Here is a 112,814-nt window from a genome sequence, read left to right as displayed (position 1 = left end):
TCGCACCTAGAATCGAACACACATCGCAAGCCAGCAGACAGGCACGGAGGTGACCTCGATGAGTCGACGCAAGCGGACAACCGCCATCGATGTCACCGGGCTGCCCGACGAGGTCGCGGCCGCGCTGCGGCTGCTGGTCAAGGGGCTGCGCGCCGAGCACGCGGACCCAACTGGGACCAAACGGTATGCACCGACCGGGCGGGTACGACGGGATCGCGAGCACCTCGGCGACACCATCCAGGCGGCCGAGTCCGTCAAGGCCTGCGCCGACGCGGTCTCGCTCTCGGCCGTCGCCGCGCTGACCGACGACGTCATCGCCGGTGCCCGCATCGCGCCCGATGATCCACGGCATGCCGCCAAACTCGCCGCTCACCGGCACGCCGCCGCCCAAGCTGTCGTCCACGAAGTCCAGCTCTTGACCGGGTCCACCCTGCACGCCGCGCGCGACCGGGTCAGGATCGCCACCTGCATGCCCGACCGCACCGGCACCGCTCGTGCGCAGCTTGCGCACGGCACGACCACGTTCGAGCGAGTGCGCACCGTCCACGCCGAAACCGCGCACCTCGACCCCGTCATGGCCGGTGCCATCACGTCGCGAGTGCTAGCACCTCCTGCCCGTCATACCGATCCGGATGCGCGAGTGCCCCTGTCACACAACGGGTTCCGTGCCCGCCTGCGCCGCCAACTCGCGCTTGTCGAGTCCGCCGACGCGACGCGCGACCGCAAACACGCCGAGGCGCTCGACCGCCGCGACGTGACGACCAGCCCGGGTCGCGACGGCACCGCCGCTCTGCAGCTCGACGGTGACAGCGTGGTCGTGTTCACCGCTCAACAGCGTCTCACCGGCCTCGCCAAGGCCGCGCGCGCCGCCGGCGACCCCCGCACCTTGGCGCAACTGCGTGCCGACCTGGCCGCCGACCTGCTCACCCGCGGCACCGTGCCCGGGGACGCCCACCTCGGCAGTGCACCGCCCGGACGGCTGCACGTCATTGTCGGCCTCGACACCATCGTTCCCGGGAGCGAGTGCCCCGACGTCGCCGAAGTGCCCGGCCTGGGATTCCTCTCCGGCGCACAAGTCCGCGACCTGGCCACGCGGGCGGGGTCGCTGTGGACCCGTCTGGTCACCGACCCCGCCACCGGCATGGTCATCGACGCCGCCAACTCCTACCAGGTCCCGGCCGGCATGGCCCGCCTCGTGCGCGCCCGCGACCACACCTGCCGCGCCCCGGGCGACTGTGCGCACCCCGCCGCCGACTGCGACCTCGACCACGACACTCCGTACGACCACCAAGCAGGACCCGGCGAAAACCAGTCCGGCGCAACACATCCGGACAACCTGCACGCCGTACACCGAGGCCACCACAACCCCAAGACCGGCCGACTCTGGACATCACAACAACACGCAAACGGCGCCATTACCTGGCAAACACTCACCCGCAAGGTGACGACCACACCGCACGACCATCGCCGACCCGAAGACCACGCGCCACCCCACGTCAGCCGCGCCGAACAGACCATCAGCCAAGACCTCGCCCGCCACTACGAAACCGACGCGATGCCGAGCGTCCTCAAAGACCTCGCCGCACACCAGCTGGCGAAGGAACGTCCGACGCCCCACCGCCGAGCACGCGTGGAGAAGCGCGACGGGTACGAAATCTACTGGCATCGCGACGGATTCCACGTATCGCTGCCCCGCCCTGCACCGCCGCCGTTCTGAATGAAGCGCCCACGGAGGTGGTCATTCGAAGTGCTGGGTTCGCTGCCTTCGCCGACGTGATAGCTGATGCGGAGAGCACGTCGCCCCACTCGACACCTGCCTTCCGCCCCGATGCCATCAACACCGGTCGCGGATCACGTGCACGACAGCGAACTTCCCGGATGCCGCCCACTCAGCTCCCCCGCAGCGAGCCCTCGATCACGCGACGAATCCGCTGAGCGTCGCGGCCAGATAGGTGAGTCGCCGTCTCAATCTTCATCACAACGCCGGGCGGCGCAGGCAGGCCATCCGCCGGGTAGGTGCCGGCAGGAAGACGCCCAAGTGCAGGCAGGAGCGTGTAACCCAGGTTGGCGCGCACCGCAGCCTGGACGCCCGCGAGATCAGGTGATTCAACGCTGATCTCGTAACGAAGGTCCGCCGCGACGAGACTGTCGATCGCGCCGCGGCGAAGGCCGCAGTTGTGATCAAAGAGCACCAGCGGTACTCGCGATGTTGCGTGCTCGGCGTTCGCGGTGAGCTCACGTCCACCAACCCACCGAGTCGGGATCACGCCAGGTTCGGCGGGGTCGCGCGTGAGTCGTTCCAGGACGATAGCCGCTTCGATCTGGTTACGACTGACGGCCTCTCGGAGGCCGGCGCTGCGGCCGAGCCGCACTTGGATACGTTTGCGCGGCAACGCTGTTCGCAGCCGATCGACCAAACCAGGGAGCAGGAGATCGACCGCGTGGTCCATCGCCCCGATCGTCAGGATCTGCGTACGATCGACAAAGTCGTCCAGCGCCGCGTCGTGTGCATCCAGGATGCGGGTCGCATGCGTGAGGAAACGTTCGCCATCGGTAGTGAAGCGGATCGCACGCCCTGCACGAGTGATCAATTCCACTCCGAGTGTGTCCTCAAGACGCTGGACGTGTCGGCTGACCGCGGCCTGAGTCAGATGCAGCACGCCGGCCGCCTTGTGAAAGCCGCCGCACTGAGCGACAGCCACCAGGCTGCGCAGCGTCACGATGTCCAACGTTTCTGCCACACCTCACGATAACTGATTCGAATTCAGTATCGATACTGATCCGGAATCATTGTTGGACTTGCTCCCGCAAGGGCACTGACGATGAACGCATGCTTCGTCCACGACGCGCGAGCCACCCTTGCCTGGTGCTGGCGATCTGTTGCCTGAGCCTGCTGATCGTGGGCATAGACAACACGATCCTGACGATCGGTCTACCCCGACTCCAGCAAGATCTGCATGCGTCATTCTCGTCCGCGCAATGGACAGTGAACGCCTATCAGCTCGTGTTGGGCGCGTTCCTGTTGACCGCAGGGGCGACGGCCGACCGGTGGGGGCGCCGACTGACCCTCCAGGTCGGCTTAGGGCTGTTTACGTTCGCATCCGCACTGTGCGCGGCAGCACCTACCATCGGCTGGCTCATCGGCTTCCGAGTCGTGCAAGCGCTCGGTGCTTCAATGATGAACCCGGTTGCGATGGCAATCGTCACGCAGGCGTATCCGGACCCCAGACGGAGGGCTCACGCGTTCGGCGTCTGGAGCGGCGTCTACGGATTGAGTATGGCGATCGGCCCCGTACTGGGAGGTGTTCTCGTGCAGCATGCCGGCTGGCGGTCGATCTTCTGGGTGAACGTCCCGATCGGCATCGCCGCAATTGTCTTGTGTGCGTGGGTCATTCCTGAGTCCAAGGCTGCTACGAGGCGTCGGTTCGACAAGACCGGTCAGGTGCTCGTTGTCTCCACGCTGACGGCGCTGACCTACGTCATTATCGAAGGCGGTGCCCTCGGGTGGACCTCGCGACCAATCCTCATGCTGAGCCTGGTGACGATTGCCTGCACCGCCGCCCTGGTGCGGTGGGAGTCGCGAGTCCCCGAACCCGTTCTGGACCCGGCATTCTTCCGCAGTGCACCGTTCGTCGGCGGAATTCTCATCGCACTGATCGGGATGGGAGGCGCGGCCGGCTATCTGTGGGTGATGACGTTCTACCTGCAGACCTCCCGCAGCCTGTCACCCGCCGCCGCTGGGGTCATGATGCTGCCGATCGCCCTGATGGTTCTGGTGACAGCTCCGCTATCGGGCCGACTTGTCGCCCGCCACGGCCCCCGCGTTCCGCTCGTCATCAGCGGTTTGGCGATTGCCGTCGCCGCACTGTTGCTCAGCCGCCTACATCAGCACACCGCGCCGGTGGTATTGCTCGCGTCGTTCGTACTCCTCGGGTTGGGATTCGGGATGCTGAACGCGCCCATTACCAACGTGACAGTGGCGGGGATGCCGAGGAGTCAGGCCGGTGTCGCGTCCGCTCTTGCTTCCACCGGTCGCCAGGTTGGACAGGCCTTCGGAGTGGCCGTTGTCGGAGCCGTCGTGATTCCCCGAATCGACCTCGACTCGGTGGCGACGTCACTGGCCACGGCGACACGGCCAGGGTGGTGGGTCGTCACCGCAGCCGGGGTCGTCGTCGCAGCCGTCGCGATCGCTACGACCACCCGTCGAGCAGGCGGCGCGCGGTCCTCTGGGCCGCTCGCATCGGGGCCGCGAAGGTGCCGACGCCGTCGGTTGCGAGGGCCCCGTCATACAGGAGCATGAGTGACTTGGCGAGCTCGTCGGGGTCGGCATAACCCGCCTCGCTCACAAGCCTGCGAAACAGCTTGCGCATGCCGGCCTTCTGCGCCAGCACCTCGCGCGCGAGGTCGTCGTCCGGGTCGTCGACCTCAGCGCGAGCATTGATCGCACTGCACCCTCGGCCGCCCGCGTGCCCGACCCGCTCGATCGCCGCGTCGAACACCGCAAGCACGCGCTCCGGCCCTGCCTCGGTATGGCGGGCCAGAGCCTCGCCCAGCTGGACCTGCCATTGCGTCTCGCGCTCGCGCAGGTAGCGCAGCACCAGCGCTTCCTTCGAGCCGAACCGGTCGTAAAGGGTCTTCTTGGTGACACCTGCCTCCGCAGCAATCGTGTCGACGCCGATCGCATGGATGCCGTTCGCGTAGAAGAGCGCCGACGCCGCATCGAGCACTCGCCTGCCGGCGGGAGTCAGTTCGTCCGAGACCATGACACGAGTATACCGATATGTATAGTCTGCTGGCATGAGTAAACCGATCGGTATATTCATGCGGCAAAAGGTCGCACTACCAACCGCTTTCGTGCTGGCCTGGAGCTCCGGCTTCGTGATCGCGCACCTAGGGGTCGGCACGGCATCGCTGCTCACCTTCCTCACCTGGCGTTACCTGATCGCCTCAGCGCTGCTGTGGGCCGTGCCGAGCTGGCGGCCCACCCGCATGCCCGCCGTCGACCTGGCCCGCGACCTTCGCGCCGGTCTGCTCACCCAACTCGGTTACATCGTGCCGGTCTACGCGGCGATCGGCGTCGGCGTCAGCACCGGCGCCGCGTCGCTGATCGACGCGCTGCAGCCGGTGATCGTCGCGACCCTGGCCGGACCACTGCTCGGCCTGAGCGTCACCCGCACCCAGTGGTCGGGTCTGGTCGCGGCACTGGTCGGCGTGACGATGATCGTGTGGAGCAATCTCGGTGCCAGCACCGCACCGTGGTGGGGATACCTGGTCGCGGGCGTCGCGATCAGCTCACAACTCGCGGGCGTCCTGCTCGACCGCGGCCGACACGACCGGCAGGTGCTGCCGACCCTCACCGTGCACGTCACCGCCACTACCGCCGTACTCGTCGTGGTCGCCGCGATCACCGGCGGCCTTGTGCCGCCGAGGGATCCGGCGTTCTGGTGCCTCACCCTCGCGAGCACCCTGGTGCCAACCGTCGCGGCGTACGCGCTCTATTGGGGAGTGGCCCGCGTCTTCGACGTGACGGTGCTCGGCTACCTGCTCTTCCTCGTCACCCCGACGACGACGATCGCCGGCGCCATACTGTTCGACGAGCCGCTCACTGCGACCATCGGTGCGGGAATCCTGCTGTCTTTCCTCGGTGTCGCGATAACGCTCTCTGCGGGCAAACACAAAGGCGGCCCGCCCGCACCAGGGTGCAGACGGACCGCCTTCTCGTATGACGGGAGTCCCGATCAGGCCTCGTCGTCGCCGTCCTCGGCGACTTCCTGAGCCTTCTCGCCACCGGCCGGTTCGAAGCCCGCGGCCTGCGCGGCCTCGGGGGTGGTGAACCAGACCTCGGCGACGGTCGAGTCGTACCACCGCGATCCGGGCACGTGGTACTTCATCGAGTCCTCGTTGCCCTTGACGGTGAACTTCTCCGGGTCGGGCGACAGGCCGCCGTCGACCGGAGCAGCGGAGTCGGCGCCGTACTTGCCCTCGGCGAGCGGCTCCAGCTCGGGAGCGTCGGCGGGAGCAGCCTCGGCTGCGGCGGCGTCCTCCTTGGCGGCGCGCTTGGTGGCACCCTCCGCCTCGGCGACCACGGCGCGCTTCGGCTTGGCGTTGACCGGCTCGCGGACCAGCTCGATCACGGCCATCGGGGCGTTGTCGCCCTTGCGCGGCGCGATCTTGGTGATGCGGGTGTAACCGCCCTGACGGTCGGCCATGTCGGGCGCGATCTCGGTGAAGAGACGGTGCACGACGCCCTTGTCACGAATGACGGTCATGACACGACGGCGCGCGTGCAGGTCGCCGCGCTTGGCGAAGGTCACCAGGCGCTCGGCGAGCGGACGCAGCCGCTTGGCCTTGGCCTCAGTCGTGGTGATCCGGTCGTGCTCGAACAGCGCCTGCGCCAGGTTGGCCAGGATGAGCCGCTCGTGCGCGGGACCGCCACCGAGACGGGGACCCTTGGTTGGGGTAGGCATTCTTTCTCCTTGGTAGTCGAATCACGTTGGGCCGCAACGTGATTCGGGCGGCTCAGTACTGCTCGTCCTCGGCGAAGCTGACGCCGTCGGCGTCGTCGTCCTCGTAACGGTCGGCGATCGCGCTCGCGTCGAACCCGGGTGGGCTGTCCTTGAGCTGCAGACCCATCTCGGTCAGCTTGTCCTTGACCTCGTCGATGGACTTGGCGCCGAAGTTGCGGATGTCCAGCAGGTCGGCCTCGCTGCGGCCGACGAGCTCACCCACGGTGTGGATGCCCTCGCGCTTGAGGCAGTTGTAGGACCGCACGGTCAGGTCCAGGTCCTCGATCGGCAGCGCCAGGTCGGCGGCCAGCGCGGCGTCGGTCGGGCTCGGGCCCATGTCGATGCCCTCGGCCTCGACATTGAGCTCGCGGGCCAGGCCGAACAGCTCGACCAGGGTCTTACCGGCCGAGGCCATGGCGTCACGCGGCGCGATGGCGTTCTTGGTCTCGACGTCGACGATCAGCTTGTCGAAGTCGGTGCGCTGCTCGACACGGGTGGCCTCGACCTTGTAGGTCACGGCCAGCACGGGCGAGTAGATCGAGTCGACCGGGATCCGGCCGATCTCCTGGTCGGCGGACTTGTTCTGCTGCGCCGAGACGTAGCCGCGACCGCGCTCGACGGTCAGCTCCATCTCGATCTTGCCCTTGTCGTTCAGGGTCGCGATGTGCAGGTCGGGGTTGTGCACCTCGACACCGGCCGGCGGCGCGATGTCGGCGGCGGTGACCTCACCCGGACCCTGCTTGCGCAGGTACATCACCACGGGCTCGTCGTGCTCGGACGAGACGACCAGACCCTTGATGTTCAGGATGATCTCGGTGACGTCCTCCTTGACCCCGGGGATCGTGGAGAACTCGTGCTGCACACCGTCGATGCGCAGGCTGGTCACCGCGGCACCCGGGATGCTCGACAGCAGGGTGCGACGCAGCGAGTTGCCGAGCGTGTAGCCGAAACCCGGCTCCAGCGGCTCGATGACGAAGCGGGACCGGTTGTCGGAGACAACGTCCTCGCTCAGAGTGGGGCGCTGTGCGATAAGCACGTTCTTTGTTTCCTTTCCTCAGGGCCACCGCTATATGAAGCCCTGTGAACCGCAAGACGACTCTGTATTCGTCTGGCGTTATTGAGTTTTCAGTCCTGTATGACGGGAGCTGGTCTCGATACGGGCTCGCCCTACTCGACCACCTCCGAGCCACGGCCCACGACAACCCAGCCGCACGATCAGCCGACCGGCGCGAAGGCGACGACCGCGTCCGGTGGTGGCGCAAGCGAGCTTGCGAGCCGCGCCACCACCGGACGCGCGAGGAGCCGTAGCCGACAAGCTCAGTTCTTGGAGTAGAGCTCGACGATCAGCTGCTCGGTGAGCGGGACGTCGATCTGGTCGCGCACCGGGAGGGCGTGCACCAGCACCTGCAGGGTGCCCGGGACGACGTGCAGCCACGCCGGCACCGGACGCTCACCGAAGGTCTCGCGAGCGAACTCGATCGGGAACTTGTTCCGCGACTGCTCGCGGACGGTGATGATGTCGTACTGCTCGACGCGGTAGGACGGGACGTCCACGCGCTGGCCGTTGACCTCGAAGTGGCCGTGGGTCACCATCTGGCGGGCGGCACGACGGGTGCGGGCCAGGCCGGCGCGGTAGATGACGTTGTCCAGGCGGGACTCCAGGATGGTCAGCAGGTTCTCGCCGGTCTTACCGGGGCGGCGGGCCGCCTCCTTGTAGTAGCGGACGAACTGCTTCTCCATCACGCCGTAGGTGAAGCGGGCCTTCTGCTTCTCCTGCAGCTGGGTGAGGTATTCCTTCTCCTGCACCCGGCCGCGGCCGTGCTGGCCGGGCGGGAAGGGGCGCATCTCGAAGTTCTTGTCGCCACCGACGAGGTCGGTCTTGAGGCGACGCGACTTCTTGGTGATCGGGCCGGTGTAACGGGCCATTGTCTATCTCTCCTTCAAGTCTCTCGTCGGCGTCAGCTGCGGCGCTTGGGCTGGCGGACACCGTTGTGCGGCTGCGGGGTGACGTCGGAGATCGCACCGACCTCGAGGCCTGCGGCGGCCAGCGAGCGGATGGCGGTCTCGCGGCCCGAACCCGGGCCCTTGACGAAGACGTCGACCTTGCGCATGCCGTGGTCCATCGCGCGGCGCGCGGCGGCCTCGGCGGCCATCTGCGCGGCATACGGGGTGGACTTACGCGAGCCCTTGAAGCCGACCTGGCCGGCCGAGGCCCATGAGATCACCGCACCGGTCGGGTCGGTGATCGAAACGATGGTGTTGTTGAAGGTGCTGCGGATGTAAGCGTGACCCGCAGCGACGTTCTTCTTCTCCTTGCGGCGCACCTTCTTCGCGCCGGAAGCCTGACGGCTCTTGGGAGGCATGAAATCTCCTGAAAACTAAGCGAATACGTGAGGTTTAAGTCCCGGTCGCAGAACGCGACGGGATTACTTGGCCTTCTTCTTGCCGGCGACCGTGCGCTTCGGACCCTTGCGGGTGCGCGCGTTGGTCTTGGTGCGCTGACCGTGCACCGGCAGGCTGCGGCGGTGACGCAGGCCCTGATAGGAACCGATCTCGACCTTGCGGCGGATGTCGGAGGCCACCTCACGGCGAAGGTCACCTTCGAGGCGGTAGTTGCCCTCGAGGTGGTCGCGCAGCTTCACGACTTCGTCCTCAGTGAGGTCACGGACACGGGTGTCCGGGTTGACGCCGGTTGCGGCCAGCGTCTCATCGGCGCGGGTCTTGCCGACGCCGAAAATGTAGGTGAGTGCGACCTCGACGCGCTTCTCGCGCGGCAGGTCGACACCGATCAAACGTGCCATGTGGCATTTCTCCTGGTTATCTCGCAGAGGTGTGAGTGCGTGGCCTGTCCCGCATGCATCCCGGAGTGGATGTGTGCTAGGTCCCGGGCCTCTGCGCCCGGGGTGGCGTCCCCGTCATACGGCGTGCGTATGACGAGGGGCTGGGCCACGCAAATCGAAATGTTTTTAGTTGTTCACTTCTTGCGTCCGAAATCGAAGACGCGAGTCGTGCCGGGGTGTTCAGCCCTGACGCTGCTTGTGGCGCGCGTTCTCGCAGATCACCATGACCCGGCCGTGACGGCGGATCACCTTGCACTTGTCGCAGATCTTCTTGACGCTCGGCTGGACCTTCATCGCACCTTTTGTCTCGAAGTCGGGCCACTCACCTCACGGGCGAGCGACGTTGCGGCGGATTTGCCTTTAGCGGTAACGGAAGACGATGCGGCCACGGGTCAGGTCGTAAGGGCTGAGCTCCACCACCACACGGTCCTCGGGGAGGATCCGGATGTAGTGCTGTCGCATCTTGCCCGAGATGTGCGCGAGCACCTTGTGACCGTTGGTCAGCTCCACCCGGAACATTGCGTTCGGGAGGGCCTCGACGATCGTGCCCTCGATCTCGATGACACCGTCCTTCTTGGCCATGCCTTCCTTCAACTGCTGTCGGCGAGCGGTTCTCCGGTTGAGATCCGCCCTGTTGATGCGGGTACGACGTGGCCGTCCTCCCCGGCGCGGACACACGACCGATCGGCCCGCTCGGCGTAGCCTTGCGGTACCAGCGTTCGGTGTTTCGCGATGGGTGAGTGAAGACACTCCGGACCCGACATACCAGTCTACGCGGGGAAGCACATCCCGCCCAAATCGGGGCCGTGCCGAGCGGCTACGCCAGCGGCCCGTATGCCGCGCCGACCTGCGCCAGGTCGGCCTCTCCCCCGTCGACCGCGGTCAGCACCCACACGCCGCCCTCGGTGACGGCGACGGTGTGCTCCCAGTGCGCGCTGCGGGAGCCGTCCTGGGTGACCACGGTCCATTCGTCGTCGAGTTCGCGCGACTCGTGGGTGCCGAGGGTGACCATCGGCTCGATGGCCACGGTGGCGCCGGTGCGCACGACCGGGCCGCGCGGGCGGACTCGCTCGTTGAACACGGTCGGCTCCATGTGCATGCTCGTGCCGATCCCGTGACCGGTGTAGCCGTCGACGATGCCGTAGGTGAGTTCGTCCTCGAGCTCGCTCGCCTCGACGGAGTCCTGGATGACCGAGCCCAGCTCGTAGATCCCGACACCCGGCTTGAGCGCGGCGATCCCGGCCCAGAGCGCCCGGCGGGTGGCCGCCGACAGCGCGACATCCTCCGGCCGGGCCGCCGCGTCACCGCCCACGATCAAGGTGATCGCGGCGTCGCCGTGCCAGCCGTCGACGATCGCGCCGCAGTCGATGGACACCAGGTCGCCGTCCGCGAGCGCGCGGTCACCGGGGATGCCGTGCACCACCTGCTCGTTGACCGACACGCAGAGCGATCCCGGAAACCCTTGGTAGCCAAGGAAACTCGGCGTCGCGCCCTGGTCGCGGATGAATTCCTCGGCCACCCGGTCGAGCTCGCCGGTCGTCATACCGGCGGACGCCCGGCCGGCCAGCAACTCCAGGCACCGTCCGACGACGAGGCCGGCCCGGCGCATGAGCAGGACCTGCTCCGGTGTCTTGACCGGCAGCTTCTCGCGGCCGAACATCAGCTGGCCGCGGCCACCTTGTCGAGAGCGGCGCGGACGCGGTCGGTCACCTCGGACATCTCGCCCATGCCGTCGACGTCGACGACCAGGTCGCGCTCGGTGTAGGTCTGCACCAGCGGGGCGGTCTCCCGGCGATAGATCTCCTGCCGCTCCCGGATGACGTCCTCGGTGTCGTCGGCGCGACCACTGGTCTCGGCCCGCTTGACCAGGCGCTGCACCAGCTCCTGGTCGTCGACCTGCAGCTCCAGCACGGCGTCGAGGGCGTGACCGTCCTTCGCGAGCAGGTCGTCCAGCGCCTGCACCTGGGCGAGCGTGCGCGGGTAGCCGTCGAGCAGGAAGCCGTTCTTGGCGTCGTCCTGCGCGAGCCGATCGGCGACGATCTGGTTGGTCACCTCGTCGGGCACGTAACCACCGGAGTCGAGGATGCCCTTGACCTGCACACCGAGCGGGGTCTCCCGCTTGATGTTGTCGCGGAAGATGTCGCCGGTGGAGATGTGCGGGATGCCCCGCTCCTTGGCGATGAGCTCGGCCTGCGTGCCCTTACCCGCACCGGGCGGACCCAGAATGATCAATCGCATGGTTATCGCAAGAACCCTTCGTAGTGGTGCTGCTGCAGCTTGGAGTCGATCTGCTTGACGGTGTCGAGCCCGACTCCGACGAGGATCAGGATCGACGCGCCACCGAAGGGGAAGTTCTGGTTGGCGCCGACCAACGCGAAGGCGATCAACGGGATCAGCGCGAGGATGGCCAGGTAGATGGCGCCACCGACGGTGATCCGGGTGAGGACGTAGTTGATGTATTGCGCGGTCGCCTTGCCGGCGCGCACGCCGGGGATGAACGAACCCGACTGCTTCAGGCCGTCGGCGACCTCGTCCGGCTGGTAGGTGATCGACACGTAGAAGAAGGTGAAGAACAGCACCAGCAGCGTGTAGACGATCATGTATGACGGGTGGTCGCTGCGCGCCAGGTTGTTGTAGACCCAGACCGCCCAGTCGGCCGGGTTGGTCGACGTCTGCGGGTTGGTGAACTGCGCGACCATCACCGGCAGCGACAGCAGCGAGCTGGCGAAGATGATCGGGATCACGTTGGCCATGTTGACCTTGAGCGGGATGTAGGTGGACGTCCCGCCATACATCCGGCGGCCGATCATTCGCTTGGCATACTGCACCGGGATGCGGCGCACCGAGTTTTCGACATAGACCACGACGGTCAGGATGACCAGTCCCATCGCGACCACCAGGAAGAACTTGCCCCAGCCCTGCTCGCGGATCGACCAGATCTGGGCCGGCACCTGCGCCGCGACCGAGGTGAGGATGAGGATCGACATACCCTGACCGACGCCCTTCTCGGTGACCTGCTCACCGAGCCACATGATCAGGCCGGTGCCGGCGGTCAGGGTCAGCACCATGATGATCAGGGTCGGCATCGCGCCGTCGGACATGATGTTGGCGCACGCCGGGGCATTGCCGAGCAGCGACTGCGGGTTGTTGTGCACCGCGGTGACCAGCGTCGAGGACTGCAGGATCGCCAGCGCGATCGTGAGATAACGCGTGTACTGCGTCATCTTGGTCTGACCGGCCTGGCCCTCCTTCTTCAGCTGCTCGAACTTCGGGATCACCACCGTCAGCAACTGCACGATGATCGTGGAGGTGATGTAGGGCATGATGCCGAGCGCGAAGATCGACAGCTGCAGCAGCGCACCGCCGGAGAACAGGTTGGCCAGGCCGAGCAGCGACTGGTTGCCGCTGGCCGCCTTCTGGCAGGCCTGCACCGCCTGGTAGCTGATGCCTGGAGCGGGCACGTGCGAACCCAGCCGGAAGATCGCGATGATCGCCAGCGTGAACAAGATCTTGTTCCGCAGGTCCGGCGTCCGGAACGCGCGGCCGAAGACGGTGAGCAACGTGGATCCTCCTGGGCTGCCCGAACGATCGGGCGGCCGGTTTTTAAGGCGTGCGGTGTGCGGCGCCCAGGACTGGCGCAGGGCACGAGGGTGAGATTACCTGCTGCGGCGTCCTCTCGAACGCCCGGGATGTGCCAAACGCCCCGCGGGAGTTACGAGCCCCGTGTGGAGTCTCGTGCCCCCGCGGGGCGTTCACGCGTGTGCGGTGGCCGGCGTCACGCAGTGGTGACCGAGCCGCCCGCAGCCTCGATCTTGTCCTTGGCCGAGGCGGAGAACTTCTCCACGGTGAGGTTCACCTTGACGGTGATCTCACCGGTGCCGAGCACCTTGACCGGCTGGCCCTTGCGGACCGCGCCCTTGGCCACCAGGTCGGCGACGGTCACGTCGCCGCCCTGCGGGAACAGGCTCTCGAGCTTGTCCAGGTTGACCACCTGGTACTCGACCTTGAACGGGTTCTTGAAACCGCGCATCTTCGGCAGCCGCATGTGCAGCGGAGTCTGCCCACCCTCGAAGCTCTCGGGCACCTGGTAACGCGCCTTCGTGCCCTTGGTGCCGCGACCGGCGGTCTTGCCCTTGGAGCCCTCACCGCGACCCACGCGGGTCTTGGCGGTCTTGGCACCGGGAGCCGGACGCAGGTGGTGCACCTTCAGTGCGTGCGTCTTCTCTTCAGCCATCACTTCTCCTCAACGGTGACCAGGTGGGCCACCGCGCGGACCATGCCACGGAACTCCGGGCTGTCCGGCTTCTCGACGGTCTGACCGATCTTCTTCAGACCGAGCGAGCGCAGCGTCTCACGGTGCTGCGGCTTACCGCCGATCTCCGACTTGACCTGGGTCACCTTCAACGTCGCCATCAGGCACCTGCCTTCTCGCTGCTGGCCGAGGCGGCAGCCTCCGCCATCGCGCGCTGCATGGCGGCCGGGGCCACCTCGTCCAGCGGCAGACCGCGGCGAGCGGCAACGGCCTCGGGCCGCTCCAGCTCCTGCAGCGCCGTGACGGTCGCGTGCACGATGTTGATCGCGTTGTCCGAGCCGAGCGACTTGCTCAGCACGTCGTGGATGCCGGCGCACTCCAGCACCGCACGCACCGGGCCACCGGCGATGACACCGGTACCGGGGCTGGCCGGACGCAGCAGGACGACGCCCGCCGCGGCCTCACCCTGCACCGGGTGCGGGATGGTGCCGCCGATCATCGGGACGCGGAAGAAGTTCTTCTTCGCCTCCTCGACGCCCTTGGCGATGGCGGCCGGGACTTCCTTGGCCTTGCCGTAGCCGACACCGACGGTGCCCTGGCCGTCACCGACGACCACGAGCGCGGTGAAGCTGAAGCGACGACCACCCTGGACGACCTTGGCCACCCGGTTGATGGTGACGACGCGCTCCAGATACTGGTTGCGGTCGTCGCCGCCGCGACGGTTGTCGCGGCCGCCGTCACGTCCGCCGCGGCCACCGCGACGGTCGTTGTTGTTCTCGTTGTTCGAGTTGCTGCCGGCTGCGCCTGCAGCGCCTCGACGCTGGGGTCCAGGCATCAGTGCTTCCTCTCGATCATTGTGAAAATCTTGCCCTCATTGCGGCGGGGTCCCCGCGAAGTACCGAGCGGAGCCTGCGGAGCGAGGACTTCGTGGGGTGCGTTCACAGCGTCAGCCCACCTTCGCGGGCGCCGTCGGCGATCGCGGACACGCGACCGGCGTACTTGTTGCCGCCCCGGTCGAACACGACCGAGTCGACACCGGCCTCCTTGGCGCGGGCCGCGACCAGCTCGCCGACACGGCGGGCCTTGGCGGTCTTGTCGCCGTCGAAGGAACGCAGGTCGGCCTCCATGGTCGACGCCGACGCGACGGTCTTGCCGACGGTGTCGTCGACGACCTGCACGAAGACGTGCCGCGAGGAGCGGGTCACGACCAGGCGGGGACGCTCGGCGGTGCCGGCGACCCGCTTGCGCAGCCGCAGGTGGCGACGCGAGCGCGCGGCGGCCTTGCTCGTGGAGCGCTTCACAATCTTTGCCATGGCTTACTTACCAGCCTTTCCGACCTTGCGGCGGATGTGCTCGCCTTCGTAGCGAACACCCTTCGCCTTGTACGGGTCGGGCTTGCGCAGCTTGCGGATGTTGGCGGCGACCTCACCGACCTGCTGCTTGTCGACACCGGTCACCGAGAAGTGGGTCTGGTTCTCGACGGCGAAGGTGATGCCCTCGGGAGCCTTGACCAGGATCGGGTGGCTGTAGCCGAGCGCGAACTCCAGGTCCGAGCCCTTGGCGACCACGCGGTAACCCGTGCCGTGGATCTCCAGCTTCTTGGTGAAGCCGTCGGTCACACCGACGACCATGTTGTTGATGAGGCTGCGGGTCAGCCCGTGGCGGGCCCGCGACTCACGCTCGTCGTTGGGGCGCGACACGTTGATCGCACCGTCCTCGCCCTTGGCCACGGTGATCGGGGCGGGCACGGTCAGCTCCAGCTGACCCTTCGGGCCCTTGACCGCGACGGCCTGGCCGTCGATGGTCACCTCGACACCACTGGGCACCGGAACGGGAAGACGTCCGATTCGCGACATCTCGTTAACTCCTTATCTGTTCCGGGTCACCAGACGTAGGCGAGGACTTCCCCGCCAACGCCCTTGGTCGCCGCCTGCTTGTCAGTGAGCAGGCCGGACGACGTGGACAGGATGGCAACGCCGAGGCCACCGAGCACCTTGGGCAGGTTGGTGGACTTGGCGTAGACCCGCAGACCGGGCTTGCTCACGCGGCGGACGCCGGCGATGGAGCGCTCCCGGTTGGGGCCGTACTTCAGGTCGATGGTGAGCGTCTTGTCGACGCCCTCGCCCTCGACGCGGAAGCCGGAGATGTAACCCTCCGCCTGGAGGATCTCGGCGATGTGCGCCTTGAGCTTGCTGTGCGGCATGGTCGCCGAGTCGTGGTGCGCCGAGTTGGCGTTCCGGACGCGGGTCAGCATGTCCGCGATCGGGTCGGTCATCGTCATGTTGGGCTCTTGCCCTTCTCACCGTGGTTTCTGGTCACTTCCGTGGCCGGACCTTCGGTGTAGTTGTTACGTGGTTTATGCAGGGGTGCGCTGGAGGCGCAGGTATGACGAGGGCGGGCCCTCGCCATACCTGGCTCACCAGCTGGACTTGGTGACGCCGGGCAGTTCGCCGCGGTGCGCCATCTCGCGCAGGCAGATCCGGCACAGGCCGAACTTGCGGTAGACCGAGTGCGGGCGGCCGCACCGCTGGCAGCGGGTGTAGGCGCGAACCTCAAACTTCGGCTTCTTGTTGGCCTTGTTGACCAGGGCCTTCTTCGCCATGCTCAGTTCTCCTTAAAAGGGAAGCCGAGTTGCTTCAACAGGGCCCGGCCTTCGTCGTCGTTGCTCGCAGTGGTGACGACCGTGATGTCCATGCCGCGGACCCGGTCGATCTTGTCCTGGTCGATCTCGTAGAACACCGACTGCTCGGTCAGACCGAAGGTGTAGTTGCCGTTGCCGTCGAACTGCTTGGGCGACAGGCCGCGGAAGTCGCGGATGCGCGGCAGCGCGATCGACACCAGGCGGTCGAGGAACTCCCACATGCGGTCGCCGCGCAGCGTGGTGTGCGCGCCGATCGGCATGCCCTCACGCAGCTTGAACTGCGCGATCGACTTGCGGGCCTTGGTGACCGCCGGCTTCTGGCCGGTGATCGCCGCGAGGTCCCGGATCGCGCCGTCGATCAGCTTGGAGTCACGGGCGGCGTCGCCGACACCCATGTTCACGACGACCTTGGTCACCGTCGGCACCTGCATGACGTTGGCGAAGTTGAACTCGCTCTGCAGGTTGTTCTTGATCTCGTCCTGGTAGCGCGCCTTGAGACGGGGCGCCACCTTCTCGTTCGTGGTCGCGGTCATCTCTTACAGGTCCTTTCCGGACCGCACCGAAACCCGGGTGCGGACGGTCTTGGTGCGGCCGTCACGCTCCACCTGCTCCTCGCGGATGCGGATGCGGGTCGGCTTCTTGGACTCGGGGTCGACGACCATCACGTTGCTCACGTGGATCGGCGCCTCGGTGACCTCGATGCCACCAGCGCCACCTCCGGGCTGACCGGCCTTGACGTGCTTGGTGATCCGGTTGACGCCCTCGACCAGCACGCGCTGACGCTCGGGGTCGACCGAGATGACCTTGCCCTGCAGGCCCTTGTCCTTACCGGAGATGACCTGCACGAGGTCGTTCTTCTTGATCTTCATCTTCGGCTTGCCTGCCATGGCTTACAGCACCTCCGGGGCGAGCGAGATGATCTTCATGAATCGCTTGTCACGCAGCTCGCGGCCCACCGGGCCGAAGATGCGCGTGCCGCGCGGGTCACCGTCGCTCTTGAGGATGACCGCGGCGTTCTCGTCGAACTTGATGTAGCTGCCGTCCGGGCGGCGGCGCTCCTTGCGGGTGCGCACGACAACGGCCTTCACGACATCGCCCTTCTTGACGTTTCCGCCCGGGATGGCGTCCTTGACGGTCGCCACGATGGTGTCACCGATGCCGGCGTAGCGACGTCCCGAGCCACCGAGCACCCGGATGCACAAGATCTCCTTGGCACCGGTGTTGTCGGCGACGCGCAGTCGCGACTCCTGCTGGATCACGTTTCTTCTCCTGTCTCATCGGTTCTTGCCGCCCTCGGGCGCGCAAGCCTGATGGAACTTCTTCTTCGGTGGTTCGTATGACGGGAGCCGCGGGCCCCCGTCATACGGACGATTACTTGGCCTTTTCGAGAATCTCGACGACACGCCAGCGCTTCTGCGCCGACAGCGGCCGGGTCTCCATGAGCAGCACGCGGTCGCCGACGCCGCAGGAGTTCTGCTCGTCGTGCGCCTTCACGCGGGCGGTCTTGCGCTGCACCTTGCCGTAGAGGGCGTGCTTGACGCGGTCCTCGACCTCGACAACGACGGTCTTGTCCATCTTGTCGCTGACGACGTAGCCGCGGCGGGTCTTGCGGTAGTTGCGCTCGCCGTCGGTCTTGCCGGCACGTTCCTCGGTCACTGCCTGTCCCTTGCTCTCTTCGCTCATGCTTCGGCCTTCTCCTGCACGCGGCCGATGCCGAGCTCACGCTCACGCAGCTCGGTGTAGATGCGGGCGATGTCCTTGCGGACCGCACGCAGCCGGGAGTTGTTCTCCAGCTGGCCGGTGGCCGACTGGAAACGCAGGTTGAACAGCTCCTGCTTGGCCTCGCCCAGCTTGGCCGACAGAGCCTCGTCGTCGAGCTCACGCAGCTTGGCCGGCGTCAGGTCTGCAGATCCCACTGCCATCAGAGGTCACCACCTTCACGCGCGACGAAGCGGCACTTCATCGGCAGCTTGTGCATCGCCAGGCGCAGCGCCTCGCGAGCAACTTCTTCGGACACACCGGACAGCTCGAACATGACGCGGCCCGGCTTGACGTTGGCAACCCACCACTCGGGCGAACCCTTACCGGAACCCATGCGGGTCTCGGCCGGCTTCTTGGTGAGCGGACGGTCCGGGTAGATGTTGATCCAGACCTTTCCGCCACGCTTGATGTAGCGGGTCATGGCGATACGAGCGGACTCGATCTGCCGGTTGGTGACGTATGCCGGCTCCAGTGCCTGGATGCCGTAGTCACCAAACGAGACGGCGGTGCCGCCCTTCGCGGCGCCACCACGCTTGGGGTGGTGCTGCTTGCGGTGCTTCACACGACGGGGAATCAACATCAGGCTTCAGCTCCTCCGGTGGTCGCCTCGGCGGGAGCCTGCGCGGCGCCCTCGACGACTGCGTCCTCGGCGACCGGCGCCTCGAGCGGCGCGTCGGTGCTGCGCTGGGCAGCACCGCCGTCGCGACGGCCACGCGCGCCACCGCGCTCACCGCGGCGGTCGTCACGACGACCACGGGCGGGACGGCTCGGTGCGGCGGCCTGCTCGCGCGCCAGCTCCTTGGCGGTGAGGTCACCCTTGTAGATCCAGACCTTCACGCCGATGCGGCCGAAGGTGGTGCGGGCCTCGTAGAAGCCGTAGTCGATGTTCGCGCGGAGGGTGTGCAGCGGCACGCGGCCCTCGCGGTAGAACTCGGTGCGGCTCATCTCGGCGCCGTTCAGACGACCCGAGACCATGACCCGGATGCCCTTGGCACCGGCGCGCTCGGCCGTCTGCATGCCCTTGCGCATGGCGCGACGGAAGTTCACGCGCGCCGACAGCTGCTCGGCGATGCCCTGGGCGACCAGCTGCGCATCGGTCTCGGGGTTCTTGACCTCGAGGATGTTCAGCTGCACCTGCTTGCCGGTGAGCTTCTCCAGCGCACCACGCAGGCGGTCGGCCTCGGCGCCGCGGCGACCGATGACGATGCCCGGGCGGGCGGTGTGGATGTCGACGCGCACGCGGTCACGGGTGCGCTCGATCTCGACCTTGCTGATGCCGGCTCGCTCCATGCCGGTCGACATCAACTTGCGGATCGCGACGTCTTCCTTGACGTAGTCGCGGTAGCGCTGACCCGGCTTCGACGAGTCGGCGAACCAACGGCTCTTGTGGTCCGTGGTGATGCCGAGACGGAAACCGTTCGGGTTGACCTTCTGACCCATATCAGGCTCGTCCTTCCTGCTTCTTCGTCTCGGGCTGGGCAACGTGCAACGTGATGTGGCTGGTGCGCTTGAGGATTCGGCTCGCGCGACCCTGCGCACGAGGCCGGAACCGCTTCATGGTGGGACCCTCGTCGACATACGCCTCGTCGATCACGAGGAGGCGCTCGTCGAAGGCCACCGACTGCGCGTCGGCCTTCTGCCGGGCGTTGGCGATGGCGCTGTTCAGCACCTTCAGCACCGGCTCGCTCGCGCTCTGCGGCGCGAAGGTGAGGATGTTGATCGCGTCCTGGGCGTTCTTGCCACGCACCAGGTCGACCACGCGGCGGGCCTTCATCGGCGTCACGCGGACGAACCGCGCCTGTGCCTTGGCCGCAACCGTGGGGCTCGTGTTCTCAGTCGTGGACATGTCAGCGACGCCGTCCCTTCCGGTCGTCCTTCTCGTGACCCTTGAAGGTCCGGGTCGGCGCGAACTCGCCCAGCTTGTGGCCGACCATCGACTCGGTCACGAAGACCGGGACGTGCTTGCGGCCGTCGTGCACGGCCAGCGTGTGGCCGAGCATGTCGGGCGTGATCATCGACCGGCGGGACCAGGTCTTGATGACGTTCTTGGTGCCGGCTTCGTTCTGGGCTTCCACCTTCTTGGCGAGGTGGTCGTCGACGAAGGGGCCCTTCTTCAATGAACGGGGCATCTCTTACCGCTTCTTTCCAGTACGACGGCGACGCACGATGAGCTTGTCGCTCTCCTTCTTCGGGCGACGGGTGCGGCCCTCGGCCTGACCCCACGGGCTGACCGGGTGGCGACCACCGGAGGTCTTGCCCTCACCACCACCGTGCGGGTGGTCCACCGGGTTCATCGCGACACCGCGGACGGTCGGGCGCTTGCCCTTCCACCGCATGCGGCCGGCCTTACCCCAGTTGATGTTGCTCTGCTCGGCGTTGCCCACCTCGCCGACCGTCGCGCGGCAGCGGACGTCGACGTTGCGGATCTCGCCGGACGGCATACGCAGCTGGGCGTAGGGGCCGTCCTTGGCCACGAGCTGCACACGCGCACCGGCCGAGCGGGCGATCTTCGCACCGCCACCGGGCCGCAGCTCGATGCAGTGGATGACCGTACCGGTCGGGATGTTGCGCAGCGGCAGGTTGTTGCCGGGCTTGATGTCGGCGGAGGCGCCGTTCTCGACCGTGTCGCCCTGCTTCAGCCGGGTCGGCGCGATGATGTAACGCTTCTCGCCGTCTGCGTAGTGCAGCAGCGCGATGCGGGCGGTGCGGTTGGGGTCGTACTCGATGTGCGCGACCTTGGCCGGGATGCCGTCCTTGTCGAGGCGACGGAAGTCGATGACGCGGTAGGCACGCTTGTGCCCGCCACCGATGTGCCGGGTCGTGATGCGACCCGACGAGTTACGACCACCGGTCTTCGGCAGGGGACGCACCAGCGACTTCTCGGGCGTCGAGCGGGTGACCTCAGCGAAGTCGGCCACGCTCGAGCCGCGACGCCCTGGCGTCGTCGGCTTGTACTTGCGGATAGCCATGAGTGAAAGTCCTTGTCAGTCTTCTTTATTCGGGCGGTTCGACGGTCAGCTCTGCGAGCCGAAGATGTCGATCGCGCCTTCCTTGAGCGAGACAATGGCGCGCTTGGTGTCCTTGCGCTTGCCGGTGCCGAAGCGGGTGCGACGGGTCTTGCCCTGCCGGTTCAGCGTGTGGACCGAGGCGACCTTGACGTCGAAGATCTCCTCGACGGCGATCTTGATCTCGGTCTTGTTCGCCCGCGGGTCGACCAGGAAGGTGTACTTCCCCTCGTCCAGCAGGGCGTAGGACTTCTCCGAGACGACCGGCGCGATAAGGATGTCGCGGGGGTTCTTGCCCAGTTGCGTCATAACCGAAATCACTTGTCCTTCTCGGTCTGCTGCGCTGCGGCGCCACCGGCCGGGACGAACCCGGCGGCCTCGGCGGCCTCAGCGGTCTTGAACCACACCTCGGCGACCGTGGCGTCATACCAACGGGAACCGGGGACGTGGTACTTCATCGAGTCCTTGTTGCCCTTCACCGAGAACACGGCCGGGTCGGGCGACGCGCCGTCGGCCAGCGGGGTGGCCGAGTCGGCGCCGAAGCCACCGTCGGCGACCTCGGCGGTCGCGGCCGGAGCCGACGCCTCGGTGGCCTTCGCCGGCGCAGCGGCCGGGGCGGCCTGCTCGGCACCCGAGGTGCGCGCGAGGAAGCCCTCGAGCGCGGGCTGGGTGAAGATCAGGTCGTCGGCGCAGAGCACGTCGTAGGTGTTCAGCTGGTCGGCGAACAGGATGTGCACGTCGGCCAGGTTGCGCACCGACAGCAGCGCGTTCTCCTCGCCACGGGCCAGCACGACCAGCAGGTTCTTGCGGTCGGTCAGGCCACCGAGCAGCGCGGCCGCGGCCTTGGTCGACGGCTTCTCACCCTCGACCACGGTCGACAGCACGTGGATGCGGCCGTGACGCGCCCGGTCCGAGAGGGCACCGCGCAGAGCGGCAGCCTTCATCTTCTTCGGGGTGCGCTGGGCGTAGTCCCGCGGCTTCGGGCCGTGGACGGTGCCACCACCGGCGAACTGCGGCGCACGGGTCGAGCCCTGGCGGGCGCGGCCGGTGCCCTTCTGGCGGTAGGGCTTCTTGCCACCGCCGCGGACCTCGCCGCGGGTCTTGGTGGAGTGGGTGCCCTGGCGAGCAGCCGCGAGCTGGGCCACCACGACCTGGTGGATCAACGGCACGTTGGTCTGCACGTCGAAGATCTCGGCCGGCAGCTCGACGGTGCCCGCCTTCGCGCCGTTCGGCGCGACGATGTCAACGGTCGTCATCTGGCTCAGGCCTCCTTGACGGCGGTCTTCGCGGCTGACTTGACCAGGACGATGCCGCCGCGGGGACCGGGAACGGCACCCTTGATCAGCAGCAGGCCCTTGTCGGCGTCGACCGCGTGGATGGTCAGGTTCTGGGTGGTCTGGCGCTCGCCGCCCATGCGGCCCGCCATACGCATGCCCTTGAAGACGCGGCCCGGGGTGGCGCAGCCACCGATCGAACCGGGCTTGCGGTGGTTGCGGTGCGCGCCGTGCGAGGAGCTGACGCCCTTGAAGCCGTGACGCTTCATGACGCCGGCGAAGCCCTTGCCCTTGGTGGTGCCGACCGCGTCGATGCGCTGGCCCGGCTCGAAGGTCTCGACGGTCACTTCCTGGCCGAGCTGGTAGTCGGCGGCGTCCGCGGTGCGGATCTCGGCGAGGTGGCGACGCGGGGTCACACCGGCCTTCTCGAAGTGGCCGGTCATCGGCTTGTTCACCTTGCGGGGGTCGATCGCGCCGTAGCCGATCTGCACCGCGTGGTAGCCCTCGTCCTCACCGCGGACCGCGGTCACGACGCAGGGGCCGGCCTGCACCACGGTGACGGGCACGAGGCGGCCTGCCTCGTCCCACACCTGGGTCATGCCGAGCTTCTCGCCCAGGACGCCCTTGACGGAGCGCTCAGTTGTGTGTGTCACTGCGAGTCATTCCTTCCCGGGCGTCAGAGCTTGATCTCGATGTTGACGTCCGCCGGCAGGTCGAGACGCATGAGCGAGTCGACGGCCTTCGGGGTCGGGTCAACGATGTCGATCAGCCGCTTGTGGGTGCGCATCTCGAAGTGCTCGCGGCTGTCCTTGTACTTGTGCGGTGAACGGATGACGCAGAAAACGTTCTTCTCCGTCGGCAGCGGCACCGGGCCGACAACCGTTGCACCGGCACGAGTCACCGTGTCGACAATCTTGCGCGCCGAGCTGTCGATGACCTCGTGGTCATACGACTTCAGTCGGATGCGGATCTTTTGTCCCGCCATTCGCCCGTGTCTCTCTCTCGCCGTACTTCAGTTACTACTTAGGTCTGGTTTGGCGTGATTCCAACGATCCGAACCGACCCCCGCGCTCGGGTGTGTCGCGTGTGCTCCGCAGCACGACGCCGACATATCTGGCGTGGTTGGCCGGGCGATACCGCATGGTTTCGCACCTGCAGCTTGCGCTTCCCGACCTCATCCGACCCTCGGCACCAGGGCCGGATCGACATGCTTTCGGGGCGGCAGTTCCGCCGCGCGCCGGCCTCGAATCCCTCCGAGTCATCGGCACACGCGTGATCACTGCGCGTCAAGCAACCTGGCCAGTGTGCCAGAGGCCGCAGCATGCGCCAAATCGAGGCGGAGCCGAGGTGTATGACGCTGCGCACACGCCCCGGCGGGCACCCGGCACTCAGTCACGCGCCTGCTCGCCGAGTGACGGTGCCGCTCGCCGAGTGACGCCCGCGGCAACGAGTGACGTCCGTGCACGACCGTCACTCGTTGCGACGGACGTCAGTCGGCACTCACGGACGTCAATCACGAAGCCGCAAGCACCCGTGACGCGCGCACTTCCGCTTACGAGATGCGCGCCGGCCGAGCAGAAGCGAATCAGTCAGGCATCTGGGGGCGGCGCCACCGAACGTCATACCCGTTGAAGCGTCGAGGCTAGCAATGAGCACAACGCGCTGGACCTCATCCGGGACGTCATCGAGATTCAGCGTCACCACATCGACCGAGACACGCTCGTCCGCGCGCCGGAACTTGTCGCGAAGATGAACCGGTCGGTTGCGCCCTGACAGCTCAGCTCGCGCCGCTGAACGCGCGCCCCAATCCCGTTGCGACGGCGTCGAGTTCGACGCCCGACGAACCGGCGATGCCGGCAAGGCCCCCGATGATCAGATCGGTGACCTGCTGCCCGATGCGGTCGCGCGCGGCTTGCTCGGGAGTCGACAGGTAGAGCTCTCCGGCGGCGACACCCATCGCGACGATGCAGTGCGCCCAGGTCTGCGCGCCGGCGGCGTCGATGCCGCTGGAGACGAAGACCTCGTGGATCAGCCGGTAGAGGTAGTCGGTCACGCCCTGCTGAGTCAGACGTACGTCGTCACCGGACCGGCGGCGCATCATCGCCAGGTAGACCTGGGGGTGCTGATCGATCGCGTGCAGGAACGCATCGACCGCCCGGGTCACCACCTCGAGCGAGGACGCGCCAGGCGCGTTCAGCTCCTTGCGGATCGCCGCCAGGATGCGCTCGCCCTCGGACACCCCGACGGCGCGCATCAGGTCGTCCTTGTCGTCGAACTGCCGGTAGAGCACGGGCTTGGTGACTCCGGCGGTGCGCGCGATCTGCGCCACGCTCACGTCCGGGCCATCGGCCTCGATCGCCGCGATCGCGGCGTCGACCAGCACGACGCGGCGCGCGCTGCGCTGCGTCTTGCGCTGCGCTTCGCGGGCGCGATTCCAGGGCGTGGTCTCGGGCATCAGAGGTATGACGGTAGCAAACTCCTCGTACCACTGGTATTCAGATGTTACCGACGGTACGCTGCGGAGTATGACGACAACTCTCGAGCCCACCACCGGCCGTTCCGCCGACCGGCAGTCGCCCGACCGCGAGACCGTCTCCGAGCGCCTTCTGAAGGGGTCGGTCCGCCGTTCCTACGCCCCGATCGTCGACATCGACTGGGACGCACCGCTGGAGGACGGCAAGTACTTCCTCCCGCCGACGCTCCTCACTCTCTACGGCACGCCGTTCTGGGAGTCACTGACCGAGCAGCAGCGCATCGACGTCTCCCGCGAGGAGATGGCCAACGTCCTGTCAGTCGGCCTCTGGTTCGAGACGCTGCTCGACCTCGCACTGCTGCACCGGCTGACCGAGAAGGACCCGGCCGGCCAGGAGGCGCAGTACTCCCTGACCGAGATGGGCGACGAGTGCCGCCACATGGCAATGTTCGCCAAGGTGGTGGACCGCTGCGGTGCCCGCGTCTATCGGATGTCCGAGCTCAACCGCCGCGTGCTGCGGCTGCTGCCGTTCACCCTGCACGGATCGGCACTGTGGCTCTTCGCGCTGGTCGGCGAGGAGATCTTCGACGCGATGCAGCGGCGCGGCCTGGACGACCCGCAGCTGCAGCCGATCGTGTCGCGGCTGATGCGCATCCACGTCACCGAGGAAGCCCGCCACATCAGCTTCGCCCGTGACGGACTTCGCCGTCGTACCCACACCAAGGACAAGCGGGAGAAGTACTTCCTCGCCAATGCGCACGGCGCGGTCGCCATCTTGTTCAACCAGTGGCTGACCAACCCGGCGATGTACCGCAGGGCCGGCCTCGACGGCGACCAGTGCGCGAAGATCGCGCGCGCCAACCCGCACTACAACGCCATGAAGCAGGAGGGCTTCGCAGACCTCGCGGGCTTCCTGCGCGAGACCGGCTTCATGGGCCCGCTCGCCGAAAAGGGTTGGCGCAAGGCGGGATTCCTGCCGTGATCACCGTCAATCTAATCGGCGCCGACGCGCTCAGCACCTCGCGCGCGGCCGACACGGTCGAGCAGCTCGACCAGGTCCAGGTGCGTCGCACCGACGCCACGAACGACACCGCACCCACCGCCGCGTGGGAGGACGACCACTGGCTGGTCGACGGCGTCGGCGCCGGCGTGGTCGTGCTGGTCGGTGGCCCGGAGGTCGCCACCGTCACCGGCCGGGACGGTCAGTTCCTGCACGACGTGCTGCAGAAGGGCCGTCTCTACCGCGGCGTGCAGCGCAGCGGCTTCCCCAACCTGTTCGTGGTGCGCGACCGTGAGGCCCTCTCGTATGTCGCCGAGGCCCTCGAGCTGATGCGGGTCACCGAGGATCTCGGTCGACGTGCGCGAGGCCGTGCAGCTGGAGACCGACCGTCCGCGCTCGACCTCCGACTGGCCGCGGGTTACCGAGCGGCGCCGCCTCCCGTGGCAGCGCGCCCGGCGCATCCCGCAGGTCGGGCACGCCGGCCACCCGCGACGCGACGACCTGTGGTTCGGTTACGCGCAGCCGGGTCTGCTCGACGCCGCCTGGTACGGCCCGGTCGAGATCGAGTTGCCGGACGGCGAGCGCATCACCGTGCAGGCGCAGCTGGCCGGCGCAATGCAGCCGACCGACGGCCAGTACCACTGGCAGGGGCACGTCGCCGCCGCGGAAGGCCTCACGCCGGGCGCCAAGATCGTCGTACACGCCGGTGGCACTCCTGCCCCTGGCCGGGTGTCGGAGCTGACCCCGTGGGGCAGCCTGCACATCACCGGTGCCGGGCAGCCGCCGTTCCCGCTGGACGACCTCGAGGTCGACATTCCGGCTGTATGACGGGAGCCACGCGCCGAAGCTCGTTAGGGTGACGCGCATGGGGGTCGTCGACACGCAGCGCCTGACCAAGCAGTACCCGCGGGTGCGCGCGCTCGACGACCTGACGCTCAGCATCCCCGAAGGCATCACCGGCATCGTCGGCGTCAATGGCGCCGGCAAGTCGACGCTGATCAAGGTGCTGCTCGGGCTGCTGACACCGACCGACGGCAGTGTCCGGGTGCTCGGCATGGATCCGGTGACACAGGGCGCCCAGGTGCGTGAGCTGGTCGGCTACATGCCCGAGCACGACGTCCTGCCGGCCGACGTGTCGGCAGCCGAGTTCGTCATGCACATGGCGATGATGTCCGGACTGCCCCGCAATGCCGCGCGCGAGCGCACCTCGGACGTGCTGCGACACGTTGGCCTCGCCGAGGAGCGTCACCGGGCGATGGGCGGCTACTCCACCGGCATGAAACAGCGGGCCAAGCTGGCGCAGGCGATCGTGCACAGCCCACAGCTGGTGCTGCTGGACGAGCCCACCAACGGCCTCGACCCGCGAGCGCGCGACGAGATGCTCGACCTGATCGGCCGGATCGGTCACGACTTCGGCATCTCGGTCGCGGTCACCAGCCATCTGCTCGGCGAGTTGGAGCGCACCGTCGACTACGTCGTGGTCATCGACGCCGGCCGGCTCCTGCGCGCCTCGCCGACGACCGACCTGACCCACACCACCGGCAACGTCCTGGTTGAGGTGCTCGGCCCGCCAGGCAGCGACCAGGTGGTCGGGCAGGCGCTGGTCGACCGCGGCATCCAGGCGTGGCCGGTCGGCGACCGCATCGAAGTGCGCCTCGACCGCCCCGAGACGCTCGACGTCATCCGCGACGTCGTCGTCGCTCAGGGGCTCGGGCTGGTGCGCATCCAAGAGGTGCACCACAGCCTCGAGGAAGTCTTCCACCAAGCGCCGACGGGAGTCTCCGCATGAGCACCCCACGGCAGAGCGTCATCCACGACATCGGCTACCGCACGTTCACCGGCCGTCGGCAGAGCACGGGCGCGATCGCGCTGTCGCTCTACCTGACCTCGCTGCGACACTGCTTCGGCCTCGGCCGGTCGAACAAGTCGAAGGTGATGCCCTTCCTGGTCGCCGCGCTCATGCTGATCCCGGCCCTCGTGCTCGCCGGCCTCGCCATACAGCTGAAGCGGATGTCGCTCGGTGACCAGGCGAATTACTTTGCGCCGCTTTCCAATTACTTCGGTTACCCCTACTGGACACAGCTGCTGATCACGGTTTTCGCTGCATCGCAGGCACCGGTGCTGTTCGCGCGCGACCTGCGCTATCGGACGATCGTGCTCTACTTCGCGCGACCGCTCGACCGCTCGACCTACGTGCTGGTGCGGCTTGCGGCGCTGACCACCGCGTTGTTCGCGGTGATCGCGGTCCCGATGGTGATCTGGTATGCCGCAGCGCTCTCCTCCGGGCTCGACCGCTCCCAGCACACCAAGAACTTCTTCGCCGCGATCGTCGGGGTGCTGGTGCTGTCCCTGATCCTGGCGACCTTCAGCGGCATGGTTTCGGCGATCACCACCCGGTCCGGGCTCGCCGTGGTCGCCGTGATCGTGGCGCTGATGCTCACCTCGGGGATCGTCACGATCGCGCAAGGAGCGGTCTACGAGACCGGCAACAAGTCCGCCGCGATGATCGCGTCGATGTTCAACCCGTTCACGCTGGTCGCGGAGCTGATCAGCGGACTGTTCGACCAGCCGACACCGACCCCGGCCATCCCGCATCCGAGCACCGGCTGGACCCTAGTGTTCATCATCGTTGCCCTGATCTGGGTCATCGGCACGAGCTGGGTGCTGGTGGAGCGCATCCGGAAAGCGGCGTCCCTGTGACCGCCCCGAGGACGTCAGGCCCGATCTCATGAGTGATCTCGTCCTGACCGATGTGTCCCGCTGGTACGGCAATGTCGTTGCGGTCAATGACGTTTCGATGCAGCTCTCCCCCGGCATCACCGGCCTGCTCGGCCCCAACGGCGCCGGCAAGTCGACGCTGCTGTCGATGATGGCCGGGCTGCTCCCGCCGTCGACCGGCACCGTCACCATCGACGGCGAACCGACCCGCGGCAACGTCCAGATCTACCGCAAGATCGGCCTGGTGCCGGTCCAGGAGTCGCTCTACGACTTCCTCACCGGCACGCAGTTCGTGCGGCTGAACGCCGACCTACAGCAGGTGCCGCAACCGGGCACCGCGACCGAGCACGCGATCGGGCTGGTCGACATGGCGGCCGCCGCGGACCGGAAGATCTCGACCTACAGCAAGGGCATGAAACAGCGCATCAAGGTCGCCTCCGCACTGGTGCACCAGCCGCCGGTGCTGCTGCTCGACGAGCCGTTCAACGGCATGGACCCGATCCAGCGCCGGCACATGATGGGGCTGCTCACCGACTTCGCGCAGCAGGGCCGGACGATCGTCTTCAGCTCGCACATCCTGGAGGAGGTCGAGCAGATCGCCCGCCAGGTGGAGGTCGTGGTCGCCGGAAGACACGCGGCCAGTGGGGATTTCGCCGCCATACGACGGTTGATGACCGACCGGCCCAATCGGTATGTCGTGCGCAGCTCCGACAACCGCAGGCTCGCGACCCTGCTGCTCGGCGAACAATCGGTGCGCGGCGCGCGGCTGCGCAGCAACGACGTGCTGGAGGTCGAAGCCGACGACTTCGGGGCCTTCGCACACGCGCTGCCCCGGATCGCCTCGCAGCACGACATCCGCATTGTCGAATTGACCCCGACCGACGAGTCGCTCGAGAGCGTCTTCAGTTACCTGGTGAACGCATAATGGAGCACCCTGCATGAGCCTCCCGATTCTCCGGCTCGGCCTCCGGTCATTGTTCGGTCGCGCCCGCGTGTGGCTGATGGTCGCCATGCCGGTCATCCTCGTGGCTCTCGCCGTCGTCATCCGACAGGCCAATTCCGGTGACGTCACTGCCAACACGGCCGAACAACTGCTGCGCAACTTCGGCATCGGCGTCGCCGTGCCGGTGGTCGCGCTGGTGGCGACGACGACGCTGATCAACTCGGAGTTCGACGACGGGTCGATCATCTACCTGCTGACCAAACCGGTCTCGCGCGTCTCGATCATCGCCAGCAAGGCGATCGTCACCCTCGGCGCGGGCGTGGTCTTCACCGCATTGCCGATGCTCGTGGCCGGGCTCATCCTGCGCGGCACCGACGACCGTATGGCGCTGGCCGGCCTCGTCGGCGCACTGATCGCGACGGTCGCCTACGTCGGTGTCTTCACCGCACTCGCGACCACGATGAAGCGCAGCATCATCGGCTGCCTGCTCTTCTGGTTGATCTGGGAATCCACTCTCGCGTCACTGTTTTCGCCGGTCAAGTGGCTGTCTCCGCGGGCGTGGGGCACCTCCGCCATCCAGCACATCTCGACAGCGATCGACGACAACCCACCGGTGTCGATCTGGTATGCCGTGGCGGCCACCCTCGTCGCACTCGTGCTCGGCATCGTGCTCGCCGGCCAGCGGCTCGCATCGATGACGATCTCGGAGGAGTAGCGCTTCAGTCCGCCCGCATCCTCCCGGGTCTCGCGGCCCGCAGCGCGGACCACGCCTGCGGCACCACGGCGAGTGCCAACGCGCCCATCGCGAGGTTCCACGAACCGGAGGCGTCGTGCACGGCGCCGATCAGGATGGGACCCACGGCCGCCAGTCCGTAGCCGATCGACTGCGCCATACCCGACACCTGACCGGTCTGTGCGGTGGAGTTGCTGCGCAGCACCATGAAGAGCAGCGCCAGGCTGATGCCGGAGCCGGGACCCATCATCACCAGGCAGACCCAAAGCAGTGGCGCGGCGTCGGTGGAGACCAGCCCGATGAAGCCGACGGCGCAGAAGACCAGGAATGCCAAGGCAATTGGCCGTTGGTCACGCATCCTGCCGGCGATCATCGGCGCGGTCAGCGAGGTGAGCAAACCGGCAACCTGACCCAACGCGAGTGTGGTGCCCGCCGCGCCATGCGTCATACCCCGGTCCAGTAGGTAGGTCGGCAGCCACGCACCGAAGGTGTAGAAGATGAGCGACTGCGCGCCCATGTAGACGGTGATCGCCCACGCCGTGCGGTCCCGGTAGAGACCACCACTACCCGAGTCGCCGCTGACGGTGTGCACCCGGCGCAGCTGTGGCACCCACTGCACGAGTGCGACAACCGCCAGCACCGCCCAGACGGCCAGGGTCAGCCGCCAGTTTCCGCCGAGGGCGTCGTCGATCGGCACGGTGACGCCGGCCGCGACCGCGGCGCCACCCGAGAGCGTCATCGAGTAGAGGCCGGTCATCATGCCGGAGCGGTGCGCGAAGTCGCGCTTGATCAGGGCCGGCAGCACGACGTTGCACACGCCGATGGCGCCACCCACCGCCATCGAACCGGCAAAGAGCGCGGCGACGTTCGGCACCAGACGTAGCACGATCGCGGCCAGCAGCAGGATCAGCGAGCCGAAGATGGTGCGCTCAATGCCGAAGCGGGCGGCCAACCGGGGCGCGACCGGCGCGGACAGACCGAAGAAGAGGACCGGCAAGGTGGTGAGCAGTCCGGCCGCGGCGCTGCTGAAACCCTGGTCCTCGGAGATCGTGTCGAGCAGCGGCCCGACCGACACCACCGCCGGTCGTAGGTTGGCCGCCACCAGCATGATGCCGACAGCGGCGAATACGGCTGCCGCACCACGAAGTTCACCATTCGGCGCCTCGGCATCCTTGGGTCGTGCGGCGTTCTGTGCCGCGACGTCAGTGCCAGTCATGAGTTCTTGATCTCTGCTTCGAGTTCGTCGATGTAGTGGTTGACCGCGGTCCGAGCCGCCTCCGCGTCACCGGCGTCGATCGCCTCGATCGCGGCGCGGTGTCCCTGCGGGTGCCGCCCGGTGTGCGCAGCCGATGTCGCGGTGAGCTCGGTGTGTGTCGCGGCGATCGCCTCGACCACCCCGTCGAAGATCTCGACCATCAGCTTGTTGCCCGAGGCGGCCACCAGCTGGGTGTGGAAGCCGACGTCCTCGCGCGTGTAGGTCTCGAGGTCGCCGGCCGCGAGCGCGGCCTCCGCCCGGTCGAGCACCGCTCGCAGCTTCGCCCGCGTGTGCGCCGAGGCGCCTCTCGCGGCGCTCGCGGCGGCCTCGGACTCGAGTGCCCGGCGCACCTGCATCAGGTCGAGCGCCTCCGACGACGCGCCGCGACTCATCGCTGCGGCAAAAGGATTGGCACTGCGCACGTAGGTGCCGTCCCCGCGGCGCGGCTGCAGCATGCCGGTGTGCTCCAGCGCCCGCACGGCCTCACGAATGGTGTTGCGGCCGACGCCGAAGTCGCGCACCAGCTCGGGCTCGGCGGGGATGCACGTGCCGACCGGCCACTCGCCGCCGCGGATGAGCTGCTCCATGCGTTCGACGACCAACTCGCTGGTGCGTCTGGGCGGGGTGATGGGCTGCGTCATACATTGAACCTAACATCCCACGTATGACGGGTCGGCGGCGTCTCACCACGCGAGCGGGAGGTGGGCTGCTCGCCCACCTCCCGCTCAGCCGTGCCGAAGAACCGTCAGGCGCCGGCCTTTTCACCGCGCTTGGCGATCCGCAGCCAGGTCTCGACCACGGTGTCCGGGTTGAGCGAGATCGACTCGATGCCCTGGTCGACCAGCCACTCGGCGAGGTCGGGGTGGTCCGAGGGGCCCTGCCCGCAGATGCCGACGTACTTGCCCTGCTCCTTGCAGGCGGTGATCGCCAGGGTCAGCATCGCCTTGACCGCGGGGTCGCGCTCGTCGAATCCGCCTGCCACCAAACCGGAGTCGCGGTCCAGACCGAGAGTCAGCTGGGTCATGTCGTTGGAGCCGATCGAGAAGCCGTCGAAGTACTTCAGGAACTGGTCGGCGATGACCGCGTTGCTCGGCACCTCGCACATCATCACGACCTGCAGGCCGTTCTCGCCGCGCTTCAGGCCGTACTTGGCGAGCAGCTCGGTGACGCCCTTGGCCTCCTCGATGGTGCGCACGAACGGGATCATGATGCGCACGTTGGTCAGGCCCATCTCCTCCCGGACGAAGCGCAGCGCCTCGCACTCCATCGCGAAGCAGTCCTCGAAATCCGCTGACAGATAACGGGATGCGCCGCGGTAGCCGATCATCGGGTTTTCCTCGTCCGGCTCGTAACGCTCGCCGCCGATCATCCCGGCGTACTCGTTGGACTTGAAGTCCGACATGCGCACGATGACCGGCTCGGGCGCGAACGCCGCCGCGAGCGACGCGACACCCTCGGCGACCCGCTCGACGAAGAAGTCGCGCGGGGTGTCGTATGCCGAGATCAGCGAGCGGATCTGCTCCTGCAGCTCGGGCGTCTGATCGTCGAGCTCGAGCAGGGCCTTGGGGTGGATGCCGATCTGCCGGTTGATGATGAACTCCAGCCGGGCCAGGCCGATGCCCTTGTTGGGCAGCCGGCTGAATTCGAAGGCCTGGTCAGGGGTTCCGACGTTCATCATGATCTTCGTCGGGATGTCGGGCATCTTGTCGAGCTCGGTCTCCTTGACCTCGAACTCGCGCAGGCCCTCGTAGACGAAACCGGCGTCACCCTCGGCGCAGGAAACGGTGACCTCCTGCCCGTCGGTGAGGTCCTTGGTGGCGGTGCCCGTGCCGACGACGGCCGGGATGCCGAGCTCGCGGGAGATGATCGCGGCGTGGCTGGTGCGGCCGCCGAGGTCAGTGACGATCGCCGACGCCCGCTTCATGATCGGCTCCCAGTCCGGGTCGGTGATGCCCGCGACCAGCACGTCGCCCTGCTCGAACTCGTGCATCGTCTCCAGCGTCAGCTTGCGGACCTTGCCGGCGCCGATCTTCTGGCCGATCGCGCGACCCTCGACCAGCACCGGTCCGCGCTCCTTCATCACGTAACGCTTGAGCGTGGAGCTGCTCGCACGCGACTGCACGGTCTCCGGGCGGGCCTGCAGGATGTAGAGCTTGCCGTCGGAGCCGTCCTTGCCCCACTCGATGTCCATCGGTCGGCCGTAGTGCTCCTCGATGGCAACGGCATACTTGGCCAGCTCGGTGACCTCGTCGTCGGTCAGCGAGAGCCGGCCCTGGTCCTCCGGCTCGACCGGGACGAAGTGGATCGTCTCGCCGACCGTGTCGTCTCCGGTGTAGACCATCTTGGTGGTCTTGGAGCCGACGCCACGCTTGAGGATCGCCGGCCGGTCCTGCTTGAGCGCCGGCTTGTAGACGTAGAACTCGTCCGGGTTGACCGCACCCTGCACCACGGCCTCACCGAGGCCGTAGCTGGAGGTGATGAAAACCGCGTCGCGGAAACCGGATTCGGTGTCCATCGTGAACATCACGCCCGATGCACCGATGTCCGAACGCACCATGCGCTGAATGCCGGCGGAGAGTGCGACGAGCGAGTGGTCGTAGCCGGCGTGCACCCGGTAGGCGATCGCCCGGTCGTTGTAGAGCGAGGCGAAGACCAGTTTGATCGCGTGCAGGATGTTGTCGATGCCGCTGATGTTGAGGAAGGTCTCCTGCTGCCCGGCGAACGACGCGTCGGGCAGGTCCTCGGCGGTCGCGCTGGAGCGCACCGCGAACGTCGCGTCCTTGCCCTGTTCGGCGGTCAGCTTCTCGTATGCCGAGCGGATGTCGGCCTCAAGGTCTGCCGGGAAGTCCTGCTCCTCGATGTCGCCGCGGATCTTCGCGCCGACCCGGGCCAGCTCGCGCACATCGTCGACGTCCAGATCGGCGAGCAGCCCGTCGATCTCGTCCTTCAGGCCGGTGTCGACCAGGAATCGGCGGTAGGCGTCGGCGGTCGTGGCGAAGCCGGTCGGCACGTTGACGCCGGCCTTGGCCAGGTGCTGCACCATCTCGCCGAGCGAGGCGTTCTTACCGCCCACCGACTCGACGTCGTCGATGCCGAGATCGGCGAACCATTCGATGTTGCTCATTCCAGCCGTTCCTTCCAGCCTTCTTCTACGGGTATGACGGAGCTCGCTCAGCGAGCCGCGCTCAGTTTGCGGGTCTGCATGATCATGGCCGCCATCTCCTCCACCGACATGTTGGCGGAGTTGATGTAGGGGATGCGGTGGGTGCGAAAGAGCGCCTCGGCACGCCGCAGCTCGTAGGTGCACTGCGCGAGCGTGGCGTATGCCGAGCCCGGCCGTCGCTCGCTGCGCACCTGGCTGAGCCGGGCCGGCGTCGACAAGAGGCCGAAGCACTTGTCGGCATACGGCTTGATCGGCCGCGGCAGGTCGCTGGACTCGAAGTCCTCCTCGACCAGGGGGTAGTTGGCCACCCGCAGGCCGTACTGCAACGCGAGATACATGGTGGTCGGCGTCTTGCCGCAGCGCGACGGCGCGGTGAGGATCAGGTCGGCCCGGTCAAGCTGACGCAGGCTCTGCCCGTCGTCGTGCTCGATTGCGAACTCGACGGCCTTCATCCGGGCGTCGTACTGCCCCTCGTCGCGCACCCCGTGCGCGCTGGTGGAGTTGTGCGCGGCGTTGACGTGCAACACCTGCTCGACCATGTCCAGGTGCGATCCGAACAGGTCGATGAAGGCGCAGTCGGTGCTCGACAGGATCTCCCGGATCTCCTCGACCGCGACCGTGGAGAAGACCAGCGGCGTGACCTCGCTGGTCTTGGCGGCGTCCATCTGGGCGACCGCCTCGCGCGCCTGCTCGGCCGTCTTGATGAAGGGCAGCTTCTCCCGCACGAAGCGGACACTCGGGAACTGCTGCAGCATCATGTTGCCGAGCGTTTCGGCCGAAATGCCCGTGCCGCCGGCCACGAAGAAGACTGGTGTCGGCGGCGCCTTCACCGGGATGTCCACAGGGCGAACTCTGCCATATCCGCCGGACGGTGGTCCGGACACCCGGCTACTCGGCGCTCAGCTTTTCGGCGACCGCGAGCAGCACGCAGGTTGCCACGGCTTCCATGGCGGCCGTGACCTCATCAAGCACCGGGTAGCTCGGCGCCAGGCGAATGTTGGTGTCCTGCGGGTCGTCGCCATACGGGTATGACGCGCCGGCGGGCGTCAGGGCCAGCCCGGCGTCCTTGGCCAGCTGCACCACCCGCGACGCGGTGCCGGGCAACACGTCGAGGCTGACGAAATAGCCGCCGACCGGGTCGGTCCAGGTGGCGATGTCGAGGCCGCCAAGGCGCTCGCGCAGCACCCGCTGCACCTCGGCGAACTTCGGCGCGAGGATGTCGCGGTGCCGCCGCATGTGCGCGAGGACACCCTCGGCGTCACCGAAGAACTCCGCGTGCCGGAGCTGGTTGACCTTGTCCGGGCCGATCGAGCCCTTGCCGAGGTGGCCGAGGTACCACTTCACCTGCTCGGCCGAGGCCGCGAGGAAGGCGACCCCGGCGCCGGCGAAGGTGATCTTGGAGGTCGAGGCGAACATGATCGGGCGGTGCGGGTGCCCGGCGGCGCTGGCGAGCGACAGGATGTCGGCGCTCTTCGCCTCGTCCTCGCTGAGGTGGTGGAACGCGTAGGCGTTGTCCCAGAAGAGCTTGAAGTCGGGTGCCGCCGTCGGCATCGAGGCGAGCTTGGCGGCGACGTCCTGGCTGCACACCGAGCCGGCCGGGTTGGAGTAGGTCGGCACGAGCCACATGCCCTTGATCGTCGGGTCGTCGGCGACCAGCGCGGCGACCGCGTCGGCGTCCGGGCCGTCCGGGGTCATCGGCACGGTGATCATCTCGATGCCGAGCGAGTCCAGCAGCGTGTGGTGCCGGTCGTAGCCGGGCACCGGGCAGATGAAGCGGACCTTCTCCTCGAGGCGCCACGGGCGCGGGGAGTCGACACCACCGAAGAGCACCAGGTCGACCAGGGTGTCCTTCATCATGGTGAGGCTCGAATTTCCACCAGCCACAAGCTGATCCGGCGACACCCACAGCAGCTCGGCGAAGATCTCGCGCAACTCGGCGATGCCCTGCAGGTTGCCGTAGTTGCGGGTGTCGGCGCCGGACGCGTCGGTGACCTTGGTGGGCAGCTTCAGCAGACCGTTGGACAGATCGAGTTGCTCGGTCGACGGCTTGCCGCGGGTGAGATCGAGCTTCAGCCCGCTCGCCTTGAGTTCGTCGTATGCCGTCTGCTGCGTCTTGCGAAAGCTCGCGATCTCGGCGGCGGACAGGGCGGACAGCGGTTGTGCGGCGGACACGGTGCAGCGATCTCCTGGCATGGCACGAAGGGGTTACCGCTCGATTGTCCCAAACGCAGGTGCGCGCCCGGCCCGGCATACCGGATCGCGGGATCGAGGGTGATCACGCCAACCCCCGAATATGCGGGCGGGTGGCGAAGAGCACGCACAGCGCCGACATCGCGGCACCGAAGATGACCGTCGCGACCGGCACCGATGAGCCGGCGGCGAGCAGACCGAACAGCGGCATGGTCGCGGGGATCAGAAGTTGATCGCCGAGCTGACTGACCGAGAAGGCGCGGCCGAGCTGGGCCGGGGCGATCACCCGCTGGAAGGTGCCGCCCAGCCATACCGACCCGAGACCGGCGGTGATGCCGATCGTGAGCATGCCGGCGAGTAGGGCAAGACGCGACGGGGCGCCGACGGCGGCGAGGCCGAGCCCCTGGACCGCGAGGACCGAGAAGGATCGGCGCGCCAGATGGCTGCCCTGCCAGCGGACGCCGGCCAACGAACCCGCGATCGCGCCGGCCGCGAACACCGCCTCGCCGATGCCCAACCACGTTGCGCCCCAGTGCGATCCGGACACGCGCAGCGCGACGCCGACGGCCATGACCGGGGAGACGAAGACGTTCATCGCGGCCAGCCCGATCAGGAACGTCCGGGCAACCGGAGTGCGCCACACGTAGGAGAGTCCGGCACGCAGCGCCCGATGCCAGGGCTCGTGAGTGGTGCGTGGCAGACGAAACCGCGGACGTATGACGAGGGCCAGCACCACGAGCACGGCACCGAACGAGACCGCATCCACCAGCATCGAGACCCCGAAACCCCACTGAATGACGGCCGCGCCGACGGGCGCACCCAACAGCCGGGCCAACCGCAGCCCGGTCTGCGACCAACCGCCGACGGTCACCAGGTCCTCGGTCGCCACCAGCTGCCGCATGAGCGTCGCGGCGGCAGGATTGCTGAGGCCAGCTGCTGCACCGAAGGCAACAGCGACCGCGAAAAGCACTGAAGCGGAATGGTTTCCGAGCTGCCAGGCGACCGTCGCGAACAACAGCACGGCGACCCGCGCGGCAGTGCCGATCATCATCACCCGCCGGGTGTCGAAACGGTCGGCGATCACCCCGCCCAAGAGCGTGCACATCGCCTGCGGCAGCAGCTCGATGCCGAGCACAACCCCCGCCAACCCCGGCGACAACAGGTGCACCGCGGTCCAGGCGAGACCGATCGTGAAAACCGTGTCACCGCAGGCGGATACGAGCGAGGCAGCGAGGTAGGCGTGCACCATCCGGTCCCGCCGCACCGGCGGCGGTGGTGCCGCGACGAGGACGGGCTCGTCGACGATTGCGGTCATCGGCGCTCACCCGCCCCGGGCTCGCTCGGAAAGATCCGGGCGATGAAGCGCACCGGTCGGCGCTCGGCGTCCGGGTGCAGCTCGACGTCGGCCCGCACCTCGTCGGCCCACTCACGGGCGATCGCCTCGACCCGCTCCCCCAAGTCACGCAGCTGCTCGGCCGTCGCCGCGACGAAGGTGTCGCTGGCGCAGGCCTCCCGCCATACTTCCGGCAGCTCGTGACGTCCGCGCATCCATGCGGCCGTCGCCGCGTTGAGGTGCTGGAAATTGGCCCACTCCGCGGCGTCGGTCACCTGCCGGGCGAAGCTGCCGGCGGTGTAGTCGTCACCACTCCACGACAGCGACCGGTGAATCCCGCGCCACCACGACTCACGGGTGTCGCGCGCGAGTTCCGGCGCGGGCTCGACGAATCCGGCCTTGTGCAACGGTTTCAGGTGGTGACTGATCGACCCGACCGCGAGGTCGAGCCGCGCCGCCAACCCACCGACCGTGGCCGGCCCGTCGGCGGTCAGCACCTCGTAGATCCGGCGCCGCACCGGGTGGTGCACCGCGAGCAGCGCGTCGATCAGCGCAGCACCCTCGGCGGGCCAGCCCTGCTCAGGCTCGGGTGCGGAGTCGGTATGACGCTCGGCGGCGGTCTTCCTCGGCATGCCCGTCAGCGTCGCCGCGACCCGCGGCATACACAAGGGCTCTTGTATAACTCGCTCAGGCGGCTAAGGAACGATCCCCCGGCACCGGCGGCTCGGATGACTCGTCGTCGGCGTAACCGTGCCGCAGAGCTCCCGGCACGTGCAACAGGCAGCGCCCGCCCTCACGCCACTGCGCTGCGGCAGCCTGCCACTGCCCGTCCCGGGCGAGGGTGACACCGGTGCGGGTGGCGTAGACGAAGGAGTAGAGCAGGCCCCAACGGATCGTCGTACGACGGCGCCGGACGTCGACATGCTGGCTGATGATCGACAGCGCGCTCTCGCGTTCGATGATGTTCGCGCCGGTGCGCATCCGCGCGGAAGTGTCGGACTCGCCGTGTTTGCGGTATGCCGCAAGCACCTCGTCGACGAAGACCACCGGCCCGGACCGAGCCAACCGGGTCCATAACTCCCAGTCGGCCGCGTGCGGCAGGTCCTCGCGGAAGGTGCCGAACTGCTCGTAGGCGCTGCGCCGCACGACGATGCCGGGCGCACGGACCCGGTTGGACCGGACGAACGCCTCGAAGGCGCCCGGCCAGACGCCGGTCCCCCGGCGGTAGCTGCGGCTCTCGCGCAGCCGGTTGCCGGCCGCGTCGATGTCGACCGTGCGGCACATCGCGGCCACTGCGGTGGTGCCGTCGAGTGCCGCCGCGACGGCCGGGTAGAAGCCCGGCAGCACCTCGTCGTCGCCGTGCAGCAGGTGGACCAGCTCGCCGCTGGCCAGCGAGATCCCCCGGTTGAAGGTGCCGATCGCACCGAGTTGGCGCGGGTTGCGCTCATAACGGACCTGGTCGCGGCCGAGCTCGCGGACAACCGCCTCGGGGTCGTCGGTGGACGCGTCGTCGACGACGATGATCTCCGCACGGTCGTCGCCGCCGAGTTGATCGAGCACCTCGGGCAGCGCCTCGGCCAGGTATCCCGCACAGTTGTGCACCGGAATCACCACCGACCACAGCAGCGGCCGCTGCGACGCAGCGGTCGGCTGTTCGTGCATTGTGTAACTCCCTCGAGTGGTGACGGGGCCCGCAGGTCGCTGTCAGTCAACTGTACGCGTAGATGGAGAATGCCCCTGCGACGGGACACGCTACCCGCCCGACGAACTCACGAATGGAGTAACGATGCAGATCGGTATCGCAGGCGCCGGATTCTCCGGTGCCGTCATGGCCCGCGAACTCGCGGAGGATGGCCACCAGGTCGTCATACACGAGTCCCGGGACCATGTGGCCGGCAACTGCCACACCGAGCGCGATCCGGACACCGGCATCATGGTGCACCGCTACGGGCCGCACATCTTCCACACCGGCAACGAGCAGGTCTGGGCCTACATCAACAACTACGGCACGATGCAGCCCTACAACCACCGGGTGTTCAGCACCGTCCGCGACCGGGTGTATTCACTGCCGGTCAGCCTGCTGACGATCAACCAGCTGTTCGGCACCACGCTGGCCCCGGCAGCCGCCGAGGAATTCATTCGCGAGCAGTCCGACCAGACCATCGGCGAGCCTGCCAACTTCGAGGAGCAGGCGCTGAAGATGATGGGCCGCGACCTCTACGAGGCGTTCTTCCGCGGCTACACCAGCAAGCAATGGGGGCTGGACCCGACGCAGATCCCGGCGTCGGTGCTGCGCCGCCTGCCGTTGCGCTTCAACTACGAGGACTCCTACTTCGCCCACCCCTACCAGGCGATTCCACGAGACGGCTACACCGCGATCGTCGAGCGGATCCTGGACCACCCGTCCATCGAGGTGCACCTGTCGAGTCCGTTCGACCCGGCGGTCCGCGACCAGTTCGACCACTGCATCTGGACCGGCCCACTCGACGCGTGGTTCGGCCACGAGTTCGGCCGCCTCGCCTACCGCACCCTCGACTTCGAGGAGATCCGCGCCGACGGCGATTTCCAGGGTTGTGCGGTGATGAACTACGGCGACCTCGAGGTGCCCTTCACGCGCATCAGCGAGCACAAGCACTTCGCGCCGTGGGAGCAGCACGACAAGACCATCGCGTTCCGCGAGTTCTCCCGCCTCGCCGGCGAGGACGACATCCCCTACTACCCGATCCGCATGGCGGACGACAAGACTCAGCTGGAGAAGTACCTCCAAGCCGCGCGCTCGCAGGAGCGGGTCACGTTCGCCGGCCGGCTCGGCACCTACCGCTACCTCGACATGGACGTGACCATCGCCGACGCGCTACAGGCGGCGTCGGTGATGAAGGAGTCGATCAGCGCGGGTCGGCCGATTCCGGCGCTGCTGACCGACTGAACGAACCCTCCGGGGACTGCTCCAGCTGGGCGAGGCGCTCCTGCATCTCGTCCAGCTGCTGCTGGAGAGTGGCGAGCGCGAACATCAGATCCGCGTTGCTCACCGTGTGCCGTCCGCGGACGCGGGTCACCCGGCCGAGCGCGTCGCTCTTGTCGACCTGCTGCTTGGCGTACCGGCCGGTGATCTGCGCCGTACGACGAACACCCGAGTAGCGCAGGTGATGCCAGCCGACCAACAGCAGGTTATTGGTGTCCGGGCGTCCCTCGAGGCCCTTGCTGAAACCGCTCTGGTCGCCCTTGGCGAGCGCCAGCGACAGCCGACGGGTCTTCTCGCCCTTGTTGCCCTCGTTGAGCGCTCGTATGACGGTGCCCACGTCATACTGCGCGAAGATCGGGCGGACGGCGGCGTAGAGCTGGCCGCGCAGCTCCTGCGGGGTGCGGCGAGAGATCCACTCCAGCTGCGAGATCACCCAGGTGAGCAGCGGCACCTGGTAGATGCCGAGCAACTCACGCTCGACCAACCAGCGGTGGATCGTGTCGTGGTGCATGAAGATCCGGAAGAGCCGCTCGTCCGCGGTCGCCATCGTCTGGCCGGCGCGCGCGACCCGGTGGTAGGCGAGCGCCTTCGGCACGATCGCGATCGCCTTCGCGGACAGGATCGCAAACCAGTGGAACGGGTTGTCCTCGAAGAAGTAGTCGCCCTCGGGGAAGCGAATTTTGTTGTCTTCCAATAGGTCTCGCCGGTAGAGCTTGCGCCACGGCACCGCGATGAAGCGGAGGAACATCTGCCGGTTGACCACGTCGAGCGGGTAGACCGGGTCCTCCAGCGTCGCCCAGCGGTGGGCATCGGCCGGTTCGTTGCGCTGCCCGGAGGTCTCGTCCACCTCGAGGTATTTGCACATCGCCAGGTCCGCGTTGCCCAGGCTGGCGGCGTTGACCAGGCTCTCGAACATGTCCGGCTCGACGAAGTCGTCTCCGTCGACGAAACCGATCCAGTCGCCCGTCGCCCGGTCGAGGCCGGCATTCGCCGCGGTGGCGACACCGCCGGGGCTGTTCTGCTCCAGCAGGACAGGCACGAATCGCGAGTCGCGCGCGGCGAATTCGCGGATCAGCGAGGGCGTTGAGTCGGTGGAGCCGTCGTCGACGACGAGCACCTCGATGTCGTGCAGCGTCTGCGCGGCGACGCTGGCGAGGCATTCCTCGATGTACTGCTCGACGTTGTAGGTGGTGACGATGATGCTGACCGTGGCCATGGAAGGACTCCCGTCAGGTGAGCGAACGGCGGACGATGCGGTCGGCAAGACCCGGGTCTCGCCGCTGACGGATGCGCATGAAGTCCGCCAGGTGAATGCGCAGCAGGTGCTCCTGCAGACGCTGATTGGCCTCGAACGCGACTTCCGGGGCAATGCGTTCCAGTGCCCAGCCGGAGGCACGCAGCGCGAAGTCCCAGTAGTGGTGGGAGTAGCGGTTGCGCATGGCGGGCCGGTCTTCCAGCATCGTGTAGGTCTCGTCGAGCGCGTCGAACAGCGCCAGGCGTTCGCGGCCCATGCGGTGGGAAAGGTTGCCTCCGCCGTCACCGACGATGTGGGTGCAGATCGGCTCGTCGATCAGGAGCAGACCGCGCGCGTCCAGCAGCGTCAGCCAGTGGCCGAGGATGTCGTTGTGCACGTGGGTGTCGCTGAACCGCAGGCCGGTCTGCTTGAACCGCTCGGTCCGCAGCACCTTGTTCCACGGGTAGTTGGAGAAGCCGAGCAGGCGCGGCACCTCCTCCAGTCGCACGAGGCGCCGGCCCGAGGTGACGTACTGGCGCCATACGGCGTCGTCGAAGGAGTTCATGCCGGTGAAATCGGTGCTGGTGCCGCGGCGATAGAAGTAGGACAGCATCGCCACGTCGCTGTCGGTGGCGTCCAGCCCTTCGACGGCGGCGCGCAGACTGTCAGCGTGCAGTTCGTCGTCGGCGTCGAAGAAGATGGAGTAACGGCCCCTCGCGCGGGCGAAACCGAGGTTGCGCGCGTAGCCGGCGCCGTGGTTGCGCTCGAGCTCGATGATCGTGACCTCATCACGACCGAGCGCGCGCACCATCTCCACCGACCGATCGGTGGAGCCGTCGTCGACGACGATCACCTCGACGTCGGTGTCCGGTGTGTCGAGGAACGCGGTCACCACCTGCGCGATCGTCGCTTCGGCGTTGCACATCGGGATGATCGCGGTCAGGTCCGGACCTGCGGCTTCGGTAGTGACTGAGGACAAGGCGAAGCAACTGCTTTCGTTCGTGACGGGACAGCGTGGCGGCGGACGGCATACCTGAAGGCGATAGCCAACGGCAGACCAAAATACGGTATCTGCCCTGGCGGGGTGTGCTCAGGGCCGACATGGTTGCATGACTGTGGATCGGACCCAGCGGATCGACTGAGAGAAGGCACTGCGATGGACGGCGAACCGAAGACCGAACGGCTACTCCAGCAGATCATCGAGCGGCTCCGTATCGACCGGGAGATTCCGTCCACCCCGCTGCGCGTGCGTGCCGAGGCTGTCGAGGACGGGGTCCGGCACATCCGCGGGGATGCGCGGTTCGACCATGCCCAGATGCACGTCAGTAACGCCAATGCGTTGCGCAGCGCGTTGGCTCAGGCCCCCGAAACAGCCGGCCTGGTGGCCGAGTTCGGGGTGCACCGCGGCAAGTCGCTGACGATAATCGCCGACCACTTCCCCGACCAGACCGTGCACGGGTTCGATTCGTTCGAGGGCCTGCCCGAAGCCTGGTCGGGCACCGGCAAGGACAGCGGGGCCTTCAACGAGGGCGGCAAGCCGCCGGAGCTGCCGGTGTCCAACGTCGAGTTTCACGTCGGCTGGTTCGACGACACCGTGCCGCAGTTCGCCAAGCTGCCGAGCGAGCCATTCCGCTTCGCGCACCTCGACGCCGACCTCTACAGCTCGACCAAGACCGTCTTCGACAACCTGGGTGACCGATTCGTCCCCGGCACGATCGTGCTGTTCGACGAGTACTTCGGCTACCACGGGTGGCAGCAGCACGAGCACAAGGCGTTCGAGGAGTTCCTCGCAACCCGTCCCGACCTGGACTTCGAAGCGGTCTGCGTCGGCCACATGAACCTCGGGGTGCGACTGGTCGCCGCCGGAGACCGGAAGTGACCGGCCCGGCACTCATCACCGACCGCTCCGACCCGGCCGTGCAGCGGTTGACTGACCTCAACCGCAAGGCGCGCGGCCCGGTCCGCAGCCTGCTGATCGAGGACTTCGACCCGCTGCTGCAGGCGATCCGGTCCGGGCTCGACTTCGTCGAGGTCTACGGGCTGCAGGGCGCCGACTTTCCGGACGAGATCCGAGAAGCGTGTGACGACAGGCGGATTCCGGTGCGCCTGCTGTCCACCGAACTGGCCGGTGAGATCTTCAAGATCGAGAAGAAGCCGAAGGTGTTCGGCATCGCGCACCTGCCGAAGCCGGCCCGGCTGCGCGACGTCGCGGACAACAGGCAGGACCTCGTCGTCCTCGACGGGGTGAAGATCGTCGGCAACATCGGCGCGATCATCCGCAGCAGCTTCGCCTTCGGCGTGAGCGCCGTCGTACTCATCGACAGCGACCTGCCCTCCATCGCCGACCGTCGCCTGGTGCGGGCCAGCCGCGGCTACGTCTTCTCACTGCCGGTGATCCTGGCGACCCGTCAGCAGCTCGCGTCGTTCCTGCAGGACCAGGCGTCGGGCGTGCGCCTCGCCACCTTCGACGCGCACGCCGAAACACAGCTGGAGGAGCTCGCCGGCATACCCGACCGGCTGGCGCTGGTGCTCGGCAGTGAGCGCTTCGGTCCGTCGAGCGAGTTGCACCGCGGCTCCGCGCTCGAGGTCTCGATCCCGATGAACCCCGACGCCGAATCGCTCAACGTCTCGGTCTCCGCCGGCATCGCGATGTACACCCGCGCGGCATACAACCTGAGCAGGTAGCGCAGCCCGCGCCGGCGGCGTACGGCGGACGGCGTACGGCGGACCCCCGCATAACTCACCGAATAGGTGGCTGACACGCCGCGCAGCGGGCCCGCCACGGCGCGCCGCCCACCTATTCGGTGAGTTTCGCTGGTCGCGGACGCACGCGCACCTATTCGGTGAGTTCGCTGGTCGCGGACGCATGCGCACCTATTCGGTGAGTTTCGCTGGTCGCGGACGCATGCGCACCTATTCGGTGAGTTTCGCTGGTCGCGGACGCACGCGCACCTATTCGGTGAGTTTCGCTGGTCGGCCCCGGACATGCGAAAGGCCCCGGATCCCAAGGGGATCCGGGGCCGTTCAGCCGTTCAGCGCAAGGTCACTTGAGGATCTTGGTGACGCGGCCGGCGCCGACGGTGCGGCCGCCCTCGCGGATGGCGAAGCGCAGACCGTCCTCCATCGCGACCGGCTGGATCAGCGTGACGGTCATCTCGGTGTTGTCACCGGGCATGACCATCTCGGTGCCCTCAGGCAGCTTCACGACACCGGTCACGTCGGTGGTGCGGAAGTAGAACTGCGGGCGGTAGTTGTCGTAGAACGGCGTGTGACGGCCGCCCTCGTCCTTGCCGAGGATGTAGACGTTGGCCTCGAACTCGGTGTGCGGGGTGGTCGAACCCGGCTTCACCACGACCTGGCCGCGCTCGACGTCCTCGCGCTTGGTGCCGCGGAGCAGCAGACCGACGTTCTCACCCGCACGACCCTCGTCGAGCAGCTTGCGGAACATCTCGATGCCGGTGACGGTGGTCTTCTGGGTCTTCTCGCGGATACCCACGATCTCGACCTCGTCGTTGACGTTGAGCACACCGCGCTCGATACGACCGGTGACGACGGTGCCACGACCGGTGATCGTGAAGACGTCCTCGATCGGCATCAGGAACGGCTTGTCGGTGTCGCGCACCGGGTCCGGGATTGACTCGTCGACCGCGTCCATAAGGTCCTCGACCGACTTGACCCACTCGGCGTCGCCCTCGAGCGCCTTCAGCGCCGAGACCTTGACGACCGGAGCGTTGTCACCGTCGAACTCCTGGCTCGACAGCAGCTCACGGACCTCCATCTCGACGAGCTCGAGGATCTCCTCGTCGTCGACCATGTCGGCCTTGTTCAGCGCCACCAGGATGTAGGGGACGCCGACCTGACGCGCGAGCAGCACGTGCTCACGGGTCTGCGGCATCGGGCCGTCGGTGGCGGCAACCACGAGGATGGCGCCGTCCATCTGCGCCGCACCGGTGATCATGTTCTTCACGTAGTCGGCGTGACCCGGCGCGTCGACGTGCGCGTAGTGGCGCTTGTCGGTCTCGTACTCCTGGTGGGAGACGTTGATGGTGATACCGCGCTGGCGCTCCTCCGGAGCGTTGTCGATGTCAGCGAACGCCGCAGCCTTGTTCAGGTCCGGGTACTTGTCCGCCAGCACCTTGGTGATGGCAGCCGTCAACGTGGTCTTGCCGTGGTCGACGTGACCGATGGTTCCGATGTTGACGTGCGGCTTGGTCCGCTCGAACTTGGCCTTAGCCACTTTGGGGTCCTCCTTCAAGGACTGATTGCTGCGCCGGGGCGGCGCCTGGTGGTTTTCTCTTCTTACAAACCGGGCTGACGATAGGCGCTGCGCCGTACGACCTTCAATTCGTATGACGCGGGGCGCCGCACCGTCACTCGCCCCGGATCTTCTTGATGATCTCGTCCGCGACGTTCCGGGGAACCTCGGCGTACGAGTCGAACTGCATCGTGTAGTTGGCACGACCCTGGGTCTTGGACCGCAGGTCACCGACATACCCGAACATCTCCGACAGCGGAACGACGGCCTTGACGACCTTGGCGCCGCTGATGTCCTCCATGGCCTGGATCTGGCCACGGCGGGAGTTGATGTCGCCGACGACGTCGCCCATGTAGTCCTCGGGCGTGCGGACCTCGACGGCCATCATCGGCTCGAGGAGCGCCGGGTCGGCCTTGCGGGCCATCTCCTTCAGCGCCATCGAACCGGCGATCTTGAACGCCATTTCCGAGGAGTCCACGTCGTGGTAGGCACCGTCGAGCAGCGTGGCCTTGACGCCCACGAGCGGGTAGCCAGCCAGGATGCCGAGCTGCATGGCCTCCTGGATGCCCTGGTCCACCGACGGGATGTACTCGCGCGGCACGCGCCCACCGGTGACCTTGTTGTCGAACTCGTAGAGCTCGCCCTCGGTCGTGTCCATCGGCTCGATCGACAGCTGCACCTTGGCGAACTGACCCGAACCACCGGTCTGCTTCTTGTGCGTGTAGTCGAACTTCTCGACCGGACGACGGATCGTCTCGCGGTAGGCCACCTGCGGCGCACCGACGTTGGCCTCGACCTTGAACTCGCGCTTCATGCGGTCGACCAGGATGTCCAGGTGGAGCTCACCCATACCGCCGATGACGGTCTGGCCGGTCTCCTCGTCCAGGCGAACCGAGAACGTCGGGTCCTCCTGGGCGAGCTTCTGGATGGCGGTCGACAGCTTCTCCTGGTCGCCCTTGGTCTTGGGCTCGATGGCGACGTGGATGACCGGCTCCGGGAAGGTCATCGACTCCAGGATGATCTGTTCGTTCAGGTCCGAGAGGGTGTCACCGGTGGTGGTGTCCTTCAGACCGATCACCGCGTAGATGTGCCCCGCGGAGGCCTTCTCGACCGGGTTCTCCTTGTTGGAGTGCATCTGGAACAGCTTGCCCAGCCGCTCCTTCTTGCCCTTGGTCGAGTTCATCACCGGCGAACCGGAGGCGATCGAGCCGGAGTAGACCCGGATGTAGGTCAGCGTGCCGAAGAACGGGTGCGTGGCGATCTTGAACGCCAGCGCCGCGAACGGCTCCTCGGACGAGGGGTTGCGGGTGATCTCGGTTTCCTCGTCACCCGGCTTGTGGCCCTCGGTCGGCGGCAGGTCGAGCGGGCTCGGCAAGTAGGCGATGACCGCGTCGAGCAGCGGCTGCACGCCCTTGTTCTTGAACGCGGTGCCGCAGAAGACCGGGTTGACCTCGCCGGCCAGCGTCAGCTTGCGCACGCCGGCCGTGATCTCGTCCTCGGTCAGCTCCTCGCCGCCGAGGTACTTCTCCAGCAGCTCCTCGTCGGACTCGGCGACCTTCTCGACCAGCTGCGAGCGGTACTCGTCGGCCTTGTCCTGCAGGTCGGCCGGGATGTCCTCGACCTCGTAGTCCTCGCCCAGCTTGGTCTCCCCGCGCCAGACGAGCGCCTTCATCCGCACCAGGTCGACGACACCGGTGAAGTCGGACTCGGCACCGATCGGCAGCTGCATGACCAGCGGGGTCGCACCGAGACGGTCGACCATGGTCTGCACCGAGAAGTAGAAGTCGGCGCCCATCTTGTCCATCTTGTTGATGAAGCACATGCGCGGGACGCCGTACTTGTCGGCCTGACGCCAGACGGTCTCCGACTGCGGCTCGACACCTTCCTTACCGTCGAACACCGCGACGGCACCGTCGAGCACGCGCAGGTTGCGCTCCACCTCGACGGTGAAGTCGACGTGCCCGGGGGTGTCGATCAGGTTGATCTGGTAGCCCTTCCAGAAGGCAGTCGTCGCGGCCGACGTGATCGTGATGCCGCGCTCCTGCTCCTGCTCCATCCAGTCCATCGTGGCGGCGCCGTCGTGGACCTCACCGATCTTGTAGTTGATGCCGGTGTAGAAAAGGATGCGCTCGGTGGTCGTGGTCTTACCGGCATCGATGTGCGCCATGATGCCGATGTTGCGGACCTTGGTCAGGTCGGTCAGCACTTCCTGCTGTGCCACGGTGTCTCTTCTCGTCTCTGCTTCGTGGAGTAACTCGTCGGTATGCCGGGGTCCGCGCACCTCGCGCGAACGCCGGCTCCGTGGTGGCCCCCGTCATACAGGTATGACGGGGGCCGCCACGGTCGCTGTCACCAGCGGTAGTGCGCGAAGGCCCGGTTGGACTCGGCCATCTTGTGGGTGTCCTCACGACGCTTCACCGCGGCGCCCAGCCCGTTGCTGGCGTCGAGGATCTCGTTCATGAGGCGCTCGGTCATCGTCTTCTCACGACGCTGGCGGGCGTAACCGACCAACCAACGCAGCGAGAGAGTCGTGGCGCGTCCGGGCTTGACCTCGACCGGGACCTGGTAGGTCGCACCGCCGACACGGCGGCTCTTGACCTCAAGGCTCGGCTTGACGTTGTCGAGCGCCCGCTTCAGGGTCACGACCGGGTCGGTGCCGGTCTTCTCACGGCAGCCTTCGAGCGCACCATAGACAATGCGTTCGGCGACGGATTTCTTCCCGTCGAGCAGGATCTTGTTGACCAGCTGGGTGACCAGCGGCGAACCGTAGACCGGGTCGACGACCAGAGCGCGCTTCGGAGCGGGGCCCTTACGAGGCATTACTTCTTCTCCTTCTTCGCGCCGTAACGGGACCGGGCCTGCTGACGGCCCTTGACACCCTGGGTATCCAGCGAGCCGCGGATGATCTTGTACCGCACACCCGGCAGGTCCTTCACACGACCGCCACGCACGAGCACGATCGAGTGCTCCTGCAGGTTGTGGCCGACACCCGGGATGTACGCGGTGACCTCGATGCCCGAGGTGAGCCGGACACGGGCGACCTTGCGCAGCGCGGAGTTCGGCTTCTTCGGGGTGGTGGTGTAGACGCGGGTGCACACACCGCGTCGCTGGGGGCTGCCCTTGAGGGCCGGCGTCTTGACCTTGGCGATCTTGTCCTGCCGACCCTTGCGGACGAGCTGGTTGATTGTAGGCAACCTACTGTCTCCGTAACTGATCGAATCTTGTCTGTCGGCAGCAGTTTTCGCCACTGACCGACTCCTTGGGGTTTCCCGGATCGACGCCACCCCCGAGGTCGGGAGTGTCGGACCGGCGCTCTCCCCCGCACTTCCAAACCTGCTGGCTGCCCGGCGAGAGCGTGTGGTGGTCTGATGCCCGCGGTCAGCGGGCAGGGCAGAGCCCACGCACGGTCGTCAATCCTACCGGCCACCCTGGGCGGCACCAAATCAGCGCGGGTACGGTCACTGCCATGCCCACCGACTCCGCCGCACCGGTGCTCACCGTCATCGCTCCGGTGTATGACGAGGAGGCCGTGCTGCCGATGTTCGCCGCACGGTTGCGGCCGGTGCTGGACGGCATCGACGTCCCCTACGAGGTGCTGGTCGTCGACGACGGGTCCCGGGACAGCACGCCGGTGCTGCTGCAGCGGATGCTGCGCGAGTGGCCGCAGCTGCGCGTCATACGGCTGCGGGCGAACGCGGGCCACCAGGCCGCGATCTCAGCCGGCCTGCAGGGCGCCCGCGGCGACTGGACGGTCACCATCGACGCCGACCTGCAGGACCCTCCGGAGGCGATCACCGAGCTCTACTCCGCCGCGGTCCAGCAACAGGTCGACGTCGTCTACGCGGTGCGCACCGACCGGTCGAGCGACTCACGGTTCAAACGTCGTACGGCGGCCGGTTTCTACCGGCTGATGCGCAGCCTGTCCGACGTCGACGCCGCCCCGGACGCAGGTGATTTCCGGCTGATGTCACGGGCGACGGTGGACGCGATCAACTCACTGCCCGAGCACAACCGGGTGCTGCGCCTGGCCGTGCCGGCCCTCGGCTTCCCGTCGGCGACGGTCGGCTACCGGCGCGACCCGCGAGCGGCAGGCTCCTCGAAATACCCGCTGTCCAAGATGATTCGGCTCACTCTCGACTCGGTGACGGGCTTCTCGCACACGCCGCTGCGATTGGCGACCTGGTTCAGCCTCGGTGGTTTCGTGGTCGCGGTGGGCGTGATGGTCTACGTGCTGGTCGGCAAGCTGACCGGCAACACCGTCTCCGGCTGGGCGTCGACGGTCGTGACGGTCGCCGGCTTCTCGGCGTTGCAGTTGCTCTGCCTGGGCATCCTCGGGGAGTACGTCGGCCGCACCTACTCGGCCATGCAGCAACGCCCGGCGTACTACGTCGCCTACGACTCCCACGACCCGTCGCCGGCGGACCGGGGCGCCGGCCGCTCCTGACCGTCCCCCGGCAGACCCGTTTCGAGGCTCAGTTGCCCTACGGTTCGCCCTGTTACGGTCTGCCCGTGATTTCCCGGGGCGACCTGCGCGCACGTGTCGCGCGCCTGATCCGATTGCCGCCGTCCTTCCTCGCGCCGGTCTGTGTGCTGCTGGTGGTGCTTGCGGCCAACGCGGTCTACCTGCTGCAGCTACGCAGCAACAACCCGATCCTGTACTTCTCCGGTCTCGGGTCACCGGAGCCGGGCGAGGTCTCCGGCAGCATCACCATCGACGGCAACTACGGGTGGACCGCGCAGGCTCTCGGCCGGCTGTCCGCGCAAACCTGGCTGGACGGGCACGTCCCGCTGTGGAATCACTTCGAGGGCCTTGGCCAACCGCTTGCCGGCGAGATGCAGTCGGCCGCGTTCTTCTTGCCGTTCGTGCTGTTGCAGGCGCTGCCCAACGGCATCTTCCTCATGCAGCTGTCGCTGGAACTCGTCGCCGGGTTCGGCACGCTGGCGTTCCTGCGCTCACTGCGGCTGTCCTGGGCGGCGGCCACCTGCGGCGCCTGTCTGTTCGCACTCAACGGCGCGTTCTCGGTGATGACCAACGCACCGTTCAACCCCATCGCGTTCCTGCCGGTGGCGCTCTGGGGCGTGGAGCTGGCCCGGCGCAGCGTGCAGGCCGGGCAACGCCCCCGGCTCGGGTTGTGGGTCATCGCGCTCGCGATCGCGTTGATGATCTTCGCCGGCTTCCCGGAGACCGCCTTCCTGGAGGGAGTCTTCGTCGCGATCTGGGCGCTGGTCCGACTCGACGGCCTGCGCGGCAATCGGCTGCGCTTCCTCGGCCTGCTCGCCGCGGGAGCGGTGTTCGGCCTGCTGATCTCCGCGCCCGCCCTCGCGGCGTTCGCGCACTTCCTCGGCTTCGGCAACGTCTCGTCCCATGCCGGCGCCGCCAACGAATTGTCCTATCCCCTGCCGAAGCTGACCTCCCTCGCCCTGCCGTATGGCGTTGGCCCCATGGCCAACTCGGTCTTCGTCGGGCAGGCGGGCTATCTGACCCTGCCCGCGGTGCTGGTCGGGCTGGTGGGGTTCCTCGGCAAGCGGCGTCCCGCCGTACTCGTCGCGCTGGGCCTGCTCGTGGTCACGCTGGTGCTCAACATGTTCGGCTTCCCGCCGGTGAAGGCCGTCCTCAACGAGCTGCCCGGCATCCGCAACACCTTCGTCGGCAAATACGGGCTGGCACTGCTGGAGTTCGCGGTCGTCATCTTTGCGGCATACGGCATCGACGACATCCGACGGTCCCGGGTTCGCCGGCCGGCGGTCCTCGTCGCCGCGCTGCTCGTCGCCGGCTACCTGGTCGGTGCGATGGCATGGGCGGCGCACCGCGGCCTGTTGGTCAACGGGCGGTGGACCACGGCGGTCGTCACCTGGACGGTGGTCGCCTGTGTCGCGGTCGGGCTGTTGCTGATGCTCCGGCGACCGACCGGGCGGCGGGCCGCATTCGCGGCGGCGGGAGCGGCCGCCGTGCTGATCGTCGACGGCGCCGGCACCTACGCGGTGCCGCAGGCGTCGGCGAGTGCTCGCAGCACGGTCAACATGGCGCCGGTGCGCTACCTGCAGGAGCACGCGGGCACCTACCGTTTCTTCACGCTCGGCCCGATCTCGCCGAACTACGGGTCCTACTGGCAGATCCCGCAGCTGAACGTCAACGACCTCCCGGTGCCGAACAAGTTCAGCAAGGTGATCACCGAGACGTTGAAGCCGAAGGCGGGGACCGAGCTGGCCGAGGCGACCTGGCACGACTTCATGTCGGGGCTGCTGATCCCCTATGCGGGCGTCTCCCGGCAGGACGAGCTGTTGGCGGCATACGGGCAAAAACAGCAGTACTACCGCGACATGGGCGCGAAGTACATCGTGATGAACAAGGGCGCGGCGCCGGACGCCGAGATCCGGGGCTACGGTCTGCAGCTGGTCTTCCAGGACGCGAGCGTGCAGATCTGGCAGGACCCCAAGGCGAAGCCGATGTACGCGACGACCGGCGACGCCTGCACGGTCACCGCGCAGAGCATGACGGAGGTAGAGCTCGACTGCGCCGAGTCGAGCACCCTGGTCCGCCGGCAGCTGTCCAGCCCGGGCTGGACGGCCACGATCAACGGCGCCGAGCACGCGGTGGCCGATCGCGCGGGGCAGCTCTACCAGCACGTGCGGGTGCCTGCGGGCAAGTCCACCGTCGTGTTCTCCTACCTGCCGACCTACTTCGTCCCGGCGGCTGCCGTGTCGCTGGCCGTCGTCGGCCTGATGCTCGTCGACGGCTCGGTGTTCCTCGTCCTGCGCCGCCGGCGCAGGACGGCACGGCCGACGCCGGAGATCGCGTGAGCGGCGAGGTCCGGCGAAGTCCGGAAATGCCGGTCACCCCTGTTATGGTCTGCGCGTGAATCAGTCGGCCGCACAGCGTTTTCCCGGCCTCGAGATCGCCGCCATCGTTCCGTGTTACAACGAAGAAGTCGCCGTTCCCAAGGTGATTCACGATCTGCTGGCCGCCGTCGAGGGCATCACCGTCTACGTCTACGACAACAACTCCACCGACCGCACGGCGCAGGTCGCCGCCGAGGCGGGTGCCGTCGTACGCACCGAGCCTCGTAAGGGCAAGGGCAACGTGGTGCGCCGGGCGTTCGCGGACATCGAGGCGGATGTCTACCTGCTGATCGACGGCGACGACACGTATGACGCCTCGGCCGCTCCGACGATGATCGACACGCTGCTGTCCGGGCCCTACGACCACGTGCTCGGGGTGCGCACCGAGGACAAGACCGACGCCTCGGCATACCGGCCCGGTCACGCCTCCGGCAACAAGATGTTCAACCGGTTGATCAGCACGTTGTTCGGTGAGCAGGTGACCGACATGCTGTCCGGCTACCGCGTCTTCTCGAGGCGGTTCGTGAAGTCCTTCCCGGCGCTGTCCCGCGAGTTCGAGATCGAGACCGAGCTGACCGTGCACGCGGTCAACCTGCGCATCCCCCAGGTCGAGGTGCCGGTCGGCTTCAAGGACCGTCCCGCGGGCAGCGAGTCCAAACTGCGCACCTACCACGACGGCTTCCGCATCCTGCGCCTCATCGGTGGTCTGCTGCAGTACGAGCGTCCGCTGGCGCTGTTCTCCGCGATCGGCGGACTCTTCATGGCGGTGGCGCTGATCCTCGGCATCCCGCTGACCATCACCTTCGCCCGCACCCACGAGGTGCCGCGCTTCCCGACCGCGATCCTGGCCACCGGCCTGGTGCTGGTCGGCATCATGAGCCTGGTCGTCGGGATCGTGCTCAACGGCATCCTGCACCAGCGCCAGGAGAACGCCCGGCTGGCCTACCTGCGCTGGCCCCCGGTGCAGAACTCTCCGCGCTGAACGCCGACCTCGCCTGCGGGCGAGGTATGACGAAGGCCCCGGCCACCTCGCGGTGACCGGGGCCTTTCGCCGTCAACAATCGTCGATCAGCTGTCGAACCCGAGCGACGCGTCGTCCAGACGCACCGCCTCGCCCGAACCCGGGCCGAAGACCGGGTAGTCGTAGGGCTGGTAGTCCGGCAGCGCGTAGAGCGCGGCCTTGGCTTCCTCGGTCGGCTCGACCTTCACGTTGCGGTAACGCGGCAGGCCGGTGCCGGCCGGGATCAACTTACCGAGGATGACGTTCTCCTTCAGGCCCAGCAGCGGGTCACTCTTGGCGTGCATCGCGGCCTCGGTGAGCACCCGGGTGGTCTCCTGGAAGGAGGCCGCCGACAGCCACGAGTCGGTCGCGAGCGACGCCTTGGTGATGCCCATCAGCTCGGGACGGCCCGAAGCCGGACGCCCGCCCTCGGCGAGCGCACGACGCGAGGCATCCTCGAACCGGCCACGCTCGACGAGTTCGCCGGGCAGCAGGTCGGTGTCGCCGGCCTCGATGATCGTCACGCGGCGCAGCATCTGCCGCACGATGACCTCGATGTGCTTGTCGTGGATCGACACACCCTGCTGGCGGTAGACGGCCTGCACCTCGTCGACGAGGTGCTTCTGCACGTCGCGGGCGCCCTGGATGCGCAGCACCTGCTTGGGGTCGATCGCACCCTGCACCAGCAGCGTGCCGACCTCGACGTGGTCGCCGTCCTGCACCAGCAGACGGCCGCGCTTGCTGACCGGGTAGGCGTGCTCCTCCGAGCCGTCGTCCGGGGTCAGCAGGATGCGACGCGTCTTGTCGGTCTCCTCGATCTGCACGCGGCCGCTGGCCTCGGCGATCGGGGCGACACCCTTCGGCGTACGAGCCTCGAAGAGCTCGACGACACGCGGCAGACCCTGGGTGATGTCGTCACCCGCGGCACCACCGGTGTGGAATGTGCGCATGGTCAGCTGGGTGCCGGGCTCACCGATCGACTGGGCCGCGATGATGCCGACGGCCTCACCGATGTCGACCAGCTTGCCGGTGGCGAGCGAACGGCCGTAGCAGAGGGCGCAGGTCCCGACCCGCGACTCACAGGTGAGCACGGAGCGGACCTTGACGTCCTCGACACCGGCGGCGAGCAGCTTGTCGAGGTTGACGTCGCCGAGGTCCTCGCCGGCCTTCGCCAGCACCGTGCCGTCGGACCCGACGACATCGGCGGCGAGGGTGCGGGCGTAAACCGCGGTCTCGACGTTCTCGTGCTCGACCAGCTGACCGTCGGCGCCGCGCTGCGCGATCGGCAGCGTGAGGCCACGGTCGGTGCCACAGTCGTCCTCGCGAATGATGACGTCCTGGGACACGTCCACCAACCGGCGGGTCAGGTAACCCGAGTCGGCGGTACGCAGCGCGGTGTCGGCCAGACCCTTACGGGCACCGTGGGTGGAGATGAAGAACTCCAGCACCGACAGGCCCTCTCGGAAGTTGGCCTTGATCGGACGCGGGATGATCTCGCCCTTCGGGTTGGCCATCAGGCCACGCGCACCGGCGATCTGACGCACCTGGAACCAGTTACCACCCGCGCCCGAGGACACCATCCGGTAGATGGGGTTCAGCGGGTCGAAGTTGTGCTGCATGTCCGTGGCGACCTCGTTGGTCGCCTGCGTCCAGATCTCGACGAGCTCCTGACGGCGCTCCTCGTCGGTGATCAGACCACGGTCGAACTGGGTCTGGATCTTGGCGGCCTTCTCCTCGTAGCCGGCCAGGATCTCCCACTTGTTGGACGAGGTCTGCACGTCGCTGATGGCGACCGTGCTGCCCGAGCGGGTGGCCCAGTAGAAGCCGGCTTCCTTGAGTGCGTCCAGCGACGCGGCGACCTGCACCTTGGGGTAGCGCTCCGCCAGGTCGTTGACGACCCCGGACAGGGCCTTCTTGTCGATGTCCTGGTTGAGGAACGGGTAGTCCTCCGGCAGGGTCTGGTTGAACAAGACCCGGCCAAGGGTGGTGTCCAGTTCGAACGAACCCAGCCGGCCCAGCTCGTCGGCCTCGGCACCCTCGGGCGCCTCGAAACCGGCCGGCGGGACCTGGTCGGTCAGCCGGATGGTGACCAGCGAGCCGAGCTTGATCTCGCCGCGGTCGAACGCCATACGTGCCTCGGCCGGCGAGCTGAACGCCCGCAGGTGCTCGTCGTCGACCTTGACCTCACCGAACTGCGAGGTGAGGAAGTACAGGCCGGTGATCATGTCCTGGCTGGGCATGGTCACGGGACGACCGTCGGCCGGCTTGAGCACGTTGTTGCTCGACAGCATCAGGATGCGGGCCTCGGCCTGAGCCTCGGCCGACAGCGGCACGTGGACCGCCATCTGGTCACCGTCGAAGTCGGCGTTGAACGCGGTGCAGACCAACGGGTGGATCTGCACGGCCTTGCCCTCGACCAGCTGCGGCTCGAAGGCCTGGATGCCGAGACGGTGCAGCGTGGGTGCGCGGTTGAGCAGCACCGGGTGCTCGGTGATGACCTCTTCCAGCACGTCCCACACGACCGGGCGGGCTCGCTCGACCATGCGCTTGGCCGACTTGATGTTCTGCGCGTGGTCCAGGTCGACCAGACGCTTCATCACGAACGGCTTGAACAGCTCCAGCGCCATCTGCTTGGGCAGACCGCACTGGTGCAGCTTCAGCTGCGGACCGACGACGATGACCGAACGGCCCGAGTAGTCCACGCGCTTACCGAGCAGGTTCTGCCGGAAGCGACCCTGCTTGCCCTTGAGCATGTCGGACAGCGACTTCAGCGGACGGTTGCCCGGTCCGGTGACCGGGCGGCCACGGCGGCCGTTGTCGAAGAGGCTGTCGACGGCCTCCTGCAGCATCCGCTTCTCGTTGTTGACGATGATCTCTGGCGCACCCAGGTCGAGCAGGCGCTTCAACCGGTTGTTGCGGTTGATCACCCGGCGGTAGAGGTCGTTCAGGTCGGAGGTCGCGAAGCGGCCACCGTCCAGCTGCACCATCGGACGCAGGTCCGGCGGGATGACCGGCACGCAGTCCAGCACCATGCCGCTCGGGTTGTTCTTGGTCTGCTGGAACGCGGTGACCACGCGCAGCCGCTTCAGGGCGCGCGTCTTGCGCTGGCCCTTGCCGGTGGCGATGATCTCGCGCAGCGACTCGGCCTCGGCGTCGAGGTCGAAGGTCTCCAGGCGCTTCTGCAGTGCCTCGGCACCCATGCCGCCCTCGAAGTACAGACCGAACCGGTCGCGCATCTCGCGGTAGAGCACCTCGTCGCCCTCGAGGTCTTGGACCTTGAGGTTCTTGAAGCGGTCCCAGACCTGCTCCAGGCGCTCGATCTGCTGGTCCGCGCGCTTGCGGATCTGGTTCATCTCGCGCTCGGCGGACTCGCGCACCTTGCGGCGCGCGTCGGCCTTGGCGCCTTCCTTCTCCAGCTCGGCCAGGTCGGCCTCGAGCTTGGCGGCGCGGGTGTTGACGTCGTTGTCGCGGGAGTTCTCCAGCTCCTTCTTCTCGACCTCGATCTGCGCCTCGAGCGACGGCAGGTCCGCATGGCGCTGCTCGGTGTCGACCGAGGTGATCATGTAGGCCGCGAAGTAGATGACCTTCTCCAGGTCCTTCGGGGCGAGGTCGAGCAGGTAACCCAAGCGCGACGGGACGCCCTTGAAGTACCAGATGTGGGTGACCGGAGCGGCCAGCTCGATGTGGCCCATCCGCTCGCGACGCACGCTGCTGCGGGTCACCTCGACGCCGCAGCGCTCACAGATGATGCCCTTGAAGCGGACCCGCTTGTACTTGCCGCAGTAGCACTCCCAGTCACGGGTCGGGCCGAAGATCTTCTCGCAGAAGAGTCCGTCCTTCTCCGGCTTGAGGGTGCGGTAGTTGATGGTTTCGGGCTTCTTCACCTCACCGTGGCTCCACTGGCGGATGTCGTCAGCGGTGGCGAGGCCGATACGCAGTTCGTCGAAGAAGTTGACGTCCAGCACGTTTATGCCTTCCTTCTTAAAGCTTCGAAAGTCTGAAAAGAGTTGCCGGTTAAAGGTTTTGGTGAGGTATGCCGGGAGTCACGAGCGACTTGCGGCATACCTCGCCGGTTGTCTGTCTCAGACTTCCTCGACCGAGCTCGGCTCGCGCCGGGACAGGTCGATGCCGAGCTCCTCCGCAGCGCGGAAGACCTCCTGGTCGGAGTCGCGCAGGTCGATCAGGGTGCCGTCGCTGGAGAGCACCTCGACGTTGAGGCACAGCGACTGCATTTCCTTGATCAGCACCTTGAACGACTCCGGGATGCCGGGCTCGGGGATGTTCTCGCCCTTGACGATGGCCTCGTAGACCTTCACGCGGCCGGTCACGTCGTCCGACTTGATCGTCAGCAGTTCCTGCAGCGCGTATGCCGCGCCATACGCCTCCAGCGCCCAGACCTCCATCTCACCGAAGCGCTGGCCACCGAACTGGGCCTTACCGCCGAGCGGCTGCTGGGTGATCATCGAGTAGGGGCCGGTGGAGCGTGCGTGGATCTTGTCGTCGACCAGGTGGTGCAGCTTCAGGATGTACATGTAGCCCACCGACACCGGCTCGGGGAACGGCTCGCCGGAACGACCGTCGAACAGCTGCGCCTTACCGGTGTGGTCGACCAGGCGGTCGCCGTCCCGGGTCGGCAGCGTCGCGTCGAGCAGACCGGTGATGACGTCCTCGGAGGCACCGTCGAACACCGGCGAGGCGACCCGGGAGTTCGGCGGAGCGGACTGCGCGTCGGGCGCGATCTGCTCGGCGAACTCGGTGTTGCCATCCGATGCCGCGATGTCCCAGCCGCGGGAGGCGGCCCAGCCGAGGTGCAGCTCCAGGATCTGCCCCAGGTTCATACGACGCGGCACACCGTGCGGGTTGAGCACGACGTCGACCGGGGTGCCGTCGGGCAGGAACGGCATGTCCTCGACCGGCAGGATCTTGGAGATGACGCCCTTGTTGCCGTGGCGGCCGGCGAGCTTGTCGCCGTCGGTGATCTTGCGCTTGTTGGCGACGTAGACGCGCACCAGCTGGTTGACACCCGGCGGCAGCTCGTCACCCTCCTCGCGGTCGAAGACCTTGACGCCGATGACCGTGCCGGTCTCGCCGTGCGGGACCTTCATCGAGGTGTCGCGGACCTCGCGGGCCTTCTCACCGAAGATGGCGCGCAGCAGGCGCTCCTCCGGGGTCAGCTCGGTCTCACCCTTGGGCGTGACCTTGCCGACGAGCAGGTCGCCGTCGCGGACCTCGGCACCGATGCGGATGATGCCACGCTCGTCCAGGTCGGCGAGCACTTCCTCGCTGACGTTGGGGATGTCGCGTGTGATCTCCTCCGGACCCAGCTTGGTGTCGCGGGCGTCGATCTCGTGCTCCTCGATGTGGATCGAGCTGAGCGTGTCGTCCTGCACCAGGCGCTGGGACAGGATGATGGCGTCCTCGAAGTTGTGACCCTCCCACGGCATGAACGCCACGAGGAGGTTCTTGCCGAGCGCCATCTCGCCGCCGTCGGTCGCCGGACCGTCGGCGATCACCGCGCCCGCCTCGAGCCGGTCACCGCCCTCGACGACGACCCGGTGGTTGTAGCAGTTGCCGGCGTTGGACCGGGTGAACTTGCTGATCCGGTAGGTCGTCTGGGTGCCGTCGTCGTTCATCACGGTCACCAGGTCGGCCGACACCTCGGTCACGACGCCGGCCTTCTCGGCCCGCACGACGTCACCGGAGTCCAGCGCGGCACGGTATTCCATGCCGGTGCCGACCAGCGGCGCCTCGGCCTGCACGAGCGGCACGGCCTGACGCTGCATGTTGGCGCCCATCAGCGCACGCGAGGTGTCGTCGTGCTCCAGGAACGGGATCAACGCGGTGGCGGCCGACACCATCTGACGTGCGGACACGTCCATGTAGTCGACTTCCTCGATCGGGACGTCGCTCGCCTCGCCGCCCTTGGTGCGTCCGAGCACCCGGTCCTCGGCGAAGTGGTTGTCGTCGGTCAACGGCGCGTTGGCCTGCGCGATGACGAAGTTGTCCTCCTCATCGGCCGACAGGTAGTGCACCTCGTCGGTGACCTTGCCGTCCTTGACCTTGCGGTAGGGCGTCTCGACGAAACCGAACGCGTTGATGCGGCCGTATGACGCGAGCGAGCCGATCAGACCGATGTTCGGACCTTCAGGGGTCTCGATCGGGCACATGCGGCCGTAGTGGCTCGGGTGCACGTCGCGCACCTCCATGCCGGCGCGGTCACGAGACAGACCACCCGGGCCCAGCGCGGACAGACGACGCTTGTGCGTCAGGCCGGCGAGCGGGTTGTTCTGGTCCATGAACTGCGACAGCTGGCTGGTGCCGAAGAACTCCTTGATGGAGGCCACGACCGGACGGATGTTGATCAGCGTCTGCGGGGTGATCGCCTCGACGTCCTGAGTCGTCATACGCTCGCGAACGACGCGCTCCATCCGGGACAGACCCGTGCGGACCTGGTTCTGGATGAGCTCGCCGACGTTGCGCAGGCGGCGGTTGCCGAAGTGGTCGATGTCGTCCACCTCGACGCGGACGTCGACGTCCTCGCCGTCGCGGCGACCCTTCAGGGTCTCCTCACCGGCGTGCAGCGCGACGAGGTACTTGATCGTGGCAACGATGTCGTCGACGGTCAGCGTCGACTGGTCGATGCCGACCTCGAGGCCCAGCTTCTTGTCGACCTTGTAGCGGCCGACCTTGGCCAGGTCGTAGCGCTTGCCGTTGAAGTAGAGGTTGTCCAGCAGGTTCTGGGCGGCCTCACGGGTCGGCGGCTCGCCCGGACGCAGCTTGCGGTAGATGTCGAGCAGCGCCTCGTCCTGGCCGGCGGTGTGGTCCTTCTCCAGGGTCTGGCGGATCGACTCATACTCGCCGAACTCCTCGAGGATCTGCGCCTCGGTCCAGCCGAGCGCCTTGAGCAGCACGGTGACCGACTGCTTGCGCTTGCGGTCGACGCGGACGCCGACCTGGTCGCGCTTGTCGACCTCGAACTCCAGCCACGCGCCACGGCTCGGGATGATCTTCGCGGTGAAGATGTCCTTGTCCGAGGTCTTGTCCGGGGTGCGCTCGAAGTAGACGCCCGGGCTGCGGACCAGCTGGGAGACGACGACGCGCTCGGTGCCGTTGATGATGAAGGTGCCGCGGTCGGTCATGAGCGGGAAGTCGCCCATGAAGACCGTCTGGCTCTTGATCTCACCGGTCTCGGAGTTCATGAACTCCGCGGTGACGAACAGCGGCGCGGCATACGTCATGTCGCGCTCTTTGCACTCCTCGATGGAGTACTTGACCTCGTCGAACCGGTGGTCCCGGAACGACAGGCTCATCGAGCCGGAGAAGTCCTCGATCGGGGAGATCTCCTCGAAGATCTCCTCAAGACCGGACCGGTCCGGGACGCCGACGGTGCCGGCGGTCTTGGCCTCGGCCACGCGGGCCTGCCAACGCTCGTTGCCGAGCAGCCAGTCGAAGCTGTCGGTCTGCAGAGCCAACAGGTCGGGGATTTCCAGCGGTTCGCGGATCTTCGCGAACGACAGACGGCCAGAGGCCATCTTTGCCGAGGAGAGGGATTTCGTCGCAGTGCGCGAGGCAGCCAAGGATGGGTCCTTCCACGGGCCAACTTATGCGGGCGGTTCGTAACGCTTCCCGAAGGCCGGCCGGCCACTCCCTGGCGCAGCGTCAAGCTCGCCAATGCAACGACGGCAGCATCGAGGCATGCGAACTGAGCGCGAACTGAAGTGGGTTGGCTGGATACGGGCAGCGCAAAGCAACACTGTACCCGAAAATGGACCACGTGTCCACACGTGGCAACGATCGAATCCCAGCGGGCCCCCGACCTGTCGGATTCGACGCCACGAGAGTGCACCCTCACGCTCACCGGGTCAAGCGATACCGGGAAGTAATCGGGTGCGTGTCGCCACCTTCGCCGCGGTATGGCGAATCAGCTTCGTGGTCGCCGGCCACGGCCCGAATCCTGCGGCCGGGTTGCCATGGCCGACCGCTCCGAGGTCCACCGTGCGTGCTCCCCACCCGGCCGCCAGCCGATGCACCACGTCCGGCGGCCCCAACGGGTCATCGGAGCTGACACCAACGATCACGGGGGCCTCCAGCGGACCGGTCGGGATCGGCAACCAGCCGCAGTCGCGCAGCTCCGCCCTCCGTGGATAGGCCGGTGGGAGCTCCTCCCCGAGCGTCGGGACGTTGAGCAGCAGCATGGCCGTTGCGCTTGCTGTCGTCGCGGCCCAATGCATCGCGACGAGAGTGCCGGCGCTGTGCCCGACCACCAGGACCGGACCCGCCGCAGCACAGACAGCGCGGTCCAGGTCTGCGATGCGGGCAGCCTTATCGATGCCTCGATCGGTGGGCAGGTGCTGGATGATCAGACCGGGTAGCTCCTCGTCGGCGAGCAGCTCCTGCCAGTGCCCGGGCGACGCACCGCGTAACCCGGGCACCAGCAGCACCGTGACGGTCATCGGGTCGCTTTCCCGATCGGTTGCAGACCGACCTTGGCAAGCCCCGCCGGGTAGGCGCGTCGGCCGAGCACGAGCAACGGCAGCACGACCAGCGCGAGCAACGGGAGCATCCCCATGGCCGAGGTCAGGCCGATCGCATCGGCCAGTCGCCCGACGATCAGCGGACCTAGCGCGAGACCGAGCAGGTTGTTGGCCACTGACCAGGTCGCCAGCGCGCCCGAGCGCACTGACGGCGCGGTGAGGCGGGTGACCATCGCCCCGGTCGGACCGGTGATGCCTGCGCAGAAGAACGCACCGATGCACACCGCGATCAGCTGCGCGGGACCATGCGGCAGCCGGAACCCGACGACCAGGGCCACGCAGGAGACCACCACGTAGACCATCGAGCAGGTCCACTTGCGATCGGGCTTGTCCCGAGCGAGCCGGTCGGTCAGGTAGCCGAGCAGCGTCATACCGACCGCGATCAGCGCGATGATCCCGCCGGCCGCAGCGCTGGCCGCGGCGACCGACAGGCCGTACTCCCGGTTGAACCAACTGGGCGTCCACGCGTAGAACATGCCGGCCACCGACAGCTGCAGACCGCAGGCGACATACGCCAGGTTGACCGATCGGGTGGAGAAGACCGACCGCAGCCGGGCGCGTTCGCCGCGGGCGCGTTCCCTGGCGACCAACCGCTGCTCGTCCGGGTGGGCCAGCCGCGCGAGCCGGCCCTCGGACACGACCAGGGCGTAGACCACCGCGAGCACCAGGCCGGCGATGCCCATGACGTGGAACGCGGAGCGCCAGCCGGCATGCTCGGCCAGCACGCCACCGACGGCGACGCCCAGGACCGAGCCGATCGTGCCGCCGGCCAGGAAGGCGGCGCTCATCGTCGACCGCAGCGAGGCGGCGAAGACCGACAGCAGCACCGCGAGCCCGATGCTGCCGTACGCCGCCTCCCCTGCGCCGACGAACAGCCGCGCGAGCAGCAGGTGGTCGTACGACGAGGCAAGTCCGCTGCCGATGGTCGCGAGCGCCCACACCACGGCCATCAGCACGACCGCACGGGTACGCCCGTAGCGGTCGCCGAGGATGGAGAACGGGATCGCCAGCACCGCGACCATCAGCGAGACCACGCTGTTGAGCGTGGCCAGGCGGGTGTCGCTCAGGCCGAATTCGGTCTTCAACAACGGGAACGTCGCCGTCAGCACCTGCCGGGACATGAAGTCACTGAGCAGCAGCGCGAACGTCAGCGTGAAGACCACCACCGCGAAGACGCGGCGGGACCGAGCGGGGCGAGCCAGAGTTGCCCCGGCCGGAGCCAAAGCCTGATCGACAGCCATCGCCGAGCCCCTAGGCGTGCATCAGGAAGCCGCGCTCGCCCGGCTTCCGGTTGGGGGCGAAACCGGCCTTCGCCAGCGTCTCGTCGACACTGTCGTAGGTCACGCCGATCTGGTAGATGTCATGCGCCTGCTTCGCCTCGGCGACCTCCCGGCCGAGTTCGTGGGCGATCCGGACGATTTGCTCGACCTGCGACACCGAGGTCGCCTTCTCGGACTTGCGACCCCACAGGGTGTCCTCGATGCCACAGCGGGTGTGCAGCCCGAGTGCAGTCGCAATCGTGTTGATCGGCAACACATTTCGCTGAATCGACTCCAGTGTCAGGCTCGCACCGTCCGGGACCCGGCGGATGAACTCCATCATGTTGTTCGGGTTCGGCCCGTCGAAGCCGCCGCCGATGGCGACCCAGGTGATGTTGAGCGGGCCGAGGTACTCGCCCCGGCGGATCAGCCGCTCGACGGTCTCCAACTGCGCAACCGTGGCCAGCTGGAAGTGCGGCTGGATGCCCGATGCGGTGAGCCGGCGCAGGTGCTCCTTGACCCAGCTCGGCGTCGCCGGGACAACCATGTCGCGATAGGTCTCGGCGAGTGCCGGACGCTCCATCGAGGTGCCGGCGATGTCGTCGGCGGTCATCAGCTCCATGATGTTCATCTGGTTGGTGTTGATCGCGATGGTGACCTGGTCCGGTTTCGGATCGAGGTCGGCCAGCATGTGCCGGGTGTCGTCGCTGAGCCACTTGGCCTCCGCTCCGTCGCCTTCGGGGGCGAACGAGATCGACCCGCCGACCTGCAGGATCATCTCGGGCACGGCCTCGCGCAGCCGGCCGAGCATCTCGTTGAAGAGGCTGAGCCGCTTGGAACCACTGCCGTCGAGCTCGCGCACGTGCATGTGCAGCACGGTCGCGCCGGCCTCGAAGCAGTCGACCGCCTTCTGCACCTGGGCGTCGAGGGTGACGTCGATGTCTTCGGCGAAGTCGTCCGGCTCCCACTCGGGGCCGTACGGCGCGGCGGTGATCACCAGCGGGTCCTGCACCTCGGGGAAGAGTGCGTCGTCAGTGAAGTGCATGTCGAATCTCCTTGTGTGGGTTTATTTTTCGGTGGGTATGACGGGGCTCCGCTCAGAACGGGCGGTCGCCGCAGATGCCGGCGCGCTCCATGCGGCGAACCCCCGGTTGGTAGTCCATGACCGCGTAGTGCTGGGTGCAGCGGTTGTCCCAGATGGCCACGCTGCCGGGTGTCCATCGCCACCGGACCTGGTATTCGGGGACCATCGCGCGGCTTTGCAAGTAATGCAGCAGCGGAGCCGAACCCTCAATGAAGTCAAGGCCGTTCGTCACCCGGTCTGCAGTGTGGTAATCGACGAAGTGGGTGGTGAAGCTGTTGACGTAAAGGATCTTGTCCCCCGTTTCGGGGTGGGTGCGCACGACCGGGTGCTCGGCGTCGGGATAGTCGCGGGCCAGACCACGCCGCACCTGTGCCGGATGGGTCGCGCCGAACGTCGACTCGAGACTGTGCCGCGCATGCAGTCCGTCGATCTGCTGCTTCACCGCGTCGGGCAGGTCGGCATACGCCCTGACCATGTCGACCCACATCGTGTCGCCGCCGACCTCGGGGCATTCGATGCAGTGCAGCACCGCTCCCATCGCCGGCTCGTCCCGCCACGATCCGTCGCTGTGATAGGCGTTCTCGTAACGCTCGGGCGGGCTGTCGAGGTCCTTGTAGATGCGCACCAGGCCGGGGTGCTCCGGATCGGAGGGCACCATCGGGTGGTCCTCGAGGGCACCGAATCTGCTTGCCAGCGCCACGTGTTCGGCGCGGCTCAAGTCCTGGTCGCGGAAGAAGAGCACCTTGTGCCGCAGCAGGAGTCGATGCAGGTCGGCGAACTGCGCATCGTCGCGGCTCACTTCACCGAGCCTGCAGCCGACGATCTCGGCGCCCAGGGTGCAGGTCAGTTTGGCTACGTCCCAGGCGTTTTCGCTGTCAGTCCGGGCGGGTCGGGTGCGGGTGTCGATGGACATGGATGCTCCTTCGGGACGGTGGTTCAGCAGACGAAGACGGAGGAGCCGACGGTTTCGCCGGACTCGAGCTTGCGGTGGGCATCGACGGCCTGGCCGAGTGCGTAGCGTTGGCCGATGCGCACGTCGATGTCGCCGCTGCGGACCAGCCCGAAGAGTTCTCCGGCCAGTTCGGCCCGCTCGACGGGGTCAGCGATGTAGTCGGCGAGCGCCGGCCTGGTGAAGTAGAGCGACCCCTTGGCCGCGAGCTGGAAGGCGTCGATGGGCGGAATCGGGCCGGACGCGGTGCCGAAGGCGACGAGCATGCCGCGGCGGGCCAGGCAGTCCAGCGAGGTCGGCACAGTGGCCTGGCCGACGCTGTCGAAGGCGACGGGCACGCCCGCTCCGTCGGTGAGTTCGCGCACCCGGCCGACGACGTCCTGGTCACGAAGAACGGTCTCGGTGCAGCCATGGTCGCGGGCGATCTGCGCCTTAGCCTCGGTCGAGACCACGCCGATCGTGCGGATGCCCATCGCCTTGGCCCACTGGGTGAAGATCAGGCCCACCCCACCGGCCGCGGCCTGCAGCAGCACCGTGTCGCCTGGACGCAGCGACGGGCAGATCCTGGTGAGCAGGTAGGCGGTGGTGAGTCCGCGCATGGTCATCGCCGCAGCGGTCTCGGCCGAGATGTCGTCGGGCAGGTGGATCAGGCTGCCTGCAGGCATCACCCGCTCGGTGCTGTAGGCACCGAGGGGCGATCCGGTGTAGGTGACCCGGTCACCAGCACCGAAGCCGGTAACGCCCGGGCCGACCTGGAGCACCACACCGGCGGCCTCGACGCCCATCCCGCTCGGCAGCGTGGACGGGTAGTAGCCGGTGCGAAAGTAGGTGTCGGCGAAGTTGAGGCCGACCGCCTCGTGCCGGATCAGCACCTCGCCGGGGCCGGGCGCGCCGACCGCAACCTCGACCTGTTCGAGCACGTCAGGTCCGCCGGTGCGTTCAAAGACGATCGCCTGCGCCATGTCCAATACCCCTCAAATGTATTGCCGTTGTTAGCCGTTGGAGTAAGACCGTAGGGAGCCAACCCGCGGGAGACTTGTCCGATTGGGACAGCAGGGTTGACAATTTGTGACATGGCTCACAGTTCGCCGCGAGTGCGCTATGCCTCGTTGTCCGGCTTCGCCGAGGTATGCCGGGAGGTCGGCGTCGACGCGCGCGCCACCCTCCGGGCGCACCGCCTTGACCCGGACAAGCTGCAGCAACCGGACGAATGGGCGCCTGCCACCGAGGTGCTGGCGGCGATCGATTCGGCGGCGCAGGTGTCCGGTTGTCCGACGATCGGGCTGCGCATGGCCCAGCGTCGGCGGATGTCGACCCTCGGTCCGATCAGTCTGGTGCTGCGAGACGAACCGACCTTGCGGGCCGCATGGGACGTACTCGCTCGCTTCTGGCCGTCATACAACGAAAGCCTGCGGCTGCGGTTGCTCGACGACGGGTCAACGGTGACGGCCGCGGTGAATTTCCAGCTCGCCCGCGAACGCCCGCATCAAGGCGTCGAACTCGCGGTCGCGGTCGTGCGGTCGCTGGCGGCTGAACGCCTCGGCGGCGAGGCCGAGCTGGAAGTGCTGCTGCAGAGCCCGCCCCCAGTAGACCTGGCCGACCACGTCGCCACGCTCGGAACGAGGCTCACCTTCGGCGCGGCACACGACGGAGTGCGAGTGACTGTTGCCGACGCCGACCGCCCGCTCGACCAAGCCGACCCGGAGGCGGTGCGTTACGCCCAGCGTTACCTCGACTCCCTCCGGGAAGCTGCCGACCATGGCGAAGTGGACGGCGCCCGCCGGCTCGTGCAGCAACTGCTGCCGGCCGGCCGGTGCTCGGCAGGTCGGGTCGCCGGGCTGCTCGGGATCGACCGGCGCACGTTGCACCGCCGCCTGGAGGCGGGCGGCTATACCTTCTCGTCCCTGGTCACCGAGGTGCGCAGGCGGCAGGCGCAGGACCTCGTCTCGCCGGAAGGTCCGGCGCTGACTGAGGTCGCCGAGGCTCTCGGTTTCGGATCACTGAGCAGCTTCTCACGGTGGTTCAGCGGCGAATTCGGTTCGAGCGCAACGACTTTCCGCAACATGAACCGCTGATCCACGCCGGCGGAGGAGTGCCTCAGGCGGTCTTGCGAGTGCGGTAGGCCTGGGGGCTCACGCCATACGCCTTCTTGAAGGCGGTGCTGAGGCTGAACGGGCTGGCGTAGCCGACCTCGCGCGACACCGACGCCAAGGTGCGGTCGGTGTCCCGCAGCAGATCGGCGGCGAGCGAGAGCCGCCACTGCGCGAGGTAGCCGATCGGCGGGATGCCGACGATGTCCTGGAATTTGCGCGCCAGCACCGAGCGCGAGACACCGGCGCGCGCGGCGAGTTCGTCGACGGTCCAGGGATGCGCCGGGTGCGCACGGATCAACCGCACCGCCTCGGCCACCGCAGGGTCACTGAGCACCTGCAGGCCGGCGACTCCGGTCGGCGCCTCGGCGGCCCACTCACGCACGACGGCGATCAGCACCACGTCGAGGATCCGGTCGAGCACCGCCTCCTGGCCGAGCGCGTCGCGCGCCGCCTCGGCGACCAGCACCGGCAGCAGCGGGCTGTTCGAGCCCCGGACCAGCGCCACCTCGGGCAGCGCCGCGCCGAGCATCGTGCCGAGCTGCGCCTGCTCCGGATAGCTCGCGACCAGCATCGTGTCGCGGCCGGCCACGTCGTTACCCCAGGCCCGCACGCCGCTCGCGAGTTCGTCGGACAGATCGCGGCCATCGCGCGCCGTACAGCTTTGGCCCGGGCCGATCACGATGTCCGGCGGGGTCGTCAGGTCGTCGCTCAGCACGTATGGCGTGGCACCCCTCACCAGCAGGACGTCACCGGCGGTCAGCCGCTGAGGCTCCTGGCCGGGCTGGCGCAACCACGCTCCTCCGGTCAGCACCGCCACCATCGTCAGCGGCGCGTCCTCGGTGATCTGCAACGCCCACGGCGGCTCCATCAACACGCGCAGCAGGAACGCCCCGCGTGCGCGCGGTCCGTCGAGCAGGTCCCCGGTGTCGCCCATTGACTGGCAGCGTATCGGGGTGCCGTGCGCGGCGGCGAGACTTGTGAGATCAGCGAGCCACATAGCTGCGCACCTCATCGACCTGGGTCGGCTGTGCGACGGCCTCCCGGCCGGATCGCAGACCGCTCGCCACGCCGGCGATCAGCAGTCCGACCGCGGCCGTCGACAGCGCCGCGCGCACCGTGTTGGCGTTCGTCCAGTTGGTCAGGTAGTCCCGCCATACCTGCACCGAGGAGCCGGCGTTCGGGTCCAGGGCGGCGAGCTTGTCGTTGAGCGGCACGTTGTAGGCGATCGTCAGCAGGAAGCCGATCAGGTATGCCGTGCCGCCCGCGGCGAGCAGGACGTCGGCGGTCGAGCGGTCGCCCCGGACCACTCGGAAGATCAGGTAACCGCCGACCAGCGCGGCGCCGAAGAAGCAGATCATGAAGGGTGCCTGCACTGCCGTGCGGTTGAAGTCCTGCATCTTGGCGATCCCGGCCGAGTTGGCCATCCGCCCGAGCGAGGGCATCACGCGGGCCGAGAAGTTGAGGTAGACACCGGCGGTGACGGCGGCGGTCACGGTGCCGAAAGCGGCTGCTGCGAGGGCGATTCGAGAGGTCATCGGTTTCTCCTTGAGGCGGGCCTGCACGGTGCGGGCCGTTCGTGAAACAGTCCATCGCGAAGGAGAAGCCGGGAACATCGGCGAGACGCCCGCGCACATACGCGATCGTCCGCGACGCACCGCTGCCGCGGCCCGGGAGGATCGGGCCGCGGCAGCGGGTGGGGCAAGTGCAGCTGGGCGTCACACCCCCGCGGTGGAGCGGATCCAGGACCGGCTGGCGGTGAGGTTGGCGTAGTTGGACCCGGCGTGGATGTCGCTGCCGGGGTCGGCGACGTCACCGGTGGAGCAGACGCCGACGATGACGCCGTTCACGAACAGCGGGCCGCCGGAGTCACCGTGGTTGGAGGCGCCGTCCTGGCCCTTCACGTGCACGGCGGTGCCGCCGTACGCGTCGCTGCTGGAGCCGACGACGTTGACCGTCGCCTTGTTGAGGTGGGTCGGCTGGGCGCCGCCCGCGGTCAGTCCGTAACCCCAGATGGTGCCGGTGTCGCCCGCGCGAGCGGTGTATGACGAAGCCAGCGGCGCATAGCTGTTCAGCGTCTTCGGGGTGGACAGGTGCACCAGGGCGACGTCGCCGGATGGCGAGCCGGCGACCTGGTCGGCCGCGATCGCGGTGCCCCGGTTGGTGACCGAGTTGCTGTAGTAGACGTTCATCCAATTGGTGCCGTCGATGCAGTGCTTGGCGGTCAGCACCCACTGGGGAGCAATGGCCTCACCGGTGCAGCCGTAGGTGCCGCCGCTCTGCCCGAAGACGAGCTGGACGATGTACGGCGAGGTCCCGCTGGTGCCACCGATGATGTTGGGGCTGGCGGTGTCGGCCATGGCAGTTCCGGTGCCTGCTGCGACGAGGGCCGCGGTAGCGGCGGTGGCGGCGGCAAGACGATGCGTGATGCGCATGAACTTCCTCTTCTGACGGGGATTTTCGGTTGACCGTTGCGGCACGGTCGCCGCAATCCCGCCACTCTTGCCACCAGTCACGTGCTCGGGCAATGCATTCGACGAAAGGCTGACCAAATGCAGCACGTCCCTTGACCGGGTGTTTACTTTCTGCCCGGTCAAGGGACGTGCTGCATGGCAAACCGCTCAGCCGGCGAGGACCTCGACCTGCTCGTGGTCACGGAGGCCGGCGGCGAGCCGCGCGAGGTGATGACGGGTGTCGCCGAAGGTGTGCTCGATCGCGGTGAGCCGGGCGGTGTAATGCCCGACGGCGTACTCGGCGGTCATGCCGATGCCACCGTGCAGCTGAATCGCCTCCTGGCCGACGTGCCGCCCGGACTGCCCGGTGACCGCCTTGAGCCGTGACGCCGTCTCGGAGTCGCCGGCGTCCTCTGCGAGGCGCATTGCCGCGAAGAGCACTGTGCTGCGGGCGAGTTCGACCGAGACGTACATGTCGGCCGCGCGCTGGGTGAGGGTCTGGAACGCCGCGAGCGGCACCCCGAACTGCTTGCGAGTCTTGAGATATTCGACCGTCATCGGCAGCGCGGCGTCCATCGCGCCGAGCGCCTCCGCCGAGACGGTGAGGATGCCGAGGTTGACCGCGGCGGCCAGCGCTGCGGGAGCGTCGTCGAGCGCGCCCAGGGCCTTCGCCGGGGTGCCCGAGAGCTTGACGCGCTGCCCCGACACCTCGGCGTCGGAGGCCTCCACCACGAAGAGGCCGGTCTTGTCGCCGACCCGGGCACTCACCACGAAACGCTCGGCGGCGTCCGCGAACGGCACCGGTTCCTTGGTGCCGCTGAGCGTCACGGCGCCCTCCGCACCGCTCGCGGTGACGTCGTACGCGTCGAGCGACCAGGCACGACCGGGCTCGGAAAGCGCTGGTACGACGAGGGATTCGCCTTCGAGCAGCGGCGGCAGCAGCTCCTTGCGCTGCTGGTCGTCACCGGCGAGCGCGATCGCCTGGGCGGCCACGAGTGCTTCGGCGTATGCCGTGGCAACCCGCGCCCGGCCGAGTTCGGCCGACGCGATGGCGACCTCGACGGCCGAGGCGTCCGCGCCACCGAGGTCCTCGGCGAAGGGCAGGGCGATCAGGCCCATCTCGGCGAGCGCGCTCCACACCTTCGGGTCGTGCTTGGCCGGGCCGACCGGCTGGTCGCCCTGCTGCTCGACCGGCGCATTGCGACCGGCCAGGTCACGCACCGCCTGCTGCAGTGCCTTCTGTTCGTCGTCATAGGTGAAATCCATTGGTATCTCAGCCCTTCAGCCCGAGGATGCCCGACGAGATGATGCTGCGCTGCACCTCGTTGGAGCCGCCGTAGATGGAAGCCTTGCGGAAGTTGAGGTAGGTCGGCGTCGCATGGCCGGTCCATGTAGCCAGGTCACTGCCGTCGCTGTCGCTGGTGCTCGCCCACTCCAGGGATGCCGAGCCGGCGATGTCGACGATGAACTCCAGCACGTCCTGCTGCAGCTGGCTGCCGCGCAGCTTCAGGATCGAGGAGGCGGGGTCGGGCTTGCCCTCCTTGGAGTTGCCCGCGACGCGCAGGACCGTGAGTTCCAGTGCGGCGACCTGGGATTCGAGCTCTGCCAGGCGCGCTGCGACCAGAGGTTCGTCGAGCAGGGTGCCCTCGCCGGACTTGGTCGCTGCGGCATACGCCTTGGCATCGGCGAGCTTGCGCTTGATGCTGCCGACCGGCGCGACGCCGACGCGCTCGTTGCCGAGCAGGAACTTGGCGATGGTCCAGCCCTGGCCGCGTTCGCCGACCAGCTGGTCGGCCGGCACGCGCACGTTGTCGAAGAAGACCTCGTTGACCTCGTGTCCGCCGTCGATCAGCTGGATTGGCCGCACGGTGATGCCGGGAGTCTTCATGTCGATCAGCAGGAAGGAGATGCCCATCTGCTTCTTCGGTGCGTCCGGCTCGGTGCGCACGAGAGCGAAGATCCAGTCGGCGTGCTGCCCGAGCGTGGTCCACGTCTTCTGGCCGTTGACGACCCACTCGTCGCCCTCGAGGACCGCGGAGGTGCGCAGGCTCGCCAGGTCGGATCCGGCGTTGGGCTCGGAGAAGCCCTGGCACCACCAGATGTCGAGGCTCGCGGTGCCCGGCAGGAAGCGCTCCTTCTGCTCCTGCGATCCGAAGGTGGCGATGACCGGGCCGACCATGTTGGCGTTGAAGGCGAGCGGCGGCGGCACGCTCGCGGCCTGCATCTCCTGCAGGTAGATGTGCCGCTGCAACTGGCTCCACTCCTGACCGCCCCACTCGGTGGGCCAGTGCGGCACGGCCAGACCGGCGTCGTTCAGGGTCTTCTGCGCAAGCCGGATGTCGTCGGCGGCCGGCTCACCCCCGGCGGCCCACCGCTCCCGCAGATCGGCCGGAACCTTGGTGGTGAAGAACTCACGCATCTGCTGCTGGAACGCAGCGTCCTCCTCGGACAGTTGCAGGCGCATCGCGATACGGGACCTTTCGTAGTGGGCGGCGCGGCTTTCGGGTCCAGCGTAGCTCACTGACTAAGCGCTTGCTTAGTGATTCGCGGGTGGTGGGCGCCCGACTTGCCCGAACTGGTCCGTACGCTGCCGACTTGTCACGTCCTAGGGCGACTTGTCACGTGGTAGAGCACGTGACAAGTCGTGGTATGGCGGTACGAGTTGGCCCGGTCTGACTGAATGCGGCCTTACGAGCTCTCGAGCAGCCCGGTGAGGGTCCGGTGGGCGAGGCTCGCCATCGCCGGGTTGCTCTCGCGGTAGTACCAGACCGACCCCATCGCCTGGACGAAAGCCCACGCGCGACCGCGCTCCCACTGCGCATCGTCCGCCCCGACCGCACCCCGGAAGGCGTCCCGGGCCTCGGCGGTGAAGAGGTTCCAGGCAGGCTGCAGATCGACCGCGGGGTCGCCGACCCCCGCCTGTCCGACGTCGATGACACCCGCGAGCGCGCCGTCCCGCACAAGCAGGTTGCCGGGCATCAGATCGTTGTGCGTCCAGGTGTCTGGCTGGTCACCGCGCGGGAGTGCCCGGAATCCGGTCCACAGGGCGCTGAGCGCGGCAACGTCGATGATGCCGACGCTCTTCTCCAGGCAGTGTTCGACCCACTCCTCGTGATCGGCAATGACGCCGCCTCTCCCCCGACCGTCGAACTGTCGCCCGTCGGTCGCGATCAGCCGGACCTCTCGCACGAAATGCCCCAGCTGGGAGGCGAATTGGACGGATCCACTCAGTTGCTCGCCGGCCGGACGGCCCGGGATCCAGCGCCATACCGACCAGGGCAGTGGGTATGCCGCGGACGGCTCCCCTCGGGCCACCAGCGAAGGGGTGGCTGCGGTCGTCGCATCGGCGAAGCGCGCGGCAGCATCGATCTCTGCGTCGAGGTCGGCGGCCGCGTCGTCGTCCGGCACCAGCGGCGGACGGGCGACGAGCTCGCTCCCGAGCCGGAAGAGCGCATTGACCGTCCCGGTCGAGGCCACCCGCTCGGCCGGCAACGCGGCCCACTGCGGAAACTGCTCACGCACCAGGGTCCTCACCTGGTCGGTGCTGATCTCGAGTTCGCCCTCGTGCATGCCCACGGCGGGCGACATTGCGGCACCGCGCGGTGCGGCGTCAATCGAGTTACCAGGCAACGAAGAAGCGGGCCCGACCCCGGGAGGGATCGGACCCGCTTCGATGAAGCTGGTGAGGGTTAGCTCACTTGAGCTCGACGGTCGCGCCGGCGCCCTCGAGCTGCTCCTTGGCCTTGTCGGCCGCGTCCTTGTCGACGTTCTCCAGGACCGGCTTCGGAGCGCCGTCCACCAGGTCCTTGGCCTCCTTCAGGCCGAGGGAGGTCAGCGCGCGGACCTCCTTGATGACCTGAATCTTCTTGTCACCGGCGGCGGTGAGGATGACGTCGAACTCCGACTTCTCCTCGGCGGCCTCGCCACCGGCGGCGCCACCGGCAGCGCCGGGGGCAGCCACGGCGACCGGAGCGGCTGCGGTGACGTTGAAGGTGTCCTCGAACTCCTTGACGAACTCGCTGAGCTCGATCAGGGTCATCTCCTTGAAGGCCTCAAGGAGCTCTTCGGTGCTGAGCTTTGCCATGTCGGCAACCTTTCGTGTGTTCGTATGGCGCGGGCGCCATATGCCGTGAGTGGCGTTGATTGTCAAGCAAACTGGGCCGTACGGCTCAGTTCTCGTCGCCACCCTCGGCGACGTCGGTGGCAGCCTCGGCCGGAGCCTCGGCAGCGGTCTCTTCGGCGGCCGGGGCGGGGGCGTCGGTGGCAACCGGGCCCTCGGTCTCGACCTTGTCCCGCAACGCGCCGACGACCCGAGCGGTCTGCGACAGCGGAGCGGCGAAGAGGTAAACCGCCTGGCTGAGCGACGCGTTCATCGCGCCGGCCAGCTTGGCGAGCAGGGTCTCGCGGGACTCGAGGCTCGCGAGCTTGGTGATCTCGTCCGAGGTCAGGGACTTGCCGTCCATGACGCCGCCCTTGATCACCAACAGGGGGTTGGCCTTGGCGAAGTCGCGCAGTCCCTTCGCAGCCTCGACCGGGTCACCGGTGACGAACGCGATCGCCGACGGACCCTGCAGGTCGTCGTCGAAGGCACTCACACCGGCCGCCTCGGCGGCGCGCTTGGTCAGCGTGTTCTTCACCACGGTGTAGGTCGCGTGCTCACGGATGGAGTTGCGCAGCTCGGTGAGCTGAGCCACGGACAGACCGCGGTACTCCGTCAGCACGGCCGCACCCGAGTCACGGAACTTGTCCGTGAGCTCGGCGATGGCTGCCGACTTGTCGGACTTGGCCATGCGGACCTCCTTGATCGGTGAATGTTGGCCCGAGGGTCACCGGGAGAAGCGCGCCGCAACGAAAAGAGCCCCGGCGCAGATGCGCGGGGCTCACGTGATCGACCTGCCGGCATACATCAGGTATGACGGGGCCGTGCTGCCTAGCTCACCTGCGCTGGTCGCCCGCTTCGTGCGGAACCTTCGACCACTCGCGCGTGAGCGCGGGTGGCAACCGGCGGTCTTCGGTGCATCCAGAGTAGGGGCCGAGGGCGGCCTCGACCAAATCGAGGGCGGGCCCGCGTGACGCCGGCGCGTGGCCACCGCGTCTAAGGACTGCCAGTATCGCCACGGGGACAGGGGATTGCGTCATGACCACCGAACTCGAAGACCAACTGCGTGAGGCGTATGCCGAACTGCCGCCATCGGACGGCGATGCGGCAGAGTTGCTGGCGCGTGTCCGATGCGTCGGACGGGCGCAACGGCGCCGCCGACGCGTCGCGGCTGCGGGCGGTGGTCTCCTCACGACCGGGGTGATCGCGTCCGCTGCAGCGGTGATCGTGACGGGCCTCCCGGGCGGAGCGGCTACCCCGGCAGCGCCGGGCACCTCGCTGAGTGCCACACGCACCGTCCCGCCGGCGACCCCATCCCCCGCCGGGTCCAGCACCGTGCCGGGAGCGGTCGACCTCTCGGACCTGTTCCAGGGCAAACGGATTGCCGGCGTCGGCGACTACCTCCTACCGCACGGCAGCCAGCTTCCTGCGGGGCTCGAGTACCAAGGCGCGCACAACAAGCTTTACGACACCTCCCAGTCGAACGCCTCTACCAATTCGGTGTTCCTGTCCAGCGGGCGATGGTCGTGTTGCGCTACCTCGAGGACCTGTCGGTCGAGGACGTCGCGCGCATTCTCGGCGTCCGCGAGGGTGCGGTGCGGTCGGGCTGCCACCGGGCACTAGGGAAGCTGCGCAAGGCCCAGCTCCAGCAGGTGTATGACGGTGGTTCCGCACCGACCGGCCCGGTCTCCATATGCTCGGAGTCGTCGCCCATGTGACCGGCGACACCCGGCTTCCCGAGGAGATGACTTCGCCCGATGCGTGAGTACGACAAGTTCTACATCGACGGTGCGTGGGTCGCACCCGACCAGCCCAACAGCTTCGACGTCGTCAATCCGACCACCGAGCAGGTCGCCGGGCACATCGCACTCGGCGACAGCGCCGACGTTGACAAGGCCGTCGCCGCCGCGCGCAAGGCGTTCGGCTCGTGGTCGACGACCTCGGTCGCTGAGCGCGGCGACGTGCTCGACGCGATCGTCGCCGAATATGACCGGCGTGCAGGCGATCTCGCGGCAGCCGTGACGGAGGAGATGGGCGCACCCGCCAAACTCGCCAAGAATGCACAGGTCGCGATGGGGCACGCCCACCTCGCGACGGCACGCGAGGCGCTGCGCAGCTATCCCTTCGAGGAGCAGCGCGGCGGCACGCTGCTGGTGCGCGAGCCGATCGGGGTGTGTGCGTTCATCACCCCGTGGAACTGGCCGCTCAACCAGATCACCGCGAAGGTCGCCCCGGCTCTGGCGACCGGCTGCACCATGGTGCTGAAGCCGTCCGAGGTGGCACCGTTCACGGCATACATCTTTGCCGAGATCCTCGATGCGGCAGGCGTTCCCGCCGGTGTCTTCAACCTGCTCGGTGGCGACGGACCGACGGTTGGCGCGGCCTTGGCGGCGCACCCGCAGGTCGACATGATCAGCATCACCGGATCCACCCGCGCCGGTGTCGCGGTGGCCGAGGCGGCTGCGCCGACCGTCAAGCGAGTGCATCAGGAGCTCGGCGGCAAGAGCCCCAACATCATCCTCGATGACGACAGCTTTGCCCGCGGGGTGAAGCTCGGCGTCGCATCGGTGATGCAGAACACCGGGCAGTCGTGCAACGCACCGACCCGGATGCTCGTGCCGGCACATCGGATGCAGGAGGCGATGGATATCGCCAAGGACGCCGCCGAGAAGGTCACCGTCGGCGACCCGACCGGCGAGGTGAAGATGGGACCGCTCGCCTCGCAGGCGCAATTCGACAAGGTGCAGGGGCTGATCCAGCAGGGCATCGACGAGGGCGCCACGCTGGTTGCCGGCGGCACCGGGCGACCCGACGGCATCGACGCCGGATTCTTCGCGAAGCCAACGGTTTTCGCCAACGTGAACAACGAGATGACGATTGCCCGTGAGGAGATCTTCGGCCCGGTGCTGTCGATCCTGCCCTACGAGTCGGTCGACGAGGCCGTCGAGATCGGCAACGACACCGACTACGGGCTGGCCGCCTACGTCACCGGGTCGGATCTGGACCAGGTGCGCACGGTCGCCTCCCGTCTGCGGGCCGGCCAGGTCAACCTCAACAGCACTCCGGTCGACTTCACCGCACCGTTCGGTGGCTACAAACAGTCGGGCAACGGGCGCGAGTGGGGCGACAAGGCGTTCGACGATTTCGTCGAGACCAAGGCCGTGATCGGCTATCAGCCGGCGGACTGATCGACCCGTTCGTGCGCCGGCCGGGCCTCGGCCGGCGCGGTGAGGATGGCGGCGGTGAGCGGTGCAGCGACGAAGAGCAACAGCGTGTAGCGGATCGATCCCGACACCGGACATGCCAGCACAGTCAGGTAGAGCATCAAGACCGGCACCACCACGGCGAGCCGGCGACGTAGACCGGTGATCACGAGGCCGATGGCCGCGACCAGCCAGGCCCAGGCCATCAGCCCCGGCGAGACGAGCTGACCGAGCACCGGGATCGTGCGGAACTCCGGGCCGAGGTAGCCAGGCGGAGTGACCATGCCTCGGCGCTGGTTGGCCTTGTCCGGGGCGAGCAGGCTGGCGTCGACCAACTCTCGCCGCAAGCCCGGCTTCGGCGGCCCTGAGGGGATGTCGAGGTGCACCCCGCGGATGTCGTTGCGCGACCAGGTGTAGGTCACGTCCCGCAGCGGAGCATCCGGATACCAATAGCCCACGGTCCCGGCGAGCGTGGCTGTCCCTGCGGTGGTCGGATGCGCCGCGGCCAGCCGCAACCAGCCGCTGAGGAATTCGCCCGTACCGTGCCGGTCCCACGACTGCAGCGCGAGATCCTTCGGCTTGTCGGCGACGCCTGCGTCATACACCTTGCCCAGCTGTTCGGGCGTAACTCCGTCGAAATTCTCTGCGACATACCGGCGTTCGGCTGGGGTGAACGACTCACCCGATGCCTTGGCGATGCGCGCGACCTGCTGGATCGGCACCGACAATGTCTCGACGGTGCGGTCCGGGCCGACACCGATCGCCGAGTAGACCGGGCCGACGTAGATCACGTAGGCGACCGCCGCGACGACGCCGACCACCAGCACCCGCATTCGCTGCCCACGCAGCGCCACCAGCAAGACCGCGAGGCTGAGCAGCACGACGTGAATACCGTTGTTGCGCATCAGGATTGCGACGATCTGCGCGACAGCCATCGTGACCCACGGCCACCGGGCGCTGGTACGGCGCACAGCGATCTCGCCGATCGCGACCACGAAGACGAGCAGGGCGAGGGCGAAGGGCACGTCCTTGAGCTCGGTCACCGCGAAAATGCCGAAGATCGGGAACAACCCCAGGAAGGCCGCCGACGACCACCACACGATCCGCGGGACGCCCCAGACGGCGATCCGGACCAGCAGGAAGGTGAAGGCGCCGGCCATCAGCAGGATCTGCACGGCGACCGCGATGGCGACCTTCCCGGTGTCACCCATGCCCAGCGCGGTGCCGATCCGGTCATACAGCCAGGTCAGCATCGTGTGACCGACCGGCTCGTAGGCATCCCAAGGCGACGTGCCGCGCACATAGGCGTAGCTGCGGAAAGTGTCGAACGGCACCACGCCGGGAAACCAGACGGCGAATGCCGGCAGCCGCGCTGCGAGCATGACGCCGAACAAGGCGGCAACCGGCCCACGGCGCACCTGTCGTATGGCGGTCAGGAAGCGCCCTGCCCAGCTCGCGCCGGCAGGGCGCGGGTCGGCCCGGCCCGGCGCGACCGACCGAAGCGCCACTTCCCAGATCACGGCGAGCGCGGTCGCGAACACCGCTGCGAAACCGACCCAGATCACGGCCTGTAGTGGGCCCTGCCAGTCCGCCAACCGGCGGAACGGCAGGTCGTCCCGGACCGCGAGCGATGCGCCGAGCACCTGCAACAGTGCCAGGAAGGCTCCGACGGGAAGCGCCCAGCGCCATACGAACCGACGAACGCGGCGCAGCGCGATCAGGGTGACGTATCCGAAGCACGCCGCAGCCAGCAGTGAACCGATCGACTGGGTGCCCAGAAATCGTGAGGTCGTTCCCGGCACCTTGCTGAAGACCGCGATCGAGCCGAGCACGCCGGCGACCGCGGCGATGGCGACCTCGCGGCCGCGCCAGAAGGCAGCCGAGGTCGGGTCGACCGTCGCTTTCCCCACGTTGTTGTCCGCCTCTCGTTCGCGGTCCGGCCCTGACACCGGCCGCGCAAGGTTAACCCGCCCCAACCCGTCGCCGGCAGCCGATCCGCGGAATGATGGACCGGCCCGGAGCCCACGCGGGTCCGAACGTACCCGGGCGAAGGGTGGTCATAAGCGACCCTTAGGATCCACATAATTACATGTGATTTTAAAAGAAAGGCCGTCATGCTTCGTCGTCGTTCCGCCCTGATCGCAGCAAGCACTCTGGTCGGAGCCATCGCGCTGACCTCATGCAACGCCAACTCCCGCGGCAACGCTACGAATTCGGGCTCAGCGAGCGCGGGCGGCGGCGCTGCGGCGGCCCCGAAACAGGGCGGCACACTCTTGGAGTACACCTCCAGCAAGGAGATCCACTTCGACCCGGCGAAGAGCCAGAACCTCGGCACCAGCACGATCCACCTGCTCGCCCGGGGCCTGACCACCTGGAAGACCTCCCCGACCGGCAACACCGAGCTCGCCCCTGACCTGGCAACCAACACCGGCACCGCGTCCGACGGCGGAAAAACCTGGACCTTCAAACTCAAGAGCGGGCTGAAGTACGCCGACGGAGGGGCGATCACCGCGCAGGACATCAAGTTCGGCGTGGAGCGCAGTTTCGATCCGCAGCTGCAGGGCGGACTGAGCTACCACAAGGCGCTGCTCGTCGGCGGTGAGGGCTACCAGGGCCCGGCCAAGGGCAAGCACCTCGACTCGATCCAGACACCGGACGCCTCCACGGTCGTGTTCCACCTGAACAAGGCGTTCGCCGACTTCCCATGGGTCGCCTCGATGCCCGCGTTCGCCCCCATCCCCGTCGGCAAGGGCATGGGCATCCCGGCGTACGACCGCACTCCGCCGTCGTCGGGGCCGTACCAAGTTGCGTCATACACGGTCGGATCGAAGGTGACCCTCAAGCGAAACCCCAACTGGCAGAAGGATACTGACCCGGTGCGCCTTGGGGCACCCGACACGATCACCTACGAGATGGGCCTCGACCCCGACACGTTGGCGCAGCGGATGGTGGACGACCAGGGCAATGACAAGAACGGCGCCGGCGTGCAGGTGACCAGCGCCATCGTGCCCAAGATCAACGCCGACCCGTCGGTCAAGGCCCGCACCACCGTGTCGCCCTCCGGCGCCGCCGAATACCTCATCCTCAACACCAGCCGGCCCGGGCTGTCGAACCTCACCGTGCGCAAGGCATTCCAATACGCGATCAACAAGCAGTCGCTGCAGACCATCGCGGGCGGACCAACGTATGGCGGTGCGATCTCCACCACGCTCATCCCGCCGGGCGTGCAGGGCTACCAGGAATACGACCTCTACAAGGCGCCGGCGACCGGTGACACCGCCAAGGCCAAGCAGTTGCTCGGCGGCGTCAAACTGCCCACCCTGAGCCTGGTATACGACTCGACCAGCCCAGGTCAGGCACAGCAGGCGGCCTCGATCCAGGCCGACCTGAAGAAGCTCGGCGTCAACGTCAAGCTGACCGGCCAGGACAGTGACGCCTGGCAGGCGACGGTGTCGCAGAGCAACAACTTCGACCTGACCATCTCCGGCTGGCAGGCCGATTACCCAGGCGCGTACGCGCAACTCCAACCGGTATTCGCCGCGAGCCAGGTCGGCGGCGGCAACTTCAACCTGTCGAAGTTCAAGGATCCGGCCGTCGACAAGGCGATCGTGGACGCGACCGCGCTGACCAATGCCGACGAGGCCGCCAAGGCGTGGGCCAAGATCGACCAGCAGATCCTGCAGCAGGCGCCGGTCGTTCCGCTCTACTACTCCCACCAGGCCTACCTCAACGGCAGCAACGTGACGAACACCTACATCCCGACGTTCCCCACCTACCCCAACGTGTTGATCCAGGGCCTGCGCAAGTGACGGCGGCGGTCGCCCGCGCGCGCTCGCCGCTGTCGCTGGCGCTGCGCCGCACCGCTCGCTCCTTCGGTGGCCGGCTCGGCGCGGCGATCCTGCTGCTGGTGCTGCTCGCCGGTTTGTGCGCCCCGCTGCTCGCTGCCCTGGAAGGTCAGGACCCGCACGCCTTCAACGGCGATCTGGTCGACGGCAACAACGGCGGCAACCCGTTCGGCAGTTTCGGCGGGGTGAGCGGCACACACTGGTTCGGGGTCGAGCCGGGCACCGGGCGTGATCTCTTCGCGCTCGTCGTCTACGGCATCCGCACGACGGTGATCATCGCGATTGCGGCGACGGTCATCTCCGTCATCATCGGCGCCACGATCGGAATGGCGATGGGCTACCTCGGTGGATGGTTCGAGGCGGTGCTCGGTCGCTTCGTCGACTTCATGTTCGGCTTTCCGACCCTGCTGTTCCTCATCGCCCTGCAGCTCATCGTGCCGTCCAGCATCCCCAAACCGGTGGTGCTCACCGTCGTGCTCGCCGCCTTCGGTTGGGTAAGCACCGCGCGGCTCATCCATACCCAGACCCGGCAGTTGGCCGCTCGCGAATTCATCGACGCGGCAAGGGCTTCCGGCACTCCCCTGCGCCGCGTCTTCGTCAGCGAGTTGCTGCCCAACCTGGTCGGCACCCTCGCCGTGGTCGTGGCGCTGAGCTTCCCCGCGACGGTCGCGGTCTCGGCCGGCCTGAGTTTCCTCGGCGTCGGCCTCGACCCCAGCTCACCCGACCTCGGCGTGTTGATCGGGCAATCGATCACGTGGACCTACACCGGAGCCGACGCCGGTTACCTGATCTTCCCGTCGATCGCGCTGCTGCTGATCATCCTGGGCGCGACCCTGCTCGGCGACGCCCTGCGCGACGCGTTCGACGTCCGCACGGAGAGTGGTCGCTGATGGCGTGGTACCTCGCGCGCCGCCTCGCCGCGTCGGTCGTGGTCTTGCTCGCGATCTCGTTCTGCGTTTACCTGCTGTTCTACAGCGGGCCGTCCGACCCCGCCCGGGTGCTGTGCGGCAAGCCCTGTCAGCCCGAACGCCTCTCGCAGATCAAACAATTCATGGGCACCGACAAGAGCGCGGTCGTGCAATGGGTCGATTTCGTCAAGGGACTCTTCGTCGGCCGCACCTACGGCACCGGTGCCGAAGCAGCCCGCTGCGCGGCGCCGTGCTTCGGCTTCTCCTTCGATCAGCGCCAGTCGGTCACCAGCCTGATCTGGTCGCGGTTGCCGATCACCGCCTCCATCGCCATCGGCGGCGCGGTCGTCTCGCTCATCGTCGGTATGACGCTCGGCCCGCTCGCCGCCAGGTTCCGCGGCGGGGTGCTGGACGGCCTGGTGCGCGGCGGCTCCTTGCTGTTGGTCGCGATGCCGGCATACCTGCTGGGATTGCTGGCGATTCTCGTCTTCGGCTTCCAGCTCAACATGGTGCCGGTGTCCGGCTACGTGCCGCTGTCCGAGAGCCCCGTCGACTGGGCGTGGCATCTCATCCTGCCGTGGTGCGTGCTCGGGCTGATCAACGGCGCCGCCTACGCGCGGTACGCACGTAACCAGATGCTGGACGAACTCGGTTCGGACTATCTGCTCGCTGAGCGCGCCACCGGCGCATCCGCCCGACGGGTCCGGCGGACCGCCCGCCGCAGCGTCTGGGTGCCCGTGACGACCTTATTCGGCATCGATCTGGCCCTCATGCTCGGCGGCACGATCTTCACCGAGAAGGTCTTCAGCATGCACGGTATCGGTGACCTGCTGCTCGGCGGCGTGTCGTCGCACGACCTCGGGATCGTCGTCGGCACAGCACTTTTCGGCGCGGCGCTGATCATCGTCGGCAACTTGATCGTGGATATCGTGCAGGGCTTCATCGACCCGAGGGTGCGCCGTGGCTGAGCCGAGAACGTCCGTCGAGCCGGCACTTCGGCTGCGCGATCTGACCGTCACCTTCGGCGGCGCGCACCCGGTGCGCGCCGTCGACGGTGTCGATCTCGACGTGCACCCCGGGCGGGTCCTGGCGATCGTCGGCGAGTCGGGGTCCGGCAAGTCGGCCACCGCGCTCGCCTCGATCGGCCTCCTGCCCGGTTCCGCGGAGGTGACCGGCAGCGCGACCGTCGCCGGTGTCGACCTGGTCACGGCTGCCGAGTCTCAGCGGGTTCCGTTGCGGGGCAGCAGCATTGCCATGGTCTTCCAGGACGCCTTGGCAGCCCTCAACCCCTACCGCACGATCGGCAGGCAGATCTCCGACGCCTATCGGTTGCACCACCGGGTCGACAAGACGGCGGCGCGCAAGCGAGCAGTCGAGGTGCTGGACCGGGTCGGCATCCGTGATCCCGAGCGTCGAGTCGACGACTACCCGCACGAATTCAGCGGTGGCATGCGCCAGCGCGCGATGATCGCAACGGCGATCGTCAACAACCCGACCGTGCTCATCGCGGACGAGCCGACGACCGCACTCGACGTCACCGTCCAGCAGCAGGTGCTCGACCTGCTGACCGGGCTCACCGACGACCTCGGCATGGCACTGGTCCTGATCACTCACGACCTCGGAGTGGTCGCTGAGACAGCCGACGACATTGCGGTCATGTATGCCGGCAGAATCGTCGAAACCGGCACTGTCCTGGACGTTTTCGACCACACGGCGCACCCCTACACCCGTGCCCTGCTACAGGCCACTCCCAACCTGGACGCTCCGTCGCGGCGGCTCGCCGCCATACCGGGGGTGCCGGCGTCGGGCGCGAACCGACCCACCGGGTGTGCGTTCCATCCACGGTGCCCGTTCGCCGAACAGGTCGGCGAGGCGTGCCAGACCGTCGACCCGCATCTGACACCGCGCCCGGGCAGCGCACTGCACCGGGCTGCCTGCCATTTCACCGCAGAGCAGGAGCTACCTCATGTCTGAGCCCTTGCTGAGCCTTGAGCAGGTGAGCAAGACGTTCCGCGGCCGGTCCACGCCGTTCGCTCCGCCGTCGGTCACCCATGCCGTCGATGAGGTGACTCTCGACGTGAAGCCGGGCGAAACCGTCGCCCTGGTAGGCGAATCCGGATCTGGCAAGTCGACGTTGAGCCGGATAGCGCTGCGCCTGCTCGACCCGACGTCGGGCACCGTGCGGTGGGACGGAGAGGACATCACCCGCGCGCACGGTCGGGGGTTGCGCACGCTGCGCCGCGAGCTGGGGGTGGTGTTCCAGGACCCGTACACCTCGCTCAATCCGCGACAGACGGTGGGCCGGATCATCGCTGCACCGCTGCGCAACCAGGGCCTGCCAAGGGACGAGAAGACGCTGGCGTCCCTGATCACGTCCGTGGGCTTGTCGCCGGAGCAGCTCAATCGCTACCCCCACCAGTTCTCCGGAGGTCAGCGGCAACGGATCGGCATCGCCAGGGCTCTCGCGACCGGGCCGCGGATGATCATTGCCGACGAGCCGGTCTCGGCGCTCGACGTGTCGATCCGTGCTCAGATCCTGTCGCTGCTGGACGAGCTGCAACAGGACCGTGGCCTCGCACTGCTGATCGTGTCGCACGACCTGGCGGTGGTCCGTGGCATCGCCGATCGGGTCGCGGTGATGCGTGCGGGCCGGATCGTCGAGACCGGCAGAGTGGAGCAGGTATACGCCGACCCGCAGGAGGACTACACCCGTGCGCTGCTGGCCGCAGTGCCGGTGCCGGACCCGCATCGTCGGGCGCGCCCGCTCCCGGTCGACTAGCCGACCGGCATCAGCCCGTCCGCCGCGCTGCGGTGAATCGGCGCACCCGAAGGTATGCCGAGCCGGCGCCGGTCATCGCGATCATCCCGCCGAGCACCATGAGGGACGATGCGCCCCCGCCGGTCCGATCGCTTTGGTGCGCAATCGATCCCGACATTTGCTCGGGGTCTCCGGCCGTCGCGGGCACGGCGAACCGGCCGACCCTTGCCTGCGCGGTCAACGCCTGGGGCCGGCCCGGCTCCGACGCGGAGATCCGATAGCTCGACTGCCGTCTCGTAGGCGTCGACGCAAACGTCGCCCGGACGACTTTCCCAGCAGTCGCGGAACTGCTGAGGACCAGGCCGGCCGATCCGCAGCTGAGCGTTGCGGTGGACCCTGACAGCGGCTGCGTCGACCCAAGGACTGCATACCTGCCGACTGGCACACCGACGTCGAAACGCACACTGGCACAGTCGATTCGGTGCCCGGGTGCCGATCGCACCGTGGCGTGTAACGCTTGGCCCGTGGCCGACTGCAGGTTCCACTGGAGGGATCCCGACGCCGCGGTGCGGTCCTGCACGGCGGGGTCGGTCCAGCCGCCGGACAGCACCGTGCGCGTGCGGTCGGTGGCCTCACCCCGCACCACCCGGATCGGCGTGCTGACGGCGTTCGCGCCGGTAAACACCATCCGGGTGTTGCCGACCGGGCCGGCTGCGCCGTCCACCGAACCGACCAGGTTGACCCGGGTGCGCAGCCGGGCCGGTCCGGTCGTGCTCACCCGCAGCCGGCCCGACGAGACGGTCAGGTCGGCCGCCGGCGACCCGCTTGCATCGGTCACCGTGCGCCGGCCTTCCTGCAGGTGCAGCCAGCTCGGCCAGGAGACCGTGCCACTGCCCCGGACGTCCAGGTCGAACGACACAACCACGGTGTCCCAGAAGGAAACCGGCCCATCCGGGAGGACATCGACGCTCTTGATCGTGACGCCGTTCTGTGCCGTCGCCGACCGGGACGGCAGTGGGTCGGCACCAGCCAGACCGATCATGGCGGCCCACGCGGTCCCGGACAGGGCGACGGTCGCTGCCACCGCGAACGTCATACCCAGCGCGAGGTGTCGGTTGCGGCGGCCACGCGACCTGACGAAGCGCGCCGTGCGTTCGTGGCGCACGTTGGGCGGCGCGACGCGCTCGTCGGCGCGAGGAGCGGTCCCGGCAGCTGCTCCCGCCGTCGCCCCGGGCACGGCTGCACCGTCGGCGAGTGTCCGGACCGCGGTGGCACTGACCACCCCGGTGCGGGTCATCTTGTTCCAGGACGCTTGCTGCCCGCGCAGCTCCTGCCACAGTCCGGTGACCACGACCAGCGCCATCCCGGTCGAATACAGCGGCCACAACAGCAGGGTCCAGGCGAACCGCAGGTCGCGCAAAGACCCGTTGAGAGCCGTGGACAAGACCACCACGGCGATCGAGGTCGTCAGCCCGAGCCAGCCGATGAGCGCCCAGGTGGTCAGGCTGAGCCGCGCCGTGGTGCCATCGGCGACGGCGAACGGCAGGCAGGCCAGCACGACCAATTGCACCAATGGCGCCACGATCATCGTGAGCGTGTTGACGACGAGGTAGGGACCGAAGGTGCCATAACGCGGGTTGCCGATCATCGACCGGTGGATTCGCATGGTTTGGAACAGTCCTCGCGACCACCGCACGCGCTGACGCCACAGGTTGCGGATGGTGGACGGCGCTTCGGCATACACCACGGCGCGAGGTTCGAAGGCGACGCGATACCCACCCCGGTGCACCCGCCAGGTCAGCTCGAGGTCCTCCCCGATCGTCTCGGTGTTGAACGTGCCGACCTCCTCGATCACGTGACGCGGGAAGGCACCGATATTGCCGGAGACGATCGGCAAGCACCCCATGAGATGGAGCGCGCGGCGGACCATGCCGGTGCCTGCGTGGTTGAGGATCGCGAGCAGGTGCGTCTGAGTGCGGTCGAGGTTGACCGGGCGGTCGTCTCCGCACACCGCGCCCACCGTCGGACTCACGAACGCGGCGAGCATCCGTCGGACGGTGTCCGTGGCGAAGATCCCGTCCGCATCGACGAACATCAGCACGTCACCGGCCGACGCCGCGATGCCTGCGTTCAACGCAGCGCCTTTACCGGCGTTCGCCTGGCTGATCGCCCGCACCCGCGGATGCTGTGCGGCGAGTTCGGCGGCGATATCCGCTGTCCGGTCGGTCGAACCGTCATCGACCAGGATGATTTCCAGATTCTCGTAGTCGCCGCCCAGGATCGCGCGCACGCAGTTGCCCAGCACCGGTTCTTCGTTGTATGACGGGACGATGATCGAGACGAGCGGATTCCGTTCCAGCAGTGAGTAATCCGCGGCACCGGAACGCACCCGCCGACGACGCAGCCGGGCCGCACGCACGGCCTCGTAGCCAAGCGCAGTCGGGACGAAGAGCAGCTTTGTGATGCCGAAGACCGCGAGCGCGAAGCCGCCGCACAGGGCGACGTTCGCGAGCCGGTGGGTGACGCCGCCCGGCAGGCTCATGACGCGCTGCGAGCGCCGCTGTACCCCGCGCCCACCAGCATCTCGTCGACGAGCTCTGGCACCGCGGCACTGTTGGCGCCGAACCGCGCGTTCACCTCGAGCACCTGCGGAGTGCCGTCCTCCGCGCGCCGGATGTCAAGATCGACCGGGCCGACGAGGCCCAGGGCGCGCACCGCCGCGACGGCGAGCCGAGCGACATCCGGCTCCTGCCCGTCGGGCAGGCGCCGCACCTGGGTGGCGTTGCCGACCCGGCCGGCGGCGAGTCCGGTCTTCTCCAGGACGGTGACGATCGCGCGGGCCGCCGAGCCCGGCTCGGGGCGGTAGACCACCGGCGAGTATTCGGTGCCGGGAGCGAACCGCTGCACCAAGCTGTATGACGGCACTTGCGACCAGTCGATGTCCTCCGGTCGGTCGACCACGATCACGTCACGACCGCCGCGAGAAACCCGCGGCTTGACGACCAGCGGCCCGCCCAACCACTCGAAAGCAGCTGCGGCATCGACGAATTCCTCGCACGCACCGAAGGGCGGGACGCTGATCCCGCGCGCCTGCAAATGCCATGCGGTGAAGAGCTTGTCGTTGGCGATGCTGACCGGACCGGGACCGGCGACCACGACGCGAGTGTCATCGAAGGCTGCTCGGGCGGCGGCGATCTGGGGCAGCTCCTCACTGACCGTCGGGATGAGGGTGCTCAGTCCGTCTGCTCGGATGATCCGCCGCAACTCCACGAGCATCGCTGGATCGGTCGCCGGCGGCACGACATACGTCGCCTGCGCCGTCGATTCGCTGACCGGTCGCATGTCGACGCCCACAACCGGCAGACCGCGGTCGGTGAGTTGTCGGATGAGGGAGCTGCCGGCGGGGCCGCCGGCACCGGTGACGAGTAGCTTCATCGGATCTCCTCTCCGTCGAGCCCGACAAACCGGACGACTTCGAACCCTTCCGCGAGTGGCCGGCGCGCCTGCGCACCACGGAAGGCCGCGACCGACGTGAGCCGATCCCCCGTCATGTAGGGCTTACCGGCCTGGTCCCGGTGCTGCCGGACCGCGTGCAGCTTGGACGGCAGGTGGTCGGTGACGTCGACAAACACGCTCGGGTCGAAATTGCGTGTGGCAGAGGGAGATTCGTAACACAGGATGGAGGAATGCCGCCGTGCTGCGCGGAGCGTCGCAAGGTGGACGGCGCTGTGGTCCTGGTGATGGTCGTTAGCCGAGTGCGTCAGGATCATGTCGGGGTTGTAGCGCCGCACCGCGTCCTCGATCGCGCGCACCATTGCATCCCCGGTCTCCGCGAGCTGGGTGTCAGGCAGGTCGAGCACCTCGATGCTGCGCATGCCGATCGCATCGGCACCACGGCGAGCCTCAGTGCCGCGCACCTCTCCGTGGCCCCCGCGCTGTCCGTGACTCATCACCAGCCCGTGCACCTCGTGACCGGTGTCGACCAACTTGGCAAGCGTTGCGCCGCAGGCGAGTTCGAGATCATCCGGGTGCGCGCCGACCGCCAGCACCCGACGCTCGGCGGAGACCGCGCCGGTCGGAATCATGCGTCGCAGGACGAGCCCGGGCCACACCCCGACGGCCAGGCACGACAGGCCCACCACCACGGCACCGAGCCAGTGGCCCTGACGGTTCAGCAAGAGCGCGCAGGCGATGTTGGCCGCGGCAGCGACACCGGTGAGCGTGAGCAACAGCACCCAGGTGCTCCGCGGCAGGCGGAGCCGACGAGCCATCCACGGCCACGCGAGGAAGGCGCAGGTCAGCAGCATGGCGTGCGCACCGCACAACAAGTAATTGGCCTCGGACAACACTCTATGGACCCCACCTTCGTATGACGCCAGGCCATCGGCCGAGGCATGCGGAAACACATCCCCGTGAACCGCGGACCCACGAATGGGGGCGGAGTGCGACAAGCGGAGGACCGCCGCCTGCGCGTGTCGACGCGCGCCTTCCGCCCAGTTGGCTTGGACGGCCGACTCGGACGACGACACCGGAAAATCTGACCACTTGACCAGAACAGCGGAAAACACCGTACTCAGCAACGCTGGAAACGAATTCGCATCTCATATTGCGGTCGATTTGTTCTCACTATGCGGTCGCGTAGGTCGGTGTTCACCCGGTTGTCGCAGTCTCGACTCCGTCGCTGCACCAGCAGTGACCCGTATGACGCACTCGGCATGCGCATCCCCGAAGCTCCCCGACTGCCTTACACGGCAACGGTTTTGGTGACACGGGGAGGGAGCGCCGTGGAAGGCAAGAGCTCGACACGGGTCGCGACGGACCAGCGGTCGGCCCGGCGCGACGAGGTACGCGGCGCCATTCTGGCTGCGGCGCGTACGGCGTTACGGAATGACGGGCCCATGGGTGTCGCGGTGCGCGGCGTCTGTCGCGATGCAGGCGTCCCGGCGACCAGCTTCTACCGGCACTTCCCGGACCGGGTTGCACTGATGAACCAACTGCGGGTCGAGGCGTACACCACCCTCGCCGCCCGGGTGCGCCAGGCGCTGCAGACCTGCGCGCCCGGCGACCACCAGGCCGAATGCCGAGCCGCGGCCCGGGCGACCCGCCGGTGGTCACACGAGTCACGGGACGACTTCTACCTGCTCTATGGCGAGACCCACGCCGAGTGGCAGGCCGATCAGCGAGTGTGCGGCCTGCGCATCACCACCGGCTTGCTCGTGGGCACGGTGCTCGAGCGGGCCATCGCCACCGGTCAACTGGCGCCTCGCAAGCCGACCGCCGGCCTGCACGATCCCACCGAGGCGTGGCGCGCCGACGACGGGCCACTCAGCCCGATCGCGCATGAGCTGACGATGCACTTCTGGGCAGCAGTGGTGGGCTTCCTGATGCTCGAGCCCTGCCGTGGCTCCGAGATCGTGGACCCGGAGGCGTTCTTCGAGTCCTACCTCGATCTTCTGATGGCCGGCATGGGGTTCGCTGTCGACTGACCGCTGACCGCATGCACCCGGGCGCTCCGGCCGAATGCCGGACATAAATTGCATGCAATATTTGCCGTAGCTAAGGTGCGAAGGTGAGCACGGACACTTCCGCAGGCCGCCGCGAGTGGGAGCACGCTGCCGCCGGTGTGCTCCGCAAGGCCGGCCGCCTGGGCGAAACCGACCCCGATGACGCCGTATGGCGCAAGCTGACCCGCACCACTCTCGACGGAGTCGAGGTCACCCCGCTCGGCCTCCCGGACGAGGCGACCCGACATCCGGCGATCGATGGTCGCGGCGCGGTCGACTGGGACATCCGCTCACTGGTCGACGATCCGCGGGCAACCCCCGAGCAGGTGCTCGGCGAGCTCGAGGGCGGCGCCAATTCGCTGTGGATCCGCTTGGGCCCCACCGGCATTCCGATCAACGACCTGCGCCGGCTACTCGGCGACGTGCTGCTCGACGTCGCCCCGATCGTGCTGGACAGTCCCGAGGACCCGGTCGCGGCCGCCCGGGCATATGCCGATCTCCTCGCTGCAGCGGACGGCTCGGCGCCCGCTGGAGCGAGCCTCGGCGCGGACCCCATCAGCGCGCGTCTCGACGTGCCGGCAATCACTGCCGAGATCGCCGAGATCGCCAGTCCAGGCGGTGTCATCGGGCTGACCGCCGATGGGACGAAGGTGCACGACCGCGGCGCTTCCGACGCCCAGGAGCTGGCGTATGCCGTCGCCTGCGGCGTTAGCTATCTGCGCAGTCTCACCGGCGTGGGGCGGTCGCTCGACGACGCGGTGCGACTGGTCGAATTCCGCATAGCCGCAACCGATCAGCAGTTTGCGACGATCGCCAAGCTGCGCGCGCTCCGCCTGCTCTGGGCGAAGGTGCTGAAGGAAAGTGGTACGACCGGCCGCGCGCACGTGCACGCGGTGACCTCGCGGCCGATGATGACGCGGCACGATCCTTACGTGAACATGCTGCGCGGCACGGTCGCCGCCTTCGCCGCCGGCGCCGGCGGCGCGGACGCGGTCACCGTGTTGCCGTTCGACGCCGCCCTCGGCTTGTCCGAGGCGTTCGGTCGGCGCATCGCCCGCAACGTCTCGTCCCTACTGATCAGCGAGTCGCACGTGGCACGGGTCGCCGACCCCGCGGCGGGCGCACCGGCGATCGAGGCGTTCACCCACGACCTGGCGGCTGCCGCCTGGGCGGAGTTCTGCGTCATCGAGTCGGCCGGCGGCGTTGTCGCCGCGCTGGCCGACGGATCGATCGACGAGCGGGTCGCCGCCGTCGCGGCCGAGCGCCGCACGCAGGTCGCAACCCGCAAGCTGGCGATCACCGGGGTCAGCGAGTTCCCGCAGCAGCGCGAAGAACTGCCCGACCGTCGTCCGCGGCCCGAGGGCAGCTGGGCGGTCTCGGCCTACGATGCCGACTACGAGGCAATGCGCGAAACACCAGCGACCGCACCGGTTTTCCTGGCAACGTTGGGACCGATTGCGGCGCACACCGCCCGCGCGACCTTTGCCACCAACCTGTTCGCTGCGGGTGGGGTCGAGGTGCGACCGGCCGGAGCGACGGGCTCGGTGGACGAGGTCGTCTCGTCATACGACGGGGAGCGAGTGGTCTGCCTCGCCGGCACCGACGCGGCGTATGCCGAGACCGGCGCCGAGACGATCAGCGCACTGCGCGCGGCCGGCGCGTCATACGTGATCGTGGCGGGCAAGCCCGGTGACCTCGATGTCGACGACAGCTGCGCGGTGGGGGTTGACGCCGTCGCGTTCCTGGGCCGTGTCCGGAAGGAGCTCGGATCATGAGCATTCCCAAGTCTTTTGCCGACATTTCGTGGTCTGCGGATGCTGCCGAGGCGCCCGCCGCCACTGGGGGACCCTGGCTGTCCCCTGAGGGCATCGAGATCAAGCAGGTCTATGGACCCGACGACCTGCGCGACCTGCCGACCGGCACCTTCCCCGGCTCGCTGCCCTACCTGCGCGGGCCCTACCCGACCATGTACACCACCCAGCCGTGGACGATCCGACAGTACGCCGGCTTCTCGACCGCCGAGGAGTCCAACGCGTTCTATCGCCGCAACCTCGCGGCCGGCCAGAAGGGCCTGTCGGTCGCGTTCGACCTGGCCACTCACCGCGGCTACGACTCCGACCACCCGCGCGTGCGCGGTGACGTCGGTATGGCGGGGGTCGCGATCGACTCGATCCTTGATGCCAGAACGCTTTTCGACGGCATCCCGCTCGACAAGATGTCCGTCTCGATGACGATGAACGGTGCGGTGCTGCCGGTGCTCGCGCTCTACATCGTCGCGGCCGAGGAGCAGGGGGTGAAGCCGGAGCAGCTCGCGGGGACGATCCAGAACGACATCCTCAAAGAGTTCATGGTGCGCAACACCTACATCTACCCGCCCGAGCCGTCGATGCGGATCATCAGCGACATCTTCGCCTACACCGCGGAGCGCATGCCGCGCTTCAACTCCATCTCCATCTCCGGCTATCACATCCAGGAGGCCGGCGCGACGGCCGACCTGGAGCTGGCCTACACGCTCGCCGACGGTGTCGAATACCTGCGTGCCGGACGTGACGCCGGGCTCGAGATCGACGCGTTCGCACCGCGATTGAGCTTCTTCTGGGCAATCGGAATGAACTTCTTCATGGAGGTCGCCAAGATGCGGGCCGGGCGGCTGCTCTGGTCCCGGCTGGTCGGCGACTTCGACCCGAAGAACCCCAAGTCGCAATCGCTGCGCACCCATTGCCAGACCTCCGGCTGGTCGCTCACCGCGCAGGATGTCTTCAACAACGTCGGCCGCACCTGCATCGAGGCGATGGCCGCGACGCAGGGCCTGACGCAGTCGTTGCACACCAACGCCCTCGATGAGGCGATCGCGTTGCCCAGCGACTTCTCCGCGCGCATCGCCCGCAACACCCAGTTGTTGCTGCAGCAGGAGAGCGGCACCACCCAGATCATCGATCCGTGGGGCGGCTCCTACTACGTCGAGCGCCTCACCCACGACCTCGCCGACCGCGCGTGGGAGCACATCCAGGAGGTCGAGCGCGCCGGCGGCATGGCCAAGGCGATCGAGGCAGGCATCCCGAAGCTGCGCATCGAGGAGGCCGCCGCTCGCACCCAGGCGCGCATCGACTCCGGCGTACAGAGCGTGATCGGCGTCAACACCTTCCGGCTCGCCGACGAAGACCCGCTGGAGGTGCTCAAGGTCGACAACGCCGCAGTGCTGAGTGCGCAGCTTGGCAAGTTGGAGAGCCTACGCGCCGAACGCGATCAGTCCCAGGTGGATTCGGCCCTTGCGGCACTCACTGGATCGGCCGAGCGGGGCGGTGGTCAGGGCCTGGACGGCAACCTGCTGGCGCTTGCCGTCGACGCGGCACGCGCACACGCCACGGTCGGCGAGATCTCCGACGCGCTGGAGAAGGTGTGGGGCCGCCACCAGGCGGTGATCCGTACCATCTCGGGTGTGTATCGCGACGAGGCGGCCGGCGCCGGCAATGTGCAACGGGTCGTCGACGCGACCGACCGCTTCGAGCAGCAGGAGGGCCGCCGGCCGCGCATCCTGGTCGCCAAGATGGGTCAGGACGGCCACGACCGCGGGCAGAAGGTCATCGTCACCGCGTTCGCGGACATGGGGTTCGACGTCGACGTGGGTCCGCTCTTCGCGACGCCGGAGGAGGTCGCGCAGCAGGCGATCGACAACGACGTGCACGTCGTCGGCGTCAACTCGCTCGCGGCCGGTCACCTCACGCTGGTGCCCGCTCTGCGCGATGCACTGTCCGCCGGTGGGCGGCCGGACATCCGGATCGTCGTCGGCGGCGTCATACCGCCTGATGATGTGGCGACACTGCGCGAGATGGGTGCTTCGGCGGTCTTCCTGCCCGGCACGGTGATCGCCGACGCCGCGCTCGAGCTTCTCGACGAACTGTCCGCGTCTCTGCACCACGAGTGAGCAGCGCTGCGATGGCTCGTCCCGCCGTCGACGTCGGCGCACTGGCCGACGGCGTATGCCGAGGGGACCGCGCGTCGGTCTCGCGAGCGATCACGCTTGTCGAGTCGTCCCTGCCCAGGCACCGTGGTGCGGCCCGTGAGCTCCTCGGAGACCTTGCATCTCGCAGCTCGGGAAGCGTTGTGCGAGTTGGGATTTCGGGAGTCCCAGGAGTCGGCAAGTCGACCTTCATCGAAGCGTTGGGCGCTCGTCTGACCGCAGCCGGTCACCGGGTGGGCGTGCTCGCCGTCGACCCGTCAAGTGTGCGCACCGGCGGGTCGGTGCTCGGCGACAAGACCCGGATGGCGACGCTCGCGGCCGATCCCCGGGCTTTCATCAGGCCGTCGCCCTCCGCGGGGACTCTCGGCGGCGTCGCCCGCGCGACCGCGCAGGCGATGACGGTGCTGGAGGCCGCGGGCTACGACGTGGTGCTGGTGGAGACCGTGGGCGTCGGGCAGTCCGAGGTCACCGTCGCCGGCATGGTCGACACCTTCCTCTTCCTCACCCTCGCCCGCACCGGCGATCAGCTGCAGGGCATCAAGAAGGGCATCCTGGAGATCGCCGACGTGGTGGCGGTCAACAAGGCCGACGGCGACCGGGTGGTCGAGGCCTCGGCGGCAGCCAAGGACCTCTTCGCCGCGCTGCGGCTGGTGCGCAGTGGTGACGACTGGATCCCGCCGGTGCTGACCTGCTCAGCGCTCACCGGAGAGGGCATCGACGAAGTCTGGGATCGCGTTGTGCGGCACCGGGATTCGCTCGGTGAGCAGGGGCTCGCCGAGAAGCGGGCGCAGCAGCAACTCGACTTCGCGTGGGCACTCGTGCGCGACGAGTTCGAGCAACGGCTGCGGCACTCCCCCAGCGTGGCCGCGATCCGGGAGCAGGTACGTCGGGACGTGCTCGACGGCACGCTCCTCGCCACCGCTGCCGCGGATCAGCTGCTCGCGGCCTACGACGAGGACTGACGGCGCTTCCCCGCCCGCAAGCTTTACCGAATCCTGAACCTCGACCCGGCGACGCATCGCAACTAAACCGGTACATTCGTGAGGCACCAACGGTTCCCGCACCAAGGAGGCCGCCGTGCCCCACCCCGTCTCCCGTCGCTCCCTGCTCGCCGCCGTCCCCGGCATCGCCCTCGCCGGGAGCGTCGTCGCCGCGCCGTCCGCACGCGCGTGCGGCGCCGGCGCCAAGTCCGGGCCGCGCACGATCTGTTACGTCGAGGTCAACTCCAACGAGCTGGCCAACGCCGGCCGCTACTCGCTCGCCGGCAGCGGTGCTCCGCTCTTCGACGTCGCGGTGATCTTCGCCGCCAACATCAACTACGACGGCACCGCGGCATACCTCTATTGCAACCCGCAGGTGCAGGCGACGCTCGACAACGCGGCAACCCAGATCCGGCCCTTGCAGCAGCGCGGCATCAAGGTGCTGCTGTCCGTGCTCGGCAATCACCAGGGTGCAGGCGTCTGCAACTTCCCGACCGAGGAGGCTGCGTCGGCGTTCGCCGGGCAACTGGCCGCGATCGTCGACCGCTACGATCTCGACGGCATCGACTTCGACGACGAATACGCCGATTACGGCGTGAACGGCACCGGTCAGCCCAACGCCTCGTCGTTCGTGCAGCTGGTCACCGCCCTGCGACGGGCGATGCCGGACAAGCTGATCAGCTTCTACTACTACGGCCCGGCAGCGTCCCGCACCACCTACAACGGCGTGCAGGCCGGCGCGTCGATCGACCTGTGCGGCAACGCGATCTACGGCACCTACTCGGTGCCGAACGTGCCCGGCATGGGCAAGGCAGCGCTCTCCCCCGCGGCCGTGAAACTGTCCGAGACCCCGTCGTCGACGGCCGCGTCGTTCGCCACGCGGACGGTGAGCGACGGCTACGGGCTGTTTCTGACCTACGACCTGCGCGGCGGCGATCAGAGCGCCTACCTGTCGTCATTCTCCACGCGGCTGTATGGCGAGGCGGTCGTCCACACCGGCTGAGCGCGCCCGATCGGCGGCCCGCAAACCGCCATTCGCGGTTACGGATCAGTAACATGATGGTGACCCAGGACACACCCGTGGAGGATTCGTCATGCGCCTGTCCGCCCGTTCCCCGTTCACCCGATCGCTGCTCGCGTCGTCCGTCGCTCTCGGCACGGTGGGTGCCGCTGCGTTCTCGCTGAGCGCACCCGCCTCGGCTGAGACCTCGCGCGGTGTCGAGATCCCCGCCTTCTACAACGCCCCCGCGAGCGTGCCGGCCACACCGGGCACGCTGATCCGCTCCGAGCCGATGCCGCTCGCGGTCAATCTGCCAGTTGTCTTTCCCGGCAAGGCAACTCGGATGATGTACTCCTCCATCGACTCGTCCGGCAAGCCGGTCGCGGTCACCGGCGCGTACATCCAGTCGACCAAGCCGTGGACCGGCAGCGGGCCGCGGCCGGTCGTGGCGTTCGCGGTCGGCACCATCGGGCAGGGCGATCAGTGCGCCCCGTCATACGGATTGGAGCATCCGGTCGTGCTCGGCATCGGCTCCGACGGCAACACTTTCGGCATCAACTACGACATGACTCAGATGTCGACCCTGCTCAACCAGGGCTACTCCATCGCGCTGACCGACTATGTCGGACTCGGCGCCACCGACCGGTTGCACACCTACGTCAACCGGGTCGACCAAGGGCATGCCCTGCTCGACGCCGCACGTGCGGTGCGGTCGCTCGGCATGCCGGCGAACACGCCCATCGGCGCGTGGGGTTACAGCCAGGGTGGCGGCGCGGCCGCGTCGGCGGCCGAGTTGCAGCCGGGTTACGCCCCTGACGTGCCCCTCAAGGGCGCGTATGCCGGCGCCCCTCCTGCCGACCTTGCCACGACTCTGAAGGGCATCGACGGCAACCTGATCGCCGGCGTCATCGGCTACTCGCTCAACGGTTTTGCCCAGTCCTATCCGCAGATACGCCCGGTGATCGACGCGAACATCAACGCCGCCGGTCGCGCCGCGTTGCAGGACATCTCGACCCAGTGCATCGGCGACACGATCAGCTCCTACGCATTCCGTAAGACCTCGTCCTGGACGACGAGCGGCAAGAGTATGAGCGACATCATCGCCGCCAACCCTGCGGCGAAGCAGGTGCTCGACGAGCAGCGGATCGGCCGATCCCGGCCGGCCGCACCGGTATTGGTCACCTCGGACGTCGGTGACGGCACGGTGCCGCACCCGCAGGTGCGGCAGCTCGCGGTCGACTGGTGCGCCAAGGGCGCCAACGTGACCTACACACCGTTCGGACTGCCCGACCCGACGGGTGACAAGGCGGCGATCCATCACCTTGCCGGCATGGTCGAGGGTCTGCCCGGCGCGCTGTCCTGGATGAAGGGCCGCCTCGCCGGTCAGCCCGTGCAGTCCGGATGCGGGAAGCTGCCGCTGCAACCTTGAGTAGGTTGGCGGTATGTCGATCAGCATCCGCCAGCTCACCGCCGCCGACCGAGACGCCGACCTAGGGCTGTCGATCGAGGCGTTCGGCGAGCGTCCGATCGGCACCCCAGCCCCGGCGGAGCCTGCGCCATACCCGCCGAAGGGGTGCGTGAATTTTGGTGCCTGGCACGGTGATTCGCTGGTCGCGAAGGTGCGCTGCCGTGATTACGAGTCGCACCTGCCGGGCGGGCGGACGATCCCGACACTTGGCATTGCCGGGGTCACCGTGCGCGCCGAGGAGCGCGGGATGGGCCTGCTGTCAATGCTTTTCGACTCGGCGTTCGCACGGGCGCGGGAGGTTGGCCAGCCCATCTCGACGCTCTACCCGACCGCTCCCGGGATCTACCGCCGGTTCGGTTATGAGTTGGTCGGTGCGTTGACGACGCTGGAGTTCGCGTCTGCTCCGCTGGCCAATCTGCCTCCGGCAGAAGGTATTTCGCTCCGTCGTGCCACGCCCGCAGATCTCGATATGCTCCGCGCGCTCTACACATCGTGGGCGTCGGACCTGCTGGGCCCGCTCACCCGCGGCGGGCCGTCCGAGCCGACCTTCGCCGAGAGCATGTTCGACGACGTCACGGCGGTGACGATCGCCGAGGACGCCACTGGCCCGGTCGGCTGCGCCTGGTGGAAGCGCGGCGTCAGCGCCGACCCCGCAGTGGGCGTCATCGAGGTGTACGACCTGCTCGCCGCCTCCCCGGACGCTGCTCGTGCCCTGTGGCGGATGCTCGGCAGCTTCTCGTCCGTCGCCGGGCGGGTGCGCGTCGAGACCTCATTGCCCGATCCCGTGATGAGTGTGCTCCCGGGTGACACCGGGAAGGTGGTCGACGAACACCGTTACATGCTGGCGATTCTCGACGTAGCTGGCGCGCTCCAGGCGCGCGTGCCAAGCGCCGCACTCAGCGCGACACTGAGGTTCCGGGTGACCGGCGGGTATGCCGACGGAGTCGACGGCAGCTATCAGCTCGCCGTCCGCGGTGGCGAGATCAGTTGCAGCAGCACCGAATCCGCGGCCGGTCCGACGTTCACCGCCCGCGGTCTCGCGGCGTTGTATGGCGGCGCGCTCCGCTGTGCCCAGTTGCGCCGGGCCGGGCTACTGTCGGGCCCGAGCAACGACGATGCCGCCTGGGATGCACTCTGCTCCACGCCGACGCACATCCGCGACTACTTCTGAGCCTGGCGTGTGCGACCGAGTGGGGCGGCCCCTGGCGCCGGTCGAGTGGGGCGAAGCAGCGAAGGTCTCGGCGGTGGTCGAGTAGGGCGGAGGAGCGAAGCGGGGGAGCCCGTATCGAGACCACTGCGCTCCGCTGCATAGGCCTCCTCACGCGACCCCTCGCCCGCTCAGTGATCTCGCGACTCACCTCATTGCGTTGTGCGACCGGGTGGGACCGCGGGACGAGGGACCGCCCTCGCGGCCTCACTCCGCTTCGCTCCGCTAGCGCTCCGCTTCGCTGCATAGGGCCGCTCACGCGGCCCCTCGCCCCGCTCAGTGATCTCGCCACGCACCTGATCGTGCCCCCTTCTGCAACCTTCCGTTGGCGGTGGTCGAGTAGAGCGAACCAGGACCATCCCACCCGCCACTGACAACCCCGTTCGTGATCCCACGAATCACACTGGAAACACACACGATTCAGCCTTGTGCACCCTTCCCAACCACATCGAACACGTGTATGATTGACGCATGTCCCAGCTGCAGCAGGCACTCACCAACCAGGTGATCACCGCTGCCACCACCAGCGAACTCCTGCAGGCAGCACACACGCTGCTCCGCGCCGCGTTCAACAACGCCCGCCACGACGCCAACAGCACACAGGGCGACGGCACACCAGGCGGCGGCACGGGTCTTTCGGATGGCGAGCTGCTCGATCAGGTGCTCGCCACCCAACAGGTGCAAAACTCCGCCTGGGCCACCCAAACCCTGCGGCTGGACCAACTCGCGCAACGCGAATACGACAAACACCCCGAAAGTCCCGACACGTGGACACCGTTGGAAGTCGGTGCCCGGTTGGGGTGGACCGACCGGCAAACCAGTCTGCGGCTGAGCCAAGCGGTCGAGAGCGTCCGCTACACGCCGCTGCTGCTCCACCAGGCCGGAACCGGGGAGCTGGAGGGACGGAAAGTGATCGCGGTCAGCGACACCCTCGCCGACGCAATCCCGGCAACCGGCACACCCGAGGCGGCTGATTGTCCGGTCGACCTCGCCGCAACCATTGAAGCCGAGATCCTGGCCAGCGCCCCGGAGACCTCGACATCGACGAAACTGCGCCGCCGCACCGGGCGCCTGCTAACCCAGCACGCACCCGTCGCATCCGACCAAGCATCGGCGGCACGACGACGAGAGTCCACCGACGTGACCGTCGCACCCCACTGGGAGGCAGGCATGTCCACCCTCACCGCCGTCCTGCCCGCGTTGGACGCGGCGCAACTCATGACCGCGGTCAACACCCACGCAAAGACCCTGCACGAGACAACCACGACAACCAAAACATTGGGCGAGTGCCGGGTCGATGCCCTGACGGACCTGCTGTTGTCCAACGCGCACGTGACCACCGAACTCGTCCTGCACGTCCCCTTCCACCCCGCCGCCACCACCACAACGGCGGACAGAGGGGACGCGACCGGGGCCGTTGAGGCGACCGGCCCGGCCCGCGAAACAAGCACGGGGAAGGTGCGACCGCCTGCGCTGCGGGAGTTCATGCTCCCGATCAACCCGGTCGTCCTCGACCTCGGCACCTGCCGCCCGACCAGTTGCCGCCCGATCAGTGAGGCCGAACGCCAACTCAAAGCGATGGTGCTCGGGGCCGCACCACGGACCGGCACCCGGCCACCACCCGGTCGGATCCGCTCCCAGCAGTTCACACCCAGTGAAACTCCCGCTCCCACTGCGGACCCCGCGCAGTACCGGCTCGGCGACGCACACGTCCCCGGTGTCGGGGTCATCCCCGCCGATGCGATCCGCGAACTCACCGACCTGCTCGGCACCAAACTCACCCGCGCCCTGGTCAACGCCGACACCGGCACGGTGGCCGAAACCGCCAACCAGACCTACACCCCCGGCACCCGGTTGGCACGATTCGTCCGCGCCCGCGACCAACACTGCCGATTCCCCGGCTGCACCCAACCCGCAACACTCACCGACCTCGACCACATCACCCCCTACCCGGACGGACCCACCGCAGCCCACAACCTGCAATGCCTCTGCCGACACCACCACCGCGCCAAACACGAAGCAGGCTGGACCGTCACCATGACACCCGACGGCGTGTGCACCTGGACCAGCCCCGCCGGGCACACCTACCTCACCCACCCCGCCGACTAACGGACCGCTGATCTCGATACGGCCCCGCCTAGCGGCTCGACCTACTCGATCAGCCTCGGGAGGGGCCGGTTACTCGACCAGCGGGCAAGCGGCGGCTCGGCCTACTCGATCAGCGCGGGAAGGACTGGGCCAACGGGATCACGCGGCGTCCTCGATCAGCACGCAAGAGCGTTCGGTGATCGGCGATCCGGGCCTGCCGTGAGGTCGCCCCTCCCAGCCCCGACCCGGGTCGTGCGAATGCACCGGCATACCGAGCACACCGGCGCACCGAGCACACCGGCATACCGAGCACACCGGCGCACCGAGCACACCGGCGCACCGAGCACACCGGCGCACCGATCCGGCATACCAACACAAACCGGCCGCCCACCCCGCAAGGGGCGAGCGGCCGGTTTGTGTTGACCTAGAACCTTAACTCAGGCTTCCTGAGTCGCAGCGGCGTCCTCGGCCAGCAGGTTGCGCGTCACCGAGGCGTCGAGCGGGATGCCCGGGCCCATCGTGGTCGACATCGTCGCCTTCGAGATGTAGCGGCCCTTGGAGGCGGCCGGCTTCAGACGCAGGATCTCCTCCAGCGCTGCTGCGTAGTTCTCCACCAGCGCCTTCTCGTCAAACGAGGCCTTGCCGATGATGAAGTGCAGGTTGGAGTGCTTGTCCACGCGGAACTCGATCTTGCCGCCCTTGATGTCGGAGACGGCCTTGGCGACATCCATGGTCACCGTGCCCGTCTTCGGGTTCGGCATCAGACCACGCGGGCCGAGCACCTTACCGAGGCGACCGACCTTGCCCATCAGGTCAGGGGTGGCAACGACCGCGTCGAAGTCGGTCCAGCCACCGGCGACCTTGTCGATCATGTCGTCCGAGCCGACGAAGTCGGCGCCGGCAGCCTCGGCCGCCGCGGCCTTGTCACCGTTGGCGAAGACCAGCACGCGGGCGGTCTTACCGGTGCCGTGCGGCAGGTTGACGGTGCCGCGCACCATCTGGTCGGCCTTGCGCGGGTCGACACCGAGACGGAACGCCACCTCGACGGTCGAGTCGTACTTGGTCTTGGCACCGGACTTGGCCAGACGCACCGCCTGCAGCGGGGCGTACACCTTGTCGCGGTCGATCTGCTCGGCCGCGGCCCGGTAGTTCTTGCTGTGCTTCATGTGGTTCTCCTAGTGGGATTGTGGTTGTGCGGGCTGAAGCAGCCCTTCCACGGGTATGACGAGGAGGCTCAGGCCTCCGCGTCGATGCCCATCGACCGGGCGGTCCCGGCGATGATGCGTGCGGCGTTGTCGATGTCGCCGGCGTTGAGGTCCTGCATCTTCATCTCCGCGATCTCGCGCACCTGGTCCTTGGTCAGCTTGCCGACCTTGGTCTTGTGCGGCTCGCCCGAGCCCTTGGCGACGCCCGCAGCCTTCTTGATCAGCTCAGCGGCCGGCGGGGTCTTGGTGATGAAGGTGAAGGACCGGTCTTCGTAGACCGTGATCTCGACCGGGATGACGTTGCCGCGCTTGTCCGCCGTGGCGTCGTTGTACGCCTTGACGAACTCCATGATGTTGACGCCGTGCTGACCGAGCGCGGGACCAACCGGCGGGGCAGGTGTCGCCTGACCGGCCTGGATCTGCAGCTTGATGAAGCCGGCGACCTTCTTCTTGGGAGGCATATCTCTTGATGTTCCTTTTCCGTGGGCCTACGCCGTGGGCGATGACCCGGTTGCAGTAGCCCGGACGAGCATTCCTCGCGGGCGGGTGTTGCCTTCGGCTCAGATCTTGGCGACCTGGTTGAAGGCGAGCTCGACCGGGGTCTCCCGGCCGAAGATCGAGACCAGCACCTTGAGCTTCTGGGTGTCGGTGTTGATCTCGGAAATCGTGGCGGGCAGCGTCTCGAAGGGGCCCTCCATGACGGTGACCGACTCGCCGACGCTGAAGTCGACGTCGACCGGCGCACTGGACTTCCCGGCCGAGGTAGCGGCCGGCGTGCCGGCGGCGGCACCCGCGGGCGCCTCGGTCGTGGTGTCCTCGAACACCGGGTTGAGCATCGTGACGACCTCGTCGATCGACAGTGGCGACGGCTGGTGGGCGTTGCCCACGAAGCCGGTCACACCCGGGGTATGGCGCACCGCACCCCAGCTCTCGTCGGTCAGGTCCATCCGCACCAGCACGTAGCCGGGCATCCGCACGCGGGTGCCGGTCTTGCGCTGGGAGTTCTTGATCTCGGTGAACTCCTCCATCGGCACCTCGACGCCGAAGATGTAGTCCTCCATGTTGAGGCTGGTGATGCGGGTCTCCAGGTTGGCCTTCACCCGCTTCTCGTAGCCGGCGTAGGAGTGGATGACATACCAATCGCCGAACTGCGACTTCAGGTCGGCGATGAAGGCGGCGCGCTGCTCCTCGGCGGTGAGCGCCGGCTCCTCGGCGTCCTCCTCCGGGGCGTCCTCGCCCGACCCGGCCGCGTCGTCAGCGGCGACGTCCTCACCCAGATCGGCAGCCTCGCCGGCCACCTCGGCCTCGGCCTCGTCGTCGGTCTCGGCCCCGTCGACCTCGTCCTCGTCGCGCTCGGCGTCCGCCTCGGCAGCGGAGTCGGCGTCCGCCTCGGCGATCTCGGCGTCGATCTGCGGGTCGTCGGCGACCAGCTCGGCAGCGGCCTGGTCGTCGTCCACGTCGCCGGTGTCCTCGGCCTCGTCACCGTCGAGGTTGATCGCCTCGATCTCGGCCGGGTCCTCGGGGTTGGCGCCTTCGCGGGTGGCGTCCTCGGCCTGCTCGGTGTCGCTGTCACCGTCGGCGACGTCCAGGTCGTTCTCCATGCCCTCGAGCATGTCGTCGGCGTCCGCCTCGTGGGTGTCGTCGTCGGCAAGGTCCAACGCGTCGGCGTCCTGGGCATCCTCGGCCTCGAGGTCGGCGTCCCACGCCTGCGCCTGGGCGTCCTCGGTCTGCACCTCGATGTCCCGCTCCTGCGGGTCCTCGACCTGGTGCTCGGAGGTCCACTCGCCTGTCATTGCCCTGCTTCCCTTGATATATCTCGCGGTTGTGCCGCCGGATCGCGTGGACCCGGCGGGTGATGCCCGTGCGTCAGCCGCCGAACACCCAGCTGATCAGCCGCACGATCAACTGATCGAGGCCGACCACGAACGCCATGATCAGCGCCAGGAAGACGATCAGCGCGAGCGTGTAGTTGACCAACTCGTCACGAGTGGGCCGCACCACCTTGCGCAGTTCGTCGATCACCTGGCGGATGAACAGGATGATCTTCGCGAAGAAGCCGCCCGAGGCTGACTTGCCCTCGGCCGAGCCGCGCTTGGACGCGGTGCTCGTGCTCACGATGATCCTTACTTCCGCCGGTTGTTCTACGTCTTGCAGGGCACGAGGGACTTGAACCCCCAACCCCCGGTTTTGGAGACCGGTGCTCTGCCAATTGAGCTAGTGCCCTTCAGCACTGGCCAATGCCCGCCGGTTGGAAAGCGGACATGACTCAGCTTGGTTGTCGTCAACCACCCGAAGTGCGAGTGTACGCGACCGGCCGTCACCAAGGCCAACCGGCGAGCGCCGCAGGAGGTTCCGCCGCCCGGGGTGGCGCCGACAGTGACGCCGACGAGATCGCACACCGATGATTCTTGCTGAAGTTTTTGATCGCTATCGGTCAACTAACGTCATGAGCGGCCTAGTCTCGATGACTATGGATCTCCGTCACCGCTTGCTCACCATCGGCGCCTGCTCGGCCGGGCTGGCGCTGGCCGCCGGCACCTTGCCCGCCGCGCAGGCGGCACCTGCGCCCGCGCCGTCATACACCGTCACGACGGGCACCATCGGGCAGTACCGCTACCCGACCGACACCCCCGCGTTCCCGTTCGTCGACAGCAACGGCCAGTTCTACTTCCAGCAGTCCGCCGCGCTGTATGGCGCGAACGACCCGCATGAGTGGGAGTTCTACCGCGGCACGGACATGGACAACGCCGCCAAGGACGTCCCGCTGAGCACCTCGGCCGACCCGGCCAACCCGCAGGACCGCAACGACGACACGGTATGGCGCTGCCTGAACGGCCCGACCGGCCGGATCGCGACCAAGGCGCCGGCGCCGAGCCGCTATGCCCTCGCCAACTACTGCGACCTGGTCGGCACCTGGGTCGACCCGGACACCGGCGACTGGGTCGGGCTGGTGCACAACGAATTCACCCCGCAGCCGTTCGGCGACGGGCTGCACTACGACGCGATCGACTACGCGGTGTCCACCGACCAGGGCAAGACCTGGCAGATCAAGGGCCAGGCATTGAGCTCGCCATACAGCGTGAAGCGGGGCGACACAGCCGCGTTCCCGCAGCAGACCTACTACTACGGCGACGGGGACCCGCGGCTGTTCATCGACCAGAAGTCGGGCTACTTCTACGTCTATTACGGCTCGCGGATCGTCGACAAGGGCGGCAGCTGGGGCGGGTTCACTGAGCACGTCGCTCGGGCCCCGATCTCCGCCAAGATGGCGACCGGATCCTGGCAGAAGTACTACGACGGCAAATGGCAGCAGCCGGGCGTCGGCGGCAAGGAGAGCAACGTCGTCTCGGTGCAGACGTCACCGACCGGCTACACCGACCCGGCCAAGGAGTACGACCCGCAGAATCCCGGCACCTGGAAGCAACAGCAGGCGGCCGGCACGATGCCGCCGAACTCCGACCTGTTCATCCTGAACATCACCTGGAACGCCTACCTCGGCAAGTACATCGGCACGCCCGAGCGGCAGGTCGACGACACCCCGCAGAAGATCTACGCCACCGACGACCTGGCCAACCCGCGGTGGACCCTGATCGGTGACACCGGCCCGACCTACCAGACCAGCTCCTGGTATCGCTGGTTCATCGACCCGGTGAGCAAGACGCAGGGCAACACCGTCGGCAAGACCTTCCGCAGCTACTGCTCGATCGCCTGCGCCGGCGGCTCCGACGGTGACTTCGCGACGATCACCATCGACTCGTCCGCCCCCGCCTCGGCGCCGGTGGCGACCAACAAGCCACACCAGTTGATTTCCCGATCCGGTGGTGTGCTGAGTCAGGGCAAGGGCACCGACCAGGCGGTCGTGTCGACCGGCGACCGGACGGCGCGGGCGCGCTGGCGGTTCGTGCCGACCGGCGATGGCGCCTACACCGTGCGCAACCTGCAGTCGGGTCAACTGCTGGGCGTCGACAGCAGCAGCACCGCCGGTCGCGCCTGGGGTGCGCCGGTCACGCTCGGCACGGCGACGGCGTCCGGACCGAGCGCAGGGCAGCAGTGGTTCCTCTTGTCGGACGACCGCGGCAACCTGCGGCTGGTCAACCGCTACAGCGGCCTGGCGCTGGACCTGAACGGCACTGCAGGAGCGGCCGCGCGCACCCAGCCCTACCGCAATTGGGTTGGCACTGCTGGGAATCCGGCCGCGGCCGCCGCAAACCCCGCCACTCAGCAGCTACGCCTGAAGTAGGACGTCACGCCGTCGACGGCTTGGGCTTGCGCTCGGCCGCCGTCGACGGCGTGGCACCCGGCCGGGTCTCCGGCAGCCACATGGTCAACACGACGATCGCCGGTATGGCGACGGCCACGGCATACACCGACGGCGACGAGGACCACCCGGTCACCTCCACCAGCCAGTCGCTGACCAACGGTGCGGTGCCCCCGAAGACCGCCAGACCGACCTGGTTGGTCAGCCCGACACCGGTGTAGCGGGCGTGCGGCGGCCACAGCTCCGGCACACACACCGCACCCGCCGACACCACACCCGCTGTGCCGATCGCGAAGAGGATCAGCGCCAGCCACAGACCGCCGGTGCCGCCGTGGTCGAGCAACAGGTAAGCCGGGATCACCGTCACCGTGCCGAACGCGACCGACGCGAGCATCAGCGGCCGCCGACCGTGCTGGTCGGTCAAGTAGCCGATCAGCGGTGCCAGCACGGCGATCATCGCGAACAGTGCGGCCATCGACCACAGCATCCGCAGTGGCGTGAGGCCGACCGACTTGGTCAGGTGGGTCGGCAGGTAGCCGGTCGCCATGTGGCCGAGCACCGAGGTGAGCGCGAAGAAGACCAGTACGACCGCAAGCCGCTTGGTGTCGCGCAACGCGTCGCGCAGCGGCGTCTTGCTCACCTCGCCGGTCTCCTTCATCTCGGTGAAGGTCGGCGTCTCGGCCAGCCTGGCTCGGATCACCAGCCCGACCAGCGAGAGCACACCACCGGCGACGAAGCCGTAGCGCCAGCCGTTGGCGCCGGCGCCCGCGTAGTGCAGCAGCAGCAGAGTGAGCGTCGCGAGCACGCTGCCGATCCAGGTCGAGGACGCCACGACGCCCATCCAGAAGCCGCGCCGGCCCGGCAGGTGCTCCATCGCGAAGGTCAGTGCACCGGCGAACTCGCCCCCGGCGCTGAAGCCCTGCACCAACCGGCAGAGCAGTAGCAGCGCCGGTGCGAGCGCGCCAACGCTCTCGTGCGACGGCAGCAAACCGATCGCGGCCGTCGAGGCGCCCATGATGAGGATCGACGCGGTCAGTGCCCGCCGCCGCCCGAAGCGGTCGCCGATGCGACCGAAGACGATCGCGCCGAGCGGGCGGGCGGCGAAGGCCACGGCATACACCGCGAAGGTCGCGAGCAGCCCGTCGGACGGGTTCTCACCGGGGAAGAAGGTCATCGCGATCGTCGTCGCCGACAAGCCGTAGAGCAGGAAGTCGAACCATTCGACGACATTGCCCGCCGATGCTCCGAGCACGGTCCGCCGTGCCGTGACGGCTGAAGAGGTGGTGGTCATCGCCTGCTCCTTCTGCTGCGAGTTGCAGAACAGGGTGCAGGTGTGACGTGGATCACTGCGATCGACCAGAGTCGCGTCTTGTCCGGGCCCGGCACGACATACGTCGGGGCAGCATGCGTGCCGCGACGACTGTCGCGCACGCGCGCCGAAGTCGGCGACACCTAGGTATGACGCAGGTCACCGGACAAGGGCGAGCCTGGCAGCCCACTACGACGAAGGAGCAACCGTGGCGACCTGGTACACGAACCTGACCCTGATCGACGGTACGGGGGCGGCCGCGCAGGAGCGGTCCCACGTGCGGGTCGACGATGACGGCACGATCGGCGCGGTCGAATCCGGCGCCGACACGGGCGCACTCGGCATCGGTGGAGACGGCGCCGACGTCGTGGATTGCGCCGGGCGCTTCCTCACCCCAGGCCTGATCGACGCGCACTCCCACCTCGGCCTGGCCAGTGACATCGATGCCACCATGCGCCTGGACGTGTCGGTCGCCGAGACCGCGCGCGACATCTTCGAGGCCTGCTCGGACGCACTGGACGCGGGCTTCACCACCATCCGCGACGTGGGCGGCCTCGAAGGCCCGGTGCCCGACCTGATCCGGCGCGGGCGGCTGCGCGGCCCCCGGGTGCTCACCTCCGGACCGGTGCAGTGCCAGACCGGCGGGCACGGTCAGATGGGTCCCCGGTTCGAGCCGACCGAGCTGTTCGACTGCCACCAGATCGTCGGCCTGCGGACGGCGTCCATGCTGAGCGACGGCCCTGACGAGGTGCGCCGGAACGTCCGCGAGACGTTCCGCCGGGGCGCCGACCTGATCAAGATGTGCGTCACCGGCGGGGTGATCACCGTCGGGACCAACCCGAGCGACACCCAGTTCACCGTGCCCGAGGTGCGCGCCGCGGTCGAGGAGGCGGAGGCACGCGGCACCTACGTGACCGTGCACGCGCACAACAATGCCGGGCTGCTGGCCGCGGTCGAGGCGGGCGTGAAGTGCATCGAGCACGGCAGCGAGGTCAACCGGGAGGTGGCCGAGCTGCTCGCCGAGAAGGAGGTCGCGCTGGTGCCGACCCTTGCGCCGGGCGAGATCCTGCGCGAGCGCTCGCAGAAGGTCCGCGAGCGCGGCGGCCAGGGCGCTGACGCCTACCTCAAGCAGTTCTCGGTGACCGAGCGCCTGATCGCCGGGATGTCCGAGGTGGTGCCGCTCGCCCGCGAGGCAGGCGTTCTGCTCGGGCTCGGCGCCGACATCACCGGGCCCCGGCAGCGGGAGCGGGCCATGGAGCTGGTGCTGCGGGCCAAGATCGAGGACCCGATGGCGGCGCTGGTGTCGGCCACCCGCGACAACGCCCGCATCTGCCGGCTCGAGGACACGATCGGGACCGTCGAGGTCGGCAAGGTCGCCGACCTGTGCTTCTGGAGCGAGTCGCCGCTGGACGACGTCGAGGTCTTCACTGACACTGCCAAGTTGGCGCTGGTGCTGCAGGGCGGCCGCGCGGTCGCCGGCACCGACGGCACCACCGCGCAGACCGCGTCGCCGTGGGTTCAACCCGCCCTGTCGTAGCGGCCGAGCAGGCGGGCCGCCTTGATCCCGAGATGGCAGGCCAGGCGGGCCCGTCCGTCGGCCAGGTCGACGTCGGTCACCTGCTCGATCCGGCGCAGCCGCTGATAGAGCGTGGCCCGGTGCACATAGAGCGCCTCGGCGGCGGCGCGGGCGTCGCCACCGAGGTCGAGATAGGTCTCCAGCGTCGCGGCAAGCGATGCGGCCTGGGTCTCCTCGTGCTCCAGCAGCCGTATGACGGCAGCACCCATCGCGGTGTGCAGTTCCGGTTCGGCGAGGCCGGTGAGCAACTCGTAGACGCCCAGGTCGGCGAACGCCCGCGGGCTGCCGGTCGGGTCGACCGACTCGACCCGGACCGCGCGCAGCGCCTGCAGGAACGACTCGCGACTGTCGCCGAGGCGATCGACGGCGCGGCCGACCCCGACCAGCGCGGTCTTCTCGCCGAGCCGGTCGTGCGCGGTCTGCGCGGCGCGCGCGACGACCTCCGGGTCGTCGGTTGCGAGCAGCAGCACGCCGTGGTCAGGCCCGGGCAATGAGATCACCGAGCGGGCCGGGAAGCGGTCGCGCACGTCCTCGACCGCGAGCGAGACCTGGATGCGGGCGTCGTCCGCGGACCCGTCGGTCATGCGCACCGCAACGACAACCGCGGTGACGGGTGCGGCCTTGATCCAGCGTTGCTCCTGGATGCGCAGCGTCGCGTCGTGCCGGACCACCGAATCGGTCGACAGCAGGTCGTGGATCGCGCGCCGCTCGTCGCCGCGGCTGGTGTCCCGCTCCTTACGGAAGACGATCAGGCCGAGCGCGAGTTCGTGTGCGGCGGCACACAATTCGTCGATCACCGGCTGCGCGCCATCATCGGGGGCGGTGGAGCCGATCAGGTAGCCGCACAGGAGATCGTCGTGCCGCAGCGGGATCGCGAAGCGTTCGGCACCGGCCGACGTGTGCCCGATCGACCAGGCGCCCTCGTCGCTCCCGCGCTGCTGGTCGAGCAGGGCCCGCAGTGCCGCGGGTGCGGCCCGGCACAGGATCGCTTCGCTTGCGAGCGGATCGTCATACGGCGGATGGGAGGAGTAGGCGACCAGGTCACCCGCGGGTCCGACGACGAGCAGCGGCGCCGAGAGCCGCCCCGCGAGATGCTCGACGAATTGCTGCAGTGGCCGCATCCCATCGAGTCTAGGAAGTCGGGCGCGCTAGGTTCTGGCGTATGCCGAAAAGGGAGCGTGATGTCACGACGCTGCCCAAAGCCCACCTGCACCTGCACTTCACCGGGTCGATGCGGATCGCGACCCTGCACGACCTCGCCGACAAGCACGGGCTGCGGCTGCCCGAAGCGCTGCTGCAGGGCGGCTGGCCGCCGAAGCTGTCGGCCAAGGACGAGCGCGGCTGGTTCCGCTTTCAACGGCTGTATGACGCAGCTCGCGCCTGCGTGCAGGACGAGTCCGACCTGCGGCGCCTCGTCCGGGAGGCCGCCGAGGACGACGCCGCGGAAGGTTCGCGGTGGCTGGAGATCCAGGTCGACCCGACGTCCTACGCTGCGCGGCTCGGCGGCATCACCCCCACCTTGGAGATCGTGCTCGACGAGGCACGCGCGGCGAGTGCGCAGCTGCCGGTCGGGGTCGGAGTGATCGTCGCGGCGTCGCGGCTACGCGATCCGATGGACGCGCGCACGCTCGCTCGCCTGGCCGCGCACCACGCCGGCGACCGGCCGGGCGACGTGGTCGGATTCGGCCTGTCCAACGACGAACGCCGCGGCACCACAACAGATTTCGCGCCGGCCTTCGCGATCGCCCGGAAGGCCGGTCTGGCGCGGATGCCGCACGCGGGCGAACTGCTCGGCCCGCAGGCGGTCAGCGAGACCCTCGACTCACTGGACCCGACCCGGCTCGGCCACGGCGTGCGCTCCGCCGAGTCCGACGCGGTGCTCCGACGGGTGGTCGACTCCGGCATCGCGCTCGAGGTCTGCCCCGGATCCAACGTCGCACTCGGCGTCTACCCGGCCCCCACCGACGTGCCGCTGCGGCGGCTGGTCGACGCCGGCGCGCAGGTCGCGCTGGGCGCCGACGACCCGCTGCTCTTCGGTCACCGACTCGGCGACCAATACCGCTCGGCGCGCGCGGACCACGACTTCACCGATGCCGAGCTCGCCGGCCTGGCACGGGCATCGGTCGACGCGTCACTCGCGCCCGACGACGTGCGAGCGGCCGCCAAGCGCGACATCGACGCCTGGCTCACCACCTGAGCCCGGCCGACTCCAGGCTCGCCTCGACCTCCAACCGGTCGACCGCCGACCACGGGCGCGGCGGGAGGTCGTCCAGTTGCAAGGAGCGGCAACAGGTTTCGAGCACGTCGTCGTAGGCGAGCGTGGTCGCCTTGAGGCGGTGCACCCGGGCCGCCGCGCTCGAGGTGCGCAGCACGCCGAGCTCGGCGTAGAGCCGGGTGAGGTCCGCGGTGAGCTGGGCGATGTCGTGCACCGGCCGCACCGGCAAGTCGGGCGCGCTGCCGCGCCCGGGTTGGGGCTGCCAGGGCCAGGCGGCCTCACCGCTCATCACTCGCGCCGCGCGCTCACAGCCGAGCAGCACGGCCGCCGGGGCGATGCAGGCCAACGCGTATTGGGCCAGGCGCATCATCGCGACCTCCTCCGGTCGCGATGTGCCGCCGCGGCGCCCGCGACCGACTTCCATCGTCGCACCACTCGCGCCTTCGCGGGGAGACTTTCGCGCGGGCTACAGCTCGTGGCCGA

The 112,814-nt window shown here is 68.0% G+C and carries 110 protein-coding genes, 1 tRNA gene and 1 pseudogene (1 of these 112 only partly in view); 35 read left to right on the top strand and 77 right to left on the bottom strand.

Annotation, left to right across the window (positions count from 1 at the left end; all coding sequences use genetic code 11):
- Positions 1-58: 58 nt before the first annotated feature.
- On the top strand, positions 59-1,717 hold the full coding sequence (locus N2M23_RS12470) for an HNH endonuclease signature motif containing protein (RefSeq protein WP_265445932.1): 1,659 nt from the start codon (positions 59-61) through the stop codon (positions 1,715-1,717).
- A 172-nt stretch (positions 1,718-1,889) separates the two neighbouring features.
- On the opposite strand, the gene N2M23_RS12465 is transcribed toward N2M23_RS12470, so the two are convergent.
- Entirely contained in the window at positions 1,890-2,720 is an 831-nt protein-coding gene (locus N2M23_RS12465; RefSeq protein WP_265445931.1) for a LysR family transcriptional regulator, read from the bottom strand.
- 110 nt (positions 2,721-2,830) lie between these two features.
- Here N2M23_RS12465 and N2M23_RS12460 point away from each other — a divergent pair, with 110 nt between their 5' ends.
- Positions 2,831-4,300 carry an MFS transporter gene (locus N2M23_RS12460; RefSeq protein ID WP_265445930.1) on the top strand — a complete coding sequence of 490 codons (1,470 nt, stop codon included), beginning with the start codon at positions 2,831-2,833 and terminating at the stop codon, positions 4,298-4,300.
- Here the strand turns inward: N2M23_RS12460 and N2M23_RS12455 are convergent.
- Positions 4,191-4,763 (bottom strand): TetR/AcrR family transcriptional regulator, encoded by a 573-nt coding sequence (locus N2M23_RS12455; protein ID WP_265445929.1) that lies wholly within the window; start codon positions 4,761-4,763, stop codon positions 4,191-4,193. The two genes, N2M23_RS12460 and N2M23_RS12455, sit on opposite strands and share 110 nt — an antisense overlap.
- Positions 4,764-4,797: 34 nt before the next feature.
- On the opposite strand from N2M23_RS12455, the gene N2M23_RS12450 reads away from it, so the two are divergent.
- On the top strand, positions 4,798-5,775 hold the full coding sequence (locus N2M23_RS12450; protein WP_265445928.1) for a DMT family transporter: 978 nt from the start codon (positions 4,798-4,800) through the stop codon (positions 5,773-5,775).
- Here the strand turns inward: N2M23_RS12450 and rplQ are convergent.
- The 32 genes from rplQ to N2M23_RS12290 all read right to left on the bottom strand — a co-directional run bounded on the left by rplQ (position 5,739) and on the right by N2M23_RS12290 (position 24,734).
- A complete protein-coding gene (rplQ, locus tag N2M23_RS12445) occupies positions 5,739-6,467 on the bottom strand; it encodes a 50S ribosomal protein L17, sunset domain variant (RefSeq protein ID WP_265445927.1) in 729 nt (242 codons plus the stop codon). The genes N2M23_RS12450 and rplQ overlap by 37 nt on opposite strands.
- A gap of 52 nt (positions 6,468-6,519) precedes the next feature.
- Positions 6,520-7,542, bottom strand: coding sequence for a DNA-directed RNA polymerase subunit alpha (locus tag N2M23_RS12440; protein ID WP_265445925.1), 1,023 nt, complete (start codon positions 7,540-7,542; stop codon positions 6,520-6,522).
- Positions 7,543-7,823: 281 nt separating this feature from the next.
- Positions 7,824-8,432 carry a 30S ribosomal protein S4 gene (rpsD, locus tag N2M23_RS12435; protein ID WP_265445923.1) on the bottom strand — a complete coding sequence of 203 codons (609 nt, stop codon included), beginning with the start codon at positions 8,430-8,432 and terminating at the stop codon, positions 7,824-7,826.
- Positions 8,433-8,464: 32 nt separating this feature from the next.
- Positions 8,465-8,869, bottom strand: a complete 405-nt coding sequence (rpsK, locus tag N2M23_RS12430; RefSeq protein WP_171153451.1) for a 30S ribosomal protein S11 — start codon at positions 8,867-8,869, stop codon at positions 8,465-8,467.
- Between the two features lie 63 nt (positions 8,870-8,932).
- The gene (rpsM, locus tag N2M23_RS12425; RefSeq protein ID WP_171153449.1) at positions 8,933-9,307 is read right to left on the bottom strand and encodes a 30S ribosomal protein S13; all 375 of its coding nucleotides are present in this window, start codon (positions 9,305-9,307) and stop codon (positions 8,933-8,935) included.
- Between the two features lie 219 nt (positions 9,308-9,526).
- Positions 9,527-9,640 carry a 50S ribosomal protein L36 gene (gene rpmJ, locus N2M23_RS12420; RefSeq protein ID WP_014742835.1) on the bottom strand — a complete coding sequence of 38 codons (114 nt, stop codon included), beginning with the start codon at positions 9,638-9,640 and terminating at the stop codon, positions 9,527-9,529.
- 66 nt (positions 9,641-9,706) lie between these two features.
- Positions 9,707-9,928, bottom strand: a complete 222-nt coding sequence (infA, locus tag N2M23_RS12415; protein WP_006946284.1) for a translation initiation factor IF-1 — start codon at positions 9,926-9,928, stop codon at positions 9,707-9,709.
- A 235-nt stretch (positions 9,929-10,163) separates the two neighbouring features.
- The gene (map, locus tag N2M23_RS12410) at positions 10,164-11,006 is read right to left on the bottom strand and encodes a type I methionyl aminopeptidase (protein WP_265445913.1); all 843 of its coding nucleotides are present in this window, start codon (positions 11,004-11,006) and stop codon (positions 10,164-10,166) included.
- Positions 11,006-11,584 (bottom strand): adenylate kinase, encoded by a 579-nt coding sequence (locus N2M23_RS12405; protein WP_265445911.1) that lies wholly within the window; start codon positions 11,582-11,584, stop codon positions 11,006-11,008. The genes map and N2M23_RS12405 overlap by 1 nt, the downstream gene beginning before the upstream one ends.
- A gap of 2 nt (positions 11,585-11,586) precedes the next feature.
- Entirely contained in the window at positions 11,587-12,906 is a 1,320-nt protein-coding gene (gene secY, locus N2M23_RS12400; protein WP_265445910.1) for a preprotein translocase subunit SecY, read from the bottom strand.
- A 215-nt stretch (positions 12,907-13,121) separates the two neighbouring features.
- Positions 13,122-13,580 (bottom strand): 50S ribosomal protein L15, encoded by a 459-nt coding sequence (rplO, locus tag N2M23_RS12395; RefSeq protein ID WP_265445908.1) that lies wholly within the window; start codon positions 13,578-13,580, stop codon positions 13,122-13,124.
- Complete coding sequence (gene rpmD, locus N2M23_RS12390; protein ID WP_171153438.1) at positions 13,580-13,759, bottom strand: 50S ribosomal protein L30; 180 nt, start codon at positions 13,757-13,759, stop codon at positions 13,580-13,582. Before rpmD ends, rplO begins: the two co-directional genes overlap by 1 nt.
- Positions 13,759-14,433, bottom strand: a complete 675-nt coding sequence (gene rpsE, locus N2M23_RS12385; RefSeq protein ID WP_171153435.1) for a 30S ribosomal protein S5 — start codon at positions 14,431-14,433, stop codon at positions 13,759-13,761. The genes rpmD and rpsE overlap by 1 nt, the downstream gene beginning before the upstream one ends.
- A 103-nt stretch (positions 14,434-14,536) precedes the next feature.
- Positions 14,537-14,911 (bottom strand): 50S ribosomal protein L18, encoded by a 375-nt coding sequence (gene rplR / locus N2M23_RS12380; protein WP_171153434.1) that lies wholly within the window; start codon positions 14,909-14,911, stop codon positions 14,537-14,539.
- 3 nt (positions 14,912-14,914) lie between these two features.
- Positions 14,915-15,454, bottom strand: coding sequence for a 50S ribosomal protein L6 (gene rplF, locus N2M23_RS12375; RefSeq protein ID WP_265445905.1), 540 nt, complete (start codon positions 15,452-15,454; stop codon positions 14,915-14,917).
- A gap of 26 nt (positions 15,455-15,480) precedes the next feature.
- Positions 15,481-15,879 carry a 30S ribosomal protein S8 gene (gene rpsH / locus N2M23_RS12370; RefSeq protein WP_171153430.1) on the bottom strand — a complete coding sequence of 133 codons (399 nt, stop codon included), beginning with the start codon at positions 15,877-15,879 and terminating at the stop codon, positions 15,481-15,483.
- A gap of 135 nt (positions 15,880-16,014) precedes the next feature.
- Positions 16,015-16,200, bottom strand: a complete 186-nt coding sequence (locus N2M23_RS12365) for a type Z 30S ribosomal protein S14 (RefSeq protein WP_171153428.1) — start codon at positions 16,198-16,200, stop codon at positions 16,015-16,017.
- 2 nt (positions 16,201-16,202) lie between these two features.
- Positions 16,203-16,772: a 50S ribosomal protein L5 gene (rplE, locus tag N2M23_RS12360; RefSeq protein WP_265445901.1), complete on the bottom strand. Its 570-nt coding sequence runs from the start codon at positions 16,770-16,772 to the stop codon at positions 16,203-16,205.
- A gap of 3 nt (positions 16,773-16,775) precedes the next feature.
- A complete protein-coding gene (gene rplX / locus N2M23_RS12355) occupies positions 16,776-17,126 on the bottom strand; it encodes a 50S ribosomal protein L24 (RefSeq protein ID WP_212755322.1) in 351 nt (116 codons plus the stop codon).
- Between the two features lie 3 nt (positions 17,127-17,129).
- Positions 17,130-17,498, bottom strand: a complete 369-nt coding sequence (gene rplN / locus N2M23_RS12350) for a 50S ribosomal protein L14 (RefSeq protein WP_171153424.1) — start codon at positions 17,496-17,498, stop codon at positions 17,130-17,132.
- Between the two features lie 112 nt (positions 17,499-17,610).
- Complete coding sequence (rpsQ, locus tag N2M23_RS12345; RefSeq protein ID WP_265445897.1) at positions 17,611-17,922, bottom strand: 30S ribosomal protein S17; 312 nt, start codon at positions 17,920-17,922, stop codon at positions 17,611-17,613.
- Positions 17,919-18,161, bottom strand: coding sequence for a 50S ribosomal protein L29 (gene rpmC / locus N2M23_RS12340; protein WP_171153420.1), 243 nt, complete (start codon positions 18,159-18,161; stop codon positions 17,919-17,921). Before rpmC ends, rpsQ begins: the two co-directional genes overlap by 4 nt.
- Positions 18,161-18,580: a 50S ribosomal protein L16 gene (gene rplP, locus N2M23_RS12335; protein WP_171153418.1), complete on the bottom strand. Its 420-nt coding sequence runs from the start codon at positions 18,578-18,580 to the stop codon at positions 18,161-18,163. Before rplP ends, rpmC begins: the two co-directional genes overlap by 1 nt.
- Positions 18,580-19,440, bottom strand: a complete 861-nt coding sequence (gene rpsC, locus N2M23_RS12330; RefSeq protein WP_265445895.1) for a 30S ribosomal protein S3 — start codon at positions 19,438-19,440, stop codon at positions 18,580-18,582. Before rpsC ends, rplP begins: the two co-directional genes overlap by 1 nt.
- A 1-nt stretch (position 19,441) precedes the next feature.
- Positions 19,442-19,846 carry a 50S ribosomal protein L22 gene (gene rplV, locus N2M23_RS12325; RefSeq protein ID WP_265445894.1) on the bottom strand — a complete coding sequence of 135 codons (405 nt, stop codon included), beginning with the start codon at positions 19,844-19,846 and terminating at the stop codon, positions 19,442-19,444.
- 1 nt (position 19,847) lies between these two features.
- A complete protein-coding gene (gene rpsS / locus N2M23_RS12320; protein WP_171153410.1) occupies positions 19,848-20,129 on the bottom strand; it encodes a 30S ribosomal protein S19 in 282 nt (93 codons plus the stop codon).
- Positions 20,130-20,132: 3 nt separating this feature from the next.
- Complete coding sequence (gene rplB / locus N2M23_RS12315; RefSeq protein ID WP_265445890.1) at positions 20,133-20,969, bottom strand: 50S ribosomal protein L2; 837 nt, start codon at positions 20,967-20,969, stop codon at positions 20,133-20,135.
- Positions 20,970-21,014: 45 nt separating this feature from the next.
- Positions 21,015-21,314 carry a 50S ribosomal protein L23 gene (rplW, locus tag N2M23_RS12310; RefSeq protein ID WP_265445888.1) on the bottom strand — a complete coding sequence of 100 codons (300 nt, stop codon included), beginning with the start codon at positions 21,312-21,314 and terminating at the stop codon, positions 21,015-21,017.
- Positions 21,315-21,322: 8 nt separating this feature from the next.
- Positions 21,323-22,270, bottom strand: a complete 948-nt coding sequence (gene rplD / locus N2M23_RS12305) for a 50S ribosomal protein L4, sunset domain variant (RefSeq protein WP_265446177.1) — start codon at positions 22,268-22,270, stop codon at positions 21,323-21,325.
- A complete protein-coding gene (rplC, locus tag N2M23_RS12300) occupies positions 22,267-22,932 on the bottom strand; it encodes a 50S ribosomal protein L3 (RefSeq protein ID WP_265445886.1) in 666 nt (221 codons plus the stop codon). Before rplC ends, rplD begins: the two co-directional genes overlap by 4 nt.
- Positions 22,933-22,955: 23 nt before the next feature.
- Entirely contained in the window at positions 22,956-23,264 is a 309-nt protein-coding gene (gene rpsJ / locus N2M23_RS12295) for a 30S ribosomal protein S10 (RefSeq protein WP_006946210.1), read from the bottom strand.
- Between the two features lie 792 nt (positions 23,265-24,056).
- Positions 24,057-24,734, bottom strand: a complete 678-nt coding sequence (locus tag N2M23_RS12290) for a TetR/AcrR family transcriptional regulator (protein WP_265445865.1) — start codon at positions 24,732-24,734, stop codon at positions 24,057-24,059.
- Positions 24,735-24,804: 70 nt separating this feature from the next.
- Here N2M23_RS12290 and N2M23_RS12285 point away from each other — a divergent pair, with 70 nt between their 5' ends.
- Positions 24,805-25,734, top strand: coding sequence for an AurF N-oxygenase family protein (locus N2M23_RS12285; protein WP_265445864.1), 930 nt, complete (start codon positions 24,805-24,807; stop codon positions 25,732-25,734).
- Between the two features lie 11 nt (positions 25,735-25,745).
- Here N2M23_RS12285 and N2M23_RS12280 read toward each other — a convergent pair whose 3' ends face one another.
- A complete protein-coding gene (locus tag N2M23_RS12280) occupies positions 25,746-25,967 on the bottom strand; it encodes a hypothetical protein (protein WP_265445863.1) in 222 nt (73 codons plus the stop codon).
- Between the two features lie 142 nt (positions 25,968-26,109).
- Between N2M23_RS12280 and N2M23_RS21005 the strand changes: the two genes are divergently transcribed.
- Genes N2M23_RS21005 through N2M23_RS12255 form a run of 5 tightly spaced genes read left to right on the top strand, consistent with a single transcriptional unit; the run spans position 26,110 to position 30,128 of the window.
- Positions 26,110-26,580, top strand: coding sequence for a DUF4873 domain-containing protein (locus N2M23_RS21005; RefSeq protein WP_265445862.1), 471 nt, complete (start codon positions 26,110-26,112; stop codon positions 26,578-26,580).
- A gap of 37 nt (positions 26,581-26,617) precedes the next feature.
- Positions 26,618-27,541, top strand: coding sequence for an ABC transporter ATP-binding protein (locus tag N2M23_RS12270; protein ID WP_265445860.1), 924 nt, complete (start codon positions 26,618-26,620; stop codon positions 27,539-27,541).
- Complete coding sequence (locus N2M23_RS12265; protein WP_265445859.1) at positions 27,538-28,452, top strand: ABC transporter permease; 915 nt, start codon at positions 27,538-27,540, stop codon at positions 28,450-28,452. The genes N2M23_RS12270 and N2M23_RS12265 overlap by 4 nt, the downstream gene beginning before the upstream one ends.
- A 28-nt stretch (positions 28,453-28,480) precedes the next feature.
- A complete protein-coding gene (locus N2M23_RS12260) occupies positions 28,481-29,395 on the top strand; it encodes an ABC transporter ATP-binding protein (protein WP_265445858.1) in 915 nt (304 codons plus the stop codon).
- A gap of 13 nt (positions 29,396-29,408) precedes the next feature.
- Positions 29,409-30,128 (top strand): ABC transporter permease, encoded by a 720-nt coding sequence (locus N2M23_RS12255; protein WP_265445857.1) that lies wholly within the window; start codon positions 29,409-29,411, stop codon positions 30,126-30,128.
- A 4-nt stretch (positions 30,129-30,132) separates the two neighbouring features.
- Here N2M23_RS12255 and N2M23_RS12250 read toward each other — a convergent pair whose 3' ends face one another.
- The 8 genes and pseudogenes from N2M23_RS12250 to N2M23_RS12215 form a co-directional block, all read right to left on the bottom strand.
- Positions 30,133-31,362: a CynX/NimT family MFS transporter gene (locus tag N2M23_RS12250; protein ID WP_265445855.1), complete on the bottom strand. Its 1,230-nt coding sequence runs from the start codon at positions 31,360-31,362 to the stop codon at positions 30,133-30,135.
- The gene (locus N2M23_RS12245; RefSeq protein WP_265445853.1) at positions 31,359-32,042 is read right to left on the bottom strand and encodes a FadR/GntR family transcriptional regulator; all 684 of its coding nucleotides are present in this window, start codon (positions 32,040-32,042) and stop codon (positions 31,359-31,361) included. The genes N2M23_RS12250 and N2M23_RS12245 overlap by 4 nt, the downstream gene beginning before the upstream one ends.
- Before the next feature lie 104 nt (positions 32,043-32,146).
- Positions 32,147-34,525: a phosphoenolpyruvate synthase gene (ppsA, locus tag N2M23_RS12240; RefSeq protein ID WP_265445851.1), complete on the bottom strand. Its 2,379-nt coding sequence runs from the start codon at positions 34,523-34,525 to the stop codon at positions 32,147-32,149.
- Positions 34,526-34,572: 47 nt separating this feature from the next.
- On the bottom strand, positions 34,573-35,406 hold the full coding sequence (locus tag N2M23_RS12235) for a pyruvate, water dikinase regulatory protein (RefSeq protein WP_425270229.1): 834 nt from the start codon (positions 35,404-35,406) through the stop codon (positions 34,573-34,575).
- 46 nt (positions 35,407-35,452) lie between these two features.
- The gene (locus N2M23_RS12230) at positions 35,453-36,736 is read right to left on the bottom strand and encodes an aspartate aminotransferase type Ic (RefSeq protein ID WP_265445849.1); all 1,284 of its coding nucleotides are present in this window, start codon (positions 36,734-36,736) and stop codon (positions 35,453-35,455) included.
- Between the two features lie 103 nt (positions 36,737-36,839).
- Complete coding sequence (locus tag N2M23_RS12225; protein ID WP_265445847.1) at positions 36,840-38,069, bottom strand: MFS transporter; 1,230 nt, start codon at positions 38,067-38,069, stop codon at positions 36,840-36,842.
- Positions 38,066-38,719: a transcriptional regulator gene (locus tag N2M23_RS12220; RefSeq protein WP_265445846.1), complete on the bottom strand. Its 654-nt coding sequence runs from the start codon at positions 38,717-38,719 to the stop codon at positions 38,066-38,068. Before N2M23_RS12220 ends, N2M23_RS12225 begins: the two co-directional genes overlap by 4 nt.
- Before the next feature lie 385 nt (positions 38,720-39,104).
- Positions 39,105-39,749 (bottom strand): annotated as a pseudogene (locus N2M23_RS12215) (glycosyltransferase family 2 protein); the annotation flags it as partial.
- Positions 39,750-39,873: 124 nt separating this feature from the next.
- Here N2M23_RS12215 and glf point away from each other — a divergent pair.
- Positions 39,874-41,013 carry a UDP-galactopyranose mutase gene (gene glf, locus N2M23_RS12210; protein WP_265445842.1) on the top strand — a complete coding sequence of 380 codons (1,140 nt, stop codon included), beginning with the start codon at positions 39,874-39,876 and terminating at the stop codon, positions 41,011-41,013.
- Here the strand turns inward: glf and N2M23_RS12205 are convergent.
- Together N2M23_RS12205 and N2M23_RS12200 are read right to left on the bottom strand one after the other, a co-directional pair.
- Entirely contained in the window at positions 40,973-42,265 is a 1,293-nt protein-coding gene (locus tag N2M23_RS12205) for a glycosyltransferase family 2 protein (RefSeq protein ID WP_265445840.1), read from the bottom strand. The genes glf and N2M23_RS12205 overlap by 41 nt on opposite strands.
- Positions 42,266-42,278: 13 nt before the next feature.
- Entirely contained in the window at positions 42,279-43,262 is a 984-nt protein-coding gene (locus tag N2M23_RS12200) for a glycosyltransferase family 2 protein (RefSeq protein ID WP_265445839.1), read from the bottom strand.
- A gap of 177 nt (positions 43,263-43,439) precedes the next feature.
- Between N2M23_RS12200 and N2M23_RS12195 the strand changes: the two genes are divergently transcribed.
- Entirely contained in the window at positions 43,440-44,162 is a 723-nt protein-coding gene (locus N2M23_RS12195) for a TylF/MycF/NovP-related O-methyltransferase (protein WP_265445837.1), read from the top strand.
- Positions 44,159-44,968: a TrmH family RNA methyltransferase gene (locus N2M23_RS12190; RefSeq protein WP_265445835.1), complete on the top strand. Its 810-nt coding sequence runs from the start codon at positions 44,159-44,161 to the stop codon at positions 44,966-44,968. The genes N2M23_RS12195 and N2M23_RS12190 overlap by 4 nt, the downstream gene beginning before the upstream one ends.
- A 358-nt stretch (positions 44,969-45,326) precedes the next feature.
- Here N2M23_RS12190 and tuf read toward each other — a convergent pair whose 3' ends face one another.
- The 4 genes from tuf to rpsL all read right to left on the bottom strand — a co-directional run bounded on the left by tuf (position 45,327) and on the right by rpsL (position 49,732).
- Positions 45,327-46,520 carry an elongation factor Tu gene (tuf, locus tag N2M23_RS12185; RefSeq protein ID WP_265445833.1) on the bottom strand — a complete coding sequence of 398 codons (1,194 nt, stop codon included), beginning with the start codon at positions 46,518-46,520 and terminating at the stop codon, positions 45,327-45,329.
- Positions 46,521-46,653: 133 nt separating this feature from the next.
- Positions 46,654-48,705: an elongation factor G gene (fusA, locus tag N2M23_RS12180; RefSeq protein WP_425270239.1), complete on the bottom strand. Its 2,052-nt coding sequence runs from the start codon at positions 48,703-48,705 to the stop codon at positions 46,654-46,656.
- Positions 48,706-48,887: 182 nt separating this feature from the next.
- Positions 48,888-49,358 (bottom strand): 30S ribosomal protein S7, encoded by a 471-nt coding sequence (rpsG, locus tag N2M23_RS12175; protein WP_265445832.1) that lies wholly within the window; start codon positions 49,356-49,358, stop codon positions 48,888-48,890.
- Positions 49,358-49,732 carry a 30S ribosomal protein S12 gene (rpsL, locus tag N2M23_RS12170; protein WP_171153365.1) on the bottom strand — a complete coding sequence of 125 codons (375 nt, stop codon included), beginning with the start codon at positions 49,730-49,732 and terminating at the stop codon, positions 49,358-49,360. The genes rpsG and rpsL overlap by 1 nt, the downstream gene beginning before the upstream one ends.
- A 272-nt stretch (positions 49,733-50,004) precedes the next feature.
- Between rpsL and N2M23_RS12165 the strand changes: the two genes are divergently transcribed.
- The 3 genes from N2M23_RS12165 to N2M23_RS12155 all read left to right on the top strand — a co-directional run bounded on the left by N2M23_RS12165 (position 50,005) and on the right by N2M23_RS12155 (position 54,360).
- The gene (locus tag N2M23_RS12165; protein WP_265445830.1) at positions 50,005-50,982 is read left to right on the top strand and encodes a glycosyltransferase family 2 protein; all 978 of its coding nucleotides are present in this window, start codon (positions 50,005-50,007) and stop codon (positions 50,980-50,982) included.
- Between the two features lie 65 nt (positions 50,983-51,047).
- The gene (locus N2M23_RS12160) at positions 51,048-53,339 is read left to right on the top strand and encodes a glycosyltransferase family protein (RefSeq protein ID WP_265445828.1); all 2,292 of its coding nucleotides are present in this window, start codon (positions 51,048-51,050) and stop codon (positions 53,337-53,339) included.
- Positions 53,340-53,394: 55 nt separating this feature from the next.
- Positions 53,395-54,360, top strand: coding sequence for a glycosyltransferase (locus N2M23_RS12155; protein ID WP_265445827.1), 966 nt, complete (start codon positions 53,395-53,397; stop codon positions 54,358-54,360).
- A gap of 86 nt (positions 54,361-54,446) precedes the next feature.
- Here the strand turns inward: N2M23_RS12155 and N2M23_RS12150 are convergent, their stop codons facing one another.
- The 7 genes from N2M23_RS12150 to N2M23_RS12120 all read right to left on the bottom strand — a co-directional run bounded on the left by N2M23_RS12150 (position 54,447) and on the right by N2M23_RS12120 (position 67,166).
- On the bottom strand, positions 54,447-58,343 hold the full coding sequence (locus N2M23_RS12150; protein ID WP_265445826.1) for a DNA-directed RNA polymerase subunit beta': 3,897 nt from the start codon (positions 58,341-58,343) through the stop codon (positions 54,447-54,449).
- A 117-nt stretch (positions 58,344-58,460) separates the two neighbouring features.
- The gene (gene rpoB, locus N2M23_RS12145) at positions 58,461-61,955 is read right to left on the bottom strand and encodes a DNA-directed RNA polymerase subunit beta (protein ID WP_265445825.1); all 3,495 of its coding nucleotides are present in this window, start codon (positions 61,953-61,955) and stop codon (positions 58,461-58,463) included.
- 285 nt (positions 61,956-62,240) lie between these two features.
- A complete protein-coding gene (locus N2M23_RS12140; RefSeq protein ID WP_265445824.1) occupies positions 62,241-62,831 on the bottom strand; it encodes an RBBP9/YdeN family alpha/beta hydrolase in 591 nt (196 codons plus the stop codon).
- Positions 62,828-64,153, bottom strand: a complete 1,326-nt coding sequence (locus tag N2M23_RS12135; protein WP_265445823.1) for an MFS transporter — start codon at positions 64,151-64,153, stop codon at positions 62,828-62,830. Before N2M23_RS12135 ends, N2M23_RS12140 begins: the two co-directional genes overlap by 4 nt.
- Positions 64,154-64,163: 10 nt before the next feature.
- Entirely contained in the window at positions 64,164-65,216 is a 1,053-nt protein-coding gene (locus N2M23_RS12130; RefSeq protein WP_265445822.1) for a beta-keto acid cleavage family enzyme, read from the bottom strand.
- A gap of 52 nt (positions 65,217-65,268) precedes the next feature.
- Positions 65,269-66,168, bottom strand: coding sequence for a TauD/TfdA dioxygenase family protein (locus N2M23_RS12125; protein ID WP_265445821.1), 900 nt, complete (start codon positions 66,166-66,168; stop codon positions 65,269-65,271).
- Positions 66,169-66,191: 23 nt separating this feature from the next.
- The gene (locus N2M23_RS12120) at positions 66,192-67,166 is read right to left on the bottom strand and encodes a quinone oxidoreductase family protein (RefSeq protein ID WP_265445819.1); all 975 of its coding nucleotides are present in this window, start codon (positions 67,164-67,166) and stop codon (positions 66,192-66,194) included.
- Between the two features lie 111 nt (positions 67,167-67,277).
- Here N2M23_RS12120 and N2M23_RS12115 point away from each other — a divergent pair, with 111 nt between their 5' ends.
- On the top strand, positions 67,278-68,279 hold the full coding sequence (locus N2M23_RS12115) for an AraC family transcriptional regulator (protein WP_265445817.1): 1,002 nt from the start codon (positions 67,278-67,280) through the stop codon (positions 68,277-68,279).
- A 22-nt stretch (positions 68,280-68,301) separates the two neighbouring features.
- Here N2M23_RS12115 and N2M23_RS12110 read toward each other — a convergent pair whose 3' ends face one another.
- The 8 genes from N2M23_RS12110 to rplJ all read right to left on the bottom strand — a co-directional run bounded on the left by N2M23_RS12110 (position 68,302) and on the right by rplJ (position 75,537).
- The gene (locus N2M23_RS12110) at positions 68,302-69,231 is read right to left on the bottom strand and encodes an AraC family transcriptional regulator (RefSeq protein ID WP_265445816.1); all 930 of its coding nucleotides are present in this window, start codon (positions 69,229-69,231) and stop codon (positions 68,302-68,304) included.
- A gap of 49 nt (positions 69,232-69,280) precedes the next feature.
- Positions 69,281-69,832 carry an anthrone oxygenase family protein gene (locus tag N2M23_RS12105; RefSeq protein WP_265445815.1) on the bottom strand — a complete coding sequence of 184 codons (552 nt, stop codon included), beginning with the start codon at positions 69,830-69,832 and terminating at the stop codon, positions 69,281-69,283.
- 180 nt (positions 69,833-70,012) lie between these two features.
- A complete protein-coding gene (locus N2M23_RS12100) occupies positions 70,013-70,729 on the bottom strand; it encodes a S1 family peptidase (protein WP_265445814.1) in 717 nt (238 codons plus the stop codon).
- Positions 70,730-70,915: 186 nt separating this feature from the next.
- Positions 70,916-72,013, bottom strand: coding sequence for an acyl-CoA dehydrogenase family protein (locus N2M23_RS12095; RefSeq protein WP_265445812.1), 1,098 nt, complete (start codon positions 72,011-72,013; stop codon positions 70,916-70,918).
- A gap of 7 nt (positions 72,014-72,020) precedes the next feature.
- Positions 72,021-73,211, bottom strand: coding sequence for an acyl-CoA dehydrogenase family protein (locus tag N2M23_RS12090; protein ID WP_265445810.1), 1,191 nt, complete (start codon positions 73,209-73,211; stop codon positions 72,021-72,023).
- A 224-nt stretch (positions 73,212-73,435) separates the two neighbouring features.
- Complete coding sequence (locus N2M23_RS12085) at positions 73,436-74,335, bottom strand: aminoglycoside phosphotransferase family protein (protein WP_265445808.1); 900 nt, start codon at positions 74,333-74,335, stop codon at positions 73,436-73,438.
- Positions 74,336-74,441: 106 nt separating this feature from the next.
- A complete protein-coding gene (gene rplL / locus N2M23_RS12080; protein WP_265445807.1) occupies positions 74,442-74,831 on the bottom strand; it encodes a 50S ribosomal protein L7/L12 in 390 nt (129 codons plus the stop codon).
- A gap of 85 nt (positions 74,832-74,916) precedes the next feature.
- Complete coding sequence (gene rplJ, locus N2M23_RS12075; protein WP_265445806.1) at positions 74,917-75,537, bottom strand: 50S ribosomal protein L10; 621 nt, start codon at positions 75,535-75,537, stop codon at positions 74,917-74,919.
- Here rplJ and N2M23_RS12070 point away from each other — a divergent pair.
- From N2M23_RS12070 to N2M23_RS12060, 3 genes are all read left to right on the top strand, one after another.
- Positions 75,536-75,820, top strand: coding sequence for a hypothetical protein (locus N2M23_RS12070; RefSeq protein WP_265445805.1), 285 nt, complete (start codon positions 75,536-75,538; stop codon positions 75,818-75,820). The two genes, rplJ and N2M23_RS12070, sit on opposite strands and share 2 nt — an antisense overlap.
- A 156-nt stretch (positions 75,821-75,976) precedes the next feature.
- Positions 75,977-76,564, top strand: a complete 588-nt coding sequence (locus tag N2M23_RS12065; protein ID WP_265445803.1) for a sigma factor-like helix-turn-helix DNA-binding protein — start codon at positions 75,977-75,979, stop codon at positions 76,562-76,564.
- Between the two features lie 39 nt (positions 76,565-76,603).
- Positions 76,604-78,034: an aldehyde dehydrogenase family protein gene (locus N2M23_RS12060; RefSeq protein WP_265445801.1), complete on the top strand. Its 1,431-nt coding sequence runs from the start codon at positions 76,604-76,606 to the stop codon at positions 78,032-78,034.
- Here the strand turns inward: N2M23_RS12060 and N2M23_RS21000 are convergent.
- Complete coding sequence (locus N2M23_RS21000) at positions 78,019-79,998, bottom strand: DUF6020 family protein (RefSeq protein WP_265445799.1); 1,980 nt, start codon at positions 79,996-79,998, stop codon at positions 78,019-78,021. The two genes, N2M23_RS12060 and N2M23_RS21000, sit on opposite strands and share 16 nt — an antisense overlap.
- A 165-nt stretch (positions 79,999-80,163) precedes the next feature.
- Here N2M23_RS21000 and N2M23_RS12050 point away from each other — a divergent pair, with 165 nt between their 5' ends.
- The 5 genes from N2M23_RS12050 to N2M23_RS12030 are packed head-to-tail and all read left to right on the top strand — an operon-like array spanning position 80,164 to position 85,581.
- Entirely contained in the window at positions 80,164-81,858 is a 1,695-nt protein-coding gene (locus N2M23_RS12050) for an ABC transporter substrate-binding protein (RefSeq protein ID WP_265445798.1), read from the top strand.
- Positions 81,855-82,784, top strand: a complete 930-nt coding sequence (locus N2M23_RS12045) for an ABC transporter permease (protein WP_265445796.1) — start codon at positions 81,855-81,857, stop codon at positions 82,782-82,784. The genes N2M23_RS12050 and N2M23_RS12045 overlap by 4 nt, the downstream gene beginning before the upstream one ends.
- Positions 82,784-83,770, top strand: coding sequence for an ABC transporter permease (locus N2M23_RS12040; protein ID WP_265445795.1), 987 nt, complete (start codon positions 82,784-82,786; stop codon positions 83,768-83,770). Before N2M23_RS12045 ends, N2M23_RS12040 begins: the two co-directional genes overlap by 1 nt.
- Entirely contained in the window at positions 83,763-84,776 is a 1,014-nt protein-coding gene (locus N2M23_RS12035; RefSeq protein WP_265445793.1) for an ABC transporter ATP-binding protein, read from the top strand. The genes N2M23_RS12040 and N2M23_RS12035 overlap by 8 nt, the downstream gene beginning before the upstream one ends.
- Positions 84,769-85,581, top strand: coding sequence for an ATP-binding cassette domain-containing protein (locus N2M23_RS12030; RefSeq protein WP_265445791.1), 813 nt, complete (start codon positions 84,769-84,771; stop codon positions 85,579-85,581). The genes N2M23_RS12035 and N2M23_RS12030 overlap by 8 nt, the downstream gene beginning before the upstream one ends.
- Positions 85,582-85,591: 10 nt before the next feature.
- Here N2M23_RS12030 and N2M23_RS12025 read toward each other — a convergent pair whose 3' ends face one another.
- From N2M23_RS12025 to N2M23_RS12015, 3 genes are read right to left on the bottom strand one after another with little or no spacing between them, the layout of a single operon-like run.
- On the bottom strand, positions 85,592-88,102 hold the full coding sequence (locus N2M23_RS12025; protein WP_265445790.1) for a glycosyltransferase family 2 protein: 2,511 nt from the start codon (positions 88,100-88,102) through the stop codon (positions 85,592-85,594).
- The gene (locus tag N2M23_RS12020) at positions 88,099-88,995 is read right to left on the bottom strand and encodes an ATP-grasp domain-containing protein (RefSeq protein ID WP_265445788.1); all 897 of its coding nucleotides are present in this window, start codon (positions 88,993-88,995) and stop codon (positions 88,099-88,101) included. Before N2M23_RS12020 ends, N2M23_RS12025 begins: the two co-directional genes overlap by 4 nt.
- Positions 88,992-89,909, bottom strand: a complete 918-nt coding sequence (locus tag N2M23_RS12015) for a PIG-L deacetylase family protein (RefSeq protein WP_265445786.1) — start codon at positions 89,907-89,909, stop codon at positions 88,992-88,994. The genes N2M23_RS12020 and N2M23_RS12015 overlap by 4 nt, the downstream gene beginning before the upstream one ends.
- 435 nt (positions 89,910-90,344) lie before the next feature.
- Between N2M23_RS12015 and N2M23_RS12010 the strand changes: the two genes are divergently transcribed.
- The 8 genes from N2M23_RS12010 (at position 90,345) to N2M23_RS11975 (ending at position 101,789) form a co-directional block, all read left to right on the top strand.
- Complete coding sequence (locus N2M23_RS12010; protein ID WP_265445785.1) at positions 90,345-91,046, top strand: TetR/AcrR family transcriptional regulator; 702 nt, start codon at positions 90,345-90,347, stop codon at positions 91,044-91,046.
- A gap of 83 nt (positions 91,047-91,129) precedes the next feature.
- Complete coding sequence (locus tag N2M23_RS12005; protein WP_265445783.1) at positions 91,130-92,839, top strand: methylmalonyl-CoA mutase family protein; 1,710 nt, start codon at positions 91,130-91,132, stop codon at positions 92,837-92,839.
- Complete coding sequence (gene scpA / locus N2M23_RS12000) at positions 92,836-94,989, top strand: methylmalonyl-CoA mutase (RefSeq protein ID WP_265445781.1); 2,154 nt, start codon at positions 92,836-92,838, stop codon at positions 94,987-94,989. The genes N2M23_RS12005 and scpA overlap by 4 nt, the downstream gene beginning before the upstream one ends.
- 11 nt (positions 94,990-95,000) lie before the next feature.
- Positions 95,001-95,987, top strand: a complete 987-nt coding sequence (gene meaB, locus N2M23_RS11995) for a methylmalonyl Co-A mutase-associated GTPase MeaB (RefSeq protein WP_265445780.1) — start codon at positions 95,001-95,003, stop codon at positions 95,985-95,987.
- A gap of 115 nt (positions 95,988-96,102) precedes the next feature.
- On the top strand, positions 96,103-97,008 hold the full coding sequence (locus N2M23_RS11990; protein WP_265445779.1) for an endo-beta-N-acetylglucosaminidase H: 906 nt from the start codon (positions 96,103-96,105) through the stop codon (positions 97,006-97,008).
- Positions 97,009-97,099: 91 nt separating this feature from the next.
- Positions 97,100-98,434 (top strand): lipase family protein, encoded by a 1,335-nt coding sequence (locus N2M23_RS11985; protein ID WP_265445777.1) that lies wholly within the window; start codon positions 97,100-97,102, stop codon positions 98,432-98,434.
- Between the two features lie 13 nt (positions 98,435-98,447).
- Positions 98,448-99,644, top strand: coding sequence for a GNAT family N-acetyltransferase (locus N2M23_RS11980; protein ID WP_265445776.1), 1,197 nt, complete (start codon positions 98,448-98,450; stop codon positions 99,642-99,644).
- Positions 99,645-100,151: 507 nt separating this feature from the next.
- Positions 100,152-101,789 carry an HNH endonuclease signature motif containing protein gene (locus tag N2M23_RS11975; RefSeq protein ID WP_265445774.1) on the top strand — a complete coding sequence of 546 codons (1,638 nt, stop codon included), beginning with the start codon at positions 100,152-100,154 and terminating at the stop codon, positions 101,787-101,789.
- A 416-nt stretch (positions 101,790-102,205) separates the two neighbouring features.
- Here the strand turns inward: N2M23_RS11975 and rplA are convergent, their stop codons facing one another.
- The 5 genes from rplA to N2M23_RS11950 form a co-directional block, all read right to left on the bottom strand.
- Positions 102,206-102,934, bottom strand: a complete 729-nt coding sequence (gene rplA / locus N2M23_RS11970) for a 50S ribosomal protein L1 (RefSeq protein WP_265445772.1) — start codon at positions 102,932-102,934, stop codon at positions 102,206-102,208.
- 68 nt (positions 102,935-103,002) lie between these two features.
- Complete coding sequence (gene rplK / locus N2M23_RS11965; RefSeq protein ID WP_171153287.1) at positions 103,003-103,434, bottom strand: 50S ribosomal protein L11; 432 nt, start codon at positions 103,432-103,434, stop codon at positions 103,003-103,005.
- A 99-nt stretch (positions 103,435-103,533) separates the two neighbouring features.
- Entirely contained in the window at positions 103,534-104,370 is an 837-nt protein-coding gene (gene nusG, locus N2M23_RS11960; RefSeq protein WP_425270238.1) for a transcription termination/antitermination protein NusG, read from the bottom strand.
- Between the two features lie 469 nt (positions 104,371-104,839).
- Positions 104,840-105,088, bottom strand: coding sequence for a preprotein translocase subunit SecE (gene secE, locus N2M23_RS11955; RefSeq protein WP_265445770.1), 249 nt, complete (start codon positions 105,086-105,088; stop codon positions 104,840-104,842).
- Positions 105,089-105,124: 36 nt separating this feature from the next.
- Positions 105,125-105,197, bottom strand: a tRNA-Trp gene (locus N2M23_RS11950).
- 246 nt (positions 105,198-105,443) lie between these two features.
- On the opposite strand from N2M23_RS11950, the gene N2M23_RS11945 reads away from it, so the two are divergent.
- Positions 105,444-107,213, top strand: coding sequence for an RICIN domain-containing protein (locus N2M23_RS11945; protein ID WP_265445768.1), 1,770 nt, complete (start codon positions 105,444-105,446; stop codon positions 107,211-107,213).
- Between the two features lie 4 nt (positions 107,214-107,217).
- Here N2M23_RS11945 and N2M23_RS11940 read toward each other — a convergent pair whose 3' ends face one another.
- Positions 107,218-108,522, bottom strand: a complete 1,305-nt coding sequence (locus N2M23_RS11940) for an MFS transporter (RefSeq protein WP_265445766.1) — start codon at positions 108,520-108,522, stop codon at positions 107,218-107,220.
- Between the two features lie 226 nt (positions 108,523-108,748).
- On the opposite strand from N2M23_RS11940, the gene N2M23_RS11935 reads away from it, so the two are divergent.
- Positions 108,749-110,077 (top strand): metal-dependent hydrolase family protein, encoded by a 1,329-nt coding sequence (locus tag N2M23_RS11935; RefSeq protein WP_265445765.1) that lies wholly within the window; start codon positions 108,749-108,751, stop codon positions 110,075-110,077.
- Here the strand turns inward: N2M23_RS11935 and N2M23_RS11930 are convergent.
- The gene (locus tag N2M23_RS11930) at positions 110,059-111,237 is read right to left on the bottom strand and encodes a PucR family transcriptional regulator (protein WP_265445764.1); all 1,179 of its coding nucleotides are present in this window, start codon (positions 111,235-111,237) and stop codon (positions 110,059-110,061) included. The two genes, N2M23_RS11935 and N2M23_RS11930, sit on opposite strands and share 19 nt — an antisense overlap.
- A 41-nt stretch (positions 111,238-111,278) precedes the next feature.
- On the opposite strand from N2M23_RS11930, the gene N2M23_RS11925 reads away from it, so the two are divergent.
- On the top strand, positions 111,279-112,313 hold the full coding sequence (locus tag N2M23_RS11925) for an adenosine deaminase (RefSeq protein ID WP_265445763.1): 1,035 nt from the start codon (positions 111,279-111,281) through the stop codon (positions 112,311-112,313).
- Here N2M23_RS11925 and N2M23_RS11920 read toward each other — a convergent pair.
- Together N2M23_RS11920 and N2M23_RS11915 are read right to left on the bottom strand one after the other, a co-directional pair.
- Positions 112,303-112,755: a hypothetical protein gene (locus N2M23_RS11920; RefSeq protein WP_265445762.1), complete on the bottom strand. Its 453-nt coding sequence runs from the start codon at positions 112,753-112,755 to the stop codon at positions 112,303-112,305. The two genes, N2M23_RS11925 and N2M23_RS11920, sit on opposite strands and share 11 nt — an antisense overlap.
- Positions 112,756-112,797: 42 nt before the next feature.
- Positions 112,798-112,814 carry the 3' end of a UDP-N-acetylmuramate dehydrogenase gene (locus N2M23_RS11915; RefSeq protein ID WP_265445760.1) on the bottom strand. The gene runs 1,072 nt beyond the window's last position, so only the last 17 of its 1,089 coding nucleotides appear in the window; the start codon falls outside the window, past its right edge — the gene reads right to left on this strand; the stop codon is at positions 112,798-112,800.

Source organism: Flexivirga meconopsidis, from assembly GCF_026162425.1.
In the GTDB taxonomy this organism is placed as follows: Bacteria; Actinomycetota; Actinomycetes; order Actinomycetales; family Dermatophilaceae; genus Flexivirga; species Flexivirga meconopsidis.
The sequence above is the reverse complement of the archived record's forward strand: the minus strand, read 5'-3'. Positions and strand labels throughout refer to the sequence as shown.

Excerpts from the sequence above, each read along its gene's own strand:
- N2M23_RS12365 (WP_171153428.1), bottom strand. The coding sequence starts at position 16,200 with ATGGCGAAGAAGGCCCTGGTCAACAAGGCCAACAAGAAGCCGAAGTTT.
- scpA (WP_265445781.1), top strand. The coding sequence starts at position 92,836 with ATGAGCATTCCCAAGTCTTTTGCCGACATTTCGTGGTCTGCGGATGCT.
- rplO (WP_265445908.1), bottom strand. The coding sequence starts at position 13,580 with ATGGCTGAAGAGAAGACGCACGCACTGAAGGTGCACCACCTGCGTCCG.
- rpsS (WP_171153410.1), bottom strand. The coding sequence starts at position 20,129 with ATGCCCCGTTCATTGAAGAAGGGCCCCTTCGTCGACGACCACCTCGCC.
- rpsQ (WP_265445897.1), bottom strand. The coding sequence starts at position 17,922 with ATGAGCGAAGAGAGCAAGGGACAGGCAGTGACCGAGGAACGTGCCGGC.
- rplA (WP_265445772.1), bottom strand. The coding sequence starts at position 102,934 with ATGAAGCACAGCAAGAACTACCGGGCCGCGGCCGAGCAGATCGACCGC.
- rplR (WP_171153434.1), bottom strand. The coding sequence starts at position 14,911 with ATGGCAAAGATTGTGAAGCGCTCCACGAGCAAGGCCGCCGCGCGCTCG.
- N2M23_RS12030 (WP_265445791.1), top strand. The coding sequence starts at position 84,769 with ATGTCTGAGCCCTTGCTGAGCCTTGAGCAGGTGAGCAAGACGTTCCGC.
- rpsM (WP_171153449.1), bottom strand. The coding sequence starts at position 9,307 with ATGGCACGTTTGATCGGTGTCGACCTGCCGCGCGAGAAGCGCGTCGAG.
- N2M23_RS12060 (WP_265445801.1), top strand. The coding sequence starts at position 76,604 with ATGCGTGAGTACGACAAGTTCTACATCGACGGTGCGTGGGTCGCACCC.
- N2M23_RS12290 (WP_265445865.1), bottom strand. The coding sequence starts at position 24,734 with ATGCCCGAGACCACGCCCTGGAATCGCGCCCGCGAAGCGCAGCGCAAG.
- rplE (WP_265445901.1), bottom strand. The coding sequence starts at position 16,772 with ATGACCGCGACCACGAACGAGAAGGTGGCGCCCCGTCTCAAGGCGCGC.
- rpsH (WP_171153430.1), bottom strand. The coding sequence starts at position 15,879 with ATGACGATGACCGACCCGATCGCGGACATGCTGACCCGCGTCCGGAAC.
- N2M23_RS12100 (WP_265445814.1), bottom strand. The coding sequence starts at position 70,729 with ATGCGCATCACGCATCGTCTTGCCGCCGCCACCGCCGCTACCGCGGCC.
- N2M23_RS11945 (WP_265445768.1), top strand. The coding sequence starts at position 105,444 with ATGGATCTCCGTCACCGCTTGCTCACCATCGGCGCCTGCTCGGCCGGG.
- N2M23_RS12025 (WP_265445790.1), bottom strand. The coding sequence starts at position 88,102 with ATGAGCCTGCCGGGCGGCGTCACCCACCGGCTCGCGAACGTCGCCCTG.
- rplL (WP_265445807.1), bottom strand. The coding sequence starts at position 74,831 with ATGGCAAAGCTCAGCACCGAAGAGCTCCTTGAGGCCTTCAAGGAGATG.
- N2M23_RS12285 (WP_265445864.1), top strand. The coding sequence starts at position 24,805 with ATGACGACAACTCTCGAGCCCACCACCGGCCGTTCCGCCGACCGGCAG.
- N2M23_RS12460 (WP_265445930.1), top strand. The coding sequence starts at position 2,831 with ATGCTTCGTCCACGACGCGCGAGCCACCCTTGCCTGGTGCTGGCGATC.
- N2M23_RS12255 (WP_265445857.1), top strand. The coding sequence starts at position 29,409 with ATGAGCCTCCCGATTCTCCGGCTCGGCCTCCGGTCATTGTTCGGTCGC.
- N2M23_RS11985 (WP_265445777.1), top strand. The coding sequence starts at position 97,100 with ATGCGCCTGTCCGCCCGTTCCCCGTTCACCCGATCGCTGCTCGCGTCG.
- N2M23_RS11925 (WP_265445763.1), top strand. The coding sequence starts at position 111,279 with ATGCCGAAAAGGGAGCGTGATGTCACGACGCTGCCCAAAGCCCACCTG.
- N2M23_RS12020 (WP_265445788.1), bottom strand. The coding sequence starts at position 88,995 with ATGAAGCTACTCGTCACCGGTGCCGGCGGCCCCGCCGGCAGCTCCCTC.
- N2M23_RS12450 (WP_265445928.1), top strand. The coding sequence starts at position 4,798 with ATGAGTAAACCGATCGGTATATTCATGCGGCAAAAGGTCGCACTACCA.
- rpsK (WP_171153451.1), bottom strand. The coding sequence starts at position 8,869 with ATGCCTCCCAAGAGCCGTCAGGCTTCCGGCGCGAAGAAGGTGCGCCGC.
- N2M23_RS12110 (WP_265445816.1), bottom strand. The coding sequence starts at position 69,231 with ATGGGCGACACCGGGGACCTGCTCGACGGACCGCGCGCACGCGGGGCG.
- N2M23_RS12135 (WP_265445823.1), bottom strand. The coding sequence starts at position 64,153 with ATGGCTGTCGATCAGGCTTTGGCTCCGGCCGGGGCAACTCTGGCTCGC.
- N2M23_RS12115 (WP_265445817.1), top strand. The coding sequence starts at position 67,278 with ATGGCTCACAGTTCGCCGCGAGTGCGCTATGCCTCGTTGTCCGGCTTC.
- rplX (WP_212755322.1), bottom strand. The coding sequence starts at position 17,126 with ATGGCAGGCAAGCCGAAGATGAAGATCAAGAAGAACGACCTCGTGCAG.
- N2M23_RS12125 (WP_265445821.1), bottom strand. The coding sequence starts at position 66,168 with ATGTCCATCGACACCCGCACCCGACCCGCCCGGACTGACAGCGAAAAC.
- rplK (WP_171153287.1), bottom strand. The coding sequence starts at position 103,434 with ATGCCTCCCAAGAAGAAGGTCGCCGGCTTCATCAAGCTGCAGATCCAG.
- N2M23_RS12065 (WP_265445803.1), top strand. The coding sequence starts at position 75,977 with ATGCGTCGGACGGGCGCAACGGCGCCGCCGACGCGTCGCGGCTGCGGG.
- glf (WP_265445842.1), top strand. The coding sequence starts at position 39,874 with ATGCAGATCGGTATCGCAGGCGCCGGATTCTCCGGTGCCGTCATGGCC.
- rpsJ (WP_006946210.1), bottom strand. The coding sequence starts at position 23,264 with ATGGCGGGACAAAAGATCCGCATCCGACTGAAGTCGTATGACCACGAG.
- N2M23_RS12225 (WP_265445847.1), bottom strand. The coding sequence starts at position 38,069 with ATGACCGCAATCGTCGACGAGCCCGTCCTCGTCGCGGCACCACCGCCG.
- N2M23_RS12105 (WP_265445815.1), bottom strand. The coding sequence starts at position 69,832 with ATGACCTCTCGAATCGCCCTCGCAGCAGCCGCTTTCGGCACCGTGACC.
- N2M23_RS12245 (WP_265445853.1), bottom strand. The coding sequence starts at position 32,042 with ATGACGCAGCCCATCACCCCGCCCAGACGCACCAGCGAGTTGGTCGTC.
- N2M23_RS12260 (WP_265445858.1), top strand. The coding sequence starts at position 28,481 with ATGAGTGATCTCGTCCTGACCGATGTGTCCCGCTGGTACGGCAATGTC.
- N2M23_RS12265 (WP_265445859.1), top strand. The coding sequence starts at position 27,538 with ATGAGCACCCCACGGCAGAGCGTCATCCACGACATCGGCTACCGCACG.
- N2M23_RS11975 (WP_265445774.1), top strand. The coding sequence starts at position 100,152 with ATGTCCCAGCTGCAGCAGGCACTCACCAACCAGGTGATCACCGCTGCC.
- N2M23_RS12205 (WP_265445840.1), bottom strand. The coding sequence starts at position 42,265 with ATGGCCACGGTCAGCATCATCGTCACCACCTACAACGTCGAGCAGTAC.
- N2M23_RS12090 (WP_265445810.1), bottom strand. The coding sequence starts at position 73,211 with ATGCGCCTGCAACTGTCCGAGGAGGACGCTGCGTTCCAGCAGCAGATG.
- N2M23_RS12095 (WP_265445812.1), bottom strand. The coding sequence starts at position 72,013 with ATGGATTTCACCTATGACGACGAACAGAAGGCACTGCAGCAGGCGGTG.
- N2M23_RS12270 (WP_265445860.1), top strand. The coding sequence starts at position 26,618 with ATGGGGGTCGTCGACACGCAGCGCCTGACCAAGCAGTACCCGCGGGTG.
- N2M23_RS12085 (WP_265445808.1), bottom strand. The coding sequence starts at position 74,335 with ATGTCGCCCGCCGTGGGCATGCACGAGGGCGAACTCGAGATCAGCACC.
- rpsE (WP_171153435.1), bottom strand. The coding sequence starts at position 14,433 with ATGCCTGGACCCCAGCGTCGAGGCGCTGCAGGCGCAGCCGGCAGCAAC.
- N2M23_RS12070 (WP_265445805.1), top strand. The coding sequence starts at position 75,536 with ATGCGGACCTCCTTGATCGGTGAATGTTGGCCCGAGGGTCACCGGGAG.
- rplQ (WP_265445927.1), bottom strand. The coding sequence starts at position 6,467 with ATGCCTACCCCAACCAAGGGTCCCCGTCTCGGTGGCGGTCCCGCGCAC.
- fusA (WP_425270239.1), bottom strand. The coding sequence starts at position 48,705 with ATGGCGCACATCGATGCCGGTAAGACCACGACCACCGAGCGCATCCTT.
- rpsG (WP_265445832.1), bottom strand. The coding sequence starts at position 49,358 with ATGCCTCGTAAGGGCCCCGCTCCGAAGCGCGCTCTGGTCGTCGACCCG.
- infA (WP_006946284.1), bottom strand. The coding sequence starts at position 9,928 with ATGGCCAAGAAGGACGGTGTCATCGAGATCGAGGGCACGATCGTCGAG.
- N2M23_RS11920 (WP_265445762.1), bottom strand. The coding sequence starts at position 112,755 with ATGGAAGTCGGTCGCGGGCGCCGCGGCGGCACATCGCGACCGGAGGAG.
- N2M23_RS12120 (WP_265445819.1), bottom strand. The coding sequence starts at position 67,166 with ATGGCGCAGGCGATCGTCTTTGAACGCACCGGCGGACCTGACGTGCTC.
- rplV (WP_265445894.1), bottom strand. The coding sequence starts at position 19,846 with ATGTCCACGACTGAGAACACGAGCCCCACGGTTGCGGCCAAGGCACAG.
- N2M23_RS11980 (WP_265445776.1), top strand. The coding sequence starts at position 98,448 with ATGTCGATCAGCATCCGCCAGCTCACCGCCGCCGACCGAGACGCCGAC.
- N2M23_RS11930 (WP_265445764.1), bottom strand. The coding sequence starts at position 111,237 with ATGCGGCCACTGCAGCAATTCGTCGAGCATCTCGCGGGGCGGCTCTCG.
- N2M23_RS12130 (WP_265445822.1), bottom strand. The coding sequence starts at position 65,216 with ATGCACTTCACTGACGACGCACTCTTCCCCGAGGTGCAGGACCCGCTG.
- N2M23_RS12455 (WP_265445929.1), bottom strand. The coding sequence starts at position 4,763 with ATGGTCTCGGACGAACTGACTCCCGCCGGCAGGCGAGTGCTCGATGCG.
- rpsD (WP_265445923.1), bottom strand. The coding sequence starts at position 8,432 with ATGGCCCGTTACACCGGCCCGATCACCAAGAAGTCGCGTCGCCTCAAG.
- N2M23_RS12405 (WP_265445911.1), bottom strand. The coding sequence starts at position 11,584 with ATGCGATTGATCATTCTGGGTCCGCCCGGTGCGGGTAAGGGCACGCAG.
- N2M23_RS12220 (WP_265445846.1), bottom strand. The coding sequence starts at position 38,719 with ATGCCGAGGAAGACCGCCGCCGAGCGTCATACCGACTCCGCACCCGAG.
- N2M23_RS12470 (WP_265445932.1), top strand. The coding sequence starts at position 59 with ATGAGTCGACGCAAGCGGACAACCGCCATCGATGTCACCGGGCTGCCC.
- N2M23_RS12140 (WP_265445824.1), bottom strand. The coding sequence starts at position 62,831 with ATGACCGTCACGGTGCTGCTGGTGCCCGGGTTACGCGGTGCGTCGCCC.
- meaB (WP_265445780.1), top strand. The coding sequence starts at position 95,001 with ATGGCTCGTCCCGCCGTCGACGTCGGCGCACTGGCCGACGGCGTATGC.
- rplB (WP_265445890.1), bottom strand. The coding sequence starts at position 20,969 with ATGGCTATCCGCAAGTACAAGCCGACGACGCCAGGGCGTCGCGGCTCG.
- rplJ (WP_265445806.1), bottom strand. The coding sequence starts at position 75,537 with ATGGCCAAGTCCGACAAGTCGGCAGCCATCGCCGAGCTCACGGACAAG.
- N2M23_RS11940 (WP_265445766.1), bottom strand. The coding sequence starts at position 108,522 with ATGACCACCACCTCTTCAGCCGTCACGGCACGGCGGACCGTGCTCGGA.
- N2M23_RS12250 (WP_265445855.1), bottom strand. The coding sequence starts at position 31,362 with ATGACTGGCACTGACGTCGCGGCACAGAACGCCGCACGACCCAAGGAT.
- ppsA (WP_265445851.1), bottom strand. The coding sequence starts at position 34,525 with ATGAGCAACATCGAATGGTTCGCCGATCTCGGCATCGACGACGTCGAG.
- N2M23_RS12040 (WP_265445795.1), top strand. The coding sequence starts at position 82,784 with ATGGCGTGGTACCTCGCGCGCCGCCTCGCCGCGTCGGTCGTGGTCTTG.
- N2M23_RS12195 (WP_265445837.1), top strand. The coding sequence starts at position 43,440 with ATGGACGGCGAACCGAAGACCGAACGGCTACTCCAGCAGATCATCGAG.
- rplF (WP_265445905.1), bottom strand. The coding sequence starts at position 15,454 with ATGTCGCGAATCGGACGTCTTCCCGTTCCGGTGCCCAGTGGTGTCGAG.
- map (WP_265445913.1), bottom strand. The coding sequence starts at position 11,006 with ATGTTCGGCCGCGAGAAGCTGCCGGTCAAGACACCGGAGCAGGTCCTG.
- rpmD (WP_171153438.1), bottom strand. The coding sequence starts at position 13,759 with ATGGCGACGTTGAAGGTGACCCAGGTCAAGTCGGAGATCGGCGGTAAG.
- N2M23_RS12050 (WP_265445798.1), top strand. The coding sequence starts at position 80,164 with ATGCTTCGTCGTCGTTCCGCCCTGATCGCAGCAAGCACTCTGGTCGGA.
- N2M23_RS12165 (WP_265445830.1), top strand. The coding sequence starts at position 50,005 with ATGCCCACCGACTCCGCCGCACCGGTGCTCACCGTCATCGCTCCGGTG.
- rpsC (WP_265445895.1), bottom strand. The coding sequence starts at position 19,440 with ATGGGTCAGAAGGTCAACCCGAACGGTTTCCGTCTCGGCATCACCACG.
- rpmC (WP_171153420.1), bottom strand. The coding sequence starts at position 18,161 with ATGGCAGTGGGATCTGCAGACCTGACGCCGGCCAAGCTGCGTGAGCTC.
- rplW (WP_265445888.1), bottom strand. The coding sequence starts at position 21,314 with ATGACGCAACTGGGCAAGAACCCCCGCGACATCCTTATCGCGCCGGTC.
- rpmJ (WP_014742835.1), bottom strand. The coding sequence starts at position 9,640 with ATGAAGGTCCAGCCGAGCGTCAAGAAGATCTGCGACAAGTGCAAGGTG.
- rplP (WP_171153418.1), bottom strand. The coding sequence starts at position 18,580 with ATGTTGATTCCCCGTCGTGTGAAGCACCGCAAGCAGCACCACCCCAAG.